General features: G+C 69.6%; 110 protein-coding genes, 2 tRNA genes and 1 pseudogene (1 of these 113 cut by a window edge). 76 read left to right on the top strand and 37 right to left on the bottom strand.

Features of this window, described 5'->3' with window-relative positions; genetic code table 11:
* Both ACGFIV_RS24080 and ACGFIV_RS24075 read left to right on the top strand, forming a co-directional pair.
* On the top strand, positions 1-249 hold the 3' end of the coding sequence (locus ACGFIV_RS24080; RefSeq protein ID WP_358545776.1) for a MurT ligase domain-containing protein. Its footprint begins 981 nt before the window's first position; only the last 249 of its 1,230 coding nucleotides appear in the window; its start codon lies beyond the left edge, outside the window; the stop codon is at positions 247-249.
* The gene (locus ACGFIV_RS24075; RefSeq protein ID WP_358545778.1) at positions 239-952 is read left to right on the top strand and encodes a glutamine amidotransferase; all 714 of its coding nucleotides are present in this window, start codon (positions 239-241) and stop codon (positions 950-952) included. Before ACGFIV_RS24080 ends, ACGFIV_RS24075 begins: the two co-directional genes overlap by 11 nt.
* Before the next feature lie 24 nt (positions 953-976).
* Here the strand turns inward: ACGFIV_RS24075 and ACGFIV_RS24070 are convergent, their stop codons facing one another.
* Positions 977-1,339: a DsrE family protein gene (locus tag ACGFIV_RS24070; RefSeq protein WP_358545780.1), complete on the bottom strand. Its 363-nt coding sequence runs from the start codon at positions 1,337-1,339 to the stop codon at positions 977-979.
* Positions 1,340-1,438: 99 nt separating this feature from the next.
* Between ACGFIV_RS24070 and ACGFIV_RS24065 the strand changes: the two genes are divergently transcribed.
* The 3 genes from ACGFIV_RS24065 (at position 1,439) to ACGFIV_RS24055 (ending at position 3,856) form a co-directional block, all read left to right on the top strand.
* Positions 1,439-1,927, top strand: coding sequence for an FABP family protein (locus ACGFIV_RS24065; protein WP_358545783.1), 489 nt, complete (start codon positions 1,439-1,441; stop codon positions 1,925-1,927).
* 415 nt (positions 1,928-2,342) lie between these two features.
* Entirely contained in the window at positions 2,343-2,756 is a 414-nt protein-coding gene (locus ACGFIV_RS24060; RefSeq protein ID WP_358545786.1) for a Fur family transcriptional regulator, read from the top strand.
* Positions 2,757-2,794: 38 nt separating this feature from the next.
* Positions 2,795-3,856 (top strand): folate-binding protein, encoded by a 1,062-nt coding sequence (locus ACGFIV_RS24055; RefSeq protein WP_358545788.1) that lies wholly within the window; start codon positions 2,795-2,797, stop codon positions 3,854-3,856.
* A gap of 21 nt (positions 3,857-3,877) precedes the next feature.
* On the opposite strand, the gene dtd is transcribed toward ACGFIV_RS24055, so the two are convergent.
* Positions 3,878-4,303, bottom strand: a complete 426-nt coding sequence (dtd, locus tag ACGFIV_RS24050) for a D-aminoacyl-tRNA deacylase (RefSeq protein ID WP_358545790.1) — start codon at positions 4,301-4,303, stop codon at positions 3,878-3,880.
* Positions 4,304-4,399: 96 nt separating this feature from the next.
* Here dtd and ACGFIV_RS24045 point away from each other — a divergent pair, with 96 nt between their 5' ends.
* A complete protein-coding gene (locus ACGFIV_RS24045; protein ID WP_392837758.1) occupies positions 4,400-5,356 on the top strand; it encodes an asparaginase in 957 nt (318 codons plus the stop codon).
* Positions 5,357-5,384: 28 nt separating this feature from the next.
* Here ACGFIV_RS24045 and ACGFIV_RS24040 read toward each other — a convergent pair whose 3' ends face one another.
* The 7 genes from ACGFIV_RS24040 to ACGFIV_RS24010 form a co-directional block, all read right to left on the bottom strand.
* Positions 5,385-5,840, bottom strand: a complete 456-nt coding sequence (locus ACGFIV_RS24040; protein WP_358545792.1) for a DUF2207 family protein — start codon at positions 5,838-5,840, stop codon at positions 5,385-5,387.
* Positions 5,837-6,223, bottom strand: coding sequence for a hypothetical protein (locus tag ACGFIV_RS24035; protein WP_358545793.1), 387 nt, complete (start codon positions 6,221-6,223; stop codon positions 5,837-5,839). Before ACGFIV_RS24035 ends, ACGFIV_RS24040 begins: the two co-directional genes overlap by 4 nt.
* Before the next feature lie 68 nt (positions 6,224-6,291).
* The gene (locus ACGFIV_RS24030; RefSeq protein ID WP_358545794.1) at positions 6,292-6,621 is read right to left on the bottom strand and encodes a DUF2516 family protein; all 330 of its coding nucleotides are present in this window, start codon (positions 6,619-6,621) and stop codon (positions 6,292-6,294) included.
* Positions 6,622-6,840: 219 nt separating this feature from the next.
* Positions 6,841-7,281 (bottom strand): hypothetical protein, encoded by a 441-nt coding sequence (locus ACGFIV_RS24025; protein ID WP_392837755.1) that lies wholly within the window; start codon positions 7,279-7,281, stop codon positions 6,841-6,843.
* 3 nt (positions 7,282-7,284) lie between these two features.
* On the bottom strand, positions 7,285-7,824 hold the full coding sequence (locus tag ACGFIV_RS24020) for a helix-turn-helix transcriptional regulator (RefSeq protein WP_358545798.1): 540 nt from the start codon (positions 7,822-7,824) through the stop codon (positions 7,285-7,287).
* A gap of 12 nt (positions 7,825-7,836) precedes the next feature.
* Positions 7,837-8,763 carry a M56 family metallopeptidase gene (locus ACGFIV_RS24015; protein WP_392837752.1) on the bottom strand — a complete coding sequence of 309 codons (927 nt, stop codon included), beginning with the start codon at positions 8,761-8,763 and terminating at the stop codon, positions 7,837-7,839.
* Entirely contained in the window at positions 8,760-9,116 is a 357-nt protein-coding gene (locus tag ACGFIV_RS24010) for a BlaI/MecI/CopY family transcriptional regulator (protein ID WP_358545802.1), read from the bottom strand. Before ACGFIV_RS24010 ends, ACGFIV_RS24015 begins: the two co-directional genes overlap by 4 nt.
* Before the next feature lie 124 nt (positions 9,117-9,240).
* Here ACGFIV_RS24010 and ACGFIV_RS24005 point away from each other — a divergent pair, with 124 nt between their 5' ends.
* Positions 9,241-10,995, top strand: a complete 1,755-nt coding sequence (locus ACGFIV_RS24005) for a glycoside hydrolase family 15 protein (protein ID WP_358545804.1) — start codon at positions 9,241-9,243, stop codon at positions 10,993-10,995.
* Here ACGFIV_RS24005 and ACGFIV_RS24000 read toward each other — a convergent pair.
* Positions 10,908-12,419: an SDR family oxidoreductase gene (locus tag ACGFIV_RS24000; protein ID WP_392837749.1), complete on the bottom strand. Its 1,512-nt coding sequence runs from the start codon at positions 12,417-12,419 to the stop codon at positions 10,908-10,910. The two genes, ACGFIV_RS24005 and ACGFIV_RS24000, sit on opposite strands and share 88 nt — an antisense overlap.
* Before the next feature lie 484 nt (positions 12,420-12,903).
* On the opposite strand from ACGFIV_RS24000, the gene ACGFIV_RS23995 reads away from it, so the two are divergent.
* The 4 genes from ACGFIV_RS23995 (at position 12,904) to ACGFIV_RS23980 (ending at position 19,811) form a co-directional block, all read left to right on the top strand.
* Entirely contained in the window at positions 12,904-13,467 is a 564-nt protein-coding gene (locus ACGFIV_RS23995; RefSeq protein ID WP_392837747.1) for a DUF421 domain-containing protein, read from the top strand.
* Positions 13,468-13,832: 365 nt separating this feature from the next.
* Positions 13,833-15,599 carry a thiamine pyrophosphate-dependent enzyme gene (locus ACGFIV_RS23990; protein ID WP_358545811.1) on the top strand — a complete coding sequence of 589 codons (1,767 nt, stop codon included), beginning with the start codon at positions 13,833-13,835 and terminating at the stop codon, positions 15,597-15,599.
* Entirely contained in the window at positions 15,596-18,700 is a 3,105-nt protein-coding gene (locus ACGFIV_RS23985) for an FAD-binding and (Fe-S)-binding domain-containing protein (protein WP_358545813.1), read from the top strand. The genes ACGFIV_RS23990 and ACGFIV_RS23985 overlap by 4 nt, the downstream gene beginning before the upstream one ends.
* Positions 18,684-19,811 (top strand): enolase C-terminal domain-like protein, encoded by a 1,128-nt coding sequence (locus tag ACGFIV_RS23980; protein ID WP_358545816.1) that lies wholly within the window; start codon positions 18,684-18,686, stop codon positions 19,809-19,811. Before ACGFIV_RS23985 ends, ACGFIV_RS23980 begins: the two co-directional genes overlap by 17 nt.
* A gap of 22 nt (positions 19,812-19,833) precedes the next feature.
* On the opposite strand, the gene ACGFIV_RS23975 is transcribed toward ACGFIV_RS23980, so the two are convergent.
* From ACGFIV_RS23975 to ACGFIV_RS23960, 4 genes are all read right to left on the bottom strand, one after another.
* A complete protein-coding gene (locus ACGFIV_RS23975) occupies positions 19,834-21,123 on the bottom strand; it encodes an ArsB/NhaD family transporter (protein ID WP_358545819.1) in 1,290 nt (429 codons plus the stop codon).
* Positions 21,120-21,563, bottom strand: a complete 444-nt coding sequence (locus tag ACGFIV_RS23970) for a CBS domain-containing protein (RefSeq protein ID WP_358545822.1) — start codon at positions 21,561-21,563, stop codon at positions 21,120-21,122. Before ACGFIV_RS23970 ends, ACGFIV_RS23975 begins: the two co-directional genes overlap by 4 nt.
* A 198-nt stretch (positions 21,564-21,761) precedes the next feature.
* On the bottom strand, positions 21,762-22,574 hold the full coding sequence (locus tag ACGFIV_RS23965; RefSeq protein ID WP_392837743.1) for a class I SAM-dependent methyltransferase: 813 nt from the start codon (positions 22,572-22,574) through the stop codon (positions 21,762-21,764).
* Between the two features lie 43 nt (positions 22,575-22,617).
* A complete protein-coding gene (locus ACGFIV_RS23960) occupies positions 22,618-23,358 on the bottom strand; it encodes an SDR family NAD(P)-dependent oxidoreductase (RefSeq protein ID WP_392837741.1) in 741 nt (246 codons plus the stop codon).
* 231 nt (positions 23,359-23,589) lie between these two features.
* Between ACGFIV_RS23960 and mshA the strand changes: the two genes are divergently transcribed.
* From mshA to ACGFIV_RS23945, 3 genes are all read left to right on the top strand, one after another.
* Positions 23,590-24,828 carry a D-inositol-3-phosphate glycosyltransferase gene (mshA, locus tag ACGFIV_RS23955; RefSeq protein WP_392837803.1) on the top strand — a complete coding sequence of 413 codons (1,239 nt, stop codon included), beginning with the start codon at positions 23,590-23,592 and terminating at the stop codon, positions 24,826-24,828.
* A 75-nt stretch (positions 24,829-24,903) separates the two neighbouring features.
* On the top strand, positions 24,904-25,425 hold the full coding sequence (locus ACGFIV_RS23950; protein WP_358545829.1) for a YbjN domain-containing protein: 522 nt from the start codon (positions 24,904-24,906) through the stop codon (positions 25,423-25,425).
* A 54-nt stretch (positions 25,426-25,479) separates the two neighbouring features.
* Positions 25,480-26,223 carry a phosphoglyceromutase gene (locus tag ACGFIV_RS23945; protein ID WP_358545832.1) on the top strand — a complete coding sequence of 248 codons (744 nt, stop codon included), beginning with the start codon at positions 25,480-25,482 and terminating at the stop codon, positions 26,221-26,223.
* A gap of 96 nt (positions 26,224-26,319) precedes the next feature.
* On the opposite strand, the gene phoU is transcribed toward ACGFIV_RS23945, so the two are convergent.
* Complete coding sequence (phoU, locus tag ACGFIV_RS23940; protein ID WP_392837738.1) at positions 26,320-26,976, bottom strand: phosphate signaling complex protein PhoU; 657 nt, start codon at positions 26,974-26,976, stop codon at positions 26,320-26,322.
* A 175-nt stretch (positions 26,977-27,151) separates the two neighbouring features.
* Here phoU and ACGFIV_RS23935 point away from each other — a divergent pair, with 175 nt between their 5' ends.
* Together ACGFIV_RS23935 and ACGFIV_RS23930 are read left to right on the top strand one after the other, a co-directional pair.
* Complete coding sequence (locus ACGFIV_RS23935; protein ID WP_358546039.1) at positions 27,152-28,264, top strand: ATP-binding protein; 1,113 nt, start codon at positions 27,152-27,154, stop codon at positions 28,262-28,264.
* The gene (locus ACGFIV_RS23930; RefSeq protein WP_358545837.1) at positions 28,261-28,950 is read left to right on the top strand and encodes a response regulator transcription factor; all 690 of its coding nucleotides are present in this window, start codon (positions 28,261-28,263) and stop codon (positions 28,948-28,950) included. Before ACGFIV_RS23935 ends, ACGFIV_RS23930 begins: the two co-directional genes overlap by 4 nt.
* A 189-nt stretch (positions 28,951-29,139) precedes the next feature.
* Here ACGFIV_RS23930 and ACGFIV_RS23925 read toward each other — a convergent pair whose 3' ends face one another.
* Positions 29,140-29,766, bottom strand: coding sequence for a copper chaperone PCu(A)C (locus tag ACGFIV_RS23925; protein ID WP_358545840.1), 627 nt, complete (start codon positions 29,764-29,766; stop codon positions 29,140-29,142).
* A gap of 263 nt (positions 29,767-30,029) precedes the next feature.
* On the opposite strand from ACGFIV_RS23925, the gene ACGFIV_RS23920 reads away from it, so the two are divergent.
* The 3 genes from ACGFIV_RS23920 to ACGFIV_RS23910 all read left to right on the top strand — a co-directional run bounded on the left by ACGFIV_RS23920 (position 30,030) and on the right by ACGFIV_RS23910 (position 31,498).
* The gene (locus ACGFIV_RS23920) at positions 30,030-30,512 is read left to right on the top strand and encodes a CarD family transcriptional regulator (RefSeq protein WP_114028347.1); all 483 of its coding nucleotides are present in this window, start codon (positions 30,030-30,032) and stop codon (positions 30,510-30,512) included.
* Positions 30,513-30,529: 17 nt separating this feature from the next.
* Entirely contained in the window at positions 30,530-31,030 is a 501-nt protein-coding gene (gene ispF / locus ACGFIV_RS23915) for a 2-C-methyl-D-erythritol 2,4-cyclodiphosphate synthase (RefSeq protein WP_358545843.1), read from the top strand.
* Positions 31,031-31,228: 198 nt separating this feature from the next.
* The gene (locus ACGFIV_RS23910; protein ID WP_358545845.1) at positions 31,229-31,498 is read left to right on the top strand and encodes a GlsB/YeaQ/YmgE family stress response membrane protein; all 270 of its coding nucleotides are present in this window, start codon (positions 31,229-31,231) and stop codon (positions 31,496-31,498) included.
* A 173-nt stretch (positions 31,499-31,671) separates the two neighbouring features.
* Here ACGFIV_RS23910 and ACGFIV_RS23905 read toward each other — a convergent pair whose 3' ends face one another.
* Positions 31,672-33,279, bottom strand: coding sequence for a DUF2637 domain-containing protein (locus ACGFIV_RS23905; protein WP_358545848.1), 1,608 nt, complete (start codon positions 33,277-33,279; stop codon positions 31,672-31,674).
* Between the two features lie 426 nt (positions 33,280-33,705).
* Here ACGFIV_RS23905 and cysS point away from each other — a divergent pair, with 426 nt between their 5' ends.
* From cysS to ACGFIV_RS23890, 3 genes are all read left to right on the top strand, one after another.
* The gene (gene cysS / locus ACGFIV_RS23900; RefSeq protein ID WP_358545850.1) at positions 33,706-35,103 is read left to right on the top strand and encodes a cysteine--tRNA ligase; all 1,398 of its coding nucleotides are present in this window, start codon (positions 33,706-33,708) and stop codon (positions 35,101-35,103) included.
* Between the two features lie 21 nt (positions 35,104-35,124).
* Positions 35,125-36,102, top strand: a complete 978-nt coding sequence (gene rlmB, locus ACGFIV_RS23895; RefSeq protein ID WP_392837732.1) for a 23S rRNA (guanosine(2251)-2'-O)-methyltransferase RlmB — start codon at positions 35,125-35,127, stop codon at positions 36,100-36,102.
* A 100-nt stretch (positions 36,103-36,202) separates the two neighbouring features.
* Positions 36,203-36,275: transfer RNA gene (locus ACGFIV_RS23890), tRNA-Thr, on the top strand.
* Positions 36,276-36,339: 64 nt separating this feature from the next.
* Here the strand turns inward: ACGFIV_RS23890 and ACGFIV_RS23885 are convergent.
* On the bottom strand, positions 36,340-36,906 hold the full coding sequence (locus ACGFIV_RS23885; protein WP_392837730.1) for a tyrosine-type recombinase/integrase: 567 nt from the start codon (positions 36,904-36,906) through the stop codon (positions 36,340-36,342).
* Between the two features lie 60 nt (positions 36,907-36,966).
* Here ACGFIV_RS23885 and ACGFIV_RS23880 point away from each other — a divergent pair, with 60 nt between their 5' ends.
* From ACGFIV_RS23880 to ACGFIV_RS23865, 4 genes are all read left to right on the top strand, one after another.
* A complete protein-coding gene (locus ACGFIV_RS23880) occupies positions 36,967-37,443 on the top strand; it encodes a hypothetical protein (RefSeq protein WP_392837728.1) in 477 nt (158 codons plus the stop codon).
* Complete coding sequence (locus ACGFIV_RS23875) at positions 37,440-37,817, top strand: GntR family transcriptional regulator (protein WP_392837726.1); 378 nt, start codon at positions 37,440-37,442, stop codon at positions 37,815-37,817. The genes ACGFIV_RS23880 and ACGFIV_RS23875 overlap by 4 nt, the downstream gene beginning before the upstream one ends.
* Positions 37,818-38,099: 282 nt before the next feature.
* Positions 38,100-38,780, top strand: coding sequence for a hypothetical protein (locus ACGFIV_RS23870; RefSeq protein ID WP_392837724.1), 681 nt, complete (start codon positions 38,100-38,102; stop codon positions 38,778-38,780).
* Between the two features lie 69 nt (positions 38,781-38,849).
* Positions 38,850-39,983: an FAD-dependent oxidoreductase gene (locus ACGFIV_RS23865; RefSeq protein ID WP_392837722.1), complete on the top strand. Its 1,134-nt coding sequence runs from the start codon at positions 38,850-38,852 to the stop codon at positions 39,981-39,983.
* 25 nt (positions 39,984-40,008) lie between these two features.
* Here ACGFIV_RS23865 and ACGFIV_RS23860 read toward each other — a convergent pair whose 3' ends face one another.
* The 5 genes from ACGFIV_RS23860 to ACGFIV_RS23840 all read right to left on the bottom strand — a co-directional run bounded on the left by ACGFIV_RS23860 (position 40,009) and on the right by ACGFIV_RS23840 (position 47,050).
* On the bottom strand, positions 40,009-41,397 hold the full coding sequence (locus ACGFIV_RS23860; protein ID WP_392837720.1) for an NtaA/DmoA family FMN-dependent monooxygenase: 1,389 nt from the start codon (positions 41,395-41,397) through the stop codon (positions 40,009-40,011).
* A 134-nt stretch (positions 41,398-41,531) separates the two neighbouring features.
* Positions 41,532-42,611, bottom strand: a complete 1,080-nt coding sequence (locus tag ACGFIV_RS23855) for an LLM class flavin-dependent oxidoreductase (protein WP_392837719.1) — start codon at positions 42,609-42,611, stop codon at positions 41,532-41,534.
* A 436-nt stretch (positions 42,612-43,047) separates the two neighbouring features.
* A complete protein-coding gene (locus ACGFIV_RS23850; protein WP_392837717.1) occupies positions 43,048-43,860 on the bottom strand; it encodes a sensor histidine kinase in 813 nt (270 codons plus the stop codon).
* Positions 43,861-44,096: 236 nt separating this feature from the next.
* A complete protein-coding gene (locus ACGFIV_RS23845; protein WP_392837715.1) occupies positions 44,097-46,466 on the bottom strand; it encodes a HelD family protein in 2,370 nt (789 codons plus the stop codon).
* 209 nt (positions 46,467-46,675) lie between these two features.
* A complete protein-coding gene (locus ACGFIV_RS23840) occupies positions 46,676-47,050 on the bottom strand; it encodes an STAS domain-containing protein (protein ID WP_358545879.1) in 375 nt (124 codons plus the stop codon).
* A gap of 140 nt (positions 47,051-47,190) precedes the next feature.
* Between ACGFIV_RS23840 and ACGFIV_RS23835 the strand changes: the two genes are divergently transcribed.
* The 9 genes from ACGFIV_RS23835 to ACGFIV_RS23795 all read left to right on the top strand — a co-directional run bounded on the left by ACGFIV_RS23835 (position 47,191) and on the right by ACGFIV_RS23795 (position 55,086).
* Positions 47,191-48,993, top strand: a complete 1,803-nt coding sequence (locus tag ACGFIV_RS23835; protein WP_392837713.1) for a glycosyltransferase family 2 protein — start codon at positions 47,191-47,193, stop codon at positions 48,991-48,993.
* A 140-nt stretch (positions 48,994-49,133) separates the two neighbouring features.
* On the top strand, positions 49,134-50,168 hold the full coding sequence (locus tag ACGFIV_RS23830) for an energy-coupling factor ABC transporter permease (RefSeq protein WP_392837711.1): 1,035 nt from the start codon (positions 49,134-49,136) through the stop codon (positions 50,166-50,168).
* On the top strand, positions 50,168-50,932 hold the full coding sequence (cbiQ, locus tag ACGFIV_RS23825) for a cobalt ECF transporter T component CbiQ (protein WP_392837709.1): 765 nt from the start codon (positions 50,168-50,170) through the stop codon (positions 50,930-50,932). Before ACGFIV_RS23830 ends, cbiQ begins: the two co-directional genes overlap by 1 nt.
* A gap of 2 nt (positions 50,933-50,934) precedes the next feature.
* Entirely contained in the window at positions 50,935-51,681 is a 747-nt protein-coding gene (locus ACGFIV_RS23820) for an energy-coupling factor ABC transporter ATP-binding protein (RefSeq protein ID WP_392837800.1), read from the top strand.
* A gap of 119 nt (positions 51,682-51,800) precedes the next feature.
* Positions 51,801-52,142 (top strand): STAS domain-containing protein, encoded by a 342-nt coding sequence (locus ACGFIV_RS23815; protein ID WP_358545889.1) that lies wholly within the window; start codon positions 51,801-51,803, stop codon positions 52,140-52,142.
* A 48-nt stretch (positions 52,143-52,190) separates the two neighbouring features.
* Positions 52,191-52,964, top strand: a complete 774-nt coding sequence (locus ACGFIV_RS23810; protein WP_358545892.1) for an SDR family NAD(P)-dependent oxidoreductase — start codon at positions 52,191-52,193, stop codon at positions 52,962-52,964.
* Between the two features lie 21 nt (positions 52,965-52,985).
* Positions 52,986-53,750: a crotonase/enoyl-CoA hydratase family protein gene (locus ACGFIV_RS23805; protein ID WP_392837706.1), complete on the top strand. Its 765-nt coding sequence runs from the start codon at positions 52,986-52,988 to the stop codon at positions 53,748-53,750.
* 172 nt (positions 53,751-53,922) lie between these two features.
* A complete protein-coding gene (locus ACGFIV_RS23800; RefSeq protein WP_358545896.1) occupies positions 53,923-54,564 on the top strand; it encodes a rhomboid family intramembrane serine protease in 642 nt (213 codons plus the stop codon).
* Positions 54,565-54,675: 111 nt separating this feature from the next.
* On the top strand, positions 54,676-55,086 hold the full coding sequence (locus ACGFIV_RS23795; protein WP_358545899.1) for a BlaI/MecI/CopY family transcriptional regulator: 411 nt from the start codon (positions 54,676-54,678) through the stop codon (positions 55,084-55,086).
* A 64-nt stretch (positions 55,087-55,150) separates the two neighbouring features.
* Here ACGFIV_RS23795 and serC read toward each other — a convergent pair whose 3' ends face one another.
* Positions 55,151-56,263, bottom strand: coding sequence for a phosphoserine transaminase (gene serC / locus ACGFIV_RS23790; protein ID WP_358545902.1), 1,113 nt, complete (start codon positions 56,261-56,263; stop codon positions 55,151-55,153).
* Between the two features lie 182 nt (positions 56,264-56,445).
* Positions 56,446-57,552 carry a citrate synthase 2 gene (locus ACGFIV_RS23785; RefSeq protein ID WP_358545905.1) on the bottom strand — a complete coding sequence of 369 codons (1,107 nt, stop codon included), beginning with the start codon at positions 57,550-57,552 and terminating at the stop codon, positions 56,446-56,448.
* Between the two features lie 170 nt (positions 57,553-57,722).
* On the opposite strand from ACGFIV_RS23785, the gene pdxH reads away from it, so the two are divergent.
* The 4 genes from pdxH (at position 57,723) to ACGFIV_RS23765 (ending at position 63,053) form a co-directional block, all read left to right on the top strand.
* Positions 57,723-58,376: a pyridoxamine 5'-phosphate oxidase gene (gene pdxH / locus ACGFIV_RS23780; RefSeq protein ID WP_358545908.1), complete on the top strand. Its 654-nt coding sequence runs from the start codon at positions 57,723-57,725 to the stop codon at positions 58,374-58,376.
* A gap of 44 nt (positions 58,377-58,420) precedes the next feature.
* The gene (locus tag ACGFIV_RS23775; protein WP_358545911.1) at positions 58,421-59,701 is read left to right on the top strand and encodes an MFS transporter; all 1,281 of its coding nucleotides are present in this window, start codon (positions 58,421-58,423) and stop codon (positions 59,699-59,701) included.
* 250 nt (positions 59,702-59,951) lie between these two features.
* Positions 59,952-60,656 (top strand): metal-dependent transcriptional regulator, encoded by a 705-nt coding sequence (locus ACGFIV_RS23770; protein ID WP_358545914.1) that lies wholly within the window; start codon positions 59,952-59,954, stop codon positions 60,654-60,656.
* A gap of 168 nt (positions 60,657-60,824) precedes the next feature.
* On the top strand, positions 60,825-63,053 hold the full coding sequence (locus ACGFIV_RS23765) for a SpoIIE family protein phosphatase (RefSeq protein ID WP_358545917.1): 2,229 nt from the start codon (positions 60,825-60,827) through the stop codon (positions 63,051-63,053).
* Positions 63,054-63,077: 24 nt separating this feature from the next.
* Here ACGFIV_RS23765 and ACGFIV_RS23760 read toward each other — a convergent pair whose 3' ends face one another.
* Complete coding sequence (locus tag ACGFIV_RS23760) at positions 63,078-63,869, bottom strand: IclR family transcriptional regulator (RefSeq protein ID WP_358545919.1); 792 nt, start codon at positions 63,867-63,869, stop codon at positions 63,078-63,080.
* A gap of 149 nt (positions 63,870-64,018) precedes the next feature.
* On the opposite strand from ACGFIV_RS23760, the gene ACGFIV_RS23755 reads away from it, so the two are divergent.
* The 10 genes from ACGFIV_RS23755 to ACGFIV_RS23710 all read left to right on the top strand — a co-directional run bounded on the left by ACGFIV_RS23755 (position 64,019) and on the right by ACGFIV_RS23710 (position 77,503).
* Positions 64,019-65,155, top strand: a complete 1,137-nt coding sequence (locus ACGFIV_RS23755) for a sugar ABC transporter substrate-binding protein (RefSeq protein WP_358545922.1) — start codon at positions 64,019-64,021, stop codon at positions 65,153-65,155.
* A 145-nt stretch (positions 65,156-65,300) separates the two neighbouring features.
* Positions 65,301-66,359 (top strand): ABC transporter permease, encoded by a 1,059-nt coding sequence (locus ACGFIV_RS23750; protein WP_392837700.1) that lies wholly within the window; start codon positions 65,301-65,303, stop codon positions 66,357-66,359.
* A complete protein-coding gene (locus ACGFIV_RS23745) occupies positions 66,356-67,954 on the top strand; it encodes a sugar ABC transporter ATP-binding protein (protein WP_392837698.1) in 1,599 nt (532 codons plus the stop codon). The genes ACGFIV_RS23750 and ACGFIV_RS23745 overlap by 4 nt, the downstream gene beginning before the upstream one ends.
* Entirely contained in the window at positions 67,951-70,089 is a 2,139-nt protein-coding gene (locus ACGFIV_RS23740) for a hydantoinase/oxoprolinase family protein (protein WP_358545930.1), read from the top strand. Before ACGFIV_RS23745 ends, ACGFIV_RS23740 begins: the two co-directional genes overlap by 4 nt.
* Complete coding sequence (locus tag ACGFIV_RS23735) at positions 70,086-71,864, top strand: hydantoinase B/oxoprolinase family protein (protein ID WP_358545932.1); 1,779 nt, start codon at positions 70,086-70,088, stop codon at positions 71,862-71,864. The genes ACGFIV_RS23740 and ACGFIV_RS23735 overlap by 4 nt, the downstream gene beginning before the upstream one ends.
* A complete protein-coding gene (locus ACGFIV_RS23730) occupies positions 71,861-72,094 on the top strand; it encodes a hypothetical protein (RefSeq protein ID WP_358545934.1) in 234 nt (77 codons plus the stop codon). Before ACGFIV_RS23735 ends, ACGFIV_RS23730 begins: the two co-directional genes overlap by 4 nt.
* Before the next feature lie 52 nt (positions 72,095-72,146).
* On the top strand, positions 72,147-73,070 hold the full coding sequence (locus tag ACGFIV_RS23725; RefSeq protein WP_392837695.1) for a hypothetical protein: 924 nt from the start codon (positions 72,147-72,149) through the stop codon (positions 73,068-73,070).
* 123 nt (positions 73,071-73,193) lie between these two features.
* Positions 73,194-74,924: a dihydroxy-acid dehydratase gene (locus tag ACGFIV_RS23720; RefSeq protein WP_392837693.1), complete on the top strand. Its 1,731-nt coding sequence runs from the start codon at positions 73,194-73,196 to the stop codon at positions 74,922-74,924.
* A gap of 231 nt (positions 74,925-75,155) precedes the next feature.
* Complete coding sequence (locus ACGFIV_RS23715; RefSeq protein ID WP_358545940.1) at positions 75,156-76,691, top strand: aldehyde dehydrogenase (NADP(+)); 1,536 nt, start codon at positions 75,156-75,158, stop codon at positions 76,689-76,691.
* A gap of 32 nt (positions 76,692-76,723) precedes the next feature.
* Positions 76,724-77,503 carry an alpha/beta fold hydrolase gene (locus ACGFIV_RS23710; RefSeq protein WP_358545942.1) on the top strand — a complete coding sequence of 260 codons (780 nt, stop codon included), beginning with the start codon at positions 76,724-76,726 and terminating at the stop codon, positions 77,501-77,503.
* 6 nt (positions 77,504-77,509) lie between these two features.
* Here ACGFIV_RS23710 and ACGFIV_RS23705 read toward each other — a convergent pair whose 3' ends face one another.
* A complete protein-coding gene (locus ACGFIV_RS23705; protein WP_358545944.1) occupies positions 77,510-77,674 on the bottom strand; it encodes a hypothetical protein in 165 nt (54 codons plus the stop codon).
* Between the two features lie 228 nt (positions 77,675-77,902).
* Positions 77,903-79,048, bottom strand: a complete 1,146-nt coding sequence (locus ACGFIV_RS23700; RefSeq protein WP_358545947.1) for an acyl-CoA dehydrogenase family protein — start codon at positions 79,046-79,048, stop codon at positions 77,903-77,905.
* 209 nt (positions 79,049-79,257) lie between these two features.
* On the opposite strand from ACGFIV_RS23700, the gene ACGFIV_RS23695 reads away from it, so the two are divergent.
* Both ACGFIV_RS23695 and ACGFIV_RS23690 read left to right on the top strand, forming a co-directional pair.
* Positions 79,258-80,649 carry a hypothetical protein gene (locus ACGFIV_RS23695; protein ID WP_392837690.1) on the top strand — a complete coding sequence of 464 codons (1,392 nt, stop codon included), beginning with the start codon at positions 79,258-79,260 and terminating at the stop codon, positions 80,647-80,649.
* Positions 80,646-81,494: a class F sortase gene (locus ACGFIV_RS23690; RefSeq protein WP_392837688.1), complete on the top strand. Its 849-nt coding sequence runs from the start codon at positions 80,646-80,648 to the stop codon at positions 81,492-81,494. The genes ACGFIV_RS23695 and ACGFIV_RS23690 overlap by 4 nt, the downstream gene beginning before the upstream one ends.
* A gap of 72 nt (positions 81,495-81,566) precedes the next feature.
* On the opposite strand, the gene ACGFIV_RS23685 is transcribed toward ACGFIV_RS23690, so the two are convergent.
* Together ACGFIV_RS23685 and ACGFIV_RS23680 are read right to left on the bottom strand one after the other, a co-directional pair.
* Positions 81,567-83,009: an ATP-binding protein gene (locus ACGFIV_RS23685; RefSeq protein WP_358545954.1), complete on the bottom strand. Its 1,443-nt coding sequence runs from the start codon at positions 83,007-83,009 to the stop codon at positions 81,567-81,569.
* A gap of 145 nt (positions 83,010-83,154) precedes the next feature.
* Positions 83,155-83,571, bottom strand: a complete 417-nt coding sequence (locus ACGFIV_RS23680) for an ATP-binding protein (RefSeq protein ID WP_392837686.1) — start codon at positions 83,569-83,571, stop codon at positions 83,155-83,157.
* A 159-nt stretch (positions 83,572-83,730) separates the two neighbouring features.
* Between ACGFIV_RS23680 and ACGFIV_RS23675 the strand changes: the two genes are divergently transcribed.
* The 7 genes from ACGFIV_RS23675 (at position 83,731) to ACGFIV_RS23645 (ending at position 89,314) form a co-directional block, all read left to right on the top strand.
* Entirely contained in the window at positions 83,731-84,537 is an 807-nt protein-coding gene (locus tag ACGFIV_RS23675; RefSeq protein WP_392837684.1) for a Scr1 family TA system antitoxin-like transcriptional regulator, read from the top strand.
* Entirely contained in the window at positions 84,528-84,755 is a 228-nt protein-coding gene (locus ACGFIV_RS23670) for a DUF397 domain-containing protein (protein ID WP_392837682.1), read from the top strand. Before ACGFIV_RS23675 ends, ACGFIV_RS23670 begins: the two co-directional genes overlap by 10 nt.
* Positions 84,756-84,763: 8 nt before the next feature.
* The gene (locus tag ACGFIV_RS23665) at positions 84,764-85,003 is read left to right on the top strand and encodes a DUF397 domain-containing protein (protein WP_392837680.1); all 240 of its coding nucleotides are present in this window, start codon (positions 84,764-84,766) and stop codon (positions 85,001-85,003) included.
* A 265-nt stretch (positions 85,004-85,268) separates the two neighbouring features.
* Positions 85,269-85,613 carry a hypothetical protein gene (locus ACGFIV_RS23660; protein WP_358545965.1) on the top strand — a complete coding sequence of 115 codons (345 nt, stop codon included), beginning with the start codon at positions 85,269-85,271 and terminating at the stop codon, positions 85,611-85,613.
* A gap of 1,357 nt (positions 85,614-86,970) precedes the next feature.
* Entirely contained in the window at positions 86,971-87,147 is a 177-nt protein-coding gene (locus ACGFIV_RS23655; protein WP_392837678.1) for a hypothetical protein, read from the top strand.
* A gap of 70 nt (positions 87,148-87,217) precedes the next feature.
* Entirely contained in the window at positions 87,218-88,042 is an 825-nt protein-coding gene (locus ACGFIV_RS23650) for a class F sortase (RefSeq protein WP_392837676.1), read from the top strand.
* Between the two features lie 126 nt (positions 88,043-88,168).
* Positions 88,169-89,314 carry an acetyl-CoA C-acetyltransferase gene (locus tag ACGFIV_RS23645; RefSeq protein ID WP_358545973.1) on the top strand — a complete coding sequence of 382 codons (1,146 nt, stop codon included), beginning with the start codon at positions 88,169-88,171 and terminating at the stop codon, positions 89,312-89,314.
* A 110-nt stretch (positions 89,315-89,424) separates the two neighbouring features.
* Here ACGFIV_RS23645 and ACGFIV_RS23640 read toward each other — a convergent pair whose 3' ends face one another.
* From ACGFIV_RS23640 to ACGFIV_RS23620, 5 genes are all read right to left on the bottom strand, one after another.
* Positions 89,425-89,691, bottom strand: a complete 267-nt coding sequence (locus tag ACGFIV_RS23640) for a hypothetical protein (protein WP_358545975.1) — start codon at positions 89,689-89,691, stop codon at positions 89,425-89,427.
* A 206-nt stretch (positions 89,692-89,897) separates the two neighbouring features.
* Positions 89,898-91,250, bottom strand: a complete 1,353-nt coding sequence (locus tag ACGFIV_RS23635) for a HAMP domain-containing sensor histidine kinase (protein WP_358545977.1) — start codon at positions 91,248-91,250, stop codon at positions 89,898-89,900.
* A gap of 34 nt (positions 91,251-91,284) precedes the next feature.
* Positions 91,285-92,016 (bottom strand): response regulator transcription factor, encoded by a 732-nt coding sequence (locus tag ACGFIV_RS23630; protein WP_358545979.1) that lies wholly within the window; start codon positions 92,014-92,016, stop codon positions 91,285-91,287.
* Positions 92,017-92,030: 14 nt separating this feature from the next.
* Positions 92,031-92,537: a hypothetical protein gene (locus tag ACGFIV_RS23625; protein ID WP_358545982.1), complete on the bottom strand. Its 507-nt coding sequence runs from the start codon at positions 92,535-92,537 to the stop codon at positions 92,031-92,033.
* Between the two features lie 88 nt (positions 92,538-92,625).
* The gene (locus ACGFIV_RS23620; RefSeq protein WP_358545984.1) at positions 92,626-93,357 is read right to left on the bottom strand and encodes a class I SAM-dependent methyltransferase; all 732 of its coding nucleotides are present in this window, start codon (positions 93,355-93,357) and stop codon (positions 92,626-92,628) included.
* Between the two features lie 142 nt (positions 93,358-93,499).
* On the opposite strand from ACGFIV_RS23620, the gene ACGFIV_RS23615 reads away from it, so the two are divergent.
* From ACGFIV_RS23615 to ACGFIV_RS23595, 5 genes are all read left to right on the top strand, one after another.
* Positions 93,500-94,111, top strand: a complete 612-nt coding sequence (locus ACGFIV_RS23615) for an RNA polymerase sigma factor (RefSeq protein WP_358545987.1) — start codon at positions 93,500-93,502, stop codon at positions 94,109-94,111.
* Positions 94,098-94,907, top strand: a complete 810-nt coding sequence (locus tag ACGFIV_RS23610; RefSeq protein ID WP_358545989.1) for a hypothetical protein — start codon at positions 94,098-94,100, stop codon at positions 94,905-94,907. Before ACGFIV_RS23615 ends, ACGFIV_RS23610 begins: the two co-directional genes overlap by 14 nt.
* Positions 94,908-94,967: 60 nt before the next feature.
* The gene (locus tag ACGFIV_RS23605) at positions 94,968-95,417 is read left to right on the top strand and encodes a hypothetical protein (protein WP_358545992.1); all 450 of its coding nucleotides are present in this window, start codon (positions 94,968-94,970) and stop codon (positions 95,415-95,417) included.
* 367 nt (positions 95,418-95,784) lie between these two features.
* Complete coding sequence (locus ACGFIV_RS23600; protein ID WP_392837669.1) at positions 95,785-97,527, top strand: RNA polymerase sigma factor; 1,743 nt, start codon at positions 95,785-95,787, stop codon at positions 97,525-97,527.
* Positions 97,528-97,549: 22 nt separating this feature from the next.
* Entirely contained in the window at positions 97,550-99,169 is a 1,620-nt protein-coding gene (locus tag ACGFIV_RS23595; RefSeq protein WP_358559577.1) for a hypothetical protein, read from the top strand.
* 149 nt (positions 99,170-99,318) lie between these two features.
* On the opposite strand, the gene ACGFIV_RS23590 is transcribed toward ACGFIV_RS23595, so the two are convergent.
* Positions 99,319-100,338 carry an adenosine deaminase gene (locus tag ACGFIV_RS23590; RefSeq protein WP_358559579.1) on the bottom strand — a complete coding sequence of 340 codons (1,020 nt, stop codon included), beginning with the start codon at positions 100,336-100,338 and terminating at the stop codon, positions 99,319-99,321.
* Positions 100,339-100,437: 99 nt separating this feature from the next.
* Between ACGFIV_RS23590 and ACGFIV_RS23585 the strand changes: the two genes are divergently transcribed.
* Both ACGFIV_RS23585 and ACGFIV_RS23580 read left to right on the top strand, forming a co-directional pair.
* Positions 100,438-100,938: a SigE family RNA polymerase sigma factor gene (locus tag ACGFIV_RS23585; protein ID WP_392837666.1), complete on the top strand. Its 501-nt coding sequence runs from the start codon at positions 100,438-100,440 to the stop codon at positions 100,936-100,938.
* Positions 100,935-101,858 carry a peptidylprolyl isomerase gene (locus ACGFIV_RS23580; protein ID WP_392837664.1) on the top strand — a complete coding sequence of 308 codons (924 nt, stop codon included), beginning with the start codon at positions 100,935-100,937 and terminating at the stop codon, positions 101,856-101,858. The genes ACGFIV_RS23585 and ACGFIV_RS23580 overlap by 4 nt, the downstream gene beginning before the upstream one ends.
* 124 nt (positions 101,859-101,982) lie before the next feature.
* Here the strand turns inward: ACGFIV_RS23580 and ACGFIV_RS23575 are convergent, their stop codons facing one another.
* A complete protein-coding gene (locus ACGFIV_RS23575) occupies positions 101,983-103,188 on the bottom strand; it encodes a pyridoxal phosphate-dependent aminotransferase (protein ID WP_392837662.1) in 1,206 nt (401 codons plus the stop codon).
* Between the two features lie 180 nt (positions 103,189-103,368).
* On the opposite strand from ACGFIV_RS23575, the gene ACGFIV_RS23570 reads away from it, so the two are divergent.
* The 11 genes and pseudogenes from ACGFIV_RS23570 to ACGFIV_RS23520 all read left to right on the top strand — a co-directional run.
* A tRNA-Trp gene (locus tag ACGFIV_RS23570) sits at positions 103,369-103,441 on the top strand.
* Positions 103,442-103,515: 74 nt separating this feature from the next.
* Complete coding sequence (gene secE / locus ACGFIV_RS23565; RefSeq protein ID WP_392837660.1) at positions 103,516-103,773, top strand: preprotein translocase subunit SecE; 258 nt, start codon at positions 103,516-103,518, stop codon at positions 103,771-103,773.
* 76 nt (positions 103,774-103,849) lie between these two features.
* Positions 103,850-104,698, top strand: coding sequence for a transcription termination/antitermination protein NusG (gene nusG, locus ACGFIV_RS23560; RefSeq protein ID WP_392837658.1), 849 nt, complete (start codon positions 103,850-103,852; stop codon positions 104,696-104,698).
* 179 nt (positions 104,699-104,877) lie between these two features.
* Positions 104,878-105,309, top strand: a complete 432-nt coding sequence (gene rplK / locus ACGFIV_RS23555) for a 50S ribosomal protein L11 (protein WP_358559586.1) — start codon at positions 104,878-104,880, stop codon at positions 105,307-105,309.
* A 177-nt stretch (positions 105,310-105,486) separates the two neighbouring features.
* Positions 105,487-106,206: a 50S ribosomal protein L1 gene (gene rplA / locus ACGFIV_RS23550; RefSeq protein ID WP_358559588.1), complete on the top strand. Its 720-nt coding sequence runs from the start codon at positions 105,487-105,489 to the stop codon at positions 106,204-106,206.
* Between the two features lie 217 nt (positions 106,207-106,423).
* A complete protein-coding gene (locus ACGFIV_RS23545) occupies positions 106,424-107,302 on the top strand; it encodes an LppX_LprAFG lipoprotein (RefSeq protein WP_358559589.1) in 879 nt (292 codons plus the stop codon).
* Positions 107,303-107,734: 432 nt separating this feature from the next.
* Complete coding sequence (gene rplJ, locus ACGFIV_RS23540) at positions 107,735-108,301, top strand: 50S ribosomal protein L10 (RefSeq protein ID WP_358559591.1); 567 nt, start codon at positions 107,735-107,737, stop codon at positions 108,299-108,301.
* Between the two features lie 90 nt (positions 108,302-108,391).
* On the top strand, positions 108,392-108,781 hold the full coding sequence (gene rplL / locus ACGFIV_RS23535) for a 50S ribosomal protein L7/L12 (protein WP_262846532.1): 390 nt from the start codon (positions 108,392-108,394) through the stop codon (positions 108,779-108,781).
* 253 nt (positions 108,782-109,034) lie between these two features.
* Positions 109,035-109,553: a hypothetical protein gene (locus ACGFIV_RS23530; protein ID WP_392837654.1), complete on the top strand. Its 519-nt coding sequence runs from the start codon at positions 109,035-109,037 to the stop codon at positions 109,551-109,553.
* Positions 109,550-110,119, top strand: a complete 570-nt coding sequence (locus tag ACGFIV_RS23525) for a hypothetical protein (protein WP_392837652.1) — start codon at positions 109,550-109,552, stop codon at positions 110,117-110,119. The genes ACGFIV_RS23530 and ACGFIV_RS23525 overlap by 4 nt, the downstream gene beginning before the upstream one ends.
* A 462-nt stretch (positions 110,120-110,581) precedes the next feature.
* Positions 110,582-112,363 (top strand): annotated as a pseudogene (locus ACGFIV_RS23520) (DNA-directed RNA polymerase subunit beta); the annotation flags it as partial.

Raw genomic sequence — 112,363 nt, 5'->3', positions numbered from 1 at the left:
GGGCCCGACGGCCGCGACACCTCCTGGCTCTGGGACGTCGACTTCCGCATCCTGAGCGGCCGGCCCGTCTACGTGACGGGCGAGCGGCGGCTCGACCTGGCACTGCGGCTCGACGTCGCCGGGGTGGCCTTCGAGCTCTGCGACACCTTCGAGCAGGCCGTCGCCCGGCAGGCGCCCGGCCGCGTCGACGTGATCGCCAACTACACAGCCTTCCAGCAGATTCGAGCGGAGTTCGGCCGTGCCGTCTGACAGCGCCCTGCGCATCGTATGGATCTACCCGGACCTGTTGAGCACGTACGGCGACCAGGGCAACGTCCTGATCCTGGAGCAGCGGGCCCGCAAGCGGGGCATTCCCGTCGAGACCGTCTACGTCCGGTCGGCCGACCCGGTGCCTGACTCGGGCGACATCTACCTCATCGGCGGCGGAGAGGACCGGCCGCAGATCCTCGCGGCCGAACGGCTCCGGCGCGACGGAGGCCTGCGGCGGGCGGTCGACCGCGGGGCCTCGCTCCTGGCGGTCTGCGCGGGCTACCAGATCATGGGGTCGGTGTTCGGCGGCGAGGAGGGCCAGCCGGTGGCGGGCATCGGCCTGCTCGACATCGAGAGCGCCCGGGGGCCCGCCCGCGCGGTGGGCGAGCTGGCCGCCGAGGTCGACACCGGCCTTGGCGGGCACATGCTGACGGGCTTCGAGAACCACATGGGCATCACCCGGCTCGGCCCCGGGGTACGGCCGCTGTCGCGCACGGTGGTGGGCACGGGCAACGGCGACGGCACCGAGGGATGCCACGCGGGCAAGATCGTCGGTACGTATCTCCACGGGCCGGCGCTGGCGCGCAACCCGTGGCTCGCCGACGTCTTCCTGGGCTGGGCCACGGGGCCGCTGACCCCGATCGACGACAGCTGGTACGAAAGGCTCCGCGAGGAGCGCCTCAGGGCCGTTCTGCCCCACTGAGCCGCCGGTGGCGGGGGTCCGGGCTCAGTAGACGAGCGCCTGGACCCCTTCGCCGAGCACTTCCTCGACGAACGTCGAGGCGCCCGCGATGCGCACGCCGTCGATAAGGTCCTCCACGCCGATGTGCCGGCGTGCCGCGCACTGCGTGCACACGGTCACCTTGCCCCCGGCCAGCACGACGTCGAGCAGGTCCGCGAGCGGAGTGGCCTCGGCGAGGGTGAACTCCTTGGCCCGGCCGGGCAGGCCGAACCACGCCGACTCTCCGGTCAGCCACAGGGACACCGGGACACCACTGGCCACGGCGGCGGCCGCGACGGTGAAGGCCTGGTTGCACCGCTCGGGGGCGTCTGACCCTGCCGTCACCTTTATCACCATTGATCGTGCCATGATCTGAGCCTATGCGCGGAGGACGGGACTTCACCAGGCGAATGCCCCGTTCGGTGTCGCGGCGCGAGCCGCGCGGGCGGGCATTTAGGCTCATGTGCCATGGACTCCCAGTCACTGCATCCTGCCCTTGAGCCGATCTCCTTCCTGCTGGGCAGGTGGGAGGGCGCCGGAGTGGGCGGTTACCCGACGATCGAGAGCTTCCGGTTCGGCCAGGAGATCACCTTCGAGCACAACGGCAAGCCGTTCCTGAGCTACCACAGCAGAACCTGGCTGCTCGACGACGACGGCGCCATGGTGAGGCCCCTCGCCACCGAGTCGGGGTACTGGCGGGCGCTGCCCGAGCGGCAGCTGGAGATCGTGCTGGCCCACCCGACCGGCATCGTCGAGATCTACCTCGGCGAGGTCGTGTTCCACAAGATCGAGATGCGGACCGACGTCGTCGCCCGCACCTCGACCGCCAAGGAGTACACGGCGGGGCACCGGCTCTACGGCCTGGTCGAGGGCAACCTGATGTACGCGTACGACATGGCCGCCGAGGGGCAGCCGCTCACCTCGCACCTGTCCGCCGAGCTGAAGAAGGTCGGCTGAGGCGGGGCCAGGAACACGAAAGAACCCCGGGCGTGCTCCGTCTCCTGATGAGACGGGCCGGCTGGACCATGGGAGGAGGGAACTCCCCCCGCCGGCTGCCCGGGGTTCCGGTGTCTGTCGTGGATTCGCCTGGACGCCACCAGTGCCCGGGAGGGCACGACGTCTGGACGGAAGGTCCTGACTGGCGTTGCCCTAGCGGACAGCCACCTCGCTAGCCCAATAATGATCAACCATTGTTCGGACCACCTCCCTTCTGCGTGCTTCGTACGCTATGCGAGCCCCTCCGGGCGGGCAAGCGAATATTTCCTCACGCCCCGAGCCGCGTGAACGGCGTCGTGCGAGGTCCGCGTGACGCGGTCCCACTCGGCTCCGCGTACCGCCCTCGCCCCCCGCGCGGGACTCGTAGACTCGGTGCATGACCGGGACATGGCACGAGGAGCTGCGCGCGCGTGGATATCGAGTAACTCCGCAACGGCAGTTGGTGCTGGAGGCGGTCACCCGGCTGGGTCACGCGACGCCCGAGGACATCTGCGGCCAGGTGCAGGAGACCGCCAGGGGCGTCAACATCTCCACCGTCTACCGCACGCTGGAGCTCCTCGAAGAGCTGGGCATGGTCACCCACACCCACCTCGGGCACGGCGCCCCCACCTACCACCTGGCGAGCAAGGCCGATCACGTCCACCTGGTGTGCCGGGGCTGCGGCCAGATCACCGAGGTGAGGCCGGAGCTGGTCGCGGGCATGGTGTCCAAGCTCGAAAGCGAGCTCGGCTTCGAGACCGACGTCCACCACCTGACCGTCTTCGGCCGGTGCCGCGACTGCCGCCCGTGAGTGCGCGGAAATCCGCCTGAGAGCAATAACCTGGACGCATGCGAAGCCCTCTGCTCGACACGCCAGGAGCCGTAGCCGCCGAGTCCCCCGATGACACCGTCGCCGCGCACTACGGCGAGCTTTACGCCGAGCAACGCGCGCTCGCGGCGGGAGAGGCCCTGGTCGACCGGAGCAACCGCGAGGTCGTCCGCATCTCCGGGCCCGACCGGCTCAGATGGCTCAACGACCTCAGCTCGCAGAAGGTCGACACGCTGGCGCCCGGCACGCCCACGCAGACGCTGCTCCTCGACGCGCAGGGCAGGCTGGAGCACCACCTGACGCTCGTCGACGACGGCGAGTCCGTCTGGGCGCACGTCGAGCCCGGCACCTCGGCCGCGCTGGTCGCCTTCCTGGAGAAGATGCGGTTCATGCTTCGCGTCGAGGTGGCCGACATGACCGCCGGCTACGCCGTGGTGACCGTCGCCGCCCCCGGCGCGGCCGACGGCGCCACGCGGCCGGTGCCTGAGGGGGCGATCGCGATCGGCGGCGACCTGCTCGTCCCGCGCGAGCGGCTGGCCGGGCTCGCCGAGGAGCTCGGCCTGCGCCCGGCGGGCCTGTGGGCGTACGAGGCCCTGCGCATCGAGGCGCACCTGCCTCGGGCCGGGTTCGAGACCGACCACAAGACGATCCCCCACGAGGTCGGCTGGATCGGCTCCGCCGTCCATCTCAGCAAGGGGTGCTACCGGGGCCAGGAGACCGTCGCCCGGGTGCACAACCTGGGTCACCCGCCGCGCCGCCTGGTCTTCCTGCACCTGGACGGCAGCGTCGACACCCTGCCGCACCACGGCGCGCCGGTGACCTTCGGCGTGGGGTCGCCCAGGGAGGCCGACCCCGAGGCCGCCGTGGAGGGGAGCGCCGAGCCCGGCCAGGTCGGCTTCGTCGGCTCGTCGGCCCGCCACCACGAGCTCGGGCCCATCGCCCTGGCCGTGGTCAAGCGCACCGTCCCCGTGGACATCTCGCTGCTGGCCGGGGGTGTTCCCGCGAGCCAGGAGGTCATCGTGCCGCCGGACGCCGGGCGCAACGTCACCATCGACCCGGGCCTGCGCCGCCGCATCCGCTGACCCCGCCGCCGGTCGGGCGTCTCAGGTCTCGATGATCAGCGTGATGGGGCCGTCGTTGACGAGCTCGACCTTCATGTCGGCCCCGAACACACCGGTCTCCACCCGGGCGCCCGCGGAGCGCAGCTCCGCGACCACGGCCTCGACCAGGGGCTCGGCCACCGGGCCGGGCGCCGCCGCCTGCCAGGTGGGGCGGCGGCCCTTCCTGGCGTCGCCGTAAAGCGTGAACTGGCTGACCACCAGCAGGGGCGCGCCGATGTCGGAGCACGACTTCTCGCCCGACAGGATGCGCAGGCCCCAGAGCTTGGCGGCGAGCTTCGCGGCCTCGACGGGGCCGTCGGTGTGGGTCACGCCGACCAGCACGAGCAGGCCGGGCTCGTCGATCGCCCCCACGGTCTGCCCGTCGACGACCACGGAGGCGGAGGTCACCCGCTGAACAACGGCACGCATGGTCCACGATTCTTCCACCGCCGTCGCGCGGGCGACGCCATCGGCCTGAACGGCGTCCTCTCACCGTCCGTACACTCAGGTGCGAAAGGAGGCCAAGTGTCCGCTGTGCCATTGATTGTGGAAGTTGTCCGTTCCGGGTTCGTGGAGTCCGTCCATCGTGCCTGGGTCTTCGCCATGGACGCCGAGGGGGTGCCGGTGGCCGTCCACGGTGACGTCGCGGCCGCGGCCTCGCCGCGCTCGTCGATGAAGCCGTTGCAGGCGCTCGGCATGCTCCGCGCGGGGCTCGACCTTTCCGGCGAGCTTCTCGCGCTCGCCTGCGCGAGCCACTCGGGTGAGGACTTCCACGTCAGGGGAGCCTCCGAGATCCTCGCGGGCGCGGGGCTCGACGCGACCGCCCTGCGGTGTCCCGAGGACCTTCCCCTGGACACCGCGACGGCGCACCGGGTGCTGCGCGGCGGAGGCGGACCGGCCCGTATCACCATGAACTGCTCGGGCAAGCACTCGGCGATGCTCGCGACCTGCGTGGTCAACGACTGGCCGACCGGCGACTACCTGCATCCTGGGCATCCCCTGCAGAGGGCGATCCGCGCGACCGCCGAGGAGCTGACCGGAGAGCGGGTCGCGGCCACCGGAGTCGACGGCTGCGGCGCGCCGCTGTTCTTCGCCTCCATGGCCGGGGTCGCGCGGGCCTTCCGCGCGCTCACGCTGGCCGCGCCCGGCACGTACGAGCGGCGGATCGCCGACGCGATGCGCGCCCACCCTGAGTGGACCTCGGGCACGTCCCGCCCCGAGGCCGCGCTGATGCGCGCCGTGCCGGGGCTCCTGGTCAAGTCGGGGGCCGAGGCCTTCGAGGCGTTCGCCTTCGAGGACGGCCGCGCGGCCACGGTCAAGATCGAGGATGGCAGCCAGCGGGCGAGGGCGCCGGTGACGGTCGCCGTCCTGCGCGCGCTCGGGCTGGGGCTGGACTCCCCAGTGCTGGACGCGCTCGCCTGCCCGCCGCAGTTCGGCGGAGGCCGTCCCGTTGGCGAGCTCCGCGTACGCGGCCAGGTGTGACCCCGCGCTACCCGGGCCTTGGGACCGCTCAGAGCGAGCGGCGGAACTGGCGGGACGCGGAGATCGCGCCCGAGGTCGTCAGCGTGAACGTGCGCATGGAGCCGGCGAACTTGGACAGGTCCCACTCGGCGGGCCCGTTGTACCAGTACAGGTGGTCGGCCGGCCCGCCGTCGCCGTCCAGCGCGGCCACCACGCGCGCCCAGCGGTCCACGTTGTCGAAGACCACGGCGTACGGCAGGTAGCGGGAGAACAGCTCGATCCGCTGGGCCGGGGGCACCTCGCCGATCTCCCCCGAGGCGAGGTAGTCGCGGAAGCCGAGGGTGTGGGCGAGGGCCGAGGAACCCCGTGAGGTCTTGGCCGGCATGTACTGCCCGCCCACCGCCAGGGCGGCTCCCGCGATGACCAGCGCCAGGCCGATCAGCCCGTACGTCGTCAGCCAGGCGAGCAGGACGGTGGCGAGCACGCCGAGGCCGGTGACGATCACGCCGATCGTGGTCCAGCGACCAGGAGCGCGACGAGCGCGCCCCCGGTGAGCGGGCTGAGCGTGAAGGCGTTGGCGAGCTCGAACCGCCGCTCCAGGATCGGCTTGCCGCCGCTCGCACCCGCGGGGAAGCCGGCGACGACGGTCAGCGCCTGCGAGGGGCCGAGGCCCTGCTGCTCGAACTCGGCCCGGGTGCCGCTCTCGTCCATCGAGGCCGCGGTGCAGCCGATGGCGGAGGTCAGGTCCCCGGCGAAGCACGACAGGTTCTGGAGGGGGGCAGGGCCGCTCAGCTTGACGACGGCGTCCCTGACGGGGGCCGACCAGCCGCTGACGGCGTACCAGCGCAGCTCCTCGCCGCCGCCGACCGGCGTGACGGCGCCCGCCACGTCGTACTCGATGGTCGCGGTGCCCTTGCCGCCGGACCGGCGGTGGATCGCGCCGTCCCTGGCAAGCCCTACCAGGGCCCGTACGGGCCGCTGTTCCCTCCGCCCTTGCCGATCTCGCCGACGGCCGGCTTCACATCGGCGAGGTAGATGCCCGACCCGATCACCGACGCGACGGTGAAGATGCTGAGCACCGAGAGGTACTTCACGGCGGCGGCGAACGAGAACAGGGTCGCGAGGCCGAGGATCAGCAGCCAGAGACGCTTGTTGAGCTTGCCCGCCATGGCGAAGGCGCGGGCCGGGGTCCTCAGCGCGTGGATCAGAGCCCAGGCACACAGGCCGAACGCCCCGATAGCGAGCACCCAGAAAATGAGATCCAGGAAGCCGTGAATCTCGAACATCGCCTCTCCAAGGGGTCAGGTGAATGCCGGGTTCAGCCTAGCCCGGACGGAGACCTCCCGGGGGGCCCGCGACGGTCGTCACGGCCTGGTCTGGAGGTGCTTGATCTGGACGTGCTGGACGGCCCGTGCCCGCTCAACGCGCACGGGCCGTACCCCGACAACGGACGCGGCCCGCCCCGGGTTCCGGGACGGGCCGTGCTCCTGCGGACGTGACGGCGTTCAGGCCTTGGGGCCGGTGCCGCGGGTGCTCTTGCGGGCCTGCGTGGGACGGGCGGCGGTCGCCGGCTCGGCGCTGCTGGAGACCTCCTCCAGCTCCAGCGCGGCCTCGCCCGTCACCCTGCTGACGACCTTGCGGCCACGGTTGGCGAACTGGTCGTACAGCATCACGGCCTTGTGGGTGATCGTGTCGGCGTACTCCTTGGCCTTCTCGGGCAGGTCCTTGGCGACGGCCTCGGCCTTGACCTGCACGGTGCTGGCGTACTTCCGCGCGATGTGCGGCAGGTCGCGGGCCGTGGCGCCCGACTCCACCCGGCGCGACTGCAGGCGCTGGAGCTGCTCGGGCAGCTCGCGCAGCTTCTCGACCGCGAAGTCGCCCGCGCCGGCGACGGCGTAGAACGGCTTGGACTCGGCGAGCTTCTTGACCTCGGCGTTGAGAGGCATGGGTTAACCTTCCTTGGGTTCCGTTTGAATGCGGCCGTTCGGCGAGGAGGTCACACCCTCCTGGTCGAGAACCGTTTCGACCTCCGAGGTCGCTGACTCGGGCCGGGCGTTCTGGGAGGTCCGCCCGGCCTCGGTCTGCGCCTCGACTCGGTTCTCCTTGCGAAACGACTCGTAGATATCGATCAGCACCTGACGTTGCCGCTCGGTGAGCGTGCCGTCGGCCCGCACTGCGGCCAGCACGTCGCTGTCCGGCTCGCGGTCCTCGATGAGGCCCGCCTGCACGTACAGCGCCTGCGACGAGATCCGCAGACCCTTGGCGATCTGGTTGAGGATCTCCGCGCTCGGCTTGCGCAGCCCGCGCTCAATCTGGCTCAGGTAGGGGTTCGACACCCCGGCCTGAGTGGCGAGCTGGCGCAGGGAGATCTTCGCCTGCTTCCGCTGATCGCGGATGTACTCACCGATTGAGCCGACCTTCGGTAGTTCCATGCCTTTAGTCTGCATCAGTGTGCTTGCAAATGCAAACACGCTGGCAAACTCCAGCAAGCACTAGGGATGTCAGCCGGGATAGATCCACAGAAGAGGCGCGGACACGGACAGAAGCACAGAGAACGTGACGAGGCTGTACCGGAACCGCCTCGGCAGCGCCACGCCAGGCTTGATCAGGCGGTTGACCCGCGCCATCACCTGCTCACCGGCCGCGCCCATGGCTCCGTTAGGAGCGGGCACGGCCCCGGCCGTACCGAACCGGAGCAGCGCGGTCGCCAGCCGGCGAGGCGAGCAGTAACGGCGGGCACGGTCGTCGGCGGCCATCTCGACCAGCAGGGCGACCGAGGAATGGGCGTTGCGCACCACGCTCAGCCAGGGCAGCATCCAGCAGAGGGCGGTGAACGGCAGCAGGACCAGGTCGTGACGCTCGCGGACGTGCGCGGCCTCGTGGGCGAGGACGGCGGTGAGCTCGTCGGCGTCGAGAAGCGACAGCGTGCCCGCGCTGACCACCACCTCAGACCTGAGGCCGGGCAGGCAGTACGCCGCCGCCCCCGGGTGGTCGACCACGCGGACCCCCGGCACGCCGGGGTCGTCGCGGGCGATGAGCGAGAGCAGCACGCGGTGCCGGCGCCGGGCGCGGAGGGTCTGCGCCCCCGCGGCGAGCAGCACCACGACGAGCACGGCGAGGAGCGCCAGGCCGGCGACGAGAGCGGCGACGCGGGGCAGGTCGTACGGCTTCATCAGGCCGTACCCCATGCCGAAGGAGATCGCCGACTCGGCGAACGCGCGCAGCCCGTACAGCACGCCCCCTCCGTAGGGCTCCAGTGCGTACGCGAGCATCGCACCCACCGTGGCGAGGCCCCACGTCACGCCGAGGGACTGCCACAGCAGGATCGCCGCCCGGGGGGCGCGCCACGGCCATCGGGCGAACGCGAGCCGCCATGCACCCACCGCGCACGCCGTGGCGAGCGCGGCAAGGACAGCGGCCATGATCACTCCTCTTCCAGCTCCGTGAGTGCTTTGCGCAGGATTTCGGCCTCGGAGCCCGAGACCGTCTGGGCGAAGCGCGTGAGCGCCGCCGAGCGGTCACCGGTCATGTCGAGCGCTTCCAGCATAAGCTCAGCGACGTATGCGTCGCGGCTGGCGCCGGGCTCGTAGCGCCACGCGCGGCCGTCACGGGTGCGGTCGAGGAAACCTTTACGGGTCAGCCGGTCGAGAACGGTCATGACCGTGGTGGGGGCGAGGTCGCGGTCGGCGATCAGACGGCCGACCTCCCTGGCGGTCAAGGGGGCCCCGTGGGCCCACAGGATGTCCATGATGCTGCGCTCAAGCTCGCCGAGACCCTTCACGCACGCAAGCCTACCTCGGGTAGTACTACGTCGTGTAGAGAGTCCGGGCGGCCTGCCTCGCTTACGCGGAGAGTTGGGCCGCGGACCGGGGTATGACCTGGCGTAACAGGAAGGAGCCACCTCGATGGCGCACGGGGGGAGCTCTGGCTTCGCACCGCAGGTGCTACGGCTCTACGCCTTCCTCGGTGACGGGTACCGCGGGGCTTTGATCGGCCCGAGGGGAGACATCGCGTGGCTGTGCGTGCCGGGGTGGGATTCCGACGCGGTCTTCACCAGCCTCCTCGGCGGAGAGGGCACGTACGCGGTCACTCCCTCCGACACGCGGTTCGTGTGGGGAGGGCACTACGACAGCGGGTCGCTGATCTGGAACAGCCGCTGGGTGACCTCGGCAGGCGTCGTCGAATGCCGTGAGGCCTTGGCGTTCCCCGGCGATCCGGACTGTGCTGTGCTACTGCGGCGCGTACGGGCTGTGGAAGGCCCGGCGGAGGTCGTGGTGATCCTCGACCCGCGGGCGGACTTCGGCAGGCGGAACCTGTGCGGGGCGCATCGTGAATCAGGGGTCTGGAGCGGGCGCACCGGTGACCTCCACATGCGCTGGACGGGCGCCGGACACGCCCGTCGGGGGGCACATGGCGAGCTGCGCGCCACCCTGCGCGTGCCCCCGGGAGGACACCACGACCTCGTACTGGAACTGGGCCGCCGGCCGTTCGAGACGGCTCCCCCCAACCCGGCGGACGCGTGGCGCGCCACGGAACGATCGTGGTCCGGCGAAACGCCCCACCTGTACGGATGCCTCGCCCATCGCGACGCCGCGCACGCCCACGCAGTGCTGCGCGGCCTCACCACGCCAGGTGGCGGCATGGTCGCGGCGGCCACCACTTCGCTGCCGGAGCGGGCCGAGGCGGGCCGTAACTACGATTACCGCTACGCCTGGATCCGTGACCAGTGTTTCGCCGGTCACGCCGCCGCAGTCGCCGGCAGCGAGGTCCTCATGGACGCCGCGGTCGCGTTCATCACCGCACGGCTGCTGGCCGATGGGCCCCATCTGGCACCTGCCTACACCACCAGGGGCGGCCAGGTCCCGCAAGAGCGTGAACTGGCGTTCCTGCCCGGCTACCCCGGGGCCCCGCCCAAGATGGGCAATTGGGTGACCGGGCAGTCGCAACTGGACGCCTTCGGCGAGACATTGGTGTTTCTCGCCGCCGCCGCGCGCCGGGACCGGCTGGACGTCGACCACTGGCGCGCCGTGGAGATCGCTGCCGAGGCCATCGCCGAGCGGTGGCGGGAACCGGACTCGGGAATCTGGGAGCTGCCGGCGCGCCAGTGGGTGCACTCCAAGCTGACCTGCGTCGCCGGGCTGAAGGCGGCCGCCTCCGTGGCGCCCGCGGCGCAGGCGGGTCGTTGGAGCGCTCTGGGCGACACCATCCTCGCCCATACCGCAAGCCACGGACTCCACGCTTCGGGGCGTTGGCAGCGCGGCTTCGAGGATCCGCGGGTGGACGCGGCGCTGCTCATCCCCGCGGTGCGGGGTGCCCTGCCGGCAGGCGATCCGCGCACCGTCGCCACCCGCGCGGCCGTACACGCCGAGCTTGAGTCCGATGGTTACCTCTATCGCTTCCACCAGGACCGGCGACCGCTGGGCGACGCCGAAGGGGCCTTCGTGCTCTGCGGCCTGGTCGCCGCGCTCGCCGCCGGGCAGAGCGGAGACCACGTGGGGGCGGTGCGCCTGTTCGAGCGTAACCGGGCCGCCTGCGGTTCGCCGGGCCTGTACGCAGAGGAGTACGACGTCGGTCAGCGGCAGTTGCGGGGCAATCTGCCCCAGGCATTCGTCCACGCGCTGGTGCTGGAAGCGGCCGTCACCCTGTCGGCGTCAGAATGAGAAGGCGTGGTTCGACCTGTCTTGGTGCTGTCGCGCAACCCGTTCAGGCTCCAGCCGAGGGCGATGGCCGCGTCGGCCAGGGCGACGCGCCGCCACCGGTCGTCGACCGTCCCGAGTGCCAGAGCGGTGGCCGCGTGCACCAGGTCGATCACGGCGCCGCCGACCAGCAGAGACCTGCTGGGGCGAAGGCCTGACATGGCCGCCTGGCCCAGCTGCCGGGCTCCCAGGAGGCGGGCGACGATCTCCACGGTGCGATCACGTCTGCCTCCGAGCGCACAGATCACCCGCGCGGGCACGGTGAGCAACACCAGCCCCCACGCCGCGCGCCCGGCCTCGATCGCCCGCACCGCCCGGATTCCCTCATGAGGAAGATCAGCAGACGGCTCGACCCCCGTCATCCTGGTCGTCTTGAGCCGGTGGGCCAAGGCAAGTGCGCCCAGGCCCGTCGCGAAGGTCGCCGTCACCGCGGTGAGCAGCCCGTGGTGCTGGGAGGCCCAGAGCTGGACGCTGCGGGACTTGGCCCTGTCGTCGAAGGAACCGTGAGCTCCCTGGTCGGTACCCGGCTCGGTGTCGGCCGGCCGCCACAGGTTGGGAGGGTCCCGATGCGTCACATGCTTGGTCTGTTGAGAGCGGTATCCCATCCAGGCCAGATACCGGTCGAGTACGCCGGGCGCCACCGCGTTGGCGAGGAGCGTAGCCGCCGTCGAGCCGCCCACCCAGTACTCACGCCGCCGCGGGTGGTCCGCCGCGTAGACGACCGCGTCGGCGGGGATCTCGGGCTGATAGATCGGGGGAACAGGCTGAGGATGGCCGGGCAGGCGCGACAGCACCCAGTCGAACTGCGGGGTGTTGACCGCCGGCATCTGCACCATGGTGACCCGCACCTTGCTCTTGTCGTGCAGTAGTTCGCACCGCACGGACTCGTTGAACCCCTGGATGGCGTGCTTGGCCCCGCAATAGGCGCTCTGCAGGGGGATCCCCCGGTACGCCAGGGCCGAGCCGACCTGCACCACCACGCCATGGTCGCGAGGGATCATCCTGTCCAGCGCGGCGCGGGTACCGTTCACGAAACCGAGGTAGGTCACTTCGGTCGCACGGCGGAACTCGTCCGGTGTGATCTTCGTGAAGGGCGCGAAGACCGAGGCGAAGGCGACGTTCACCCACACGTCGATCGGGCCGAGCTCGCTTTCGACCTTGCCGGCCGCGGCGTCGACCTGCTCGTGATCGGCTGTGTCGACCTCGATGGCCAACGCCTCGCCACCCGCCTGACGTACATCGCGCGCCGCACCCTCAAGACCGTCAGCGCCGCGAGCCAGCAACGCCACGGCATCACCCATCCCAGCGAAGCGGCGTGCCGCGGCCCGGCCGATGCCCGCGCTGGCTCCGGTGATCACCACGACACGGCGTCCGTTTGCTGTCGTCATGACTCGACTTCCGTCCTGCCTGGGGCCGGGCACCGTGAGGACCTACGCGGCGGAACCGACCTGGTATCGGGCGTGGCGTGCGTATGTCCACGTGCGACCACTTGAGGCGTACCGCATGACAGCCGCGGTTCCTAGCCTGATAAATACGATGAAGGTCCCTTACCCGATCAAAACGACAAAACACCGTAAAAGCTGCAATATTATTATAAAGCGGGTTCCGCTCCCATGGGGTGCGAAAAGGGAGCCACTGTAAGGTGATGCGCTCCTGATGCCAGAAACTCGTAGAGCGTTTCTGATCGTTTTCGCGGAACGCCGAGAGGGTAAACCCATGCAACTGAGGTGCCGGCTGGGCGCCTCTTTCACCTGCGGGAAGACTCGTGGCTGCTCCTACCTCGCCACTCGTGTCGATCTTCGTCGAGGCGGGGACGGACGCGCGCCGGCCGACCGGGAGCCGGTGCGAGGCCCCGCTCCGGACGACCACGGCGTGAACGCGATCCTCGATGCGCTGGTCGGCGATCCTCAGCGTGCCCTGTATGCCGCCGTCAAGATACTGGCGTTGTTCCTCACCGCTGTGATGGCGTTCCGGCTCGGTGGCCGCCGCTCGCTGGCCGAGTTCTCACCCGTTGACTTCGTCACCGCCATCTCGGTAGGGGCGATCATCGGGCGTACCGCCACCGCCACCGACGCCTCGGCCATGACCGGGGCGGCGGCCCTGGTCACGTTGTTGTTCGTGCACCGTGTGGTCGTCTGTCTACGTCTTTTTCCCGGGGTCGCCCATCTCGTGGACCCAACGCCGCGGGTACTGGTCCATGACGGCGTGGTGCGGCGGCTGGAACTGCGCCGCTGCCGCATGACCGGGCGCGATCTGGACGGCGTGCTCCGCCGGCACGGCGTCACCGACCTCGCGAACGTCCACCTCGCGGTTTTCGAGCCCGGGGGCTCGATTTCCGTCATCACCCGGACAGGGCACCAGGCGGCTCGCCGTGAGCACAGCCCGACGGAGCCGAATGGTCCGGCCGTCGGGGAAGAGACGGATCCCGATCCTTGACAGCACAGCCGGACGTACAGTCGACCGCCTCATGCGTCCCGCCACAATCGGTACGGATGGCAGGCCGGTGAGCCCGTACCACATGACCTCGTCAATCCTCGGCAAGGACCGTACAAGGCCTGCGTAGGTCACCGTCGATCCCTGGTTTTGCCCGCTTGGCCGCCGGGAAGGGCGACGCGGGTAACAGGTTGACATGGGTGACAGGTTCCAGAGCATGCCAGGTGCGCACCGTCCAGCCGCACCAGAGCCCGCGCGCCCCCCTGCGACGGCGAAAGCGCCGGTGAGAATAGTAGGACACCGCTTCCGGCCGCCGCCGTGCTCCGCTCACGGATCCTGTGCCCGCATTTCGCGGACCGGAGGCACCGATGACGGAGATCGTAGGCGCGAGCGTTGCCAGAAGGCTGGTGGAGTGGGGAGTCGACACGATCTTCGGTCTTCCGGGCGACGGGATCAACGGCCTGATGGAGGGCTTTCGGCGGGAGCGGGCGAGGCTGCGGTTCGTGCTGGTCCACCATGAGGAGGCGGCGGCGTTCATGGCGACCGGGTACGCCAAGGCGACCGGGCGGCTCGGCGTGTGCGCGGCGACCTCGGGGCCGGGAGCGATCCACCTGCTCAACGGGCTGTACGACGCCAAGCTCGACCACGTCCCTGTGCTCGCGCTGACCGGCATGCAGGAGACCTCGGTGCTCGGAACGTACTACCAGCAGGAGGTCCATCTCGATCGGCTGTACCAGGATCTGGCCGCCTACAACCTGATGGTGACCAATCCCCAGCAGGTGCCCGGGGTGGTCGACCTCGCCGTGCGCGCGGCGCTGACGAAACGGACCGTCGCCCACCTGACCTTCCCCAACGACATCCAGGTGGCGCCCGCCGCCGAGGATCCGTACCGGCACGTCAGCCCGGGAACTCCACCGAGCAGCGTCCCGACCTACTCCAAGCCGCCCCTGCGCCCGGCGGAGGAGGACCTGGACAGAGCCGCCGAGGTGCTCGACCGGGGAGACAAGGTGGCCATGCTCGTGGGCGCCGGCGCGCGGCATGCCCGGCAGGAAGTGCTCGCCGTCGCCGACAGGCTCGGAAGCCCGATCGTGAAGACCCTCCCGGGCAAGGCCGTCGTTCCCGATGACCATCCCCTGACCACCGGTGGGCTGGGGCTGCTCGGCACCCGGCCGAGCGAGGAGCTCATGGAGGAGTGCGACACGCTGCTCATGGTCGGCACCTCGTTCCCCTACGGGAAGTACCTGCCGGAAGCCGGCCGTGTCCGGGTCGTGCAGATCGACAGCGACCCCAGTTTGATCGGCCTCCGGTTGCCCGTCGAGGCGCCCGTGGCGGCCGACGCGAAGCTCGCCCTCCAACGACTGCTCCCGCTCCTCAAAGCGAATCCGGATCGGTCGCTGCTGCGCCGGTACCAGCGCAAGACCGAAGCCTGGCGCGCGGACATGAAAGCGCTGGAGGACCCCTCGCGGCACCCGATCGCCCCGCAGTACCTCATCAGCTGCGTCGACCAGGCCGCCGCGGACGACGCCATCATGACCTGTGACTCCGGCACGATCGCCACCTGGGCGGCCCGGCACTGGATGATACGTGGCGACCGTGAGTTCTACCTGTCGGGCAACCTCGCCACCATGGCGCCCGGCCTGCCCTACGCGATCGGCGTCCAGCACGCCTATCCCGGCCGCCAGGTGATCGCGTTCGTCGGGGACGGCGGCTTCGCCATGCTTATGGCCGAGTTCCTCACCGCCGTGCGCTACGAGTTGCCCATCAAGGTCGTCGTCAACAACAACAACGCCTACGGGCAGATCCTGTGGGAGCAGATCGTGCTCGGTTTCCCCGAGTACTCCGTGCGTCACCACCCTCCCGAGGCCGATTTCTCCGCCTGGGCCAGGGCATGCGGCGCGTACGGGGCCAAGGTGACCGAGCCGGGGGAACTCCCCGAGGCCGTCCGTGGAGCGCTCGCCCACGACGGGCCCGCCCTGGTCGACTGCGACGTCAACCCCAACGAGCCGCCGATGCCAGGAAAGGTCAGCTACGACCAGGCCAAGGCGTTCACCGAGGCCTTCCTGCGAGGTCAGCCGCACAAGGCGACGATCTTGGCCACCGTCGTCCGCGACAAGATCAACGAGCTGCTGTCATGATGGCGATCCGCGATCTCGCGCACCCGGTCACCCGGGCTCGTGAGCCGGTCCGTGAGATCGATCTCACCCGCCTGGAGCGCGACCTGGCCGCCGCCGTCGACGGTGAGGTCCGTTTCGACGACGGGACGCGAGGCGCGTACTCCACCGACGCCTCCAACTACCGGCAGGTGCCGCTCGGTGTCGTGGTCCCCCGCACCGTGGAGGCGGGCGTCGCAGCGGTCGCCGTCTGTCGGCGCCACGACGTGCCGTTGCTCTCCCGAGGCGGCGGCACCAGCCTGGGCGGGCAGTGCACGAACACCGCCGTGGTGATCGACTGGACCAAGTACTGCGACCGGTTGCTGGAGGTCGACCCCGACGACCGGACCTGCCTCGTCGAGCCCGGCATCGTCCTGGACGTGCTCAACGAGCGGCTACGCGCCACCGGCCTGGAATACGGCCCACGGCCGGCCACGCACGACCACTGCACTCTGGGCGGCATGATCGGAAACAACTCCTGCGGGGCGACCGCCCAGCGCGCGGGCAAGGTCGTCGACAACGTCGTCGAGATGGAGGTGCTGCTCTACGACGGCACCCGGATGTGGGTGGGACGTACCACCGAGGAGGAGTACGCCGAGATCCAGCGGAGGGGCGGCCGCCGGGCCGAGATCTACGAGCAGCTCCGCGCGCTCCGTGACGCCTACCTGGAGCCCTTGCGCACCCGCTACCCAAAGATCCCGCGACGGGTCTCCGGGTACAACCTGGACAGCCTGCTCCCGGAGAAGGACTTCCACGTCGCGCAGGCGCTGGTCGGATCGGAAGGCACCCTGGTGGTGGTGCTGCGTGCCCGGCTCAAGCTGCTTCCGGTGGTCAAGGCCAGCACCGTGGTCTTCATCGCCTACCCCGACATCGCCGCCGCCGCTGACGCCGTCCCCTCGATCCTGCCGCATCGGCCGGTGGCTCTCGAAGCCTTCGACGACAAGCTGATCGGCTTCGAACGGAAGAAGCGTCTGAACCCGGAGGCGCTCCCCGAGCTACCCCCGGGCGGCGCGTGGCTGCTCGTGCAGATGGGCGGCGAGGACCGGGCCGGCACCGACAGGGCGGCCGAGGACATGCTGCGTGCCCTGGGCAAGGGACGTGGAGAGCACGGCGTGGGCTTCTTCGACGACCCCGAGCGCGAGCAGGAGATGTGGTCGATACGGGAGTCCGGGCTCGGCGCCACGGCCCGTGTGCCGGGACTTCCCGACACCTGGCCCGGATGGGAGGACTCCGCCGTCGCCCCCGACCGGCTGGGGGACTACCTGCGCGACCTGAAGAAGCTGTTCGAGGAGTACGGTTACCAGCAGGCCTCCCTGTATGGGCATTTCGGGCAAGGGTGCGTGCACACCCGCATCCCGTTCGACCTCCAGACCGCCGGTGGGATCAGCACGTTCCGGTCGTTCATGGAACGGGCCGCCGACCTGGTCGTCTCCTACGGGGGTTCGCTGTCAGGCGAGCACGGCGACGGGCAGGCCCGCGCCGAACTGCTGCCCAAGATGTTCGGCCCCGAACTGATCCGTGCCTTCGGGCAGTTCAAGGCCATCTTCGACCCGGGCAACCGCATGAATCCCGGCAAGGTGAGCGACCCCTACCCCCTCGACGGGTTCCTGCGGCTCGGCGCCGACTACAACCACGGCGATGTGACCACCCACTTCGGCTATCCGGACGACGACGGCAGCTTCGGCCGGGCGGTATCGCGCTGCGTCGGAGTCGGGCTCTGCCGCCGCCACGGTAGCGACGGCGGCGGAGTCATGTGCCCGTCCTACATGGTCACCCGCGAGGAGGAGCACTCCACCCGCGGCCGAGCCCGGCTGCTGTTCGAGATGCTCGACGGCACCTCACGCGGCGGCGCGGTGGGCGGCGGATGGCGCTCACCCGCGGTCCGTGACGCGCTGGACCTTTGCCTGGCCTGCAAGGGTTGCAAGTCCGACTGCCCGGTCAACGTGGACATGGCGACGTACAAGGCGGAGTTCCTCTCCCACCACTACCAGAGGCGGCTACGCCCACGCGCCCACTACTCGATGGGCTGGCTGCCGCTGTGGGCGGTGATCGCCTCGCACGCCCCTCGAACGGTGAACGTTCTGTCCCGCACCCCCGGGCTGGACCGGCTCGCCAAGAAGGCGGCGGGCGTCGACCCGCGGCGGGAGCTGCCGCTGTTCGCGTCGGAGACGTTCCAGGAGTGGTTCCGACGGCGCCGCCCCACGGGCGACGGCTCCCTCGGTGAGGTGGTGCTGTGGCCGGACACCTTCACCAACCACTTCCACACCGGAGTCGCCCAGGCCGCCGTCGAGGTCATCGAGGGTGCGGGATGGCGGGTACGGGTGCCACACCGATCGGTCTGCTGCGGGCTGACGTGGATCTCCACCGGTCAGCTCGGTATGGCCAAGAGGTCGCTGGGCCGCGTCGTCGAGGAGTTGCGGCCCCACATTCGAGCCGGCACCTGGATCGTCGGACTGGAACCCAGCTGCACCGCGGTGTTCCGGAGCGACGCGGTGGAGCTGCTCCCCGACGACATGGACGTCCGGCGGCTCAGCCGGCAGACGCTCACCCTCGCCGAGTTGCTCCACCAGCACACACCAGGCTGGCGACCCCCGCGGGTGCCCCGGGCCGCGCTGGTCCAGACCCACTGCCACCAGCACGCCATCCTTGGATACGACACCGACCGTGCGCTTCTTCGCGACGCCGGGGTGGATGCCGACGTGCTCGACTCCGGTTGCTGCGGGCTGGCGGGTAACTTCGGCTTCGAACAGGGTCACTACGAGGTCTCCGGCGCGTGCGCCGAGCGGGTGCTGCTGCCCGCCGTCCGCGACGCCGACGACACCACCGCCATCCTCGCCGACGGGTTCAGCTGCCGCACCCAGGTCGAGCAGAGCGACGCACGCGGCCGTACCGCCATGCACCTGGCGGAGCTGCTGCGCGCCGGGCTGCATGGTGACATGGGACGATCCCCGCTTCCCGAACGCGAGTACGCGCGCCGGCCGGCGACACCCTCGATGGCCGCCCGGATCGCGGCAGGGGCGGCCGTGTTCGGCCTGTGTGCCGCCGTGGTCGCCACGCTACGACGCAGGCGTGGACCGTCCAGATGAACGTGGCGTCGTACGAGACGACCACATGACGACGCTGCTGGCCGCACGCGCCTACGAGGTCCCCACCGACGAGCCGGAGGCCGACGGCACGCTGAGCTGGTCCAGCACCACGCTCGTCGTCGTACACGCCACCTGCGACGGCACCACAGGACTGGGATGGACCTATGGCCCCGCCGCCACGGCAGCCGTCGTGCGTGAGCTTCTCGCACCGGTCATACGGGACCGGGACCCCGACGACGTCCCCGGCGCCTGGCTCGCGATGCGGCGGCGGCTGCGCAACGCCGGGCGGCCCGGCATCGCCGGCATGGCCCTGTCGGCCGCGGACTGCGCCCTGTGGGACCTCAAGGCCCGCCGCCACGACCTCCCACTGGCCCGGCTGTTGGGAACCGCGCGAACCACCGTGCCCGTCTACGGCAGCGGCGGCTTCACCACCTACACCGCCGAGCGGCAGCACCGGCAGCTCGAACGGTGGACCCATGACGAGGGCATCCCACGGGTCAAGATCAAGATAGGGGAATCCTGGGGCCGGCGCATGGACCGGGATCTGGACAGGATGGCGGCGGCACGCCGGACGATCGGGGACGACGCGGAGCTGTTCGTCGACGCCAACGGCGCCTACACCCGCAAGCAGGCCATACGGCTCATGCGGCAGGCAGACGACCTGGACGTGCGCTGGTTCGAGGAGCCCGTCTCCTCCGACGATCTCCAGGGCCTGGGCATCGTCAGGGACGCCGTTCGCGCCGACGTGGCCGCGGGAGAGTACGGCTACGACCTCACCTACTTCGCCCGGATGGCGCCGTTCGTCGACTGCCAGCAGATCGACGTCACCCGATGCGGCGGGGTGACCGAGTTCATGAGGGCCTCCGCCGTGGCCGCCGCGAACGGCCTTGAGGTCTCCGGCCACTGCGCACCACACCAGCACCTCGCTGTGGCTGCGTCGGTCCCCAACCTTCGCCACCTGGAGTGGTTCCACGACCACGTACGGATCGAGACGATGCTGTTCCATGGAGTATCCACGGCCCGTGGTGGCGCGGCCCAGCCGAACCTGGACTCCCCAGGTAACGGCCTCGCCTTCGACGACACCGCCGCGGAGCGCTTTCGCGTGGACTGACCCCGCCGATGCCGTCTTGACGTCAGAGGTAGCGAAGCCACAGGTAGGGCGTCACCAGCGCCACCGTGACGAAGGTGACGATCAGCCCGTACCTGGTGAACTCCCAGAAGCTGATCGGGGTGCGGTTGCGGGCGGCGATGCCGATGACGACGACGTTGGCCGCCGCGCCCACGGCGGTGGCATTGCCTCCCAGGTCGGCGCCGAAGCCCAGCGCCCACCACAGCACCTGCGCGTGCCCGTTGCCGCCGTTGGCCTGGACGAGGTCGGCGACGATGGGGCTCATCGTGGCCACGTAGGGGATGTTGTCCACGATCCCCGAAAGGCCGGCGGAGGCCCACAGCAGCACCATCGTGGTCACGCCGAGCTGTCCTTGCGTCGCCTCCACGGCCAGTCGCGAGACCTGGCCGATCACCCCGGTCTCCACCAGGGCGCCGACCATGACGAACAGGCCCATGAAGAACACCAGCGTCGGCCACTCCACTTCGGCGATCGCCTGTTCGGTGGTGACCGTGGTGGCCGCCACCAGGATTCCGGCGCCCAGGATGGCCACCACCGACGGCTCGTAGTGCAGCACCGGGTGCAGCACGAAGGCGGCCATCACCAGGGCCAGCACGATCAGGCTCTGCCACAGCAGGCGCCGGTCGGCGATCGCCTCGCGCTCGTCGAGCTGGAGGATCTCCGCGGCGCGGTCGGGGTCGTAGCGGAACGCCTTGCGGAACATCAGCCCGCACAGGCCGATGAACACCACCATCACGATGAGGATCATGGGCGCCATGTGGACGAGGAAGTCGTTGAAGGTCAGCCCACCGCGGCTGGCGATGATGATGTTGGGCGGATCGCCGACCAGGGTGGCGGTGCCACCGATGTTGGACGCCATCGCCTCCGCGATGAGGAACGGCACGACCGGCACCGCGAGCCGTTCGCACACCAGGAATGTGACAGGCGCGATCAGCAGCACAGTGGTGACGTTGTCCAGCAACGCCGAGGCCAGCGCGGTGATGACGACCAGCAGGACCATCAGCCGGTACGGTTTGCCGCGTGCCCGTTTCGCGGCCCAGATGGCCAGGTACTCGAAGACACCCGTCTGCTTCAGTACGCCGACGATCACCATCATGCCCAGCAGCAGGAAGATGACGTTCCAGTCGACCCCGGTCTCCCGCGAGAAGAACGCGGCATCGGCGCCACTGGCGTGGATCAGAAGCATGATCGCGGCACCGCCCAGCGCGGCGGCGACCCGGTGGATCCTCTCGCTGGCGATCAGCGCGTAGGCGCCGAGGAAGACCGCTACCGAGATCCAGGCGAGCGTCGTCATGAGCCGAGCACCCGATCCATGAGCGCCTGCAGGGTGACCGCGCCCAGCAGCCTTCCCTTGTCCACCACCGCCACCAGCGGGCTACGGGTGCGCGCCATCAGCGCGGCGATCTCCAGCACGGTGGCGTCGGGGTCGGTGACGGGGAGCTCCCGTGCGTCGACGGGCAGGGCTTCGGCCACGGTTCGCCCGGCCAGCGAGGTGAGGAAGGCGTCGGCGTGTTTCTCGTCCACCACGCGGGCCAGCGCCGGATCGTCCTGGCAGTAGCCGGGCACCGCCATTCGCAGCACCTGGGTGCCCGGCAGGATGCTGACCGGCAGCCCGTCGTCATCGACCACGATCAGCCCTGGCAGGTCCTGGTCGGCCAGCAGCCTGGCGGCTTCGATCACCGGTGTGCCAAGGGTGACGGAGGGGAAGGCGCTGATCAGATCACGAGCGCGCACGGCAGTCCTTTCAAGATCGACAAAGCGACTGCCGACCAGACTTCCCGGCGCACCTGGACGAAACCTATCAACGACCGTGAAAGATCGGCACAGCGCAGCCAGGTCGAGCAGGAGAGATCTACGCTGTGACTGACAGGTGGATTCCACGCGCGCACGTCGATCTCATCGTCAGACCGGAGGGCCGGACGACCGGAGGCGTCAGCCGGACGGCCGTTCGTCCGGGGCGAGGGACGACCAGGGGAGGGTGATCTCGCCGAGGCGCCAGCGGCGTCTGCCGCCGAGCGGGGGAGTGGTGGCGACCGGCCAGGTGCCGGCCAGTCGTTCCACGGCGGCCATCCAGCGCGGCCGTACACCATAGGCGCCGTACGGCGCGGCCAGGGCCCAGGCGTGGTCGAAGTCCCGGAGGAAGGCGTGGACGCGCTCGCCGGGCACGTTGCGGTGGATGAGAGTCTTGGGCAACCGCTCGGCGAGGTCCGAGGGGCGCTCGAACCCGGCGAGCCGGGCGGACAGGGTGACGGTGCGCGGCCCGCGCCTGTCCAGGGCCACCCACGCGGCCCGGTGGCCGATCTCCGAGCAGGTGCCCTCGACGACCACCCCGTTCTCCGCGACGCCGGATCGCAGCAGGTCCCACGCCTCCCACGCCTGCGCCTCGCCGTACTGCCTGAGCACGTTGAACGCGCGGACGATCAGCGGCCGCCTGCCCACAGGCAGCTCGAAGCCGCCGCGCACGAACGACAGCCCCGGCCTCTCGTACGGCTTCGCCGCCGCGACGCGGACCGGATCGATCTCGATGCCGACCACCTCCACATCGGGGCGGACCCGGCGCAGCCGTACGAAGAGCTCGGACGTGGTGACATGCGAGGCCCCGTACCCGAGGTCGGCCACCAGTGGCCTGTCGGCGGAGACCAGCAGAGGGCCGTACACCGCGGCCGTCCACCGGTCGGAGCGGCGCAGGCGGTTGTGCCCCGTCGTCCCCCGGGTGATCTCGCCGACCGGCCTTCCCATCTTCATGAGGAGGAGATCCGGTGGACCTCGTACCGCTGGATCTTCATGGTCAGGAGATCCGGTGGACCTTGTGCTGCGCGGCCTGGGCGCGCGGGCGGATGACGAGCCGGTCGACGTTCACGTGCGCGGGCCGGGTGACGCACCAGGCGATCGCGTCGGCGACGTCGTCGGCGGTCAGCGGGTTCGGGACGCCCTCGTACACCTTCTCCGCGCGCTCGGCGTCGCCGCGGAAGCGGGTGAGCGAGAACTCCTCGGTGTAGACCATGCCGGGAGCCACCTCGATGATCCGCACGGGCTCCCCGCACAGCTCAAGACGGAGGGTCTCGGTCATGGAGGTCTGGGCGTGCTTGGCCGCGCAGTAGCCTCCGCCGCCCTCGTAGGAGACCAGACCGGCGACCGACGTCAGCATCAGCAGGACGCCGTCCCCGGAGTCGATCAGCTTGGGCAGCAGCGCCCGTGTCATCCGCAGCGAGCCGAGCACGTTGACCTCGTACATGCGCTGCCAGTCGTCCACCAGCCCCTCGGCCACGCTCTCAAGGCCGAACGCCCCGCCCGCGTTGTTGATCAGCACGTCACAGCGGTCGAGCGAGGCGGCCAGCTCGGCGACCGACTCGTCGGAGGTCACATCGAGCGTGACGGGCCGGATCGCGGGGACCTCGGCGGCCAGTTTGTCGAGCCGGTCACGACGCCTGGCCGCGGCCACGACCTCGAAGCCCTCCGCCGCGAGCCGCCGAGCCGTCGCCTCGCCGATGCCGCTGCTCGCGCCCGTCACCACCGCTGTCTTGGTCATGTCTCGTCCTTAAGGTCGCCTCTGGTGCTTCGGTGCCCTGGCGCTCCTGGCCACGCTCGTGGGCCGCCCGGTCGTCATCCTCCCAGCGCGACTGGGTAGGGATTGCGCCGGGCCACACGACCACTGTCGGGAATCTCAGGAAGTATCCGACAGTTATAACCCCTCTGGAGGTGGTGTCAGGTGCCGCGAGTGCCTGTCGCACGCCGGATCAACCGGGTGGCGACTATCAGCATGCACACATCCCCGCTGGACCAGCCGGGTACCGGCGACGCGGGCGGCATGAACGTCTATATCGTCGAGGTGGCCAAGCGCCTCGCCGGGCTCGGCGTGGAGGTGGAGATCTTCACCAGGCAGACCGCTCGCGACCTCCCGCAGGCCGTCGAGATCGAGCCGGGCGTGACCGTACGGCACGTCACCGCCGGGCCGTACGAGGAGCTCGACAAGGGCGACCTGCCGGGCCAGCTCTGCGCGTTCCTGTCCGGCGTGCTGCGCACCGAGGCGATGTACGAGCCGGGGCACTACGACGTGATCCACTCGCACTACTGGCTGTCCGGCCAGGTCGGATGGCTGGCCAAGGAGCGCTGGGGCGTGCCGCTGGTGCACACCATGCACACCATGGCCAAGGTCAAGAACCTCCTGCTGGCCCACGGCGACAAGCCCGAGCCGGTGGCGCGCGTGCTGGGCGAGGAACAGGTCGTCGAGGTCGCCGACCGTCTCGTGGCCAACACCGCCGCCGAGGCGCAGGAGCTGATCGATCTCTACAGAGCCCCCTCCGAACGCGTGGCGGTGGTGAATCCCGGGGTCAACCTCCAGGTGTTCCAGCCGGCGTCCAAGGGCGCGGCGCGGCACAGGCTCGGCCTGCCGCAGGACGCCCACATCATGCTGTTCGTCGGACGCATCCAGCCGCTCAAGGCCCCGGACGTCCTGCTCAGGGCGGCGGCCCGCATGGTCGCCCACGACCCCTCGCTGCGGTCCAGGCTGATCCTCGCCTGCGTGGGGGGCCCCAGCGGCAACGGGCTCGCCCGCCCGTCCTACCTCACCGACCTCGCGGCCGCACTCGGCATCTCCGAGCTTCTGCGGCTCGCGCCACCCGCCCCGCAGAACGAGCTGGCCGACTGGTACCGGGCGGCCGACGTCACGGTCGTCCCGTCCCACAACGAGTCCTTCGGCCTTGTGGCACTGGAGTCACAGGCGTGTGGCACCCCTGTCGCGGCGGCCTCGGTGGGCGGGCTCCGCACGGCCGTGAAGGACGGCGTCTCGGGCCTGCTCGTCGACGGGCACGAGCCGCACGTGTGGGCGAAGGCGCTGCGCCAGTTCGTCGACCACCCGACCTGGCGGGACTCGATGGCGGAGGGGGCGCGGGACCACGCCGCGGCCTTCGGCTGGTCGGCCACGGCCGCGCGCCTCATGGAGGTCTACGCCGGCGCCATGACCCGGCTCCACCGGGTGCCGATGGCGGTCAACCTCTAGCCGGCTCCACCTTGTGGTGCCATCACACTGATACACAGGGTTTAGCCGGATCGGAACGCGGGAGTGTGCACTGGTATGGATCACGAGGCGGTTGTCGAGTCCGCGCTCAAGGCGGCGGAGATCACCTATGAGCGCCCGCGTCCGGGTTCGTTCCTGGTGAAGCTGCCTGGTGGGCACAAGCTGGCCACCATGACCTGGCTGACCATCTCCGACCAGGCGCTGCACGTCGAGGCGTTCTTCTGCCGTCAGCCCGACGAGAACCACGTGGCGTTCTACCGCTGGCTGCTGTCCAAGAACGGCTCGATGTACGGGGTTCACTTCGCGCTCGACTCGGTCGGCGACGTCCACCTGGTCGGGCACCTGCCCCTGGCGGCGGTCTCGGACGAGGAGATCGACCGGCTGCTCGGCTGCGTGCTGACCTACGCGGACGAATGGTTCGACCGGGCCCTGGAGCTGGGATTCGCCTCGTCCATCCGGCGCGAGTGGGACTGGCGGGTCAAGCGGGGAGAGTCGCTCGCCAACCTGCGCGCGTTCGAAGGCATCGTCGAACGCAACAGGCCGACGGCTGAAACACAGCAGCCGAGGGCTGAGAGCTGACGCAGGACGCCGAAGGCTGGGTGACCGCGCCGGGCCCGCCCTTAAGCTTGGCGCATGGCTACTTTGGTGCTATTGCGGCATGGCGAGAGTGAGTGGAACGCGAAGGGCCTGTTCACCGGGTGGGTCGACGTCACGCTCTCGGCCACGGGTGAGGAAGAGGCGCGGCGCGGCGGCAGACTGCTGGTCGACGCGGGGGTGCGGCCCGATGTGGTGCACACCTCGGTCCTGAGCCGGGCGATCCAGACCGCGAACCTCGCGCTCGGCGCGGCCGATCTGCTGTGGCTGCCGGTCACGAGGTCCTGGAGACTCAACGAGCGCCACTACGGCGCCCTCCAGGGGAAGAACAAGGCCCAGACCCGCGAGGAGTTCGGCGACGAGCAGTTCGCCCTGTGGCGGCGCTCGTACGACACCCCGCCCCCGCCCCTCGCCGACGACGACGAGTTCTCGCAGGTGGGGGACGCGCGGTATGGCACGCTGCCGTCCGAGCTGATGCCCCGCACCGAGTGCCTCAAGGACGTCGTCCACCGCATGCTGCCCTACTGGTACGACAGCATCGTCCCCGACCTCGCGGCGGGACGCACCACGCTGGTGGTGGCCCACGGCAACTCCCTGCGCGCACTGGTCAAGCACCTCGACGGCATCGGCGACGAGGAGATCGCCAAGCTGAACATCCCGACCGGCATCCCACTCCGGTACGAGCTGGACGCCGACTTCCGGCCCCTCAAGCCCGGCGGCGAGTACCTCGACCCCGAGGCCGCCAAGGCCGCCATCGAGGCCGTGGCGAACCAGGGCAAGTAGCCACCCCCACATAGACGGAGGAGGCCCCGGACCGCTGAGGTCCGGGGCTCTCTCATGCGCCTGGGCGCCTTGGTGGTCAGGACGTGGCGTGCCCGGTCAGGAGGCGGTGCCGCTCTCGCGGCTGCCGGTGACGAGGTAGACCACGTCACGGGCGACGCGGACGGCGTGGTCGGCGTACCGCTCGTAGTAGCGGCCGGTGAGGGTGATGTCGATCGCCGGCTCGATGCCGTACGCCCAGTCCTTCGACAGCAGCACGCGGAACAGCCTGCGGTGGAGCCTGTCCATCGCGTCGTCGTCGTCGTCCAGCTCCTTGGCCAGCTCGACGTCGTGCGTGGCGATGCAGCTGCCGGTCTTGGTGATCAGGCGCTCGGCGATCTGACCCATCTCCAGGATCGTGTCGCGCACCTCCGGCGGGATCGCCGAGTCGGGGTGGCGCATCCGCGCGATCTTCGCCACGTGCTCGGCGAGGTCGCCCATGCGCTCCAGGTCGCCGCCCATACGGAGGGCGGTGATGGCGACGCGCAGGTCCACGGCGACGGGCTGCTGCGTGGCCAGCAGCTCGAAAATGGAGGTCTCGATCTCCGCGTAGAGCCGGTTGACCTCCTCGTCCTGGGAGATCACACTCTCGGCGAGCTGGAGGTCGGCGTCCAGCAGTGCGGTGGTGGCCCTCGATATGGCCGAGCGGACCAGGCTGGTCATCTCCACCAGCCGATCGGTGAGAGCGTTGAGTTCTTCGTGGAAGGCGTCGCGCATGCGGCTCACGCTACGCGCGCGTTCGTGAACGAACTTCGTCCAATAGATGAACTCTCCAGGAAAGGGGCCTCTGTGAGGTCCTGGCCAGCGAAGAAGGCCGCCTACCATCGAAAGCGTGAGTGAGATCCTGACGAGCCTGGCCGCTCTGGCGGGGTTTGTCGTCGGGGCTATCGCGATGGTGGCGGTGCGCCCGAAGGACAAACGTCGCACCGAGATCGTGGAGAACTCCGACACCGTCTTGCCCCAGGGGGTGGCGTCGGTGCTGGCCGTGCTGCCATCCTCCGCCGTCGTCCTCGGCCGCGACGACAAGGTGCTGCGGGCCAGCTCGGCCGCCCGTGCCTTCGGACTGGTCAAGGGCGATCATCTTATGGCCGCCGAGCTCCTCGCCCTCGCCCGCCAGGTCCGCAGGGACGGTGAGATCCGCGAGAGCGAGTTCGAGGTGGCGGGCCACAAGTTCGGCCTTGAGACCACCACGTTCGCCGTCCGGGTCGCGCCTCTCGGCACCCACGGCCAGGTGCTGGTCCTCGCCGAGGACCAGACCGAGCGCCGCCGCGTCGAGGCCGTACGCCGTGACTTCGTCGCCAACGTCAGCCACGAGCTGAAGACGCCGGTCGGGGCACTGAGCCTGCTGGCAGAGACCATCCAGGACGCGGCGGAGGACCCCGTGGCGGTCACCCGGTTCGCCGGCCGCATGCAGCACGAGGCGGCTCGCCTGACCTACCTCGTCCAAGACCTGATCACGCTGTCCCGCATCCAGGGCGGCGAGCCCATCCCCACGCCCGGCTGCGTGCCGGTCGACGAGGTGCTCCACGAGGCCATCGACCGGTGCAACACCAAGGCCTCCGCCAAGGACATAGCCCTGGTCGCGGGCGGCACCGAGGGCCTGCGCGTGTGGGGCGACGACGAGCTCCTCGTGACCGCGCTGCGCAACCTGATCGACAACGCCGTCGCCTACAGCCCTGAGAGCACCCGCGTCGTGGTGAGCGCGAGGCCCGCCGGCGAGGTCGTCGAGGTGAGCGTCAGCGATCAGGGCATCGGCATCCCCGAGAGCTCCCAGGAACGCATCTTCGAACGGTTCTTCCGCGTCGACGCCGCCCGGTCGCGGGCCACCGGCGGCACGGGTCTCGGCCTCGCCATCGTCAAGCACGTCGCCGTCGCGCACGGCGGCGAGGTGACGGTCTGGAGCAAGGAAGGCTCGGGCTCCACCTTCACCCTTCGTCTGCCGGCCTTCGGCGGCACGGCGATAGCCGTACCAAGCACATCGAACTCTCTGGAGGCCGCGAAGTGACCCGCGTGCTCGTCGTCGAGGACGAGGAGTCGTTCTCAGACGCCCTGTCCTACATGCTTCGCAAAGAGGGGTTCGAGGTCGCGGTCGCGGCCACCGGCCCCGAAGCGCTCGACACCTTCGACCGAAGCGGCGCCGACCTGGTGCTTCTCGACCTGATGCTCCCCGGCCTCCCGGGTACGGAGGTCTGCCGCTCGCTGCGGCAGCGCTCCAAGGTTCCCGTGATCATGCTCACCGCCAAGGACAGCGAGATCGACAAGGTGGTCGGCCTGGAGCTCGGGGCCGACGACTACGTCACCAAGCCGTTCTCCTCGCGTGAGCTGGTCGCACGCATCCGCGCGGTGCTGCGCAGGCATGGCGACGCCGAGGAGATCGAGCAGGCCGTCCTCGCCGCGGGCCCCGTCCGCATGGACGTCGACCGCCACATCGTCGCCGTACGGGGCCGGCAGGTGCAGCTCCCGCTCAAGGAGTTCGAGCTGCTTGAGGTGCTGCTCCGCAACGCGGGCAGGGTGCTGACGCGTGGCCAGCTGATCGACCGCGTGTGGGGGGCCGACTACGTCGGCGACACCAAGACCCTGGACGTCCACGTCAAGCGTCTGCGGGCGAAGGTCGAGGCCGACCCGTCCAACCCGCGCTGCATCCTCACCGTGCGGGGCCTCGGCTACAAGTTCGACCCCGCCGAGGGGTGACCCCGGTCGTGCCGTGGATCGGTCCCTCCCGGGGCTGAGCCGCAGCGAGAAAGGCCCGGTTGATGTACGGACGTACATCAACCGGGCCTTTCTCGCTTGTATGGGCTCCTAGGCACTTCTGGGGGCTTTTGGCCGTCTACGGGCCTTTCGCCGTTTGAGTGCCTTTAGGCGCCTCTTGCCTTGGGTGCCTCAACCGTTCGCCGACGGAGTCGCGCTCGGGGCGGGCGTGCCCGGGGAGGTCTCCGGAGCCGGGGTGGCGGACGGGACCGCGCTGGGGGCGGGCGACAGGCTGCTGAACTCGCGGCTGCGCGTGATCACGGGGATCGTCATGTTGATGTCGCCGGCGTTGGCGAACTTCAGGGTCACGGAGATGCTCTCGCCGCCGAGGAGCGGCTTCTGGGTGCCCTCCAGGATGACCGTGGAGGTGGGCCTGCCGGTGTTGACCAGCTTGCCGGGGGGCAGTGCGATCGCCCCTGCCGTCTTGACCGAGGCGGCGCTCTGGTCGGCCACCGCCACCCCCTCGAGGGAGTCGGCAGTGGTGCCGTAGTTCACCATGGACAGGTAGAGCGGGATGGAGCCTCCCGCCGCGATCTTGGCACCCGAGTCCGGGCCGAGGAGGAACGCCTGAGGGATCTTGATGCCGTTCCTGCCGTAGGTCTTCGCGGTGTCGTTGCCGTCAATCAGCACGTGGGCCTCAGTCGGGGCGTACGCATTGCTGGTGTTCGCATCGGCTCCCGCGCCACACGCCGCCAGCGCCGGGGCGGCTGCGAGCAGCGCGGTGACGGCGATCACCCTGCGACGGCTGGTGCTGGTCACAGTTCGAGGTCTCCTTGATACACATGGGCATGGCCAGAAGCAACCTTATCCGTGCGCCGCACCCCTCTCCGAGGCGGGCGGGTGCGAGCGCGAACGCGGCCAGCATCGCAGGTCACCGGGTATGTCAGGACTTAGGATTCATACAGTCGGGCGGTTGTCAAGTCCCAAATCGAGGCTTTGACCTGCAGTTATGTTGATTTCACTGTTCCGGGAGGGGACTGGCGCGTGGTATCCTGGAGTACAGCGGAAGGGGTACTTGTCACATGACTTTCCAGGTCGGCGACACTGTCGTCTACCCCCACCACGGGGCTGCTCGGATCGAAGCCATCACGACCCGCACGATAAAGGGCGAAGACAGAACCTATCTGGTGCTGAAGGTCGACAAGGGCGACCTTACCGTTCAGGTGCCGGCGGAGAACGCCGAGCTCGTCGGCGTGCGTGACGTTGTAGGCCAGGAAGGCCTAGAGCGTGTCTTCGATGTCTTGCGCATGCCACACACCGAAGAGCCCACCAACTGGTCCCGCCGCTACAAGGCCAACCTCGAGAAGCTGGCGTCCGGCGACGTCAACAAGGTGGCCGAAGTGGTGCGCGACCTTTGGCGGCGCGACAAGGAGCGGGGCTTGTCCGCGGGCGAGAAGCGCATGCTCGCGAAGGCCAGGCAGATACTGGTCAGTGAGCTCGCGCTCGCGGAGAAGACCAACGAGGACAAGGCCGAGGCCCTTCTCGACGAGGTTCTCAACTCCTGAACACGAAACATCCAAGGGTGGGCGTCGGAGTCGACGTCCACCCTTTCGCATCCGGCCGTGACCTTCACCTCGCCGGCCTTCACTGGCCCGGCGAGACGGGGCTCGCGGGTCATTCCGACGGCGACGCCGCCGCCCACGCGTGCTGTGACGCCCTGCTCTCGGCCGCGGGGCTCGGCGACCTCGGAGGGCTCTTCGGCACCGCCGACCCGCGATGGGCGGGCGCGTCGGGCGTGACCCTTCTTGAGGAGGCCGCACGTCATGTGCGCGCGGCCGGCTTCGAGATCGGCAACATCGCCGTGCAGGTCATCGGCAACCGCCCCGAGCTGTCGCCCCGCCGCGCCGAGGCCGAGAGGGCGCTGAGCGCGGTCGTCGGCGCGCCGGTCAGCGTCAGCGCCACCACGACCGACGGGCTCGGGCTCACCGGGCGCGGAGAGGGCGTCGCGGCCATCGCGAACGCGATCGTCTTCGAAGGTTCTCCGGAATCATCGCCAACCGTCGGGCCCGCCGGCACGTCCTAAGAGCGGGATCCCGAACGGCGGGCGGGTCGAACTGCTCGCGAATCAGAGGGCGGTGCCCCGGCAACCGGCGCGGTGCACGGGACGCCGTCCTCTTTTTACCCTGCTGAGCAGGGATTTTTTACTTTCTAGGATTAGAGCCCCGAATCCGGGTAGCCACCTTTTCAGCGTGAAGGTGCAACCCTCAAGGGGAGGCTCAATATGTCCATTCAAACCATCCTCGGCGCGATCGTCATCGGTGCCATCATCGGCGCCCTCGGACGGCTCATCCTTCCGGGTCGGCAGCCCATCGGGTGGATCCTCACCATCGTCGTCGGTATCGTCGCCGCCCTGATCGGTACCGCGCTCGCCCAGGTGCTGGGCGTCGCGACCACCAACGGCATCGACTGGATCGAGCTCGTCATGCAGGTGGTTCTGGCCGTCGTCGGTGTCGGCATCGTGGCCGGTCTCCGCGGCCGCACCAGGGTCTGACCCTCGGCGGAGTCCACCACACGGTGACCTTCGCCGACGTTCGAACCGCCGGATGTGATCTCTCGGCCGTCAGGCCCTGAAACACGGCGGTCACCCGCACGGTGCCCGACTCCGCCGGCACCTTCAAAGATCCGCCCGATCCCCCGATCGGGCGGATCTTCGGCGTTCCCGCTCTACTCCTCGGGGGGTAGCGGGGTGCTGCGCATCCGGACGGACGGCGGTGCCGCGGGCGCTTCCCCGTACGGCTGCCGCCGCGCCCGCGGGGCCTCCTCCTCGTCGGCGCAGCCGGCGTCGTGGGCCGGGTCGGGACCGGCGCCGGCCTCCTGCCGCGCCTCAGAGGGCATCGGAGCGGCGTCCTCACGCAGATGGGGGTAGGGCTGGGTGTTCGCCGCCGGCGAGTCCTCAGCGCCGTCTGAGACCTCCGTGGCCGGCCGCTCAGCCGGTTCGTCGGTGATCTGCGGGTACGGCTGCGTGTCGCCTGGCTCGCGATCACGCGTCGGCTTGGGGAGCGGATGGACCAGCACGTCGCCGGTGGAGGGACGTACGAGGTCTCCCCAGCGGAGCGGCATGTCGGGGTCTCGCTCCGGTCGCGGGGACGGTCTGGTCCGCGCCCGGGGCTTCGGCACCAGCCGCTGCTCCGGCTCCGGCTCGGGAACCGCGTGCTCCTGCTCCGGCGCGCCGTGTCCCTGGTCCGGTACCCCGTGCTCCTGCTGCGCGGCGTGTGCGTGCTCTTGGGCGGCGTGGTCCTCTTCCGGACTCATAGGGCCCGGTTCCCCACTTATAGGGCCTGGTTCCGGACTCATAGGGCCCGGCTGGGGCACGGTCGCTTCGGGATCGGGGACGCCGCCCGCGTCAGGGGAGACACCGCTTCCTTCTCGCGAGGAACCCGTCTCTTTGTGGGAGGCGCCGGTCTCATGGGGGCTCGTAGCCTGCCTGGGGGCCGGAACCGCGCGCGTGGGCACGCGCTGGGGCTCGGGCTCGCCCGCCTCACCGTCCCTGTCCTGGCGCGGCAGAGGCGGCAGCTCGTCCACGGGAGGGGTCTCCGGAGCGGGCGTCGGCGGCACCACCGGAGCGATCTCGGGCTCGGGCGTGTACAGCGCCTCCAGATGCGGCGCGAAGTCCCGCTCCAGGGCGGGGGCGTGGCCCGTCATGAGCGGAGGAGCCAGGTCGGGGTCACGTTCCTCGTGCCCGAAGGGGACGATGTCCGTCCGTACCGCACGCTCATGGACGTCCGTGGCTTCGTGCTCGGGGATGTCGGCCGCCTCGTGCTCCGTGACGCCGGCCGCCGAAGGGCGGGACTGGCCGCTCCTCGCCGGGAGCAGGAACAGCCACAGCCCGAGGACCAGCATCACCCAGGGGACCACGGCGACGGCCACAGTGGCCTGCCGGACGCCGACGGTGACGCCCGTGGCGATCACGACGTTGGCCGCGGCGGCCGCCACGATCAGCAGGGTGAGGACCAGAGCGGCCTGCAGCTTCAGGAGCAGCCGGGCGGGACGCAGCAGGAGCACGCTGATCAGCGCGATCGCGAGCAGCGCGTCGAAGCCGGCCGGGTAGAGATAGGACAGGTCTGAACGTGCCCCTCCTGTCACGGCGAGGGCCCGCAGCGCGTCGAAGGAGAGCACACAGGCGGCACCGGCCAGCGCGGCGACCGCGAGGCCCGCGACGGCGGTCCCCACGCGGCGCAGCACCAAGGCCGTTCCGGTCGGCTGGGCGGGAACGGGCGGAGGCGCGGTCCGGCGGGAGGACTGGCCTGCCGCCAAGGGGGGAGTGACGTCCATGGCGCTTCGAGCCTACAGAATCGGCGCTGCCGTAACCGGCGCGGACCGCGACGCCACGCGGCAGCAGATCAGAATGAAACCCAACCCGACCCCTTCGCGTAGGCCCGTCACGGCAAGGCGACTGACGAGCGAGGGGTCTGGTGGCGGAGTGAACAATGAGGCCCTGGTGACCGAAGTGCCTTCGGTCATCCCCTCGGGGATCCGGATTTTCGTAAGAGCCGGCGCGTTCCGCGAATCTATCGCTGAGGCTAGGGGCAAAGTAGGGCGTACCAGCCCAAATGATCTCGGACAAGGTGCTCTATTAGGGAGAAGGCGGTCAGTCCTTCCGGCCTCGCGGAAAGGCCTCAGGATTCACATTCGTTTTGCGGGCCTGTGAGGTCGGGCAACCAGTCCTGCCACGGCGTGCGAGGCATTAGCCTTGCGTTCGTGAGTCTGCGCCTATATGACACCAGCACCCGTGCGGTCCGCGACTTCGTCCCCATCCACCCGGGCCGGGTCTCGATCTACCTGTGCGGCGCCACTGTCCAGGCTCCACCGCATATCGGGCACATCCGCTCAGGTGTCAACTTCGACGTCCTGCGCCGATGGCTGATGCGGTCCGACTACGACGTGTCGTTCTGCCGCAACGTGACCGACCTCGACGACAAGATCATCCGAGTCGCGGGTGAAGAGGGCGTGCCGTGGTTCGTCGTCGCCGAGCGCAACCAGCGGGCGTTCACGTGGGCGTATGACATGCTCGGCTGCCTGCCGCCCACGGTCGAGCCGAGGGCGATGGGCCACATCCCCGAGATGATCGAGCTGATCCACCGGCTGATCGACAAGGGCCACGCGTACGCCACGGGCGGCGACGTCTACTTCGACGTCATGTCCTACGCCGAGCGTTACGGCAGGCTCTCCAACCAGCGTCCCGAGAACATGCGCGCGGCGGCCGACACCGACACCGACTCGGCCAAGCGCGACGCCCGTGACTTCGCGCTGTGGAAGGGCGCCAAGCCCGGCGAGCCGACCTGGGCGACCCCGTGGGGCCCCGGCCGTCCCGGCTGGCACCTTGAGTGCTCCGCCATGGCCACCAAGTACCTCGGCGAGACCTTCGACATCCATGGCGGCGGTGTCGACCTGATCTTCCCGCACCACGAGAACGAGGTCGCCCAGTCGCAGGCGGCCGGTGACGGCTTCGCGCGCTACTGGCTGCACAACGGCATGCTCAAGATCGGCGCCGAGAAGATGAGCAAGTCCCTCGGCAACTCCCTGCTGGTCCCGGCGATGCTGGGCAAGGTCCGCGCCGTCGAGCTCCGCTACTACCTGGTGGCCGCCCACTACCGTTCCTCGATCGACTACTCCGACGAGGCGCTGGCCGAGGCCGCCACCGGCTACCAGCGCATCGAGGGCTTCGTCACCCGGGCCGCCGAGGTGATCCACGACGTCGACGCGGCGGCGCCGCTGCCGCAGGCGTTCGTGGACGCCATGGACGACGACCTCGGGGTGCCGCAGGCGCTCGCCGTGGTCCACGAGGTCGTCCGCGAGGGCAACGTCGCCCTCGCCCACGGCAACAAGGAGCAGGTCGCACGACTTCTCGCCGAGACCCAGAACATGCTCGACGTGCTCGGTCTCGACCCCCGGGCACCGCAGTGGCGCGAGGGAAGGGCCGACAGCGGCCTCCGTGACACGGTGGACGCCCTGGTCAAGGTGGCTCTGGAGCAGCGTCAGGCCGCCCGCGCCCGCAAGGACTACGCCGCGGCCGACGCGATCCGCGACCAGCTCGCCGCGGCGGGCGTGATGGTCGAAGACACCCCCCAGGGCGCTCGATGGGAATTGGCCCGCTGATCGCGCCGGTAGGCTGGGACCATGGCTGGTGTGGGTAAGGGGTCCGGTAGGCCCGCGAAGAAGAAGGGCCCCACACGGGGCACCGGTGGGCAGGGCCGGTCCGCTCTTCAAGGAAGAGGAGCGACCCCGCCTGCCCACGAGCGCCACTGGTTCAAGGACAAGAAGCGCAGCGCCGCTCAGGGCGCTCCGGGCTCGGGGCCGCGCACCCCTGACAAGCAGCCCGCCCGGCCGAGCCGCGGGGGCAAGCGCGACGACGCTCCCGAGGTGATCGGCGGCCGCAATCCCGTGGTCGAGGCCCTGCGTGCCGAGGTGCCCGCCAACGTCCTGTACGTGGCGCAGCGCGTCGAGAGCGACGACCGCGTCCGCGATGCGATCAAGATGGCCGCCAACCGGGGCATCGCCCTGCTTGAGGTCAGCCGCGACAAGCTCGACAGGCTCACGGAGGGCACGGTCCACCAGGGCCTCGCGCTCCAGCTCCCGCCCTACGAGTACGCCCACCCGGAGGACCTCGTCGAGCGGGCACGCGACGCGGCCGAGGTGCCGCTGATCATCGCGCTCGACAGCGTCACCGACCCGCGCAACCTCGGAGCCATCGCGCGCTCCGCCACGGCCTTCGGGGCCCACGGCATCCTCGTGCCGGCGCGCCGCTCGGCCGGGGTCACCGCCGGTGCCTGGAAGACCTCTGCCGGCACCCTGGCCCACCTGCCCGTGGCCAGGGCCGCGAACCTCACGAGCACGCTCCGCGAATACCGCGAGCAGGGTCTGTTCGTCGTCGGCCTCGACGGCGGGGGCTCCACCGACATCGGCGACGTCGAGCTGGCCACCGAGCCTCTGGTCGTCGTGGTCGGCTCCGAGGGCAAGGGCCTGTCCCGCCTCGTCCGCGAGGCCTGCGACGTGGTGGCACGCATCCCCATGAACGCCGCCGCCGAGTCCCTCAACGCCGGCATAGCCGCAGGCATCGCCCTCTACGAGGTAGCCCGCCTCCGCCGCCGCCGCTGACCCCCCCCCAGCCGGCCGACCCCACCCCAGCCGGCCGACCCGGTACCGATGATCGGTGACGGTGCCCACGCCCTACGACTAAACTCGTAGGGCACCACACGCCGACGTAGCTCAATCGGCAGAGCAACGGTCTTGTAAACCGTAGGTCAGGGGTTCGATTCCCCTCGTCGGCTCCCAGCCCAAAGGCCCCTTGCGATCATCACAAGGGGCCTTTTGCTAACAGGTTGCTAACAGCGGCTATGCGGCGGCGTCCTTGACGACGGTCGCGAAGATGTCCGCCGCCGTCGCCATTTGCTCATTGATCACGTGCGCGTACACCCGAAGGGTGATCGTGGGGTCGGCGTGACCGAGCCGAGCGGCGACCACATGGACCGGAACGCCGGCCAGCAGGAGCGTCGTCGCGTGGACGTGCCGTAGGTCGTGCGGCCTCGCATGGGGGAGCGGCTTCTTCGGTCTGGGGCGGTCCTTGGGTGCGTTGTAGGCGGCGATGAGCTTCGGGACCAACGAGGTGACGGTGTCCGGGTAGATCGGCTCACCCCAGCCGGTCGTGAACACGTAGTCGTCCGTGCCCTTCCACTCCTCGCCAGCCACCAGCTTCTCGCCGGCTTGCCGGGCGCGATGCTCCCGGAGGACCTGTACCGTCTCCTCGTCCAGGCTCACCACACGCGACCGGCCGCTCTTGGTGGTGCCTTCCACCCGCTCCCCGTCGATCACGAACGAGCTGCCCTTGATCCGGACTTCCGGTACGTCGAGGTCGATCATGGTCCACGGCGACGGCCGCCGCTGAGCCGGGGCTCGCACCACCGGGACGAAGAGAGTCCACGGAGCGTTGACTTTGTCGCAAGCTATGACGCACCGGGCGCGATGCTGTCTCGCAGGGCCGCCCATCTGATCCAGCCCGGCTGGCAAGCCGTGCTCGGCCGGCCGTACGCCGTCTTCGTGGCCGCCACGTTCGCCGGTGCGATGGTGCTGGCCGGGAGCGCCCTGGCCGTTCCCGACCCCACCGTTCGGCAGCTGGCCGTCGTCCTGCTGATCGGCCTGCTCGGCGGGACGGCCATCAGCGCCATGCAGCTGCGCCACCTGCTGCGGCGCCCGGTGGTGGCGGAGGACGAGGAGTCGCTGACCGCCGACGTCATCATGCGCGTCGAGGACGCCCGCGAGCTCACCACGCCGAGCGTGCAGTGGACGCTGCCCATGGTGCTGTTGTTCGGCACCGCGCCCGGCTGGTGGAGCGCCGCCGCGGTCGCCTACCTGCTCCTGGGCGTGGGCGCGACCATCGCGCTCCAAGCCAGGACGCCGTCGAGCGCGCCGGTGGCCCGGCGGGTCATGCGCGTCCGATGATCGTCATCGACGCGGCCTCGCCGGTGCCGCTGTTCGAGCAGCTACGGGCCCAGCTCGCCCGGCAGATCCAGGACCGCACGCTGGCCGTGGGCGTCCGGCTGCCGACCATCCGCCACCTCGCGGCCGACCTCGGCCTGGCCGTCAACACGGTCGGCCGGGCCTACCGGGAGCTGGAGGAGGCGGGGCTGATCGAGACGCGCGGGCGGGCGGGCTCGTTCGTGTCGTCCGCCGGCGAGGAGGGCCGGGAGCGGGCCCGCCGGGCCGCCGCCGACTACGCCGCCGTGATCGCCAGCGTCGGCATCGAGACCGGCGAGGCGATCCGCATCGTCCAGGCGGCGCTGACCTCCGGCGCGGCAACACCGGCCTCGTCATGACCGCGACCCGGCCGCGGGGGTCACGTCGCCGGGCGCACGACGCCGGCGTAGCGGCCGATCAGGCGGCGTCCGAGCCGCCGCATCGGCTGCTCCAGAAATCCCGCACCGACTCCACGGTGATCTCGATCTCGGTGTGGGTCATGCGGAGCAACAGTAGCCGGATGGCGGCCGCCCATTCCGGTTGCCAGAGAGGGAACTGGCTCGTGAAAGGCGTGGGCGTCTGACCGATCGATCCACCAGGGTGGCGGCTCGCCGTAGCCATAGGAGTGTGGGGCCGGAACAGTGGACGGCGGCAATTCCGCCCGCGTCGGCCTGCTGACACCACCGACCGTTCCGTTGTCGATCAAGCCTCGTGACCTGCTGAGCGCGGTCGAATCACGGGTGGCGGTGGCGACCAGGCCGTTCGAACGATGGCGGACGTCATCTCCACCAGCCGCCAGGCGCACGGGAATTCCCATGGAATCGGTTCCCAGCCGACTGTTCCTTTCGAAAAGGAGCATCAGTGCGATTAAGTCCGCGATCAATTCTGACATTGTTCATCGCCGCGGCGACAGTGGTCACCGTGGCGGCAGGCCGCGCGAGGTCCTGGACCGGTACGACCTGATCGGCTTCGATCCGCGAGGGGTCGGCCACAGCATCCCGGTCACCTGTGGCCTCGATCTCATGAGGCAGCTCACGCTGTTGCTGCCCTACCCGGCGCCGGACGGCGGCATCGAGCGCAACGTCGCCTTCGCACGGGACACCGCGGCCGCATGCGCCGAGCACTCCGGTGATCTGCTTCCGTTCGTCACCACGGCCAACACGGTTTGCGCCGACGAGGCGATGAACTCCTTCCTCGCCACCGGGGCACCTGCCCGGGCGGGTCCGCTTCTGCCCGGCTCCGTCACCGGCCGAGGCCGTCGCCCGCTCCGCGCCCTTGCCGTACATACCTTCTGCGGGGCCGCTTCACGACTATCTATGTAAAACAGGTAGGTTATGGTTTATTTCCTCTTCCGGGAACATACGTTGGAGTCATGAGCTGAAAGGTCGCGGATGAGCAGGTATGAGGTGGATGTCGTCGTCGTGGGCGGCGGGGGGATGGGGTCGGCGGCCGCGTGGCGGCTGGCCGGTCGCGGGGTCGACGTGGTGCTTCTGGAGCGGTTCGAGGCGGGGCACGTGCGCGGAGCCTCGCATGGAGCGTCCCGGATCTTCCGCGTCTCTTACACCGAGCCCACCTACATCAGGCTCGCCCAGGAGGCCGAAGGGTTGTGGCGGGAGCTTGAGGCCGCATCAGGCGTCTCCCTGCTCACGACCACCGGAGGAGTCGACCACGGGCGGACGGCGGACCTCGGGCTGCTGGCCGAGGCGGTCGAGGCGGCGGGTGCGCCGGGGGAGTGGCTCGCCCCCGAGGAGGCCGCCGAGCGCTGGCCCGGCCTGCGGTATGACGGCAAGGTGCTCTTTCATCCGGCGGGCGGGCGGCTGCACGCGGACGACGCCCTGTCGGCGCTCCAGGCGCAGGCGGCCCGGCTGGGCGCCGTCGTCCGCCACGAGACGCCGGTCACCTCGATCGTGGTACGCGGCGACGACGCCGTCGAGGTGGTTGCGGGGGAGGACGTGTACCACGCGAAGCGAGTCGTCGTCGCGGCCGGGGCGTGGGCGGAGAAGCTGCTCGGCGGGCTCGTGCCGCTGCCGCCGCTGCGCGTCACACAGGAGCAGCCGGCGTACTTCGCCCCGTTGCGCGACGACGTGGCCTGGCCCAATTTCGTGCACCACCTCGACGGCGAGTCGCTGGAGGCCATGGGGTTCCCGAGCGGGGTCTACGGCCTCGGGACGCCCGGCGAGGGCGTCAAGGCCGGGTTCCACGGCACGGGCCCGGTGGTCGACCCCGACGACCGCGACTTCCAGCCGGAGCCCGCCCAGTTGCGCGCCCTGCGCGAGTACGCCCGCGCATGGCTGCCCGGTGTCGACGCGGACGCCCTCACCCCGATCAGCTGCACCTACACCACGACGCCGACCTCTGACTTCGTCCTGGACCGAGTTGGTCCCGTCGTCGTGGCGGCGGGCTTCTCCGGGCACGGGTTCAAGTTCGTTCCGGCGGTCGGACGGATCCTCGCCGACCTCGCCCTCACGGGCGAGCGGCCCGACGCGCGCTTCGCGCTGAACCGCCCGCCCGCCGCCGCACCCTAAGAAGTCGCTCGTCCGGACCGCTCTGTCACCACGTCGGCGTGGGCAGGGCGAGGTGCTCGCGGAGCGTCGTTCCTTCGTACGCGGTGCGGTAGGCGCCGCGCTCCTGCAACTGCGGCACCAGCTTGTCGACGATGTCCTCCAGCGACGACGGGATCAGGTGCGGGGTGATGTTGAAACCGTCGACCGCGCGGGTGCGGACATAGTGCACCCACTCGTCGGCGATCTGCGATGGCGTGCCCACGAATGAACGGTGTCGCGGCGCGACGCGGCGTACGAGCTGCACGATCGACAGGTTCTCCGCCGCGGCCAGCTCGCGCCACCGGGCGATGAGCGCGAGCTTGCCGGTGCGCATCTCGATCGGGATCGTGCCGCGCGACGGATCCAGCTCCGCCTCGCCGGGCTCGATGTCGGGCAGCGGGCCGTGCGGGTCGTAGGCGGACAGGTCGGTGTCCCAGTACTGCTCAAGGAACGCGATCGCCCGCGGTGGCGAGATCTGCTCGTCGTGTACCCACTCCGCGCGCTCCCGGGCCTCCTCGGGCGTGTCGCCGAGGATGACGGAGGCGCCGGGCAGGATCCGCAGCGAGTCCGGCGAGCGGCCGTGGCGCGCCAACCTGGCTCGCAGGTCGGCGGCGTAGGCGACGGCCTTGTCGTACTCGGTGTTGGCGGAGAACACGACGTCGGCGTGACGCGCCGCGAGCTCGCGCCCGCCGCCGGAGTCGCCGGCCTGGAACAGCACCGGACGGCCCTGCCGGCTGGCCGGCACGGTGGCGCGTGCGCGCAGCCGTACCAGGTCGGTATCCCGCTCGACGTCGCGGATCGCTCCGGGCCGCGCCCAGGACTTGGCCTCGTCCGATTCGGCGACGGCGTCCTGCTCCCAGGAGGCCCACAGGGCCTTCGCGGCCTCGACGAACTGTGTGGCCCGCTCGTAGCGCCTCTCGTGCGCGAGCCAGCCGCCATGGCGGAAGTTGGCGCCGGTCCAGGCGTTGTCGGTGGTGACGATGTTCCAGCCGCCCCGCCCGCCGGACAGCAGGTCGAGGCTGGCCAGGCGGCGGGCGAGATCGGCGGGGAAGTTGTACGTGGTGTTCTGCGTGGCGACCAGCCCGATGCGCTCGGTGACGGCGGCCAGCGCGGACAGTTGCGTGATCGCGTCTGGACGTCCGGCGACGTCCAGGTCGTAGACGCGGCCGCGGTTCTCGCGTAGGCGCAGACCCTCGCCGAGGAAGAAGGCGTCGAAGAGCCCTCGCTCCAGTAGTCGCGCCACCTGCACGAAGGTCTCGATGGCGACGTGCGACGCGGTCGTCGGGCGGGTCCAGATGACCTGGGGGCCGACTCCGGTGTAGAACACGCCGAGGTGTACCTGGGCGTTCGGGTCGTACGGGGCGCCGGTCGAAGCCGGCGAACTCGTGGCGGTCAAGGTCGTGTCACCTCACGCGGTTGTGCTCGCCGAGGCGGCGAAGCGGTCCAGGGGCGAAGCGGTTCACGGGGTGCAGCGGTTCAGCGGGCGCAGCGGTTCAGGGGGCGAAGCGGAGGGAGAAGGGGTGCAGCGGTTCAGGGGGCGAAGGTGTTGAGGGGGCGGGGCAGGCCCAGCGTGGAGCGCAGCGTGGCGCCAGGCTCGGGCGCTCGGTACAGGCCGGCCGCCGCGAGCGCCGGCAGCACCTGATCGGCGAGCACCGGCAGGTCGGCGGCGAGCGCCGCCGGGTGCAGGCGCACCCCGTCGACGACCGGCGCGAGTGATCGGAGCAGCTCCACGAGCCCGCTCGCCGGCCCGGCGTATCGCAGCCGTCCCGAGTCCGGCCATGGGGTGGCCTGATCCAGGTCGGCGAGCCGCCGCCCCCCAGGCTCGTCGGCGTCCAGCACGACCTCGACCTCGGCGAAGGCGAGCACGCCGTGGTTCCTGACCCGCTCGGCCCGTCGGGTGAGCGCGTCGGCGTCGGGCTCGCCGACGAGCACGATGTCGGCGTGAGCGTCGATCTCCAGCTCGGCGGGGGCGAGCACGACGACCTGTCCCTGCGGCGGGCGCGGGGTGATGAGCGGTCCGGTCACCGAGAAGGCGGCCCCGGTGAAGCTCACGTGGTGAACGCGGCCGGGGTCGAGGTAGCGGCCGGTGGCGACGTCCCTGATCACCGCGTCGTCCTGCCACGAGTCCCACAGCCGGCGCGCGACGTCGACGACGTCGGCGGCCTCGCGCCGCGCGGCATCGTCGGACAGCGCGCTCGCCCCGATCGTCGCGAGATCATCGCTGTCGTGCGCCGCGCCGACCACCCAGCCCGCGCGGCCCCGGCTGGCATGATCGAGGCTCGCCAGCTGGGTGGCGAGGTGGAACGGCTCGGTCGTGGTCACGTGCAGCGTGGGCGCCAGCCCGATCCGATCGGTCAGCGGCGCGGCGAACGCGGCCCGGGTGCCCGCCTCCAGCCGTCCGGCCGCGTCCAGCCCGCGGCTCGGTGGCACGGGCGCGTCGGCGAAGGTCGCCAGGGTGAAGCCCGCGGCCTCCGCGGCGCCGACGGCAGCGCGTAGCGCGGCGGCGGTCAGAACGTCTCCAGGTGGACGGCCTGTAACGCGCCAGGCGGCCGGGTGGGCGCCATCCCCGTCCAGGTCGACAGCCAGCAACAGGGTGCGGTGGTCGCTCATCGGTCGGCTCTCCCCTCTCTCGTACGGCCCGGAGGCATGCCGGGCCAAGCTCTCCTTCGGCCCGAAGGCACGCCGGAGCAATTAGCCACATTATTGGTAGGAATGCCATAGAAAGCCAGTTTGTTCCCGCCTCGCGTCCGGAGCCCTCGCCATGTGGCTATCCGGGGTGCCGGGAGATGGAGGACCCGGCCGTCCGTGCGTCCCCAAGAACGAGACGGACAACGCGAAGGAGGCATCGGCGGTCAAGTCGTCGCCGGGCGCGATCCCCGGCGCCTGGAGTCGCTCCCTGGCCCGGGTCGAACACGCCTGGACGGCCCCCACCGAACGGGGCCGTCGCGTCGTGCTCACCACCTCCGCCCAGTCACGCCCGCATACATCCAGCAGACGTCCGGCCCGGCCTGGACCCCGACGCGAACGGAAGCGACCGATCAGCCAGTCAGCTCTCGCCTCCACCAACCGCGTCAGGGTCGCCGTCGCAGGATGGTGAAAGGGGATCGGGGTGGGTGGAACGTTCGGCCAGGGGGAGACGGACGACGAAGCGGGCACCGCCGAGCGCGGAGTCCCCCACCTCGATCGTGCCGGTATGGGCGCTGATGATGTCGCGGGCGATCGTGAGGCCGAGGCCGGTGCCGCCGCGGTCGCGGGAACGGGCCTCGTCCAGCCGGATGAACCGGTCGAAGATCCGTTGCCGGTCTTCATCGGCGACCCCGCGCCCGTCGTCGGCGACGGTGAGCGTGGCGGTGTCCGCGTTGCTGCCCAGCTCGATCCGCACCTTGAGGCGGGCGTGCCGCTGGGCGTTGTCGAGCAGCTCGGCGATCATCCGGGTGATCTTGATGGGAGCCGCGTCGACGACGACCCCCGGCTCCAGCCGCAGTTCGACCTCGTGCCGGTCCACCCGCTTGTAGACCTGCTCCTGGACCAGCTTGGTGAGGTCGACCGGTTCCCGGTCGGTGGTCAGCGTGCACGCCTCCAGTTGGGCCAGGACGAAGAGGTCGCTGACGATCGCCTGCAGCCGGTCCACACTGCTGAGCGCCTGCGCAAGGAGGCTGTCGAGGTCGGTGTCGTCGGGATTCCGCCGTGCCTCCTCAAGTTGTACGCGGAGCCCGGCTAGGGGGGTGCGCAGCTCATGGGAGGCGTCGGCCGCGAATCGCCGCTGCCTGCGGATTTCCTGGTTGAGCTTGGCCCGCATGCTGGTCACGCTGTCTTCCAGCTTGTCCAGTTCGTCTATGCATTCGCGCAAGTCGGTCATTTGTTGCATCTCCTGCCTTCAACCCACTCTGGCTGAAGCAGGGGCTCCATTCTCCCCTCGGCACCCAAGGCCAGAGCAAACCGAACCAAACGCGTGACAGATTTCGGCAGCCGGTGACCGGGCCTTTGCGGCGGGGGGCGGAATGGAGGGGTCAGCGTTACATCACGGACCCGAACTGAGAAGGGCCGGGGAGCGGCCGGCGCGGGTTCGAGTCGTGTCCAGCCGCTCCCCGCTGGTCAGGCGGGCGGCAGGCCGTACAGTCCGCCGAGCATCGGGGGAAGGTCGCCCTCGTGGACCACCGTCAGCCGCCTGGTGGCACGGGTGATCGCCACATACAGGTCCTGGCCGCCCTTGGGCGACTGGGCCAGGATCTCGTCCGGGGCCACGACCACCACGGAGTCGAACTCCAGGCCCTTCGACTGGGTGACCGTCAGGACCACAGAAGGCGAGTCCAGAGCGTTCGCCGTCAGCGCGGACGCCGCGTCCGGCAGCAGGCCGGCGATCTCCCGGTGCCGGTCGTCAGGGGTCAGGACCGCCAGCCGGCCCTCCCCGATCTCGGCCAGCTCGGACGCGACCAGCTCGGGGAGCGCCGTGGGAAGCCCGGGACGGGGCACGCGCAGGGCACGGGGCGGGGACTCCCCGTCACGTACCGAGATCGGGAGCTCCTGGTCCGGCGCCACCGCCTTGAGCACGTCGGCGGCGACCTCCATGATCTCGGCCGGGGTCCGGTAGTTGACCAGGAGCCGTGCCTCCCGCCAGCGGCCCTTCACGTAGGGGTCGAGCATCTGGGCCCACGACCGCGCGCCCGCCGCCGACCCCGTCTGGGCCACGTCCCCCACCACGGTCAGTGAGCGCGTGGGGATGCGGCGCATGACCATACGCCAGGCCATCGCCGACAGCTCCTGCGCCTCGTCCACGATGACGTGCCCGTACACCCACGTACGGTCTCGCGCGGCCCTCTCGGCGGTCGTCAGGTCGGGGTCGTCCGAGTAGTGCCGCTCGGCGAGGGCGCGGGCGTCGAACATCTCCATCTCGCCTGCTCCGGTGATCTCCAGAACGCCGCGCGCGTAGACCTCCTCGGCGCGGCGCACCCGGCGGGCGGCCCGCTCCGCCGCCTTGGCGGCCGAGTTATCCTCGCCCAGGAGCTCGGCGGCCTCGTCGAGCAGGGGTACGTCCTCCGTCGTCCACGCCGCGTCCACCGGGCGCACCAGCGCCTCCAGCTCCTCCGGCCGCAGCACCACGCGCGGCTCCCCGCCGACGCCGTCCCCGGTGGAGCCGGGGCCGTCACCGGGGGAGGGGATGGAGGCGGCCGAGCGCAGGGCTTCGGGGTCGGCGAGCAGCTCCGACACCAGCCGTTCCGGCGTGAGCAGCGGCCACAGGTCGTCCAGCGCCTGACGTACGGAGGCCGTGCGCCACAGCCCCGCCCGCGCGTGGCGCAGGTCGTCCTCGTCGAGCTCCCGGTCGAGCTGACGCGCCTCGTCGAGCGCGAGCGCCGTCAGCGCCGTGTCGATGAACAGCTTGCGCGCCACATTGTGCGGGTTGCGCACCGCCCGCGCCCGGTCGCGGGCACGTACGCAGGTGGCGTGGTCCATGTGCAGGGCCATCCGCTCGACCACGACCTCGACCCCGTTCCTGCGCGAGGTCCTGACGGCGATCATGACCTCCAGGTCGCCGTCGGGCACCCGCTGGCGGTCCCGTACGGCCCCCTTGATCACTTCTGCCATCCGCGGGTCGCCCTTGACCGTCGCCGTCTCGGGCCCGTCGGCCGAGGTGGCCCGTACGCCCGGGAACAGCTCGCCCACGGTGGTCAGCACGACGTCGGTCTCGCCGAGGGACGGCAGCACGTGGCCGATGTACCGCAGGAACATGGTGTTCGGGCCGACGACCAGCACGCCCCGCCGCTGGAGCGTCTCGCGGTGCGCGTAGAGCAGGTACGCCGCCCGGTGCAGGGCGGCGACGGTCTTGCCCGTGCCCGGCCCTCCCTGGACGACGAGCGCCCCTGGCAGGCCGGAACGGATGACCTGGTCCTGCTCGGTCTGGATCGTGGCCACCACGTCGCCCATCCGGCCCGTACGGCCGCGTCGCAGCGAGGACATCAGCGCGGCCTCGCCGACCAGCGTGCGGCGGTCGGGCTCGCTCATCCGCCCGAGGTCGAACACCTCGTCGTCGAGGTCCACGACCGTACGGCCGCGGGTGTGCAGGTGGCGGCGGCGCACCAGCGACTCGGGGTCGCTGGGCGTCGCGGTGTAGAACGCGCGGGCCGCCGGCGCGCGCCAGTCGATGAGGACCAGCTCGTTGCCCGCGTCGCGCAGGCCGACGCGGCCTATGTAGTAAGTGTCCCCGTCGGTGTCGTCGATCCGGCCGAAGCACAGTCCGCGTTCCACCCCCGAGAGCTGCGCGACGCGCCGCGCGTGCTCGTGGGAGGCCACGTCGCGCTCGAAGCGGGCCTGGTGCGTGCCGCCCGGCGCGCCGCGCCCGTGCTCCTCGCTCAGTGACGTCGCGGCGCGCTCGCGTACGGTGTCGAGACGGTCGTACAGCATCGAGACGTATGCTTGCTCGGCGCGCAGGGCTTCCGCGCGGGCGGTTTCGGATGCACGATGCTCCATCGGTGTGGTATACTCCTAACGGGCAGTGCTGCACGGCCATGATTAAGTTGTACCGAACAGTTGAGCGTACCAGCTTTCGCCGCCCGCTCACGCTTACCGATCGGTACGGGCCGTGACAGACCACGCGTAGTCGCGATCACCCCCCTGAAACGATCAACCTCGAAACGATCAACCCCTGAAGCGGCAATCCCTGAAACGCCGCTTCCGGATCAGGTCGTCTGCAGGACCGCCGCCACCGATTCCTCCGCGGTCGGGTGGGTCTCGAAGTGGTGGTCGAGATTGGTGATCGTGAGGAGCCTGGAGATCATCCCGGGAACCACCACCAGTGCCAGCCTCCCGCCCATCTCGCGGACCGTGTTGTACGTACGGACCAGTAGACCGAGGCCGAGAGAGTCGCAGAACGTGGTCCGGGTGAGGTCGAGCACCAGGCACGGCGGGCGTCTGGCCCCGACCACTCCGTCGAGCTCGGCGCGGAGCAGAGGGACCGCGTGCATGTCGAGCTCGCCGGAGATCTCGACGATCGTGCACGCTTCCTCGTGCCTCAGACGAATGCCCAGTCCTGTCTCACCTGCCAGGTAAGCCATGCCGTCACCTCCGTTGCGCACTCGTTACCCTGACAAAAAGGCAATAAGCCCACATAGCCAAATAAGCAGGTAGGGCGGCCGTCGTGAAGGCGTTGATTTGGGCTTCGTGGCGCGGGTCGGCGGTTACATAATGAATCGCAATGAAGACGGAAAGTAATCGGCGCGTCGACGTGAGCATCGTGGTGCCCGTCCACAACTGCCGTCCCTATCTCGACAGGTGCCTCACCTCGCTGCTGGAGCAGCGCGTCAGCAAGGAGATCGTCATCGTCGATGACGGCTCCACCGACGGCAGCCGGGATCTTCTCGCCGACTATGCGGCGAAATTTCCGGAAATACGGGTGTCTTACCAGCCCGCCTCCGGCAGCGCCGGCCCGCCGAGGAACCGCGCGATCGCCCAGGCCACAGGTCGATATGTCTTCTTCTGTGATGCCGACGACCACCTCGGCCCCGAGGCGCTGCAACGCATGCTCGCGATGGCCGACCGCAACGGCTCCGACATCGTGCTCGGGAAGATGGTCGGGCACGGCCGCGAGGTTCCCACCTCCATGTTCCGCGAGAACCGCGAACGCGCCCCGCTCGGCGAGACCACCGTCTACAACACGCTCACCTGCTTCAAGCTCTTCCGCCGCGAGCTGCTCACCCGCCACCGCATCCGGTTCGACGAGTCGCTCAGGGTCGGTGAGGACATCGTGTTCTCCGTCCACGCGTACTGCCACGCCGAGACGATCTCCGTGGTCGCCGACCACGACTGCTACCACCTGGTGTCCCGCCCCGACGGCAGCAGCATCATGCAGGAGCCGGGCAGCCGCGACCCCCTCGCGTGGCTGCGCATGATCCGCACGCCCATCGAGCTCATGACCCGGCACATCCCCGCGGGTCCCCTGCGCGATCACCTCCTGCGCAGGCATTTCCGCTTCGACATCCTCGGTCAACTCGGCGCCCCGTTCCTGTCGGCGGACGCCGAGGTCCGGCAGGCCATCGTCCGCGAGGCGGCCGAGCTGTGCGCGGTCTGGCTGACCGACGGGGTGCTGGAGCGCTTACGTCCCATCGACCGGCTCAGGGCCGCCTCGCTCGGCGACGTCGACCGGCTCGTACGGCTCGCGCGGGTCGAGACCGCCGCGGTGCGCCACCGTCTCACCGGGCTCGGGTGGGCCGGCGACCGGCTTGAGGTGTCCGGCCGCGCGGTCCTCACCGACTCGTGGAACGGCGTCACCGTCGGCCTGCTCCTGAGGGAACGCTCCACGGGCACCGAGCGCCGCATCCCGGTGACCTCCGTGGCCGACGTCTTCGCCGGGAGCGTCGAGGTGTCACGGCTGCCGCCCGGCGTCTGGGACATGTACGTCGTGGTCGCGTGCGAGGGGGTGCGCCGGGTGGCGAGGTTCGGCGCCGAGCGCGAGCCCGAGGTCGGCCGTCCCGGCCCGCGCCTCACGGCGGCCGTCGCGGCCCCGTACTTCACCCGCCCGCAGGGCAACCTCAGCGTGGACGTCGGTGGCCATGTCGTCACGATTCCCGGGTCCGCGCTGCTGACGCGCGCCGCGTGGGCCGGCAAGGGCGTGCTGACGATAGAGGGCACGGTCACCGTCGCGAGCGAGTGCCCGGCGGCGCGGTGCGTGCGCCAGGTGGTCTGGCGCGAGCGGTCCTCGGGGAACGAGCGCCGTGCCCCCGCCTCGCCCGTGGACGACGCGCTGTTCACCGCGACGGCCACGCTGGACGTTCCTGGCATCTGGGAGGCCAACCTGGAGCTCAACCTCGGCGGACCGCCCGTGCGCTATCCCGTCCAGGTGGGCGAGGCCGAGCTCGGGCCGGGCGTGGCGTGGTGGCGCGGGCGGCGGCGCTGGTCGGCGATGGCCAGGGCCTCCAAGGTCAGGCGCAAGCTCGTCGTCACGGTCCTCGCCAGGGGCCCGAAAGCGGTGGTGCGCCAGTCCATCCGCATCGGCCGATGACGATCTGCCGGTGGCCGTCCGTACACATGGAGAGCGCCACCTGGCCTCGTTGTTCACGCCTCGTTCGTTAATGCCACCTATTTGCAACTACTACCCCATGGCCTAGAGTTGGCGCAGCTCGATCGCTCCGGAGGCTTGTGGTGCACGTACCAGACGGATTCTTCAACGCGTCGGTGTCCATCGCCGCGGGCGCGTTCGCGGCGGCGGGGATCGGCGTCTGCCTGCGCCGCGCGCGCCGCGAGCTCGACGACCGTACGGCCCCCATGGCGGGCCTCGTGGCGGCCTTCATCTTCGCCGTCCAGATGCTCAACTTCCCCGTCGCGGCCGGCACCAGCGGGCACCTGCTGGGGGGCACGCTGGCCGCGGTCCTGGTCGGGCCGTACACCGCCGTCCTGTGCGTGGCCGTGGTGCTGCTCGTCCAGGGGTTCTTCTTCGCCGACGGCGGCCTCACCGCGCTCGGCGTCAACATCACCCTGATGGCGATCGTGACGGCCGTCGTGGGCTGGGCGGTGTTCCGCCTGATCGTGCGGGCCGCGCCACGCGGCCGCGCCGCGATCCCGGTCGCCGCCTTCGCCGGGGCCGCCGTCTCGGTCCCGGTCGCGGCGCTGGCCTTCACCGTGCTGTTCTGGATCGGCGGCACCGCCCCGATCGACGTGTCGTCCGTCGCGACGGCCATGGGCGGCGTGCACGTCCTGATCGGGCTGGGCGAGGGTGTGATCACGGCGCTGACCGTGAGCAGCGTGCTGGCCGTGCGGCCCGACCTCGTGTACGGCGCGCGCGGTCTCACGGCCCCGCTCGTCCTGCGTACGGCGGGGGGCGGGAGCACCGAGGTCACCACCGCCCCGGCTCCGGTTCCCGCCAGGAGCGCCCGCCCGCTCCTCGTCGGAGGCGCGCTGGTCGCCGTGCTCCTCGCGGGCGTGGTGTCCTTCTACGCGTCGAGCAGCCCCGACGGCCTGGAGAAGGTCGCCGGTGACAAGGGCCTCAACGCGAACGAGCGGCACCACCCGCTCGGCGACTCGCCCCTCGCCGACTACGGCGTCAAGGGGGTCGGCAGCGAGCGGCTGGCGGTCGGCATCGCGGGCGTCGCGGGCGTCGGCATCACCGTGCTGGCCGGTGGCGCGATCTTCTACTCCGTGCGCCGCAGGGCCCGTGAGATCGAGCGGGCGCGCGCATAGTGGGTGCGGGACACCACCACCAGCTCTACCGGCCGGGGGACAGCCTCGTCCACCGGCTGCCGCCGGAGTGCAAGCTGCCGGCCGTGGCGGGCTTCGCCGTGGTCGTCGTCGCCACGCCGCGAGACGCCTTCTGGGCCTTCGGGGTGTATGTCCTGCTGCTGGCGGCCGTGGCGGCGGTCGCCCGGGTCCCGGCGGCGTTCGTGCTGCGGCGCATGGTCATCGAGGTGCCGTTCGTCGTGTTCGCCGTCGCGCTGCCGATCATCGGGCTGGGCGCGCGTGTCGAGGTGCTCGGGCTGTCGCTCAGCGCCGAGGGGCTGTGGGCCGCGTGGAACATCCTCGCGAAGGCCACCCTCGGCGTCGTGGCGAGCATCCTGCTGGCGGCCACCACCGAGCCGCGCATGATGCTCCTGGGCGCGCAGCGGCTCCGGCTGCCCCCGCTGCTGGTGCAGATCGCGATGTTCATGCTCCGCTACATGGACGTCATCCTCGACGAGATGCGCAGGATGCGGGTCGCCCGCGAGTCGCGGGGCTTCGCGGCGCGCGACGTGCGGCACCTGCCGGTGCTGGCCAAGTCGGCGGGCGCGCTGTTCATCCGGTCGTACGAGCGGGGCGAGCGGGTACACCTGGCGATGCTGAGCAGGGGATACACCGGTTCGATGCCGGTGATACACGAGGGGGGCGCATCGGTGGCAAGCTGGGCCACCGCCGCACTCCTGCCGGCCGCGGCGCTGGCGACGGCCGTACTCTCCTGGAGCATCACGTGACCCTGCCCCCGCCCTCTCTGCGCGTCAGCGAGCTGGCCTACGCCTACCCCGACGGCACGCAGGCGCTGTTCGGGGTCGACCTCACCATCGGGCGCGGCGAGCGGGTCGCGCTCCTCGGGCCCAACGGCGCGGGCAAGACCACGCTGGTCATGCACCTCAACGGCATCCTGTCCGCCGGGCACGGCTCGGTGGAGGTCGCCGGCCTGCCCGTGCGCAAGGACACCCTGGGCGAGATCCGCCGCCGGGTCGGCCTGGTGTTCCAGGATCCCGACGACCAGCTGTTCATGCCCACGGTGCGCGAGGACGTCGCGTTCGGCCCCGCGAACCTCGGCGAGCGCGGCCCCGAGCTGGACCGCCGGGTCAGGGACGCGCTCGACCAGGTGGGGCTGCCCGACGTGATCGACCGGCCGCCGCACCACCTGTCGTTCGGCCAGCGCCGCAGGGTCGCCGTGGCCACGGTGCTCGCCATGCGGCCGGAGATCCTGGTGCTGGACGAGCCGTCGTCCAACCTCGACCCGGCCTCGCGGCGTGAGCTGGCCGAGGTCCTGCGCTCGCTGGACGTCACGGTGCTGATGGTCACCCACGACCTGCCGTACGCCCTGGAGCTGTGCGAGCGTTCACTCATCCTCTCCGGAGGCGTGATCGCGGCCGACGGCCCGACCCGCGAGATCCTCGCCGATCCCGCTCTGCTCGCGGCCCACCGCCTGGAGCTCCCGTACGGCTTCGCGGTCGCCGAACGGCCGCTCTGACGCGCCGGGGCCGCGCCGGTGCGGCCGTACCGGCGGTCCCGGTGAGCGGCCGATCTTATGGTCACGTGCCTTCTGTCACTGTGATTGCGAAGTAAAGTGGGCCCGCGAGGAGGTTCCACATGAAGCTGCGGCTGGCGCGGCGCGCGTTCGGAGACGCCGTCGTCGTGGCTGTCGAGGGTGAGCTTGATCTGTTCACGGCGCCGTTCCTGCGCGACGAGGTGCGTGACGCGATCAAGCAGGACAGCAACCGGCTGGTGCTCGACCTCGGCGCGCTGTCGTTCATGGATTCCAGCGGCCTGTCCGTCCTCATCGAGGCGTGGCGCCTCGCGACGGGCGAGGGCGGCGGGGTCTGCCTGGCCGCTCCGCAGGCTCCGGTGGCGCGCATCCTCCGTACGACCGGGCTCGACCGGCGCATCAAGGTCTATCCCGACGTCGACGCCGCCATTTCGGGTGAGATTTGAGCCACCCCTCGTAGAACTTCATTCGGTTGCCGCGTTAAGGTCCGGGATATGGACCTGAACGGAGCAGCAGCAATCATCTCAGGCGGTGCCAGCGGTCTCGGTGAGGCCACCGCACGCGAACTGGCGGGTGCGGGCGCCACCGTCGTCATCGCCGATCTCAACGCCGAGCGCGGCAAGGCCCTCGCCGACGAACTCGGCGGCGTCTTCGCGCAGACCGACGTCTCCGACGAGGCCTCGGTCCAGGCGGCCGTGGACGCCGCCGTCGCGACGGGCAAGCCGCTCCGCGCCGTCGTCAACAGCGCGGGCATCGGCTGGGCCTCCCGTACGGTGGGCCGGGACGGCTCGCCGCACGACCTGGCCAGCTACCGCAAGGTGATCGACGTCAACCTGATCGGCACCTTCAACCTCATGCGCATCGGCGCGGCGGCCATGGCGAAGACCGAGCCCGCCGACGCCGACGGCGCCCGTGGCGTCGTCATCAACACCGCCTCGGTGGCGGGAATCGAGGGCCAGACCGGCCAGGTGGCCTACAGCGCCTCCAAGGGCGGCATCATCGGCATGACCCTGCCCGCCGCGCGTGACCTCGCGGCGATCGGCGTCCGGGTCCTGACGATCGCGCCGGGCATCATCGACACCCCCATCTACGGGTCGGGCCCCGAGTCCGAGGCGTTCAAGGCCAAGCTCTCGGCGCCGGTGCCGTTCCCCAAGCGCATGGGCCGGGCGTCCGAGTTCGGCCACCTGGTGCGCGCCCTGGTCGAGAACGACTACATGAACGGCGAGGTCATCCGCTTCGACGGCGGTATCCGCTTCCAGCCCAAGTGAGACGGCCAACCGGAGGTAAGGGTGTCTGACGAGGTTCTCGTCGAGGTAGAGGGCGGCATCGCCGTCATCACGATCAACCGGCCGCAGGCCAGGAACGCCATCAACGGCAACGTCGCACGCGCCGTCGTGGCGGCCCTGGACGAGCTGGAGGAGCGCAAGGACGTCTCCGCGTACGTCCTCACCGGGGCCGGAGGCACGTTCTCCGCCGGAATGGACCTCAAGGGGTTCCTGACCGGCGACTTCCCGCTCGTCGAGGGCCGGGGCTTCGGCGGTCTCACCGAGAGGCCGCCGAAGAAGCCCATCGTCGCGGCCGTGGAGGGCTACGCGCTCGCCGGGGGCTTCGAGCTGGTGCTCGCCTGCGACATCGTCGTCGCCTCAGAGGAGGCGAAGTTCGGCCTGCCGGAGCCCAAGCGCGGCCTGATCGCGGGGGCAGGCGGCGTGATGCGGCTGCCGCGCAGGATCCCCTACCACATCGCCATGGAGATCGCCCTGACGGGTGACCACTACCCGGCGTCGCGGCTGTACGAGCTCGGCCTGGTGAACCGCGTCACTCCCGCGGGCGAGGCGCTGGCCACGGCCAAGGAGATCGCGGCCAAGATCGCCGCCAACGCTCCGCTGGCGCTCCTGGCGACCAAGCGCATCCTGGTCGAGTCGGCGGACTGGTCCCGGGACGAGATGTTCGCGCGACAGCAAGAGATCATCAACCCGGTGTTCGGCTCCAAGGACGCCATGGAGGGTGCGGCGGCGTTCGCCGAGAAACGCGCCCCCAACTGGGCGGGGGAGTGATCCCCGCCCTAAAGTGATCATTTTGTCGTTACCCGGAGAAGGCGCATGCTGCCCATGATCGTGGGCAACATGCGCCTTATTCGTGTCTTGCACGAAATCGCGGGTTAAACACCGTTTGCGTACGGTAAAGGGAGGACAAAGCGCGTTCCAAAGGCACCACAAGAGGAGAGCGATGAGCGACTACGCGACCGGAGTTGCGCCCGCCGGCCGAACCTCGGGCGAGGTGGTCAAGCAGCGCGTGGTCGGCCTGGTCACGGGAGCCCTCGGCGCCGCCATCGTCATCTCGCTCCTCGTGGCCGTGGAATGGGGCGTCGAGATCGCCGACTACGTCCTGCCCCAGGACCTCGACCGGTACGGCATCGTCTCCCATGACGTGAACGGGCTCGGCGGCATCCTGATCGCCCCGTTCCTGCACGCGGGCTTCGCGCACCTGATGGCGAACACCGTGCCGCTGGCCATCCTGGGCTTCCTCGCTGCTCTGCGGGGCCTTGGGCGGTTCTTCGTGGCCAGCCTGATCATCATCGTCGTCAGCGGGCTCGGGGTGTGGTTCCTCAGCCCTCCGGGGCTCACGGTGGGGGCCAGCGGGCTGGTGTTCGGCTACTTCGGGTACGTCGTGACGCGCGGGCTGTTCGACCGGCATCTGCTCGACATCGCCCTCGGCATCGGGGTGGCCATCCTGTACTACTCGCTGATCTGGGGGGTGCTCCCCGGGCAGCCGGGCATCTCCTGGCAGGGCCACCTGTTCGGGCTGGTGGGCGGGGTGCTCGCCGCCTGGATGCTGCGCCGCAGAAGGCGTCCCGTATCGGTCGCGTGAATTCGTCCATGCGGCGCGAATTGATCGGAAATTCGAGCATTATCGCGTGAAATCACTCCGCCGAGGATCGTCAACTAGTCGTGACGGGGGTCCCTGGGGGAGGATGTCGGTGTGAACAATCTGGGATCTCTGGAGCGCGCCATCATGGAGGTGCTCTGGGATTCCGCCCAGCCTTTGCTCGTCCGCGAGTTGCAGTCGGCGCTCAACGCGGAGGCGGAGAAGCCGCTCGCCTACACCACGGTCCAGACCGTCGCCGAGCGCCTGGTCAGGAAGGGCCTGCTGAGCCGCACGGCCGAGCGCAACGCCTTCCGCTACTCCGCGAGACGCTCGCGCGATCAGCATGTCACAGCGGTCATGCTGGAGGCCCTGGCCGAGAGCCCGGACCGGGCCCCCGTGCTCTCGTGCTTCGCGCAGAGCGTCGACCTCGACGACGCTCTGCGCCTGCTGGAGGAGCTGGCCCGCCGCACAGGCGAGCACCGGCATATCGGGGGCCCCGGGTGGGTTCCGCCGCCCTCGTCCTAGACCCTGGGCCCTGGTCGCGGAGGACCGGCCGAGGGCCGTCAGAGCTGGGGACGGCGGAGGGCCGTCAGAGGCGTTCGACCACGTGGTCGACGCAGGCCGTCAGGGCCTCGACGTCGGCCGGGTCGATGGCAGGGAACATCGCGACGCGGAGCTGGTTGCGGCCGAGCTTGCGGTAGGGCTCGGTGTCGACGATGCCGTTGGCCCGCAGGACCTTCGCCACCTCGGCCGCGTCGACCTCGTCGGCGAAGTCGATGGTGCCGACGACGTTCGAGCGCTGAGCCGGGTCGGCGACGAAGGGCGAGGTGTACGACGTCTTCTCGGCCCAGGTGTAGAGCCGGGACGCCGAGTCGGCGGTGCGCGCGGCGGTCCAGGCCAGGCCGCCGTTGCCGTTCATCCAGTCGAGCTGGTCGGCCAGCAGGAACAGCGTGGCCACCGACGGGGTGTTGTAGGTCTGGTCCTTGGACGAGTTGTCGATCGCCGTCGGCAGGCTGAAGAACTCGGGGACGAACCGGTCGGTGGCGGCGATCTCGTCGACCCGGGCCAGCGCGCGGGGCGAGAACAGCCCGATCCACAGGCCGCCGTCGGAGGCGAAGCTCTTCTGGGGCGCGAAGTAGTAGACGTCGAACTCGCTCGCCTCGACGGCCAGGCCGCCCGCGCCGGAGGTGGCGTCGACCAGCACGAGCGAGTCGTCGCCGCCCACGCGCTTGATCGGCATGGCCACACCGGTGGAGGTCTCGTTGTGGGTCAGCGCGTAGACGTCGACGCCGGCCTCGGGCATCGCGTTCGGGTGGCTGCCCACCGCGGACTTGATCACGGTCGGCTCGCCCAGCCACGGGGCCTTCGCGGCGACGGCCGCGAACTTCGACGAGAACTCGCCGAAGTTCAGGTGCTGGGACTTCTCCTTGATGAGCCCGAAGGCGGCGATGTCCCAGAACGCGGTCGTGCCGCCGTTGCCCAGCACGACCTCGTACCCCTCGGGGAGGGAGAACAGGTCGGCGAGACCCTCGCGGACCCGGCGCACCAGGTTCTTCACCGGCTTTTGGCGGTGGGAGGTGCCCATCACGCTCGCGCCGGCGGCTGCCAGGGCGGCGAGCTGCTCGGGGCGTACCTTCGAAGGCCCGCAGCCGAAACGGCCGTCCGCGGGCTTGAGTTCAGCGGGAATCTCGATATCAGCCACCTAACCAAGGGTAGTGAGCCGTCTCGGTGGTTACGCCCCGGGTCCGGATCGTGAGATACACGCGCGCATGTCCGCCTACGTCAGAGGTGGTGCCCAGACGCGCCAAAGGCCCGCAACTGGGGGCTGCGGGCCCTCTGTAGGGGGTGGGTACCGGGACGAAGGGAGGCCCGGCAGGGGGGCAGTCAGTCTTTGCCGATGACCTCGTCGGCACCGGGGACGTCGTTGACCGAGCGCTGCGGAGGACCGACGTAGTCGGCGCTGGGGCGGACGAGCCTGCCCGTGCGCTTCTGCTCCAGGATGTGCGCCGCCCAGCCGGCGGTGCGGGCGCAGGTGAACATCGAGGTGAACATGTGCGGGGGAACCTCGGCGAAGTCGAGCATGATCGCCGCCCAGAACTCCACGTTCGTGGCGAGGACGCGGTCGGGCTTGCGGGCGTGCAGCTCGGCCAGCGCGGCGGTCTCCAGCGCGCACGCCACCTCGTAGCGCGGGGCGTTCAGCTCCTGGGCGGTGCGGCGAAGCACGCGCGCGCGGGGGTCCTCGGCGCGGTAGACGCGGTGGCCGAAGCCCATCAGCCGCTCACCGCTGTCGAGGGCCTTCTTGACGTAGGTCTCGGCGCTGCCGATGCGCTCGACCTCTTCGATCATGTGCAGCACGCGGGCCGGGGCCCCGCCGTGCAGGGGGCCGGACATGGCGCCGACCGCACCCGAAAGGGCCGCGGCGACGTCCGCGCCGGTGGAGGCGATGACACGGGCGGTGAACGTGGAGGCGTTCATGCCGTGCTCGGCGGCGGAGGTCCAGTAGGCGTCGATGGCCTTGACGTGCTTGGGGTCGGGCTCGCCGCGCCAGCGGACCATGAAACGCTCGACGATCGTCGCGGCCTCGTCGACCCGCGACTGGGGAACCATGGGCAGACCGAGCCCGCGGGCGGACTGGGCGACGAACGACAGCGCGGTGACCGAGGCGCGTGCGAGATCGTCGCGGGCCTGGTCTTCGTCGATGTCGAGGAGCTGGCGGAAGCCGTACGCCGGGGCCAGCATGGCAAGGGCGCTCTGGACGTCGACGCGGATGTCACCGGAGTGGACAGGAATGGGGTAAGGCTCGGCCGGGGGCAGGCCCGGCTTGAACTTGTTGTCGACCAGCAGGCCCCAGACGTGTCCGTACGAGACCCGCCCGACCAGCTCTTCGATGTCGACGCCCCGGTAGCGAAGGGCGCCCCCTTCTTTGTCCGGTTCCGCGATCTCGGTCTCGAACGCTACTACGCCTTCCAGCCCGGGTTTGAAGTCGGACATTCTCGGCCGCCTCCCTTTCTTGAAGTCAAAGCCTTGATGTCGAGATACCGGCGGGTCATATTCAACCCCCTTGGCGGGAGTGCTCCGCCTCCGGACCCGCCGAAACGCGATCGTCCCTGGTAGGGGGTGCCGCTTCGGTGGTGGTGCCGAACGCGGAAGAATACCGCTCTGTGGATGCCGCATCGAGCCCGCCGTCCTTCGCCGGGCTCCGCCGTACATACGAGGGACTGCCTTTGAGAGAGGCCGACCTCGCCGCCGATCCCGTGACCCAGTTCACTTCTTGGTTCGCCGACGCCGTGGACGCCGGGCTTCCTGAGCCGAACGCCATGGTGCTCGCCACCGCCTCCGCCGGGGGCAGGCCGACCGCGAGGACCGTCCTGCTCAAGGGATACGACCAGGAGGGGTTCGTCTTCTACACCAACTACGAGTCGCGCAAGGGCCGCGACCTCGCCGAGAATCCCCGCGCCTCCCTGGTCTTCCCCTGGCACCCGCTCCGCCGCCAGGTCCGCGTGGAGGGCCGTGTCGTACGGCTGCCGCGCGAGGACTCCGCCGACTACTACCACTCGCGCCCGTACGGCTCGCGCATCGGGGCCTGGGCCTCGCGGCAGTCGGCGGTGGTGCCGTCCAGGGAACGGCTGGACGAGCGCTACCGCGAGCTGGCCGATCGCTGGCCGGAGGATCCGCCGATGCCCGACTTCTGGGGAGGCTTCCGGGTCGTGCCTTCGGAGGTGGAGTTCTGGCAGGGGCAGGTCGACCGCATGCACGACCGGCTGCGCTACCGCCGTTCCGGGCAGAAGTGGGTGGTCGAACGCCTGGCCCCCTGAGCCGCCGCTCAGGTCCCTCGGTACAGTGCCCGGATACATGCCAGATGTACGGGTTCGGCGAGGTGGGGATGGCGGGGGTCCAGGCAGGGCTGCGGCGGGTCGCCGTCGACACCAGGCCCCTGCGCGTACCGGCGTACCGGCGGCTGCTGACGGGGCAGGGCGTCTCGTTCATCGGCTTCCAGCTCACCTCGGTGGCGGTCAGCGCCCAGGTGTACGACATCACCGGGTCGTCGCTGTGGGTCGGCCTTCTCGGCCCTGCGAACCTCATCCCACTGGTGGTCTTCGGGCTGTGGGGCGGAGCGGTCGCCGACGCGGTGGACCGCCGCAGGCTGCTGCTCATGGGCTCGCTGGTGGCCTGGGCGGGCACCCTCGCCCTGCTGCTCCACGCCCTGTCGGGGCTGCGCAACGTCTATCTGGTGCTCGCCGTGGTCGCCGTCCAGTCGACGGGGTTCGCGGTCACCTCCCCGGTACGCGGCGCGATCATCCCAAGGCTCGTCCCGACCGAGAGGGTCGCCGCGGCCAACACGCTGAACTTCCTGGTGAGCAGCGTCGGGACGGTCCTCGGGCCGCTGCTGGCGGGCATCGTGCTCGCCAGGTCCGGGTACGCCATGGCCTACCTCATCGACGTGATCCTCTTCAGCGCCGGGTTCTACGCCGCCTTCCGGCTGCCGCGCCTCGACCCCATCGGTGAGATCTCCCGGCCTGGCCTGCGGTCGGTCGTCGACGGGCTCCGCTACATCGCGGGCCAGCCGATCGTGATGATGTCCTTCGTGGTCGACATCATCGCCATGGCCTTCGCGATGCCGAGGGCTCTCTACCCGGAGCTGACCGCCGAGCGCTTCGGGGGCTCCGCCATCGCCTTCGGCTGGCTCTCGGCCAGCCTGGCCATCGGGGCGGTCGCGGCGGGGCTGCTGTCCGGATGGGTCGGCCGGGTGCGCCGCCAGGGTGTGGCGCTGACCGTGGTGATCGCCCTCTGGGGGCTCACCGTGGCCGCGGCGGCCTTCGCGCAGCCCCTGTGGCTGATCGTCACGCTGCTCGCGGCCGGGGGCGCGATCGACCTGATCTCGGCCGTCTGGCGGCAGACGATCCTGCAGACCTACGCCCCCGACGAGATGCGCGGGCGCATGCAGGGGGTGTTCATGGTCGTCGTGGCGGGCGGGCCCCGGCTCGGGGACCTGCGGGCGGGCACGACGGCGAGCGCCTTCGGGCTCGTCCCGGCCTGGGCGGGCGGGGGGTTGCTGTGCGCCGCGATCGTGCTGGTCGCCGGCCTCGCCGTACCGGCATTCAGGAACTATGACGCGGCGGCGGGACGTCTCGGACGGTGAGCCCCCAAAGATCACGTTATGGGCGTTGGCGCGACGGCGAGCGCGAACAGTGAGATCCTTGGCGGAGGAGTCACGTCCTTCCGCTGCTCGCGGTCATACGCCGTCTCGGGCCGTTGTGTCAGTAGGTCTGCGTAAGCTCTGTTCAGACGTCGAAACCCGTACCCTCGGCGCGAGTGTCCTCACCCTGTTCTGGACACGACAGGCAAGGTCGGGCGCCGGACGTAGCATCGATACTTGGAGGGGAGGAGCTTTGACCGCACACGGCCTGATCGACACCACGGAGATGTACCTTCGCACCATCTTCGAGCTGGAGGAGGAGGGCATCACCCCTCTGCGTGCTCGCATCGCCGAACGGCTGCAACAGAGCGGCCCGACGGTCAGTCAGACGGTGGCTCGCATGGAGCGAGACGGCCTCGTCCGCGTCGAGGGCGACCGCCACCTGACCATGACCGATCTCGGCCGCACTCTCGCCACCCGCGTCATGCGCAAACACCGCCTGGCCGAGTGCCTCCTCACCCAGGTCATCGGCCTCCCGTGGGAAGACGTGCACGTCGAGGCCTGCCGCTGGGAGCACGTCATGTCCGAGTCGGTGGAGTCCCGGCTGGTCAGTCTGCTCGGCAATCCGGTGGTCTGCCCTCACGGCAACCCCATCCCCGGCCTCGACGAGCTGGGGGTCAAAGAGCCCGATGAGTCCGTGCATGAGGTGATCTCCGCCATGGCCGACCTGGCCGGGCCAGGAGATATCCCCGTGGTCGTCCGCCGAATTAGCGAACAAGTGCAAAGTGATCCCGCTGTGATGCTTAAACTCAAGCAAGTTGGGATACAACCCGGACGCGAGGTGACGCTCGCGGCGAGCGACGACGGTGTACGGGTGACGGGTGACGATGAAGCGCACAACATTCCCGCGGACTTCCCGCGTGATGTCGCCGCGCATGTCTTCGTCTCCAGACGCTGACTACCCAAGGTGTGCTTGGTTGGTTCCCAGTAGGGAGTTACCCCTCTCCTTGTTCGACAACTTCGCCTTCCCGGAGCCTCCGGGTGGACGACGCCTTGCCGTCGAGGCTGCTGCAGGAGCGCATGTGGTCCGCTTTGCGATTGACGCCCTTCAAGGGGTGGCCGCCAGATGAAGCGATGGGGGGACCTTTCGCAGGACGCGGCCGATCACCTTACGCCAGAGTCGGTTCTCGACAACGCCGAGATGGCCGTGGTCGTCACCGACCGCTTCAGCAACGTGCTCTATTGGAACCCGTTCGCCGAGCGGCTCTTCGGCCGTCCTGACCGCCCCGTGGGGGTCGAGCAGACCGTTCTCTCCTTAGGCATCATGGAGAAGGACCACCCTCTCGCCGTCGAGCTCGCCAAGCACGTCCTCAAGGGCGGGGTCTGGGAGGGCACCTTCGACGTCGCCCGCGCCGACGGCACGATCATCTACGTCCGGGCGCAGGCCGTCCCCCTTCGTCACCCTTCCGGCTCGGTCACCGGCATCGTGATCACCGCCCGCGAGGCGATGCGCAGCAACGAGCGTGAGAAAGACCGCTTCGGCCTGCTCGAACGCATCGGCGAGCGGCTCGCCAGCTCGCTGTACGTCGAGGAGACGCTCAACCGCGTCGCCGAGATGCTGGTGCCCCAGTTCGCCGACCACTGCTTCATCGAGCTCACCGAGGGCGACCGGCTCGTCCGCAAGGTCTCCACCCACGTCCAGGGGTGGACACCGCCGCCCGGCACCTGGCGGCCCGTCGGCTCCGAGATCCGCTATCCGGCCGGCCACTACGCCGAGATCGCCCTCCGCCGCCAGGAGACGATCATCGTCGAGGACTTCGCGCAGACGAGCTACCCCTCGCCCAGCGAAGAGAGCGCCAAGCTGTGCGGCGAGATCGGCATGACCTCGGCCATCGTCGCGCCGCTGTGCGCGCGTGGCGAGACGCTCGGCCTGATGTACCTCGGCCTGTCCAACCTGACCGATCGGCGCTCACCCCACTACGACGCCTTCGACCGCGACTTCGTCGGCGCCATCGCCACCAGGGTCGCCATAGCGGTCGACAACGCCCTGCTGTTCGAGGAGGAGCGGCACACCGCCGAGTCCTTCCAGAAATACCTGCTCCCGCGCGAGCTGCCGCAGCTCGACGGCCTGGAGATCGCGGTCCGCTACTACCCCGCCGCCCCGCTCGCCTCCCACGGCCAGGGCATCCAGACCCAGGTAGGCGGCGACTGGTACGACGTGATCCCCCTTTCCGCGGGCCGGGTCGGCATCGTCATCGGCGACGTCGAGGGCCGGGGGGCCAAGGCAGCGGCGGTCATGGGCCAGCTCAGGGCCGCGCTGCGCGCCTTCGCCCAGGACGACAAGTCCCCGGCCGACATCCTGGCGAGGCTCAACGAGTGGACGCGCATCATCGCCGCGCCCGAGCGCGACGACTACGGCACCGACGTCAGCACCCCGCCCATCGTCACCTGCCAATATCTCGTGTACGACGCGTGGTCGCGGCAATTGTCGTTCGCCAACGCGGGGCACTCGCCGCCCCTGCTGATCGTCGACGGCGTGGTGACCGAGCTCGACATCCTTGAGGTGGGCCAGCCGCTCGGCGTCAACGCCAAGGGTGTTCACGCCGACCTGGTCTACAAGGAGGAGAGCCGGGTGCTCCCGCCCGGCGCCGCGCTCCTGCTCTACACAGACGGCCTGGTCGACCGGCGGCCCGCGCGCGAGCCGGGCGACGCGCCGCTGACCGACGAGGAGGTCCTGAGCGTCCTGTGCGAGGAGGTCGCCAAGGCCTCGGCCGACACCGTCGAGCGCATCGCCGACGCCGCCACCGTGGCCGTCCCCGGTGAGATCGACGACGACATGGCGATCCTGGTGATCCGGTCCGCGGGCAAGGAGCTGAAGTACGAGGAGCGCACCTTCCCCGCCCAGCCGATCATGGTCGGCGAGGCCCGGCGCATGGCGTCGGAGGCGTTCACGACCTGGGGGGTCCCCGACGAGCGTTCCGAGCTGGCCTGCCTCCTGGTCTCCGAGGTCGTCACCAACGTCGTGCTCCACGCGGCCAGTGCCAGCGTCCCGCGCAGGGAGCTGGTGCTCGACGGTCCTCCGCTGCCGTTCGACGAGTCCTGGGACGTGCCGGGCTTCGACAACGAGATCGTCAACGAGAAGGAGTTCACGCTGCGGCTCCGCCGTGGCGAGGAGTCCATCTGGGTCGAGGTCTTCGACCAGGACCTCCGCCTGCCCCGCATCCGCAGCGCCGGCGAGAACGACGAGGGCGGCCGGGGCCTCTACCTCGTCGACCAGCTCGCCCGCCGCTGGGGCTCCCGTCCCACCAAGGAGGGCAAGGCCGTCTGGTTCGAAATCCCCACCCGGGGGCGCTGAGCTCTACGTAGCCAGGCCGGGCGACTAGCGTCCTCCCAGTTCGGTGGTGATGGTGTCCGCGTAGCGGCGTACGAGGGTGCCGATCTCGGCGGCGGCGTCGGCGCGCATCTCGTGCTTGAGCGCGGTCACGCTGATCGCTCCCACGCAGGTGCCCGTGCGGTCGAGCACGCTCGCGCCGATGCACACGACCCCGGCCGTGTCCTCCTCGTCGTCGACCGCGTAACCCCGCTCGGCGGAGCGATGGAGATCGTGCAGCAGGGTGTCGATGTCGACGATGGTGTTGGGGCCGCGCGCCGGGAGGCCGATCGACTCGATGATCGTACGGACCTCGTCGTCGCCGAGGGTCGAGAGCATCGCCTTGCCGATCGCGGTCGCGTGGGGCAGTTCGCGGCGGCCGAGGAACGGCGCGATGCGGATCGTTCCGGGCCCGTCGATCCGCCCGATGGCCACGGCGTACCCCTCGTCGAAGATCGCGAGCCGTGAGGTCAGGCCGGCCACGCGGGTCAGCTCCTCCAGGTAGGGCATCGCGACCTCGCGGAGCCCGGTCTGGGACGTCACCTGGTCTCCGAGGTAGGCGAAACTCAGGCCGAGGCGGTAGCGCCGGGTCGGGCCGGTGCCATGGCTGGCGACGAATCCGCGTCGCAGCAGCGTCTGCAGGATCGAGTAGGCGCTGCTCTTGGACATGCCGACGGTGGTCGCGACCTCGGTGACGGCGAGGCCCTCACGTCCACCGTGCGCGAGGGCCTCCACGACGTCCAGGGCGTGGTCGAGGCTCTTCACGCGGTACTTGTCGGCGTTGTCGCTGTTTGGGGTCACCGAACGATTATCGGGATGACCGAACGGGAACGTCAACCCTCTCCCGTAAAGTGACGTATACCCCCTTGACGTCCGAATTTTCCCAATGCCATAGTTTTGCATCACATAACCCCGTTTGGTGATACCGAACAAGATCTAGGGTGGAACGTATGCTCCGCTATCGCTCCTGGTCGCTAGGCGTGGCCGGTCTCGCGGCCGTCCTCGCGACCGCAGGTTGTCAGAGCAGCTCGAAGACATCGACCTCCACGGGGACCGAAGTGCCTGCCCAGGCGATGTCGCACACGTTCTCGTGGGGCGAGTTCAAGCTCGCGCCGCGCATCGCCGAGAAGATCAAGAGCGGCGAGCAGGCGAACGTCATCATCGACATCCAGGGCACGGCGCTGCCGATCCAGGGCGCGCAGATGCGCATCGGCATGCAGCGCGGCTGCGAGAAGGAGAAGGCCCGGCTGGCGATCTCGTGCCGGCTCACCGGCCCGGTCACCACCAACACCTCGGCGCAACTGGCCGAGCTGGAGACGCTCCTCAGCGGCAACCAGGTCGACTGCCTGGGCCTTCAGTCACCGCTTCCCGACCAGTACGTGGGCATCATCGACAAGTACGTCAAGGCCGGCGTTCCCGTCTTCACCCTGAACAACGACGTTCCCAACTCCAAGCGGTTCGCCTTCTACGCGCTGAACGAGGAGCAGTCCGGCGAGATCAACGGCAAGACCACCGCGGACATCGTCAAGGCCAAGGGCTACACCCTCGACACCGTCGCCCTCGGAAGCGGCCAGCCGGCCGGACCGTGGGCGCAGGCCCGCATGACGGGCTTCGTCACCGGCTTCACCTCCGCCTTCCCCGACACCAAGTTCTTCAACGACCCCAAGAGCGGCATCCCCACCGGGGACAACTTCACCACCCAGGAAGTGCTCAACAGCGTCGGACCGTTCCTGCAGGCCCACAACGACGTGAACCTCTTCTTCCACACCGACCAGGGCGTCGAGGGCGTCGGCGACATCATCAAGAGCAAGAACCTGACCGGCAAGGTGTGGACCTCCGGGTTCAACGTCAGCGGTCCGATCCTCGACTCGATCGACGCGGGCCGGACGCTGGTCACCATCGACCAGGGCTTCGACAACCAGGCCGAGGCGCCCGTCTCCGCGTGCGTGGACTACCTGACCACCGGCAAGGTCCCCGCGGAGCCCCTTCAGTACCTGCAGCCGATCGTGATCACCAAGGACGGCGGCTCCGGGCTCATGACCACAGCCGAGGCACGCAAGCGCCTCGCCGACGCCACGACGCCGTAGACGTGCGTCCCGCCGCGACAGCCGTCACGCCGTCGAACCGCTCAGCGGCCAACGCGCCGTCGAACCGCTCGGCGGCCGTCCCGCCGACGATCCGCTCGGCAGTCGTCGAACCGCTCAACGTGCATCGAGTGTCAGGAGGTGTCACATGTCAACCGCACCCGACGTCGCCAGTCCACCCCTCCACCGCGTGACCCTGCCCCTGGAACGCCTGCGGACCCTGGGGCTGGTGCTCGCGATCATCCTCATCGGCCTGTTCTTCCAGTCGCAGCGGTCGACGTTCCTCAGCAGCGACAACCTGCTGACCCTGCTCCGGTCGATGTCCTCGCTCGGCATCATCGCCTTCGCCCAGCTGTCCGTGATCCTCCTGGGTGAGATCGACCTCGCCGTGGGCGCGATCTACGGCCTGGTCGCGACCTCCCTGGCGGTGCTGTGGCTGGGCGGCGGAAGCCTTCCCTTCACGCTCCCGTTCCTGCCCGCCCTGGGGATGGCCCTGCTCATCGGCCTGTTCGCCGGCGCGCTGAGCGGGTTCCTGACCGCCTACCTCAAGATCCATTCCTTCATCGCGACCCTCGGGCTGCTCAGCCTCGCGTCGGGCACCGAGCTGCTGATCAGCAACGCCTCCACGTTCAACCCCGCCTACAACACCCCGCCCCCGCCTTCGTGGGAGCTCGGGATCTTCCAGGCGCTCGGCGGCACGCAGCTCCCGTTCGGCATCCCGATCCAGGTGCTGTGGCTCGTGCTCTTCTTCGGCGTCTTCTGGTTCCTGCGCCACCGGAGCATCGTCGGGTTCCGCCTGCTGGCGATCGGGGGCAACCCCAAGGCCGCGGCGATCGCGCGCCTGCCGATCAGGCGCTACCGCCTGGTGGTCTTCATGGTCAGCGCGCTCATGGCGTCCATCGCGGGCATCCTGGACTTCTCCTACGTCGGCTCGGTCGGGCCCAACTCGGCCGGCCAGCTCAACCTCCAGGTGATCGCCGCGGTGGTCATCGGCGGGGCCAGTCTCATGGGCGGGCGCGGGACCATCTGGGGCACCCTCCTCGGAGCGGTGCTGCTCGCCGTGCTGGCCAACGGCCTCGCCCTGCTCGGCATCGGCGCCTTCGCCCAACTGCTCTTCGTCGGGTTCGTGACCATCGGCGCGGTGATCCTCGACCGGGTGACGAGCGATCTCGGCAGCCGCCGCCGGGGAACGGCAAGCGCCACATGACCACCACCATGGAGATCCGCGGGGTGCGAAAGCGGTTCGGAAGCACGCAGGCGCTGGCCGGAGTCGACCTCACCCTGCGCGGCGGCGAGATCCTCGGCATCGCCGGGCCCAACGGCGCCGGTAAGAGCACGCTGACGAAGATCCTCTGCGGCGAGGAGTCGATGGACTCGGGCGAGATCCTCGTCGACGGACGCCCGTGGCAGCCGGGAGACGTCTCCGACCCGATCGCCATCGTCCACCAGGAACCCCAGGTGTGGACCAACCTCACCCTGGAGGAGAACCTGCTCGTGGGGAACGAGGGCTCGCGGTGGCGGGCCCCGGTGGCGGGGGAGGAGCAGCGGCGCATCCTCCAGTCGCTGGGCGTGGCGCACCTGGCCGGCCAGCCGTTGGAACGGTGCACGCTCGCGGTGCGGCAGCGTACGGAGATCGCTCGCGCCCTGGTCCGTTCGGCCAGGTTCTTCCTCTTCGACGAGCCGAACTCCGCCCTCACCGACGAGGAGTCACACGCGCTCTTCGCCTTCATGCATGGGCTGGCGGACCAGGGCCACATCGTGGTCTTCGTCTCCCACCGGCTTTCTGAGATGGTCGCGCACTGCGACCGCGTCGTGGTGATCAGGGACGGCGTTCCCGCGGCGACCCTGACCGGGACCGCGCTCACCGAGCCCGCCATCGCCGTCGAGCTCGTCGCCGGCCAGACGCTCCGTACCGAGCGCCGCGCGAGCTCCCGGCTCGCGGGCGGGCAGGACGCCGCGCGGGTTCTGGAGGTGACCGGCTGGACCGACGGGCAGGGCTCCTTCCGCCCCCTGGACCTTGAGCTTCGTCAGGGAGACGTGCTGGCGGTCGTCGGCGTGGAGGGGTCGGGCGGGCGCGAGCTGGTGGCGTCCCTGGGCGGGCACCGCCCCGCGACCGGCGAGGCGCGGCTGGACGGCGCCCAGGGCGTCAAGGCCCTGCGGTCGAGGACCTCCTACCTCTCGGCGGACCGCCAGGAGATGCTCTTCCAGCACATGTCCGTGGGGGAGAACCTCGTCCTGCGGCTCGGACGGCGCGAGATCTGCGGGCCGTTCGCCCGGCTCCGCCGGCGGGAGATCCAGGCTCGCTCGACCCAGATGATCGAGCGGTACGCCGTGCGCACCTCAGGACCGGCCCAGAACCTGTCGGCGCTCAGCGGGGGGAACCAGCAGAAGGTGGCCATCGCCTCCGCCATGGCCACCATGCCCGATGTGCTCGTCATCGAGGAGCCCACCAGGGGCGTGGACATCGGCAGCAAGGCCGAGATCTACACAATGCTCAACGAATTCGCCGCCGACGGCCGCGCCGTCGTCGTCTTCTGCACCGAGGCCCCCGAGGTCTTCGAGGTCGCCAACCGGGTGATGGTCCTGGAAGGCGGCCGGATCGTCCAGGAGCTGGCGGTCGGCGACTACGACACCGTCGACGCCTTCGCGCACGCCCTGGCGCTGCTAGAAGGCGTCGAAACGACCCAGGACCAGCCCTCGAACGGTCGCACGACCCTCGTCGTCCCGTCTGAGAGCACGTCCGAGAGCACGTCCGAGAGCACGTCCGAGAGCACGTCTGAGAGTACGGAGGAAACATCGTGACGACCTCGCCCCGCTGGCGCGTCGGGATGGACACGGGTGGGACGTTCACCGACCTCGTCGCGCTGTCCGACCAGGGACAGCTGCTGTTGCGGAAGGTCAGCTCTACCCCGCGGAGCCCCTCGGACGCGGTGTTCTCCGCGCTGGAGCGCACCGGCCTCGACCTGACCGCCGATCTGGACGACTTCGTCCTCGGCACCACGATCGCCACCAACGCCGTCATCATGCGCCGCGGCGCCCCCGTCATCCTGCTGACCACGGCCGGGTTCGAGGACGTCCTGTACATCCAGCGCATCGACCGTCCCGGCAGGTACGACCTGCAGTGGGTCAAGGCCGAGCCCTACGCCCCCCGCCGGAGCACGGTCGGGGTCAAGGAGCGGGTGCTCGCCGACGGCACGGTCCGCCTGGCGCTGGCGGACGAGGAGGTCGACCGGGTCATCGAGACCGTCGGCGGCCTGCTGGCCGAGCACGACGGCGCCGCCGTCGCGGTCTCCCTGCTCAACAGCTACCTCAACCCCGACCACGAGCGCGCGCTGGCGGCCAAGCTGCGCGCGGCGTTCCCGCAGGTGGCGGTATCGCTGTCCGCCGAGGTCGCCCCCGTGTGGCGCGAGTACGAGCGCACGGCGACCACCGCGATGGACGCCTACGTGAGCCCCATCGTCCAGCGGTTCGCGCACACCCTCGCGACGGGCCTGGACGAGCGGGCCATGTCCGGATGGCACGCCCTGATGAAGTCCAACGGCGGCCAGGTGCCGCTGGAGCACTCCGCCGACCGTCCCATCGAGCTGGTCCTGTCCGGACTGGCCGGCGGCATGATGGGCGGCGGCTACTGGGCGCGCGCTGTCGGGTCGGACAAGGCCGTCACCCTCGACATGGGAGGGACCAGCGCCGACGTCGGCGTGGTCGTGGACGGCCAGCTCCAGTACACCGGCCTGTTCGAGGTCGAGTGGGGCGTGCCCATCGCCGTGCCCATCATCGACGTCTCGACGATCGGCGCGGGCGGCAGCTCGCTTGCGTACGTGGGCAACGACGGGCTGCTGCACGTCGGACCGGCCAGCGCCGGGGCCGACCCGGGCCCGGTGTGCTACGGCCGGGGCGGCACCCAGCCGACGGTGACCGACGCCAACCTCGTCATGGGACGGCTGCATCCCGAGCACTTCCTCGGCGGAGAGCTCTCCCTGGACGCCGAGAGCGCCGAGGCGGCCGTCGGCGAGCTGGCGGAGTCGCTGGAACTGGACGTCGACGCCGCGGCCGAGGCCGTCCTCACCCTGGCCGTGGAGAACATGGCCGGCGCGGTCCGCCTGGTCACCGTCGACCGGGGTCACGACTACCGCGAGTTCGACCTGGTGGCCTTCGGCGGCGCGGGCCCGCTGCACGCGGCGGCCATCGCCCGGCACATGCGGATGCGGCGGGTCATCGTGCCCCCGACGCCCGGCCTGGTTTCGGCCTTCGGGACGATCATCTCCGACCAGCGCGTGGACCGCAGGATGACGGCCGTACGCCGGCTCGACTCCCCGGAGGCGACCGACCTCGCCGCCATCCTCGCCCGCCTCGCCCGCGAGGCGCACGCGGAACTGGCCGCGCAGCGCCGGGCCGACGCGACCGGTGACATCGTCGTCACCACCTACGTCAGCTGCCGGTACGTGGGCCAGAACTACGAGCAGGAGATCCGGACGTACCGGGGCCACCTCGACCGCTCGTACGAGTCGGTGATCCCGGCCTCTCCGGACGATCCGGACCTGGACACACGCCTGGTGGAGATGTTCCACGCCTCGCACGCCCGCGTGTACGGGTACGACCTGCCGGAGCAGGCCGTCCAGAGCGTGTACGTGGGCGCGACCGCGCTCCTCGCGGGAGGAGAGGTGAAGTTCGTCCCCTACACGCGCACCACCCCGAACCCGCGGATCTCCACCCGGAGGGTCCAGGTCGGCGACGGCGTCTGGGCGGACACCGTGGTCGTGGACCGCGCGGAGCTCCAGCCGGGCTACGCGCTGAACGGACCCGCGATCGTGGAGGAACCCAACTCCACCACCTTCGTCCCTCCCGGTTACCGCATGGAAGTGGACGGGACGTACTGCCTGATCATCGAGGCCGTCGACGGCCTCGGGGAGAGCCTCGACACGGGAGCGGACGCGTGAGCACACGGACGGGCACGGACGTTGACAAGATCACTCTGACCCTGGTCCACCGCCAGCTGGTCAACACCTGCGACGAGATGGCCGTGTCCATGATGCGGACCGCCTACTCGCCGATCTTCTCGGAGGGGCTGGACTTCTCCACGCTCATCCTTGACCGGGAGGGCAACCTCGTCGCCAACGCGGGCCTGAACCCCTCGATGCTCGGGGCGTCGCTGTACGCGGCGACCTGGATCGTGCGGGAGGTGGGCGCGGAGAACTTCGCCGAGGGCGACGTCTACATCCACAACGACCCCTACCGGGGCGGCTCGCACATGCCCGAGCACATGATGGTCATGCCGATGTTCGTCGACGGAGAGCTCGTCGCCTTCATCGGCAACATCGCCCACATGGCCGAGATCGGCGGCATGGCGCCCGGATCGTTCGCCGCCACCGCCACCGACGTCTACCAGGAAGGGCTCCGGCTCCCCCCGGTCCTGTTCTACAAGGGCGGCGAGCCCGTCAGGGACATCTGGCGGATCATGCTCGCCAACCACCGGACGCCCAACGACTCCTGGGGAGACCTGCACGCGATGTACGGGTCGCTCCAGGTGGGCAGGCGCCGCCTGGAGCAACTGATGGAGGAGCGCGGCACCGACCTGGTGACCCGCGTGTTCAGCGGCATCCAGGACTACACCGAGGCCGCGCTGAGGGAGAACATCCGCGCGCTGCCCGACGGCGTCTACCACGGCATCGAGTGGTTCGACGACGACGGGATCACCGCGACCCCGTACGCGATCCGCCTCAGCTTGGTCGTGGAGGGCGACGAGATCATCTTCGACTACTCCCGGTCGGACCCCCAGGCGGTCGGCCCCATCAACGCGCCGTACGTCGTGACCATGTCCGCGTCGCTGAACGCGCTGCTGTACATGATCGGTACCGACCTGCCGGTCAACGCGGGCCTCAACCGCCCGGTGCGGATCGTCACCAAGCCCGGGACCATCTGCTGCGTCCAACTGCCGGGCGCCTGCGTCGGCGGCCAGACCGAGTACCAGCCCCGGGTCATGGAGATGATCATGGGTCAGGTCCTCGGGCCCCTGCTGCCCGAGCGGGCCGCCGCCTCCAGCGGCAACACCTCGCTGAACTTCCTGTTCGGCGGCATCGACCCCCGGTCGGGCGACTACTACGCCCACTACCACTTCGAGGCGACCGGCTGGGGCGGCCGGATGGGCACCGACGGCAACAACGCGACGATGCCTCCCCACGCCAACTGCCGCAACACACCCGTGGAGATCTTCGAGCTGCGATGGCCGTGGATCCACGAGAGCTACCGGCTCGCGCGCGACGAGGTGGGAGCCGGGCGGCTGCGCGGCGGCGCGGGCGTGGTCCGGGTCCTGGAGGTGGCCGCGGAGACCATCTCGGTGAGCGCGCTGTCCGACCGGGCCCACCAGGAGCCGTGGGGCCTGTTCGGCGGTTCGGACGGCAGCCGCACCAGGATCGACATCAGCCCGGCGGGAAGCGACGAGTTCGTCAGCTTCCAGCAGCACTTCGGGCTGGTGAGCCCGACCAAGTTCACCAACGTCCGCCTCCACCGCGGCGACCGGGTGCGCCTGACGTCCCCCTCGGGCGCCGGGTACGGTCCCCCGTCCGAGCGCGTCCCCGAGCTCGTCGCCGAGGACATCCGTGAGGGCTACGTCAGCCCCGAGGACGCGGAGTCGGTGTACAAGGTCCGCCTGGACGCCGCCGGCGACGTCGACCCCGCGGCCACCGCCCGCCTCCGTGAAGGGACATCCGCATGAGCTGGCAGGATCTGACCAAGAGCTGGCAGGACACCACCGTCGACTACTGCGACGTGTGTGGCAACCTCCTGATCCATACCTTCTGGCAGTTCGCCGACGGCGACGCCACCCTGCGGGCCTGCCGACAGGGGGACGAGGCGCTGTGGCACCGCCTCAAGGGCTACCGGGCCGGCTACCCGCCGGTCGACCACACGCCGCCGCCCGGCCTGGTGGCCGCGGCGCGCGACTGAGGCCCGTCATCCACCAACCGTCCCGTCCTTGGCGTTCTCATCGAGGAGAAAAATGCCAACGCTAGAGAACCAGACCTACCGGCTGCCGTATCGGCACGGCGTCGCTTCGAGCCGTGGTCGCTTTCCGGACGGCGCCAGCTTCCGTATCGAGATCCCCAGCGTCGAGGGCCCGAAGGTCTTCGAGGCGGCGCTGTCCGCCGCCGCGACGCACGGCGTCGTGGTGAACCGCGTCTCACAGGGGTCGGGGGCGATGCTGCTGACCACCTCCGAGCTGCGCGACATGGCCGCGATGGGCGCCGAGAACGGCGTCGAGGTGTCGCTGTTCGTGGGGCCACGCGAGTCGTTCGACGTGGGGGCCAACGCCCGTACCCCGGAGGGCGCGGGACGCGGCGGGCAACTGCGCGGAGTGCGCCAGCTCATGTACGGGGTCGAGGACGTCGTACGTGCCGTCGACGCGGGCATCCGGAGCTTCCTCATCGCCGACATCGGGCTGCTGGTCGCCCTCCGCGATCTCCAGCGGGCCGGCGACCTCACCGACGAGTGCGTGTGGAAGGTCAGCGTCTCCCTCGCCCCCTCCAACCCGGCGGCGCTGCGGGTGCTCGCGGACCTCGGGGCCTCCACGGTCAACGTCCCCTCGGACCTGACCTACGCCGACCTGGCCGACATGCGGGCGGCCACCGACCTCCCGCTCGACCTCTACCTGGAGTCGTCCGACGCTCTTGGGGGCGTCGTACGGGGCCACGAGATCGCCGATCTCGTGGCGATCGGGGCACCGCTGTACGCGAAGTTCGGCCTGCGCAACGCCAGGGACGTCTACCCGTGCGGTGAGCAACTGCTCGACGACGCCGTCCGCAACGTCCGCGCCAAGGTCCACAGGGCGGCGGTCGCCCTCGAATGGCTGGCCCGCTCCGGTAGCGACGCCGTCCAGTCGAAGCCGCACGCGGCGGGCCTCGGCCTCCCCCGCAGGGCGGCCTAGCGTGACCGCCTTCCGCGCCCTGCGGCCTGGTATGACCGCCTTCTCAGGCTTGCGGCCTGGTGTGATCGCTTTCCCGGGCTTGCGGCCTGGTGTGATCGTCGGCCGGTTCCGGTGGTGCGGGCCGTGACGCCCGGGTTGCGTAGCGCCGCGTGGTTCGACGGCGACGACGAGGTCGCCGTCGAGCACCGCGCCGCCCTCGGGTCGCTGGGGATCACCGTGTCGCCCGGCGACCCCCGGCCCGTCATCGGCATCGCCCAGTCCGTCAGCGATCTCAACCCCTGTAACGAGGGACTCCGCGACCTCGCCGAGGCGGTGAAGGAGGGCGTACGGGCGGCGGGGGGCATCCCCCTTGAGTTCCCCACCATCAGCCTGGGCGAGGACCTCATGAAGCCCACGGCCATGCTGTACCGCAACCTCATGGCCATGGACGTCGAGGAGACCCTGCGGGCCCACCCCATCGACGGGGTGGTGCTGCTGGGCAACTGCGACAAGACGATCCCCGCCCAGCTCATGGCCGCCGCCAGCGCCGATCTCCCGGCGATCCAGGTGGCCGGGGGATCCCGTCCGGTCGCGGTCTTCCGGGGCAAGCCGGTCGGCACGGGAACGGACCTGTGGCGGCACTGGGAGGAGTACCGCAACGGGCGGATGAGCCCCGAGGACTGGGCCGCGTTCGAGCGCTGCCTCAGCTGCGGCCCCGGCGCCTGCAACACCATGGGGACGGCCTCGACGATGGCCCTGCTCGCCGAGTCCCTCGGCATGTCCCTGCCGGGGACGTCCTCGATCCCGACCGGCGACCCGCGCGCCCGCCTCGGTGCCGAGCGGGCCGGACGGCGCGTCGTGGCCATGGTGGAGGAGGGGCTCCGCCCCTCGGCGGTCATGACGTCCGCCGCCTTCGACAACGCGGTCACGGTGCTCGCCGCGATCGGCGGGTCCACCAACGCCGTCATCCATCTCTGCGCGATCGCCGGTCGGCTGGGGCTGCGGATCCCCCTCGAACGGTTCCAGGAGCTGGGCCGCCGGGTGCCCGTCCTCGCCGACGTGTCGCCGTCGGGGCGGTACCTGATGGACGCCTTCGACCGGGCAGGCGGGCTGCCCGTCCTGCTCGCCGAGATCGCCGGTCACCTCGACCTCCAGACGGCGACGGTCACCGGAGGCCCGCTCAGCGGGTACGTCTCCGCCACCGGAGGGTCTCCGCGCGGCGCGATCCGGACCCTGGACTCCCCGGTCCAGGAGCGCGGCGGCATCGCCGTGCTCCGGGGCAACCTGGCCCCGGACGGCGCCGTGCTGAAGACCGCCGCCGCCAGCCCTGGGCTGTTCCGCCACCGGGGTCCGGCCGTCGTCTTCCGGGGCTGGCACGACCTGCGGCGGCGCCTGGACGATCCTGACCTGCCGCTCAGCGCGGACACGGTGCTCGTCCTGACCGGGTGCGGACCCAAGGCCGTGCCCGGGATGCCCGAATGGGGGATGATCCCGATCCCCGCGCGCCTGGCGGCGGCCGGCGTCACGGACATGGTTCGGATCAGCGACGGGCGCATGAGCGGGACGAGCTTCGGGACGTGCGTGCTCCACGTGGCGCCCGAGGCGGCGGCCGGAGGCCCGCTCGGCCTGGTCCGGGACGGGGACATGATCGAACTCGACGTGGAGGCCGGTCTGCTCCACCTCGACGTTCCCGAGGCGGAGCTGGAGGCGCGTCGTGAGCGCGCGGAACCGTTCCGCACGCCGCACCTGCGCGGCTGGCCCCGCCTCTACCAGGACCACGTGACCCAGGCGCCCGAAGGCTGCGACCTGGACTTCCTCCAGGCGCCGACCCCCGAGCACCGCCGCTTCGTGGAGCCCGTCATAGGCCGCTCCTGAACCTCGTGTGTCCTCACCCGAGTCGCACTCCCACCTGAAGCTCGTGTGTCCTCACCCGAGTCGCACTCCCACCTGAAGCTCGTGTCCTCACCCGAGTCGCACTCCCACCTGAAGCTCGTGTCCTCACCCGAGTCGCACTCCCACCTGAAGCTCGTGTGACTTCATCCGAGTCGAATCCCACCTGAAGCTCGTGTGTCCTCATTCCGAATCGCACTCCCGAAGGAAACAGCGATGCGTTCTCATGCTCCCGAGCCGGCGAGCTTCCGGGCCACGTCCCCGCTGACGGGGAAGGACGGTCCCCCGATCCACGAGGCCACTTCGGCCGAGGTCACGGCGGCCGTCGCGGCGGCCACGGACGCGTACCGGGAGCTGCGGACCTGGCGGCCGTCCCGGCTCGCGGACCTGCTGGACGCCGTGGCCGCCGCGCTGGAGGACCGCGGCGGGGAGATCGTCGCGGCGGCCCACCAGGAGACGGGCCTGCCCGTGGCCGCGCTGGAGGGAGAGTCGCTCCGCACCGTCGGCCAGCTCCGGATGTTCTCCCGCCTGGTGCTCACCGGCCGCCCGCTTGAGGCGACGATCGACCACGCCGATCCCGGCGCCGGCCCGCCCCGCCCCGACCTGCGCCGGATGAACGTGCCGCTCGGTCCCGTCGCGGTGTTCGGGGCCAGCAACTTCCCGCTCGCCTTCGGCGTGGCCGGGGGCGACACGGCGTCCGCCCTGGCCGCAGGGTGCCCCGTCGTCGTCAAGGGCCACCCGCTGCACCCGGTCACCTCGTCACTGTGCGCGGAGGCCGTGGACGCCGCACTCAAAGCCGTCGCGGCGCCCGCCGGGACGTTCGCCCTCCTCCAGGGAGGCTCCCACGCGCTCGCCAGGCACCTGGTCGCCGAGCCGGGGATCAAGGCCGTCGGCTTCACCGGATCGACGACCGGGGGGCGGGCGCTGTACGACCTCGCCGCCGCCCGGCCCGAGCCGATCCCGGTCTATGCCGAGATGGGCAGCGTGAACCCGGTGGTCGTCACCGGCTCCGCGCTGCGGGCGCGCGGCGCGCGGATCGCGAAGGAACTGGCCGCGTCGCTGCTGCTCCGTACCGGCCAGCTCTGCACCAGCCCGGGGCTGCTCTTCGTGCCCGAGGGCGAAGACGGTGACACGCTGGTGGACGAGCTGCGCCGCGAGCTGGCCGCCGGGGCGGCGGGGCCGATGCTGAGCGCGGGCATGGCCGAGGCGCTGACCACGGCCCTTGAGGAGGCGTGCGCGACGCCGGGGGTGCGCCTCGCGGCCGGGGGGCGGCGGCTGTCGGACGTCGAGGTCGAGAACACCCTGGTCGTCGCGGACGCCGGTGCTTTCCTCGCCCGGCCGTACCTGCGTGAGGAGCACTTCGGGCCCGCGTCCATCCTGGTCCGGTACGGTTCGCGGGCTCGGCTGCTGTCGATGCTGGACCTCCTGCCGGGCAGCCTGACGTTCACGCTCCACGCCGAGCCGGAGGAGGACCTCGGCGAGGTGGTGGCGCTCGCCACCGAGCGGTCCGGGCGCGTCGTCTTCAACGACTACCCGACCGGGGTCGCGGTGACCGAGGCCATGCACCACGGCGGACCGTACCCCGCGACCAGCTCAGCCGCCCACACCTCGGTGGGCACCGCCGCGATCCGCCGGTTCCTGCGGCCGGTGGCGTACCAGAACACGCCCGACGCGGTCCTGCCTGAGGCGCTGCGCGAGGGCAACCCGCTCGGGCTTCCCCGCCTCGTCGACTCCGAGTGGACACGTCAGTGACAGGGCCGGGGATGGATGCTTGACTCGGGCGCATGGAACTGGCCTTCGAGCGGCGCGGCTCCGGGCCGCCTCTGGTGTTGCTGCACGGTATAGGTCACCACTGGCAGGCCTGGGAACCCGTCCTCGACCTGCTCGCCACCTCGCGTGACGTCATCGCCGTGGACTTCCCCGGGTTCGGAGCCTCGCCTCCGCTGCCGTCCGGCGTGCCGTACAACGCCGAGACCCTCACAGACGCGGTGGAGTCCTTCTGCGCCCGCCTCGGGGTGCGCGAGCCGCACGTGGCGGGGAACTCGCTGGGCGGCTACGTCGCGCTGACGCTGGCCGCGCGGGGCGCGGTCCGGTCGGCCACCGCGCTGTCGCCCGCGGGGTTCTGGTCCGGCGCCGAGCTCTTCCTGACGCGGGCGATCCTGCGGGGCATGCGCGAGCTCACCCGGTCGCTTTCCCCGGGCCGTACGGACGCGGTGGCGAGGTCCGCGGTGGGGCGCGCGCTGTCGGTGGGGCTGATCGTCGCCCACCCCTCGCGCATGACCCCCGAAGCGGTGATCGCGGGCGGTCAGGCCCTGCGCGCCGCGGTGGGCTTCGATCAGACGCTCGCCGCGTTCTCCTCGATCGTGCCACCGGGACGGCCGAAGGCGCCGGCCACGATCGCGTGGGGAGAACACGACCGGGTGCTGCTCCGCCGGCAGGCCGTACGGGCGGCCCGGTGGTCGGAGCAGCGGGTCAAGCTGCTGAGGGGATGCGGGCACGTCCCCATGAGCGACGACCCCGGGCTGGTCGCCCGGGTGCTGCTGGAGGGCAGTTCGCGCACGTGAAAGGTGTCAGCGCTGGGTCTGGGTGTAGAGGGCGAGCATCACGATCATGAAGGTGATGACGACGCCGGTGTAGGCGACCGGGCCGAACCGCAGGGTCCGGCGGACGCGGTTCAGCGCCCAGACGAACAAGAACGCCAGGAAGACCAGCAGGATCAGTCCGCCGTTGTCCATCGCCACCGCCTCCGGGAGCCCGCTCTCTGGAACCCGCTGTCGCCGGCCCACCTGAGGACCCGGCTGTGGCCGGCCCGCCTGGGGATCCCGCGTCTCGGGAGCCTCCGCTGACCAGTATGCGGCTCATCCTCGCCCGACGCGGGAACGTGCGCCGAGCGCGCCGCGTTTTCCGGCGGCCCGGCGTGGGTTCGCGAGGTTTCGGCGGACCTGCTTTCGTGGGCGGGTGGGTCAGAAGCCGAAGGAGCGGCCGATGATCTCCTTCATGATCTCGGTGGTGCCGCCGTAGATGGTCTGGACGCGAGAGTCCATCCAGGCCTTCGCGACCGGGTACTCGGTCATGTAGCCGTAGCCGCCGTGCAGTTGCAGGCAGCGGTCGATCACCTTGTTCTGCAGCTCGGTGGTCCACCACTTCGCCTTGGCGGCGTCCACGACCGTGAGCTCCTTGGCGTTGAGCGCTCGGATGCACTTGTCCACGTAGTGGCGAGCGATCTCCACCTCGGTCGCCAGCTCGGCGACGACGAAGCGGGTGTTCTGGAAGGCGCCGATGTTCCGGCCGAAGGCCTTACGGGTCTTGCAGTACTCGATGGTGATCTCCAGCACCGCCTCCGCGGCCGCCACCGCCGCCACGGCGATCGACAGGCGCTCCTGCGGCAGGTTGTTCATGAGCTGGAAGAAGCCCTGGCCCTCCTCGTCGCCGAGCCGGTTGGCCACGGGGACGCGGACGTTCTCGAAGAACAGCTCGGCGGTGTCCTGCGCGTGCATGCCGATCTTTTCGAGGTTGCGGCCCCGGGAGAAGCCGTCCATGCCCCGCTCGACGACCAGAAGGGTGGTGCCGCGCGCCCCGGCCGCCGGATCGGTCTTGGTGACGACCACCACGAGGTCGGAGTTGATGCCGTTCGTGATGAACGTCTTCTGACCGTTGACAAGGTAGTGGTCGCCGTCGCGTACGGCCGTGGTCCTGATGCCCTGGAGGTCGCTGCCCGCGCCTGGCTCGGTCATGCCGATGGCGGTGATCAGCTCGCCCGAGGCGAAGCCGGGCAGCCAGCGCTGCTTCTGCTCGTCGTTGGTGAGATCGACCATGTACGGCGCCATGATGTCGTTGTGCAGGCCGAACCCGAGGCCGGTCGCGCCGTTCCTGATGATCTCCTCGACGATGACCGTGTTGAAGCGGAAGTCGGTGATCCCGGCCCCGCCGTACTCCTCGGGGACCGTGAAGCCGAACATGCCGATCTCGCCGGCCTTCTTCCACACCTCGCGGGGGACGATCCCGTCCTTCTCCCACTGCTCGTGGTGGGGTACGACCTCACGGGTCATGAACTCGCGCACGGTCTCACGGAAGAGCAGGTGCTCCTCCTCGAAGAGGTCTCGCTGCATTCGTTCCTCCTTGGGGGTACGCCCACCAGAATACGATTCTGGTCGTCAGCGGGGCATCTCAGGCTGGTCATGTCGCGAGCGGGGTGAACGTAACAAATCGGCTACGTTCTGTGCGGACGACTTATCCGTAAGGTCGCCATAAGAGTTGAAAGTCATACGATCTACCTTCGGCCGCTATCCAGGCCGCCGGGGGCGATCGGAGGGCGATCTTGAACGCGTGGGGATCCAAGGTCCGTAGATCGCTGGCAGCGGCGGTCCTGGGCGCCTGTACGAGCGTAGTCCTGCTCCCGGCCGCTCCTAGCGCAGCCGATACGGATCACTACATCTACACCTATACGTGTGACCCGCCAGTCGGGTCGCCCACCCAGACCCCGGCCGAAACGGTCAAAGTGGATGTATCAATCCCGAAGACCGTCGAGGTTGGAAAGCAACTCCCGCTGGCGTGGACTTTCAGTGACTCTAAGTTGATTTCAACTGCCGACTCCAAAGCCGGAGGCTCGGTACTCATCACTGCGACCGCCAGGGTGGGAGGACTGTGGCAAGGCTGGCTTGACTCACTTGGGACCAAGGACCAACCGCAACTCACGGCCGAAAAGACGAAATTGGAGTTGCCCACAGCGCTGACCGGAGCCGTTGCCACCAGCAAGGAAGGGAAGATCACGATCACTCCGGCTGAAATGGTCCTGAACTTCTCCCCGCCCGCCGGCAACACCACATACAACAACACCCACATTGCTCCTGATGGACCTATCATCGCGTACAAGGATAAATCTGGAAATTCTCCGGGTGGGTGGGAACTTTCCGATTCTAGTAAACGGCCTGGTATCGATGACATCGACGGGGATGTACACCAGACGACCCACGAAGGTGACCGGGTAACGGTCACGTTCACCGGCACCGGCCTTCAGTACATCACCGAACGGCATGCGCTGATGGGCCCTGGTGACGTGGACTTCCCTCAGTCCAAGAAACCTCTCATCTTCGATGCGTCCAAAGAGAAGGACGGGACCGCCGTACCGCAGAATATGCGCAGGACTCGGCAGGTTCTGTGGGAAGACCTCAACCTGGACTATGGGACGTATACCGCTACGTTCATCAATAAGACTGGCGCGTACATGCTGGTCGATGGCTTCACTGTGATCACGGATACCGAAAAGATTAAGCCGGAACTGTTCCAGCGGAGATGTCGTCCCTTAGTTGAGAACCCGACCATGATGACGGTCGACGTTGTGGCGAGTTCCAGCAATGGGAACGGGTCGAACGATGGAAATAACGGCAATGGACAGGTCACTGATGGAGATGATTCGGCTCGGGGGGTGATTGTGCTTTCTGGTGGGGGGCAGGGGCATGGGGCTCCTACGGCTACGGCCACCGCCACCAAGACGGCCAAGCCCACCACCACGTCCAAGGTCAGCAAGACCCCCCAGGTGCGCGTGACCCCCAAGGGCGGCGCGCACACGGGTGAGGCTCCGGCGAACCACACCTCATCGTCACTCCTGATCGGCTACGGCACCACGCTGACGCTGGGCGTCATAGGCGGTCTCGCGCTGAGACGCCGCCGGGCCGTACACGGGAGCGCTGATCGAGGAAGCCTCGGTTGAGCGGGCCGCTACCACCCGGGCACCCGTCCACGGGCGGCGAAACTGCTCCCGCCCGGAGGCGCTGGACGGCCGCTCTGCTTCCCGTGCTCCTGACCATCGGCTCCCTCGCCGGAATCGGCGTCGTGATGGCCGGTCTGCTGGCGTACCTCTCGCCCTCACAGGAGACCGGATCAGCGGCCGGGGCGGAGCCGACACCGATGATCGCCCAGATGTCTCCGGTGGACGCCGCGACGGACGCGCCCTCGGCCGACTCGCCGGCCCTTGATCCAAACACCGATCCAGCGGCGGCCGGGTCGGCGACGGTGGGCCCCGGGGGAGTCGGCGTACCCCTCGTGGAGGCCGCGACCACGGCCCCGCCACCGGCCCCCGCCACCGTGCCGGTGCGACCGCTCGGCAAGTCGGCGCCCACGAGGATCCGGATCCCGGGGATCGGCGTGGACGCGCCGCTGCGCTCCGTAGGGGTCGAGAAGAACGGCGAGATCGAGGTGCCACCGCTCAGCCGGCCCAAGCTCGCAGGGTGGTACCGGCTCGGCCCGGCCCCTGGCGAGATGGGCCCGGCGGTGATCCTCGGGCACGTGAACACCACGCGCGGCCCCGCGGTGTTCAGCCGGCTGCGCGAGCTCAAGCGCGGAGACAAGATCACGGTCGTACGTGCCGACGGCTCCACCGCGCGGTTCACGGTCGACGGCGCCGAGCAGGCGAGCAAGAACCGGTTCCCGACCAAGCGGGTGTACGGCCACGTCGACAGCCCGAGCCTGCGCCTGATCACCTGCGGCGGCGTCTTCAACCCGCGAGCGCACAGCTACACCGACAACATCATCGTGTACGCGACACTGTCGGGTTGAGGGGTCACCCCAGGCGATCTTGTAACGACGCGACGTCGATGCCTGGTCCCTCTGCGCTGAGACGCCCGGGCCTCAGCCGTACAGATCGTCGAGTCCGACCAACTCGACCTCACCCCGTCTCCCCGCCCGCACCAGATCCTCGCTGAAGCCCGCTCCCGAATAGCACGCCAGGCGGGTTTCCGAGGTGTCGTACTTGTCGTTCCTGCGGATGAGGTCGCGAATGCGCTTGAGGCGTTCGAGGTGCCCGAGCCCCATGATCTCGCCCCATTTGACCTCACCGATCGCGAGCAATGGCGGTTTGCCATCGTCCGTGTGCCCGATGACCGTGACGTCCAACTGGTTGGTGGTCCGGTTCGCTGGGTCGTTGACGGTCCCGGCGGTCACCTGGGACGGCCAGCCGCCGAAACGATCTTCCGCGAAGTGCAGCGTCCAATCGCGGCACAACCACTCGAAGTGTGGTCCCAGGACGTTTCCGGTGAACCTCTTCTTGGCGCGCTGCCAGATGCGGTCGGTGTCGATGCCGCGCATGAGTTGCGGCCAGAAGGGGCGCATGATCGCGTGGTAGAAGGTGAGCAGCGGTTCCCGGATCCGGAAGTCGGTGCGGTTCCCGCGGAAGGCGTCGGTCTCACGCGCGATCAGCCCGGCGTCCTCCAGCACCGTCAGCGGGTGGGAGAGCTCGTTGCTCTTGCGGCCCACGTATCCCGCGATCCCACCTCGCCCGCTGTTGCCTTCGGCTATGGCGCTGAGGACCGAGTGGTAGAGGGCACCGTCTCGCAGGTCCGGTTCCTCCGCGAGGAGATACCTGGCCTCCAGGAACATTGGGCTCCCGGGAGACAGAAGGGCGCGGACGACCCAGGCGTCGAAGTCGTCGAGCCCTTGGGGCGCGTCGTAACGGATCATCTCGGTACGGTAGGCGGGGGTGCCGCCGACAACGGCGTGCACGAGCAAAGCGAGCCGGGGATCGCTGAGTCCCCAGAACCGCGCGGCGAGTCGGTAGTTGAGCGTGTCCACCGGCAGGTCAAGCGACGCGCGCCCGCGCAAGGGCGCGTTGCCCGAAAGCAACCCGCCCATGAATGACATGGCCGAACCGCAAAGCAGCAGTCGAGTCCGCGAGGACGTACGTTCAACTCTGCGCGGAGAGTAGGCGCCCTGGATGATCGAGGGCAGAGCGGGATTGGCGCGTGCGAGGTAGGGAAACTCGTCGATCACGATGGGAACCGGTCGGTCCCTGCCTATCCGCAGCAGGGCATCGATCACCATGGACCAGTTGGACGGCGTGAACGGGATCAACGGATCGAGGTACTGGGTCAGTGCCGCTCCGATGAGTGCCAGCGACTCGGTGTCGGTCGCCTCCTGCGCGGAGAAGTAGAAGCCGCCGAGTTCCTGGCACAGCGACTCCAGCAGAAAGCTCTTGCCCTGGCGGCGGCGACCCGAGACCACGCCGAGTGTCGCGCCCGGCTGCTCATCGGCAGCGAACCTCACCAGCGCCGACCACTCGCGGTCACGATCGAACATGTCTGCCGGCTTCTGCATCCGCGTCCCGCCTAAGAGTTCTACAGTTATCAGAAGTGTACTTCTCTCAGCTCTTGATCTTGGTGGAGTGACCTCGAACGCGGTGACTCGCTCGCTGGGCTGAGGCGCGGTCTCGGGCCGTGCGCGGCTAGGCCTGGGGCCAGGCGGCGAGCTGGAACCATACGGACTTGCCGTGGGGGTGGAGGTTCCAGCCCCACTTGTGGGACAGGGCTTCGACGATCGCCAGCCCTCTGCCGGTCGTCTCCATGGAATCGGCGCTCCGCATATGCGGAAAGGCTATGCAGGAGTCGTACACGTCCACGGTCATCAGCCGTCCGTCACGGCAGACGGCGACGCGCACGGTGCTCGCGGCGGGAATCGTCATCGCTCCGTGAGTCAGCGCGTTCGTGACGACCTCCGAGGCGAGTAGTTCCGCGATATCCGGCACGTCGTGGGCCGCTTTCCAGTCGGCGGCGACGTCCCGTACGAAGCGACGAGCGGACGCGACGCATTTCAGGTCTCGCGGTATCCACTTCTGCCCCAGTAGGGCGACGCGATCGTCCATCCCATGGTGGTATTCGGATGGTGCTACGTGACTCCCCATGGCCCCAGTCATGATCTCTCTCCTTGCTGCGTATTTCGCATGCCAAGGGTGGCAAGATGGGGCTACTCTCGGTAGGCGAACGGTTACTAATAGGCAGCTTTGAACGTCAGGCTGTGTTCGTTGAACCTCGGCGATTGGGGCACCATGGTCGATCAGTTCACACCCCAGGCGATCTGGGGCAGAGAGCTCCGCCACTACCGGCAGGCGGCGGGCCTCACACAAGCTCAGCTAGCCCAGAAGATCCACTTCAGCGAGGGGCTGATCAGCGGCGTGGAGACCGGCCAACTCCCGGCCAGCCCCGAGTTCGCCCAGTCCTGCGACACCACCCTCACAACGGGCGGCGCCCTCCACCGCCTCCTCGACTGGAGACGCGGCCAGGTCTTCCCGTCTTGGTTCGGAAAGTGGCGTGACAAAGAGCAAGCCGCGACGGTGCTTCGTGCCTACGAACCGATCTTGATTCCGGGTCTGCTGCAAACTCCTGAGTACGCCACGGAAGTGCTGTACGGAGACCAATCTGCCGTGCAGGCTCGTATGGAACGCCAGGAAATGCTCACCCGCACGGACCCTCCGTCCCCCTTGCTGCGCTGCGTGATCGATGAGGCGGTGTTGCATCGGCTGATCGGAACTCCAGAGATCATGCGTCAGCAGCTAGAACACCTTGCCTCGATCATCACGTCGCGCGTCAGTGTCCAAGTGGTGCCTCTAGGTGGCATGAGAGCGGGCCTTGAGGCGGGATTCATAATCGCTACCCTCGAAGGCGCGAGCGAGATAGCTTATTTGGAAACCGCAGTACGTGGACTGGTCACTACTGAACGCGACGACCTGGCGGCGGTCGTAGAGAGATTCGAGGCCATCCGCATCGAGGCGTTGCCACTGCGCATGTCGATAGACCTCATCAAGAGAACGGCAGAGGAACGATGGACCTGAGTAACGCCACGTGGCGAAAGTCCAGCTATACGGGAAGCAACGGTGGAAACTGCGTTGAGGTCGCGGAGTTCACGGGTGTCACAGATGGCCCCGGCGACACTGAGCTGATCGCTGTACGTGACTCCAAGAACCCGGACGGCCCCAAGCTGTTCTTCACCCCCGCCGAGTGGGACGCCTTCGTCAACGGCGTGAAGGCCAACGAGTTCGATCGCAGTTAGGACGTCCGATGGACTTGAGCAAGGCACGATGGCGTAAGTCGAGCTTCAGCGGCAACAACGGTGGCGACTGCGTCGAAGTGGCTGATCTGTCAGGCCGCGCGGATGAGTGGGGCCATGAGTTCGGGCCGGTCGAGCTGATCGCCGTACGAGACTCGAAGAATCCCGACGGTCCGAAGCTGTTCTTCGTGCCGGACGAGTGGGCTGCCTTCCTCAACGGGGTGAAGGTCGGCGAGTTCGAGCGCGAGTAGCCGTAGCTGACGTTCGAGCCGCCCGCTTGGGGCGGCTCGAACCGTTCCGAGGCGTCAGGCGCGGGTTCACCTACGTCAAGGACACCCAGTACACACCGACGGCTCGGATGGCCGAACGGACGTACGGGGCGACCGGCCTACGCCGACCGGGAAATGGAGAGGACGATTGGATTGGGAGAGCGGCAGCGATCTCATCGGGTGTGACGATCCTGGGGAGGTCGAGGCCGCGTTCGAGCGGGTAGAGCGGTTTGTCGGGATCGCAGTCATGGGGCTGGCCTTGTGCGTCCCGGATGCCGGGGTCGTCGAGCCGCTGGTCGTGCGGGCCTTGCGGTCCGACCGTGTGCGGGTTCGCCTGGAGGGGTTGACCGCTCTGAGCCACATGGTCCGGATCACGGGTGAGGTCGACCAGTCGACACTCAAGCTCCTTCGCTCGCTGATGCGGAGTCCCGACCCGGAAGTCAAGGAGCACGCCGGCAGGGTCGCGAGGGACGTCTGGATCTTCGTCCCGCACTTCCGGCTACCGGCCTGGTTATGGGTCCGGGCAACGGTCCGTGCGCTGCGCTGGTGGTTGGTGAATCGATGGTGGGGCATCACGGGGAAGTACAAATGACGTGCTGAGCACTGATTGGGCAACCGCATGGGGATGACTACGTAGTTTGCCGGCTTCTGGACTGTGCCTACGAGGCCCGCCTGCTTGGGTCGGCTGGGTGACTCCGTCTCGCTGAGGTTTCTACCTGATCATCTTGTTCGTCATCCGGTACGGCATGGCGTGGACGCCCGAGGCGCTCGGGTGGGCGTCGGGCGTGATCTTGGCAATCGCATCCTCGCAGATCAGGTGCTCCTTCTTAATTTAAACGATCTTCAAGACCCACAAAGCGGTGAATAGCTGAGGTCGGTGTATGGGTGTATTCGCGGGCCAGCGAACGGGGGTCGGGTGGTTGCGATGAGTCACTGTCTGAGGCCTGAAAACGGACGCAAGGCTACTGTGGCCACATCGGCGTGTACGCAGAGCTATCGGTGGTCGGCTGTCGTGAATGATCTGACAAATTAAGTTAGCTGATCCGCATGTCGCTGACCTGCGGTTATGCCTCCAAGAGGTGATGGGAACCACCAAACCACAGCGAGCTGGGACGAAGCCTCCGTAGGATCTCTACTGAACTGTGACCAGAGACTGGGATCCTGATACGCCTGGCAAACCGGTCAACGCCGCTGAAATGGAGATATACGTGCTGAAGTCACAGGCACGCCGTCGCATCGCCGTCCAGGCAGCCGCAGCCGGAGTCCTCAGCGCGGGTGTGGCGCTTGGTGCGCTCCCCATGATCGGTGCCATGGCTGAACAGAAGACTGTCGCCTTCACGTGCGTGCCTTCCAGCTCCGTCGGGGAGGCGAGTGCTACCTACAACCTGTCAATTGATCTCACGGCGTCGCCTGTCCAGGTCGCACCAAACAAGCCGATCGTCCTGACCTGGAAAATCACACAACCATCGGGGACTGGTGCGACTCCGCTGCCAGCCATCTCAGTTATCGCTGTCACGGACAAAGTCGTCGTGGTCCCGACTCTGATCGCCAGCCCTTTCCCGAGCCCTGTATCCCTCCAGGGGCAGACGTTCACTCCTAGCGCTGTCCTGTCTCCGGCTACGTCGGCGACTCTGGGAAGCCCAATCCCGTTCCCTCTGACCGGAGCCGTAGCGACCATCACTCCTTCAGCGACTGGCACCTTCAGTGTGACTGAGGCCGGCTTCTCTCTTTATGTCACGACAGCGACAAACACCGCGCTTGGAACAGCGTGGTATAGCTGCACCCCCACAGGTATCGGAGCAAGCGCGGCCTCAACGGTTTCTGTGACTGTGGCGACGGCCTCGCCATCTCCTACCCCGACGGACACGGACACGGACACGTCGCCCACGCCGACGCTGACCCCCACTACGTCAAAGACCCCCAAGCCGACCCACACCGTCTATGAGACGGTGACCAACAAGCCGTCGCAGCAGGTGACCAAGAAGCCGGGCGGCGGAGCGGCTACCGGTGGTGGTGGGGACGCGGGGCCTGATGGGCGTACGTTCGTGCTGGTCGGGACGGTTCTGGTGTTCGGGGCCGGAGTGGGCGGGCTGATGATGCGCCGCCGGCGTCCGAACCGGGGCTGATCGGGGGTCCGGGGTGACGATGCCGCCCGAGTATCCGCCGTCCGAGGGCCAAGACGGATATCCACAGCCTGTGCACGGACAGCCGTACATGCAGCCGGTCTACTACCAGTACCCCCAGCCGGGCGGTCAGTGGCAGCAACCGGAGCCGCAGGTCGACCGTGGGCAGATCATGCGGGCGGTTCTCATCCTGGCCGCCGTCGCCGGGGTGGTCACGGTGGTCGTCGGGCTGCTGTTCATGGCCGGCGCGCCCGAGGAGTACGGCCTGACCGACGCCCGTACGTCACTAAAGATCGCGCAGCCGCCCGCCGGGCCGGCCTTCGCGCCGTCGGTCGGACCGGGCGGCCCCGGACAGCCGCTGACCCAGGCGGACCCGACGGCGCCGCCCCCCGTGCCCTCGCTCCCGCCCGCGCCCGCGATGCAGCCGTCCACCCCGAAGCGGCTCATCATCAAGAAGCTCGGCATCGACGCGCCCATCAAACCGGTCGGCACCGACAAGAAGGGCGCGATCGAGACCCCGCCGATCAACAACCCCAACCTGGTCGGCTGGTACCAGTTCGGCCCGACGCCGGGCCAGGCGGGGCCGGCCGTGGTGCTCGGCCACAAGGACACGACCACGCGCGCCGCCGTGTTCGAACGGCTTCACGAGCTCCAGAACGGCGACACGATCGAGGTCACCCGCATGGACGGCACGATCGCGATCTTCACCGTGGGCGGTGTCGAGCAGGCGGACAAGCAGACGTTCCCGACCAACCGCGTGTACGGCAACGCCGAAGCGGCGGAACTGCGCCTGATCACGTGTGGCGGCACCTACAACCGCTCGACCGGCCACTACGTGGACAACGTCATCGTCTACGCGAGGATGACCAGCACGAGCAAGGGCTCCTCTCGCCGCTGAACGGTCCTTCCTGCGACCCCACCGGGCCGTGACACGACTCTCCCATTCACGGAGGATTATTCTGTTGTAACCTCGTATAGACCGAACATTGCTCGGTTTCATGCGGGACGGAACCCAGGAGGCACTGTGGCAGAGGCTTACATCGTCGGGGCGGTCCGTACCCCGGTCGGAAAGAAAAAGGGCGGTCTGTCCACCGTCCATCCCACTGACCTCGCAGCCCACGCCCTCAAGGCCCTGGTGGACCGTACGGGCGTGGACCCCTCGGCGGTCGAAGACGTGATCATGGGCTGCGTCATGCAGTTCGGCCCGCAGAGCATGGACATCGCGCGCAACGCGTGGCTTTCGGCGGGTCTGCCGGAGACCGTGGCCGGCGTGACGATCGACCGGCAGTGCGGCTCGTCGCAGCAGTCGATCCACTTCGCGGCCCAGGGCGTCATGTCCGGCACCCAGGATCTGGTGGTGGCGGCGGGCGTCGAGTCGATGAGCATCGTCCCCATGGGGTCGAGCATCACCGCCGCGCTGGAGAAGGGCATGCCCTTCCCCTTCGGCGAGAAGTGGGTCGAGCGGTACGGCAAGCAGGAGATCTCCCAGTTCCGCGGCGCGGAGCTGATGTGCGAGAAGTGGGGCCTCAAGCGCGACGAGCTTGAGCGGTTCGCGTACGAGAGCCACCAGCGCGCCGCCAAGGCCGTCGCCAACGGCTACTTCAGGGACCAGATCGCCCCGATCAACGGAGTCGAGGACGACGAGGGCCCCCGGCCGGACACCACGCTGGAGAAGATGGCCGGCCTGAAGACGCTGCGCGACGGCGGGCAGATCACGGCGGCCACGTCCTCGCAGATCTCCGACGGCTCGGGTGCGGTGCTGATCGCGTCCGAGCAGGCGGTCAGGGACCACGGCCTGACGCCGAGGGCGCGCATCGTCACCCTCGCGCTGACCGGCGACGACCCCGTCTACATGCTCACCGCGCCGATTCCCGCGACGCGCAAGGCGCTGGACAAGGCCGGGCTGTCGATCGACGACATCGACGCGATCGAGATCAACGAGGCGTTCGCCCCGGTGCCGCTGGCCTGGCTCAAGGAGATCGGCGCCGACCCGGCCAGGACCAACCCGAACGGCGGGGCCATCGCCCTCGGTCACCCGCTCGGCGGCACCGGCGCCATCCTCATGACCAAGCTGCTCCACGAGCTGGAGCGCACGGGCGGCCGGTACGGCCTGCAGACGATGTGCGAGGGCGGCGGCCAGGCCAACGTCACCATCATCGAGCGCCTCTGACCACTGGCTTCGGCGTTGGGGGACGGCGGTGCCCCGCCCCGGGAAGGTGGGGCGGGGCACCGCCGTCTCTCGCGGTGTCCCCAAGGCTCGGGGACACCTTGGTGAGCCGGTCAGCGACCCTTCGGCTGGCGCCGAGGCGGCGTCACACGCCGTACGGGCGCGGGCGGCACCGGGATCCGGCGCGGGGCCGGAGGCAGCTGCCGCTCGGGCTGGGGAGAGCCCTGGATGGCGCCCGGCTGGATGACCGGCTGCGGAAAGCCCGCTTGGAGCCCCGGCAGGGAGAAGCCGGGCTCCGGAAGTGATGCCGTGGTGTCCTCGGTGGACCGCTTCGCCTGATCGGCCTTGGCGGCCTTGTTTCGGCCTGAACGTGCACGCATGGAAGTCTCCTCGCAGATGACGACGCGGCAGGGAACTCATGCCGGTCGGGAGCCTCAGCCGCCGCGTCTAGATGGACGGGACCAGAGAGCTGAGAGGCGGCGGATCAGTCACAACGGACTGATCGACGCGGGCATCAGGAGAAAATGCGCATGCCTCGAAGGTACGAGCCTCACTCCACCCGGCACAACTCATTTATCGAGTGGGGTCACCAGCGGGCGGCCGTGTCGGGGAGCTCTACGCGGACCACGGTGCCTCTGCCTGGGAGGGAGCGCAGGGTCGCCTGGCCGCCGTGGGCGGTGGCGATGGCCTGGACGATCGCCAGGCCGAGCCCGCTGCCGTCTCCGGGGGAGGCATGGTGGAACCGGTCGAAGGCCAGCGCCGCGTTCTCCGGGGACATGCCCGGCCCGTCGTCCGCCACCTCCAGGACCACCGGAGGCGCCAGCCGTACCGTGACCGAGGTGCCTCGGGGGGTGTGCGCGCGGACGTTGCCGAGCAGGTTGACCAGCACCTGGCGGATCCTGGCCTCGTCGACGACGGCGACCGTCTTGTCCGGCGCCTCCACGGTCACCGGATGATCGGGGTTGAGCGCGATGAAGTCGTCGGCCACCTCCATGGCCACCGCCGTCAGGTCGACGGGCGCCATGGCGAGCGGCGTGCCCTTGTCGAGGCGGGCCAGCTCCAGCAGCTCGGAGACCAGGCGCGTCATCCGCGTCGCCTCGTCCTCGATGCGCCGCATGACCTGCGGCACCTCTTCGTCCGGTATCGCCCCCTGCCTGTACAGCTCCGCGTACCCGTGGATCGTGGTCAGGGGGTTGCGCAGCTCGTGGGAGGCGTCGGCGGCGAACCGGCGCACCCGTTCCTCGGACGCCCAGCGGGCCGCGAACGCGTCCTGGATCCGGGTCAGCATGAGGTTGATCGTCGAGCCGAGGCGCCCGGCCTCGGACTTGCCCTCGGGCATGCGCGCGGAAAGGTCCCCGCCCTCGGCGACGAGTCGCGCGGTGCTCGCCATCCGTGACAGCGGAGCGAGCCCCTTGCCGATCAGGGACCTTCCGAGCAGGACGAGCAGGGCCAGGAGCACGGCCGCGGTGAGGATCTCGGTGATGACCAGGCGCCGTATCGACTCTCTGACCTCGTCGAGCGGCACCGCGACGACCACGATGCGGTCGCCCACGGTCATCCGGGCCGCCGCCGCCCTGAGACGGTCGGTGAGGGTGAACGCCTTCCCGGCGTCCGCCAGGGGCCCGAGCGTGGCGGCGCCCATCCTCTCCAGCGTCGCGGGGACGCTCGCGGCCTCCGGGTCGTCCCCGGATACCAGCTTTCCTCGCGCCGTGGTGAGGTTGAGCACGGCCACCGCGTACGTCGGGCTGGCGTTCACGAGCGCCATGTTGGACGCCCGTACGAGCCGTGCGGCGGAGACCTGCGCGGTGGCGGTGAGCGTCGCGTCCGTACGGTCGAGCATGTGCCCGTGGAGCACGACCACGCTGACGAGGGACAGCGCGGCGAGGCCGACGGCCGTGACGGACAGCAGGCCGGCGAGGAGTCGTCCGCTGAGCGTCATGGAAGGACCGTAGCGCCGGGCGTCATCGAAGCGCTCAGCGGTGCCCGGCGTCGGAGGGGCGCAGGGCGTACCCCACGCCGCGCTGGGTGTGGATCAGCGGCGGCCCGAGGGGGTCGAGTTTGCGCCGCAGGTAGGAGATGTAGGTCTCCACGACCTGGGATTGCGTGCCGAAGCCCCACACGTTCTCAAGGAGCTGGGCCTTGGTGAGGACCTGGCCGGGGTGCCGCATCAGGAAGGCCAGGAGCCGGAACTCGGTGGGCGACAGCTCGACCGGCGTGCCTCCCCGCCGGACTTCCCAGCGGGCCTCGTCGAGCTCCAGGTCGGCCACGGTCAGCACCGCCTGGTCGGCGGCGACCAGGGCCGCGTCCGCGCTGGACTCGCCGCGCCTGCTGCGCCTCAGCACGGCCCGAGCCCGCGCGACCAGCGCCTCCACCAGGAACGGCTTGGTGACGTAGTCGTCGCCGCCGAGCGTGAGGCCGTGCACGGTGTCCGCCGGGGCGTCGCGCGCCGTCAGGAAGATGACCGGTACTTCGTCCCCTTGGGCGCGCAGCCGCCGGCACAGCTCGAACCCGTCCAGATCGGGAAGCATCACGTCCAGCACGAGGAGGTCGGGGGCTCCCGACCGCACGAGCTCCAGCGCCTCGTAGCCGCGCGAGGCGCTCACCACCTCGAACCCGTGGAACCGGAGCGCGACGCCCACCAGATCGCGGATGTTGCGCTCGTCGTCGACGACGAGGACCCGTGGCTTGTCTGTCTGGTCGCTCATGCGTCCTTCGATCACTACTTGGAGCGTTTGGGGACTACCACTCCCTGCGCGGTGCGGGCGTCGCCGTCCGGCCGTCCCAGGACGAAGACCGTATCGCCCGTCGCGACCGCCGACGAAGTGGATTTGGCGCCATTCTTCCGGATTTTGGTGTCCGAGTTCACCGTCCAGGTCCAGCTCACGCCGTCGGCGCTCTTGACGGTGAGCGAGGTGGCGGAGGCGGTGGTCACGGCGCCGCGCTGCCAGGTGTAGGTGGCGAAGTCCCCACGCGCGCGGACGGTGGCCTCCCCGTGGACGCCGACGAGGCTACGGCGGACCCCGATGCGCAGCTTGGGGTCGCCCTTCGGCGCCGCGGTGAGAGCGACGGCCTCGTCCGCAGCGGAGTCGGCGGAGTCGGCGGACAGCAACTCGTACGGGACGCCCGCGGGCGCGGCCTGGCGCGCCACGGCGACGCCACCGAGGGCTCCCACGGTCAGCGCACCGGCCAGCGCACTGCCGATCACTGCTTTGGATACGTTTGTCATGTCCCCAGATCACCTCCCCGGGCTAGGAGAAGTGACAGGAAACCCTGAGATATCCCGGTGAACCACGATCCACCGGGCACCGCGACGCCTAGCCGGGGACGCGGGCCACGCAGAAGACGGTCTGGCCGAACGGCGGCCGGACGAATCGCTCGATGAACCTCGTGGTCGGGACCACCGTGCGGTCGTAGATCTTGACCAGGCGCGGGTCGGGGTAGCCGACGCCGCCGCGGCGCACGGCCGCCCACCAGGCGATGCCGCCCAGGAAGTTGATCGGCTTGAGCACGTCGGCCTTCAGCCCCGCCTCGGCGACGGTCTTGCCGAGGGTGGTGGGGGTGTAGCGGGTGACGTGCCCGACCTTGCGGTCGAAGTCCCCATAAAGCTGCATGTAGCCGGGCACCCAGATGATGATCCGGCCGCCGGGCTGGGTGACCCTGGCCAGGGAGCGGAGCGCCTCGACGTCCTCCTCGATGTGCTCAAGGACGTTCATCAGGACCACGGTGTCGACCGGGTCGGCGAGCGGGATGTCGGTGGGGAGGCCGAACTGGAGCACGTCGATGTCGTCGCGGCCCTCGAAGCGCTTGCCGAGCTGCTCGACGCAGTAGGGGTCGAAGTCGCTGACCACGAGCCGGTCGAGACGCGGCAGGAACTGCTCGGCGAAGTGGCCGAGACCCGACCCGATCTCCAGCATCGACCTGCCGACGTGCGGGGCGACCATGTCGAACTCGTACTGCCGGTAGTTCTTGGCCTCGTCGCCACCGAGGTGGTTCTCCAAGGCCTCGTCACCGGCCGCCGGTTGCACCACGCGGTCATACCCAGACATGCGTTCCCGCCCAGCTTCTCTCACTCAAAAACCGCGGCCCCACGGGGGACCACGGCCACGGATGGGCTCCGAGTCTAGCTGTCCCGCTCCGCGAGGGTTCCAACTTCCCCGCGAGCCGGACCGGAAACAATGTTGCCTGCCCTTGTCCATCCTTTGCGCAAATGGCGGATGGAAACTAGCTTTTGTCGCTGAAGGATCAGTCAAGGAGCCCCCGACGGACGACGACGAGGCGATAGCCCGGTCCCTGGCCGGAGACCTCGCCGCCTACGAGGTGCTGGTCGCGCGCTACAGCGCGGTGGCGCATCGTACGGCCGCGCTCCTCGGCGCCGGGGACGAGGCCGAGGACGTCGTCCAGGAGGCCTTCGTCAAGGCGTTCCGGCATCTGGCGGGGTTCCGGCGCCAGGCTCCCTTCAAGCCGTGGCTGCTTCGCATCGTGGCCAACGAGACCCACACGATGACCCGCTCGCGCGGGCGCCGTGCCGACCTCACGCTGAAGATCGGCGCGGAGCCGGAGCTGCGGACGCCCGCCGATCCCGAGGGAACGGCCATCGCCACCGATCGGCGCTCCCGGCTCCTGGACGCGGTGCGCACCTTGCCCGAAGGGGAACGTCAGGCGGTGGTCTGCCGGTACTTCCTTCAGTTGACCGAGGCGGAGACCGCGGAAGTCCTCGGGTGCCCGCTCGGCTCGGTGAAGTCCCGGACGTCCCGGGGGCTGGCCAGGTTGCGGAAGGAGGTGGGCGATGATCTCTCCTGACGACTTCGAGGCCGAGCTGCGAGCGCTCGGCGAGGCCCTCGACGTCCCCTCCCCGCCCCCCGCCGACGTGGCGCGAGCCGTACGAGCCCGCCTCGCGCGGCTCGGCCCGTCGCAGGACACCGAGCGGCCGGAGCAGGCGGAGCCGTCGGACCGGCCGTCGGCGCGGACGGGGCCGTCCGGGGGGAGGGGGCCGGTACGGCGGCTCGGACCGGGCCGGCCGAGGTGGCGGTGGGTCACCGCCGGGGTCGCGGCGTTCCTCGTGGTCCTGCTCGGGTTCACGCCGCAGGGCAAGGCCGCCGTGGCGCACGTCCTGCGGTTCGCGGGCGTGGAGATCCACGTCGGCGAGCCGGGTCCGCTGCCTTCGGGCGTGCCGCGCCCGCTGCCCGGCGAGAAGCGCGTCTCGCTCGGCGAGGCGCGGAAGATGGCGAAGTTCCCCGTCGTCGTGCCCGCGGAGCTAGGGGACCCGGATGACGTCCGGGTGATCGAGTCGGGCCGCGTGGTCTCGCTGCTGTGGCCCGGGGTACGGCTGGACGCCTACGACGGGGTGCTGAGCGTTGTCTGGCGCAAGGATCTCGGCGAGCCCTGGCCGCGGGAGGTCACGATCGGCTCCTCGCCGGGCTGGTGGATCGCCGGCCCGCACGGCCTGACGTACATCCCCAGTGGCGGCGGCGCGACCGAGACCCTGGAGCGCCGGGCGGGGCCCACGCTGATCTGGCAGCGCCCCGAGGTCGCCTACCGCCTCGAAGGCCCCTCCGACCCGGCCCGAGCCCAGGAGATCGCCGAATCCATCCGCTAGGTGCCGGGTGGGGGCGGAGGGGCGGTCGGCCCGGTTTGGGGGTCGGTGGTGGGTTTTGTGGTGGGTTTCTGGGTTGGTTTGGAGGAGGACGGCGGGGGCGGGGGAGCGGTCGGGCCGGACTGGCCCACCGGGGTCTTCCTCGGCTTGGCGGTCCTGCTGGGGGAAGGCGGCTTCGAGGGCGCCCGCGAGGAGGCGGGCGGAGGCGGAGGCAGGGCCGTCCGGCGGCTGGACGGGAGGGCCGTCGTGGACGGGAGGGCCGTCGGCCGGGTCGACGGGGGCGCGGGCTTCTTCGTGCGGCGCGGCGCGGGTTCGGTGGCCGGCGGCGGCGGGGGCGAATCCACGCCGATCGACAGTTCGGAGGCGGACGGCGTCGGGCTGCGACGGCCGCCGGCGCTCTGGATCGCGGCGGGGGAGTCGGAGCCTGAGGAGTCGGGCCAGGCGAACCAGATGCCGGCTCCCACCGCCACGACCAGCGTCAATCCGACGAGGATGGGCCCGCGCCGGTCGTAGCCGAGCCGGCGCCGGGTCGGCTCCTCGTCGTCGTCCATATCGATCGAGGTCTCCCACGTGCGCCATCGGTCGGCCCGCGGACCGTTTCCTGTGCTGGAATCGCCGGCATACGGCGGACGACGTCGCGCTGAAGGCTCATCCCAGTTGTCTCGCACGATGTTCGTCTCCGGGGGGCGGGATCGACGTCTGCTGTCTGGTGCACATCGCGACGATCGTCACTACTTGTGCATTCATGTGTGGGTAACGACCACTAGGCAGTCAACAGAGTATAGAAGTTTGTTATGTAACAAAAGTGATATCAGAAGCTTGCCCTTCCTCCCGTATATTTCTGACTGCTTTGCTAGTACCGGATTTATCATTTGCAACTATGTCAGGAGAGCTGAGCCCCGTGCTGAGGAGGGATGATCCCGCCGCGCTGGAGCGTCTGTGCCGCGAGTACGGCGATCATCTCTACGACTACTGCCAGTCCATGCTCGACGACGAGGACGCTCTCAGCGCGACGGTGGGGGCCCTGTACGGGGCCGTCGCCCACACCGACCGGCTGTACGACGCGACACGGCTGCGCGCCTGGCTGTACTCCCTGGCCAGGGCGGAAAGCCAGTCACGGCTCGCCGGGGTGGCGCACAAGGGCTCGTACGCCAGGCAGGGCCGCGGAGGGTCGCCGGAGCTGGCGGTCGAGGTGCTCGCCTGCCTGGAGCCGCGCGAGCGCGAGATCCTCGACCTGACACTGCGCCACGGACTCAAGGCCGACGAGGTCGCCCGGGTCCTCGACATCTCGGTGGACGCCGTCGAGTCGGCCGCGCGCCTCGGCAGGCGCCACGCCGAGCAGTGGCTGGCCGCCGTGGTGGACGCCAGGAGCGCGAGCCCGAAGTGCTCGGTCCTGCCCGGCCTGGTGAAGTCGTGGGCCGACTCCCCGACGCGCCTGTTACGGGCCCACATCAGCCGGCACGTCCGTTCCTGCAAGGACTGCCAGACCGCGACGTCCGGGGTCACGATCACCGCGCTGATGACGCGCATGCCCATCCTGGCGAGCCCCGCCCCGTCCGAGCGGCTCTTCGCCGGCGCCGACGCCTCGTTCACCGCCGCAGAGACGCGCACCGAGAGCTGGCACCCCGACGGGTTCCCCGTGCAGCCCGACGTCATTGAGGACCCGCCCCCCGTGGAGGCGCCGCTGACGGTGGAGGAGGGCTTCACCCCCGAGCGTGCCGACGGCGCCAAGCCGCCCACGGAGTTCTGGGAGCCCGACCCCGAGGCCGACGACCCAGAGAGCCGTATCCGGTGGGGACGCGTCAGCCTGGTGACGCTGGTGTCCGTCGCCTCCACGGCGGTGATCTGGTCGCTGCTCTTCAATCCCGGCACCACCGGCAAGCCGGTCGACGTCGAGGCCGCCGGTGGCACGGTCTTCGTGACCCCCGGCGACTCGCTGCCGCCCCTGGTCGACTCCCCGCCCCCGCCGCCCCCCGCCGGTACGGGCGCTCCGGTCACCGCCGTGCCGACCGGGGCCGGCGCCACGCGGCCGGGAGCGGCCCACCCGACCGTGTCGGTACCGGTGGTCCCGCCGCCGGCCAGTAGCAGCGCCCACCCCTCGGCGACGCCGACCAAGACCAGGCGCACCGACCCGCCTTCCACCAACGACGGGCCCGACGACCCTCCGCCGCCGCCGAAGACGACGCGGCCGTCGGCCTCGTCGCAGCCCAGGTCGTCGCCGACGCAGAGCTCGCAACCCCAGAGCAGGCAGACCACCAGCGCGCCACCGCCGCCCCCTCCTCCTCCGCCGCCCCCGCCGTCGTTCGCGGCCTCAAGCTCCTCGGTCAACGTGGGATACAGCCAGCGTGGCTCGGTGCAGGTGAAGTCGCAGACCGGATCGATCAACTGGCAGGCCGGGAACGCGACCGTCCAGACCTCTCCTGGCAGTGGAAGCGCTCAGGAGGGCCAGACCGACACCATCAGCTTCACGCTCGCCGTGGGGGCGGGCACGATGAACGACTGTGACAAGCCCTTGCAGATCACCATGCCCATCTCGTGGTCCGGTGACAACAAGGGCACCAAGGGCTCAGGAAGCCTGGGAGTCACCATCACCTACATGAAGCCCTGTCCCAAGCCGATGTGAAAACAATGAGGAGAGACCGCGTATGCCCAAACTTCGCAGACGCGAGTGGATCATCGCCCTCATCGCGGTGCTCTTCACGCTGACCATAGGGATTCCCACGGGTATGGCGCTCGCCGATCCGGCTCCTTCGGCAGAAGGGGTGAACAACGAGTGCGATGACATCCTCGGCAGCGGCACTCCGGAGTTCATGTTCTGCTCCTGGATGGCGAAGACCCCGAAGGACGCGCTCAACATCGTCAAGTTCTGGGCCGAGAACGACGGTGAGAAGCTCAAGGAGGCCGTCCCCTACCCCGGCCCGGTGCTCTTCTGCTTGGACAAGACCAACAAGGGCCCCGGCATGCAGGACTGTGCCGACAAGGACCAGGTCCTGTGCAAGTACGACCACAGCGTCGGCAAGTACGTCTGCAAGGACACCGACGGCAACATCACCAAACCGCCGGCCAAGGCATGCCAGGGCGGGGAGTTCGACTGCTCCGGTGGCGAAGGCTCCTCCGGCACGTCGACGGCCGCCCCGGGCGAGACCACGTCCGGCGCGTCACCCGGTCCCGATGGCACCACCCAGAGCCAATCCGATCCCAACGCCGTCCCTGTCGACGCCAGCCAGGCGCCGCTGGTCGAGAGCTCGGCGGTCCCCGACGGCACCGAGCAGGTCGCCCCGAGCGCCAGCGCCAGCGCGGACCCCGCGCCGGACGCCTCCACCGCTCCGGAGCCCACCGCCTCGGCCGCCCCCGAGCCGCGCGCCACGCCCACGACGTCCAAGCAGCCCCTCGCGGCGCCCGACGACGCCACGGGCAAGGCCGCCGCCACGGCCATCAAGCTCGGCATGCGGGTCTGGATCGAGAGCGAGCTGGCTCCCGCGTGGACCGCGGGCAAGGACCAGTTCGACGCCGCGGTCGCCTCCATGGCCGCCCAGGCGAACCGGCCCGGAGTCGTGGGTGTGAAGTTCGCCCAGGACCTCGGCTACTGGGGCTTCAAGTCCGCCACCGACGTCCGCCAGTTCGTCAAGGACGCCTCCACCGCACTGCGCGCGGCGATGCCCGCCGGCAAGCAGCTCGCGGTCGACGTGGTGGTTCCCGAGATGGGCTGCGGGGTCTCCGAGCCCTGCCAGGCCGCGCTCCGCGCCAAGTATCCGCTGATCACCCGCGCCAACGTCGAGAAGTACGTCCTCACCGGCGACGTCGACCACGTCAACGTCTCCAGCGGCCTGTTCGCCAGCGAGTACGCCAAGTACAAGATCACCCCGGACAAGGCGCTGCGCAACCAGTGGGTCGGCGTGCGGGCCCGCGGCTGGGACACCCGCGTCCACATCGGGGCCCGGGAGGTGGGCCTCGCCCACAGCGGCGCCAACAAGCTCACCGCCGCGCAGGCGGAGGCGGCGGCCAAGCTGCGCGTCGACCTGCCCCTGCAGGCGGGCGTGCAGACGGTAATGCTGTGGACCCACCGCCAGAGCTGGGACGGCGCCACCTGGCGGCTCCTGGACCAGGGGCTGACGACCAACACCATGTGGAAGGCACTCCAGGCCCGCAAGGGGCTCGGCCGGCTGTCGGTCACCTTCGACGCCAGCGACCCCGAGAAGGGGATCACCCAGGACCTCACCAAGCTCGCCGAGGTCTTCGACGAGGTCTACATCCACAGCCAGTGACCCGCGCGCGGGCCACCTGACAGGCGGCCCGCGGGCAACTGGCAGCACGGCACGAACCCGGCGAACGCCCGGTGGAGACCCCCCGCTCCGCCGGGCGTTCGCCTGTTCGCGGGCCCCACGTCGGAGAAGCGGCGATCAGCCCTCGGCGGTCAGCCCTCCGCGGCGAGCCAGGAGTCGATGCTCGCCAGCAGTTCCTTCTTGTACGACTCGGGCGCGGTCGAGGCGCGGATCGACTGGCGGGCCAGCTCGGCGATCTCCGCGTCGCGGAAGCCGTACACGTCGCGCGCCAGCTCGTACTGCGGCAGGAGCCTCGCGCCGAACAGCAGCGGGTCGTCGGCGCCGAGCGCGATCGGCACCCCCGCGTCGAACAGCCGCTTCACCGGCACGTCGGCGATGCGCGGGGCCACGCCGAGGCCCGCGTTCGAGGTGGGGCACACCTCGCAGGCGATCTGGCGGTCGGCGAGGCGCTCCATCAGCCGATCGGACTCGGCGGCCCGGATGCCGTGGCCGATGCGGTCGGCGTCCAGGTCGTCCACGCACTCGGCGATGCTCGCCGCCCCGGACAGCTCGCCGCCGTGGGGCACGGCGAGCAGCCCCGCGCGCTTGGCGATGCGGAAGGCCCCGTCGAAGTCGCGGGCGCGGCCACGGCGCTCGTCGTTGGACAGCCCGAAGCCGACCACGCCCTTGTCGGCGTACTGAGTGGAGAGCCGCGCGAGCGTCTTGGCGTCGAGCGGGTGGCGGGTGCGGTTGGCCGCGACGATCACGCCGATGCCGACGCCCGCCGACCGCGCGGCCCGACCGGCCGCGTCGAGGACCAGCTCCAGCGTCGCGGTGAGCCCGCCGAACCGCTGGGCGTAGCCGGAGGGGTCGACCTGGATCTCCAGCCACCGTGAGCCCTCGGCCGCCTCGTCCTCCGCGGCCTCCTGGAGCAACCGGTAGACGTGCTCCTCACGGCGGAGCACCGAGCGCGCGATGTCGTACAGCCGCTGGAAGCGGAACCAGCCACGCTCATCGGTGGCCCGCAACCGCGGGGGCCAGTCTTGCACCAGAGCGTCGGGCAGATGGAGCCCTTGGTCGCGCGCCAGCTCCAGAAGCGTCGTGTGCCTCATGGAGCCGGTGAAGTGCAGGTGGAGATGGGCTTTGGGGAGTTCGTCGAGCGGGCGTGCCATCTCCATATCCTGCCGTACGCCGATCGGGCACACGGCAGGACTCCACCACTCAACCTTCGGTGGCGCTGACGCGTTGGGGAGGGCGAAAGGGGATCTGCCATGACGGATGAAGACGAAGCGGCTTTCGATGATTTCCTGGCCGCCCGAAGTACCGCCCTGCTCCGCACGGCCGTCCTCGTCTGCGGCGCGTCGGCCCACGACGCCGAGGATCTGGCCCAGGGTGCGCTGGAGAAGGTGTACCGGCACTGGCCCAGGATCCGGCACGACAACCCGGAGGCCTACGCCAGGCGCGTGGTCGTCAACGCGGCCATCTCCCGGTCCCGGCGCCGCAAGGTGATCCAGGAGATCACCTTCGCGCGCCCGCCCGAGCAGGCCGCGCCCGAGTCGGACCTCGACTTGCGCGGCACCCTCATGGAGGAGCTCCGGCGCCTCCCGGCGCGGATGCGCGCGGTCGTCGTCCTGCGCTTCTGGGAGGACCTGTCGGAGGCCGAGACCGCCGCCATGCTCGGCTGCTCGGTCGGGACCGTGAAGAGCCAGGCCGCGCGCGGTCTGGCCAGGATGCGGGCGCGGATCGGCGCCCTGAAGGGAGCACCGGTATGAGCGTCGAGGAAGCACTCAAGGAGGCCATGTCGGAACACGTCGCGGACGTGCGCGCGCCCGTCGCGCTCGGTCGGGCCGTACGCGGGAGGCACCGCTCGCGTCTCATGTGGAGCCGTACGGCCGGGGCCGCCGTGCTGACCGTCGTGGTCACCGGCGCGATTCCGGTCTTCGCGGCGCTGTACCCGGACCCGGCCCAGGGAGGGGGACTCGGCGGCCCCGCCACCGCGAGGTCCGAGCCGACGCACCATGCCTCGCTGAGCGGGACCCCGATGCTGTCGCCCGCCGGGAACTGCTCCTACCGGAAGGACACCAGGGGCACCCCGACAAGGAACGTGGGCATGCCGCCGGCGAACCCGGATCTGAAGGCCAAGACCATGACGATCACCACGAACCAGGGCACGATCGTCATCCGGCTCGCCACCGCGCAGGCGCCGTGCACGGTGAACTCCTTCGCGTTCCTCGCGAAGAAGAACTTCTTCGACAACACGCGCTGCCACCGCCTTGCCACGCCGCAGGCCACCGGCCTCGGGCTGCTCCAGTGCGGCGACCCGCTCGCCAAGGCCGACGGCAAGAACAAGAAGGACGGCATGGGCGGCCCGGGGTACCTTTTCGACGACGAGAACCTCGGCGGCATCCCCTACACCAGGGGTACGGTCGCGATGGCGCAGGGCCGCGAGGACGCCAACTCCAACGGCAGCCAGTTCTGGATCTCGTTCTCCGACGACAACACCCAGCTCGGGGATCTGGGCCCGGCCTACACGCCGTTCGGCGTGGTGGTCAAGGGCATGAAGATCGTCGACAAGATCGCCAAGGGCGGCATCATCCCGTTCAACGGAGACCCCCTGGCCGACGTCCGCGGCGAGGGCTCCAACGCCCCCAAGCTCCCCGTGATCATCAAGAACGTGACCGTCTCCCATTGAGAAGGCCGTCCCGTCGAGAGGCGCACTGAGAAGGCCCGGGTCACGGGGCCCGGGCCTTGTCGATGCGGGATGGGTCCTGCCGGTACGGGGCCCGCCGAGGGCCTGGGACCGGGGACCGGCAGGGCTAGTGCGCCTCGGCGAGGAGCTTGGCGAGGCGGCTGACGCCCTCGACGAGGTCGTCGTCGCCGAGCGCGTAGGACAGGCGGAAGTAGCCCGGCGTGCCGAACGCCTCGCCCGGGACCAGGGCGACCTCGGCCTCCTCAAGGATGAGCTCGGCCAGCTCGGCGGAGGTCTGCGGGCGCCTGCCGCGGATCTCCTTGCCGAGGAGCCCCTTGACCGAGGGATAGACGTAAAAGGCGCCGAACGGCTCGGGGCAGACGACGCCCGGGATGTCGTTCAGCATGCGGACCATCGTCTGGCGGCGCCGGTCGAAGGCCTCGCGCATGGCCGCCACGGCCGACAGATCGCCCGAGACGGCCGCAAGAGCCGCCGCCTGGGCGACGTTGGAGACGTTGGAGGTGGCGTGCGACTGCAGGTTGGTCGCGGCCTTGACGACGTCCTTCGGGCCGATCAGCCAGCCCACCCGCCAGCCGGTCATGGCGTAGGTCTTGGCGACGCCGTTGAGGACGAGCACGCGGTCCCTCAGCTCGGGCACGGCCGTCGCGATGCTGGTGAAGGTGGCGTCGCCGTAGACCAGGTGCTCGTAGATCTCGTCGGTGACGACCCACAGGCCGTGCTCGGCGGCCCAGCGGCCGATCGCCTCCACCTCCTGCGGGGAGTAGACCGCGCCGGTCGGGTTGGACGGCGAGACGAACAGCAGGACCTTGGTGCGCTCGGTGCGCGCGGCCTCCAACTGGTCGACCGAGGCGAGGTAGCCGGTGGTCTCGTCGGTCACGACGTCGACCTGGACGCCCCCGGCCAGCTTGATGGCCTCGGGATAGGTCGTCCAGTAAGGGGCCACCACGAGGACCTCGTCGCCCGGGTCGAGCAGCGTGGCGAACGCCTCGTAGACGGCCTGCTTGCCACCGTTGGTGACCAGCACCTGCGACGCGTCGACCTCGAAGCCGGAGTCGCGCAGGGTCTTGTCGGCGATGGCCTGCTTGAGCTCCGGGAGGCCGCCGGCCGGCGTGTACTTGTGGAACCTGGGGTTCCCGCAGGCCTCGACGGCCGCCGCGACGATGTAGTCGGGCGTCGGGAAGTCGGGCTCGCCGGCGCCGAAGCCGATGACCGGGCGACCTTCCGCCTTCATCGCCTTGGCCTTGGCGTCCACGGCCAGCGTGGCGGACTCGGAGATCGCGGAAATGCGCGCTGAGATGCGAGGACGGGTCATGCCTTCCATGTTTCCAGACGTCTCGCACCGCTGCCGCCGCATATCCATGATGTGGACACGCGGCAAATCACCGTGACGTGCCGGACGAGTTGGTTCGACGTGAGGCGCATTCACCCGTACACTTCTGCAACTAGTGAGCGACGCGCCCCCGGCTGCTCGGGGTAAGGTGGTTCACGGCAGAGGGCACTAGCGCAATTGGTAGCGCACCGGTCTCCAAAACCGGCGGTTGGGGGTTCGAGTCCCTCGTGCCCTGCGGCGTGCGGTCCGCGCACCGATGGCGTGTAAGCCGCCGAAAGTTGCGTAGGAACGACGGATCAGGTGAGGACTGTGGCGATCGACACACGCGGCGAGGCCGCTGAGGGGCCGAGTAAGTCGTCTGGCCCGACCGCTAAGAAGCGCACCTCTCCCGCACTGTTCTACCGGCAGGTGGTCGCCGAGCTTCGCAAGGTGATCTGGCCGACGCGCAAGGATCTGATCTCCTACACCACCGTGGTCCTGGTATTCGTTCTGATCATGGTTGGCCTCGTTGCCGGGATCGACTTCTTGCTCACGAAGGGTGTGCTGGCGGTCTTCGGCGGAGCCTGAGCCGGCCGCCACGCGACAACCGTCCCCGACCGGACGGTCGAAGATCGCAACATCGACGAGAGAAGAAAGAGTCACCGTGTCCGAGTCCCCACTGTCGGCTGGCGCATCCCACGAGAAGTGGGAGGGAGAGCCGGAAGAGGCGGTCAAGATCACCGAAGAGTCCGGCGAGAACGCCACCTTCGGTGATGCCGAAGAGCCCGGCGAAGCCGCCGAGGCTCCGGTCGACGACGCCGAGGCTCCTGCCGGCGAAGACAGCGAGACTCCGGCCGATGAAGAGGCGGAGGCCGCGGAGGCCCCCGTCGGCGCCGTCGACGAGGATGGCGATGTCATCCCCGACGTCGACCCCGTCGAAGAGTTCAAGAGCGCGATGCGCGGCATGCCCGGCGAGTGGTACGTCATCCACTCCTACGCCGGTTACGAGAACCGCGTGAAGTCCAACATCGAGACCCGCACCCAGTCCCTCAACATGGAGGACTACCTCTTCCAGGTCGAGGTGCCGGTCCACACGGTCACCGAGCTCAAGGGCGGCAAGCGCACCCCGGTCAAGGAGCGCGTGCTTCCGGGTTACGTGCTGGTCCGCATGGAGCTGACCGACGAGTCCTGGTCCGCGGTGCGCAACACGCCCGGTGTGACCGGCTTCGTGGGTCTTTCCAACCGGCCGAGCCCGCTGAGCCTCGACGAGGTCGCCAAGCTGCTCGCGCCCGAGCCGACCGAGCAGACCAAGACGACGGCCGCCAAGGCCGCCGCGGCGACCGTCGACTTCGAGGTCGGCGAGTCCGTCACCGTCATGGACGGCCCGTTCGCCACCCTGCCCGCCACGGTGAGCGAGATCAGCGCCGAGTCGCAGAAGCTCAAGGTGCTCGTCTCGATCTTCGGTCGCGAGACGCCGGTCGAGCTGTCGTTCAACCAGGTCTCCAAGATCTGACGCCGAACCCGGTCTCGGCGATCTGACGGCGCGCATACACTGATAAGTCGTCCCCACGGATCGAGCGACTTCGTGGGGTGAATCCCGGGGGAGCATGGCCAATCCTGGCCGTCGCACGCCCCCGGGGGCTCTCACGCCCTGTGGGAGTTACGCAGGAGTTAAGGACCCGGAGTAGGACAATGCCTCCTAAGAAGAAGATCGCGGCCCTGGTGAAGGTCCAGCTTCCCGCTGGTCAGGCCACGCCCGCGCCGCCGGTCGGTACCGCCCTCGGTCCCCACGGTGTCAACATCATGGACTTCGTCAAGCAGTACAACGCTGCGACCGAGGCCCAGCGGGGCAACATCATCCCCGTCGAGATCACCATCTTCGAAGACCGCAGCTTCACCTTCGTCACGAAGACGCCGCCGGCGCCCGAGCTGATCAAGAAGGCCGCGGGGCTCGACAAGGCCAGCGCCAACCCGCTCCGCGACAAGGTGGGCAAGCTCACCAAGGAGCAGCTGCGCCAGATCGCCGAGACGAAGATGCCCGACCTCAACGCCAACGACATCGAGGCCGCCCAGAAGATCATCGCCGGCACCGCCCGGTCGATGGGCATCACGATCGCCGACTGACACGCGAGGGGCGCGGCGGTGGTGTGACGAGCGAGGGTGAGAACGAGCCCGAGCGAGGAGGACGACCATCGCCTCAAGGGCGCCCCAGCCGCCGAGCGCAGCGAGGCGGAGCAAGCACGGAACCACGTGGGAGGGCCAGCGCCGGCCCGTGACCACATACTCCACGAGGAGAAGCAAGTGAAGCGCAGCAAGAGCTACCGCAAGGCCGCCGACACGGTCGACAGCGAGCAGCTGTATTCCCCGGTCGACGCGGCCAAGCTGGCCAAGGGCACCTCGGTCACCAAGTTCGACGCGACCGTCGAGGTGGCACTGCGGCTGGGCGTCGACCCCCGCAAGGCCGACCAGATGGTCCGCGGCACCGTCAACCTCCCGCACGGCACCGGCAAGACCGCCCGGGTCCTGGTCTTCGCGACCGGTGACCGTGCCGAGGAGGCCCGCGCCGCGGGCGCCGACATCGTCGGCGCCGACGAGCTGATCGAAGAGATCGCCAAGGGCAACCGGCTCAACGAGTTCGACGCCGTCGTGGCCACGCCCGACCTCATGGGCAAGGTCGGCCGCCTCGGCCGCGTCCTCGGCCCGCGTGGTCTCATGCCGAACCCCAAGACCGGCACCGTCACGCCGGCCGTGGCCAAGGCCGTGACCGACATCAAGGGCGGAAAGATCGAGTTCCGGGTCGACCGCCACGCGAACCTCCACTTCATCATCGGCAAGGTGTCGTTCCCGGAGCGCCAGCTCCTGGAGAACTACGCCGCCGCGCTCGACGAGGTCATCCGTCTCAAGCCGTCCGCGGCCAAGGGGCGTTACCTCAAGAAGGTGACCTTCTCCACGTCCATGGGCCCGGGCATCCCGGTCGACCCGAACGTGACGCGGGCCATCACCGCCGAGCTCGACGCCTGAGGTTCGATACACGCGAAAGGGTCCGCGGCCTTCGGGCGCGGGCCCTTTTTCGTATTCTCCGATACTTGTTTCTTCGCAGGTGAGACCCTATTTCACCATTGCGGTCATACCGGTGGCCAAGCAATCGATGCGCACAAGGCGCCGCACGGGGTAGTGCCGGAGCGTAGGGTCGAAAGCACTTCCGGGGGATACGAAGGGATACCAAGTGAAGCGTCGAATGACACCCGCGATCGCGGCCGTGGGCTCGGCCATGCTCATCGCGGTATCAGCATGCGGCCAGGCCGCGCAGAACTCCACCGCGTCGCTCGGTGCCGTGCGGCTCTCCGCTGCCGAGACGCTGCAGCAGAGCGCCAAGAACGCCGAGGCCGTCACCTCCTACACCGCGCAGCTCGCCCTGGACTTCAGCGCTCCAAAGGAGGGCGCGGGGTCGGTGAAGGGCACGATGGTCTACCACCAGAAGCCGCAGGTGGCCTCCGACGTCACGCTCGACCAGATCAACGTCAGCGGGCAGAACGTCCCCGGCGGAGCGCGAGTGATCCTCATCGGGCAGACCGCGTACGTGAAGGTCGACCTGCTCAGCAAGCTGGTGGGCGGCACCAAGCCCTGGATCAAGATCGACCTCGCCAAGGCCGGCCAGTCGGCGGGCGTCGACGTCAGCCAGTTCCTCTCCCAGGCCCAGCAGATGGACCTGCAGAGCAGCGTGAAGATGCTGACGACCTCCAAGGACGTCACCAAGGTCGGCACCGAGTCGGTCGGCGGCACCGACACCACTCACTACAAGGGCACGTTCACGGTCGCTGAGGCCGTCAAGCAGCTCACTCCCGAGATGCAGCAGAAGCTGCAGGGCCGGCTCACCAACGTCAAGGACATGAAGTTCGACGCGTGGATCGACGGGCAGAGCCTCCCGCGCAAGGTCGAGATGAACGGCGGAGCCGGCGAGGGCGCCTTCAAGCTGACGTCGCTGTTCACCTCGTTCAACGACTCCGCGGAGGTCACCGCGCCGCCCGCCGACCAGGTCGGGGAGCTTCCGGCTGACCTCGGCGGCCTGAAGGGTCTTGAGGGCGCCGACGGGGCCACCGCCGGCACGGGCGGCTGACCCCGCACGCGTGACCGCCGTCTGGGCGGTCCGCACGCGACTCACAGGCGCACCCCCCGATCTCGATCGAGGGGTGCGTCGCCGTATCGCGGCCCGATTCGGCGTGACGCGTCGCGGCCCGATTCGGTGTGAGGCGTCGCGGGCCTCGATATGGCGTGAGGCGTCGTGGCCTTGATTTGGCATGACGCGCGAACACCGCGTACAGTGTCCAATGCCGAAGACCGCCGGTCGTCGCTGAGCCTGTCAATGGCTCGGTGGCCCAAGGTTCACGACTGTGGACGGCCCGCGTAGGTGTGATGTGAGTTCCATGTGGTCCCTCGTGCGGCGCCAGCCGCGTGACAACCGTGTGTGAGCCCCGTGCGCCTGCGCCGGGGCTTTTCCGTTTCCTGGACTCCTGGGCCCTTCGCCGGTGGCACATCTGGAAGGAGGCCCATGGCGAGGGCGGAAAAGGCGACCGCGGTCACTGAGCTCAAGGATCGGTTCGAGAGCTCGAACGCCGCTGTCCTGACCGAGTACCGCGGTCTCACCGTGGCTCAGCTGAAGCAGCTGCGCACCACACTCGGTGGGAATGCGAAGTTCGCCGTGGCGAAGAACACGCTTTCGAAGATCGCGGCCAACGAGGCCGGGGTCACCGTCCTGGACGACCTGTTCACGGGTCCGACGGCGATCGCGTTCGTCAGCGGCGACGTGGTCGAGGCGGCCAAGGGTCTGCGTGACTTCGCCAAGGCCAATCCCCTCCTGGTCATCAAGGGCGGTGTCGTCGACGGCAAGTCGATGACCCCGGCCGAGATCTCCACACTTGCCGACCTGGAGTCGCGCGAGGTCCTCCTCGCGAAGCTGGCCGGCGCGATGAAGGCGAAGCAGTCTCAGGCCGCCGCCACGTTCAACGCGCTGCCCACCACCATGGCCCGGCTCGTCGAGGCTCTCCGCGCCAAGCGCGAGGAGACCGGCGGGGCGGACGCCGTCGTGGCGGAGACCAGCGAGGACGCAGGCGAGTAGGTCGGGCGCGAAAGCGACCACAGCAGGGGATTCAGGCGCATACCGCGGTCCGTTTCCAAGTTTTGTAATTAATACGGAGGAATCACCACCATGGCGAAGCTCAGCACCGACGAGCTGCTCGACGCGTTCAAGGAGATGACCCTTCTTGAGCTCTCCGACTTCGTGAAGCTCTTCGAGGACACCTTCGACGTCAAGGCCGCCGCTCCGGTCGCCGTCGCCGCCGCCGGTCCGGCCGGTGGAGGCGCCGCCGCCGAAGAGGTCGAGGAGCAGGACGAGTTCGACGTCATCCTCGAGGCCGCCGGCGACAAGAAGATCCAGGTCATCAAGGAGGTCCGCGCGCTCACCAGCCTCGGACTGAAGGAGGCCAAGGACCTCGTCGACGGTGCCCCCAAGGCGCTGCTCGAGAAGGTCAACAAGGAGGCCGCCGAGAAGGCGAAGGCCGCCCTTGAGGGCGCCGGCGCCACCGTCACCGTCAAGTGACGTCTCGCGTCTGACGCTTTACACAGCTCCACGCAGAAGGGGCGGTTCACCCTGGTGCCGGGTGATCCGTCCCTTCTGTTTTGCCTGTTTTGGGCGCTTTCGGTAGAGCAGGCCGGTCCGAAAACCGGATGATCGCCGATGTGGATCTCCATACCGGGTTATGATCCGGCGGACCGGCTGACTGGTTGGCCTCCGCTTCCGGCGCGTCCATGTCGTCGTGACGCCGCGGCGACCGGGCGATGGGAGGGAACAGGTGGCGCTCCACGCGGCTCGGTCCCCTCGCAGGCCGAGACTCCTTGTGATCTCCGTGCTGCTCGTGCTCGTCGCCCTGCTCGGCACCGCCTGGGTGCGCGTCGGTGCCGGCCTCGACCAGGCGCGGTCGGCGGCACGCGACCGCCTCGCCGCCGTCCACGCCGCCGAGCGCTACGCCCTGACCCTGATGGCCGTGAACTACCGCACGGTCGACCGTGACGTGCAGCGGGTCCTGGACACCTCCATGGGCCAGGCCAGGGACCAGTACGCCAGGGACGCCGAGCGGCTGAAGGCGGCGACCCGCCTGAACAAGGCCGTCCAGACCGGTGTGGTGCGCGCCGCCGGCCTGGCCTCGATGGACGTGCCCAAGAGCACCGCGCGGGTGCTGGTGGTCGCCGACTCGGTGATCCGGTGGGAGGGCGCCAAGACCGCCCCCCAAGATCGCTTCTATCGCTGGAGCGTGGAGGTCACCAAGGTCCGGGGAGTGTGGTGGGTGTCGAGACTGGAGCAGATCACATGACCGCCGAGGGAGCCCTGGAGCCCCTGGAGGGCGCTCGTCGGCCCCGTTCGCGCTCGGGGCCATATGTTGTGGCCGTCGCGCTCCTGGGGCTTCTGGCGGCCGTTCTGGCCGTTCTGGTGGCCGTCGGCTTCATTCGCCTCCGCGATCTGCGCGCCGGCGAGTCGGCGTCCGTGGAGGCGCTCGCCGCGGCCCGCACGTACGCGCCCGACATGCTGTCGTACGACTACCGCACGATCGACGCCGACCTGGCGCGGGCGCGGGGGTACGCCACGGGCGATCTCGCCGAGCACTACCGCGAGTTGACGCGGGTGCTGGCCCCGGCCGTCAGGCGGCAGCAGACCGTGCAGCAGGCGGTGGTGGCCGCCGCCGCGGTCGAATCCGCGACGCCTGACCGGGTTCAGGTGTTGCTCTTCATGAACATGGGAACGACCAAGGTGTTCCCGGGCGAGAAGCAACCCCAGAAACAGGTCGTCCAGAACCGCGCCCGGTTCGTGCTGGTCAGAGGTGAGGACCACTGGCTGGTGTCAGAGTTGTCCACCTTGATCGGCAATGCCCCGACCAGCTGAGATCCCGTCCTCCGGGGCCCTGGACACACTCCGGCGTGGCGCGTTATTAAATTGTTAGTAAAGCTTGGGTTTGAGTATCGCGATCTTGGGGGATGTAAACGGGCACGACAGTGTCGTGAGGCGGCAAGCCTTCGACCCTTCGTGTGACTGAGCGTTAGCCGATCCGCCTCGCGGGTATCGTCTGGATCCGGTCGGCCCCTCAGTCTCAGGTAGGGAAGAAAACCCAGCGTGACGGCCATTGGTTCGCTCGAATCCGGTCTCACGGGCTTGACGTTTCGGCGCTGACGGGCGATGCTGCGTCCAACGTGGAGCGCAGAGCGAGACTGAAGTGGACAGGTGTATGCCCATCGGCTACACTGCCCCTTTGCGCTGCCCTTTGACGACCCGCTTCTCTAGGTAACTTTGATGCATGGTCGTCTGGCGTGCGTGTAGTCAGTCCGCGAGCCCTCGGAAGGACATCTGTTGGCAGCCTCGCGCAACGCCTTCGCCGTACCCGCTGGTCCCCGCCGCGTCTCTTTCGCGCGCATTCAGGAGCCGCTCGAAGTTCCCGATCTTCTCGCTCTGCAGACCGAGTCCTTCGACTGGCTGCTCGGCAACGAGAAATGGCGGTCGCGGGTCGAAGCGGCTCGCCAGGCCGGGCGCAAGGACGTTCCGGCCCAATCCGGTCTCGAAGAGATCTTCGAGGAGATCAGTCCCATCGAGGACTTCTCCGGAACGATGTCCTTGTCGTTCCGTGACCACCGGTTCGAGCCGCCGAAGTACTCAGTCGATGAGTGCAAAGACAAGGACATGACCTTCTCCGCCCCGATGTTCGTGACGGCGGAGTTCATCAATAACACCACCGGTGAGATCAAGAGCCAGACGGTGTTCATGGGCGATTTCCCGCTCATGACCTCGAAGGGCACCTTCATCATCAACGGCACCGAGCGTGTCGTGGTCTCCCAGCTGGTGCGGTCCCCGGGTGTCTACTTCGACCGTTCGGTCGACAAGACCTCCGACAAGGACCTGTACGGCTGCAAGGTGATCCCCTCGCGTGGTGCCTGGCTCGAGTTCGAGATCGACAAGCGGGACAGCGTCGGTGTCCGCATCGACCGCAAGCGCAAGCAGGCCGTCACGGTCCTGCTGAAGGCGCTCGGCTGGACCAGCGAGAAGATCCTTGAGCGCTTCGGCCAGTACGAGTCGATGCGCGCCACCCTGGAGAAGGACCACACGTCCGGCCAGGACGACGCGCTGCTCGACATCTACCGCAAGCTGCGCCCGGGCGAGCCTCCCACGAAGGAGTCCGCTCAGACGCTGCTCGAGAACCTGTACTTCAACCACAAGCGCTACGACCTCGCCAAGGTCGGCCGCTACAAGATCAACAAGAAGCTCGGCGTCGACTCCGAGATCACCCAGGGGACGCTCACCGAAGACGACATCGTCGCCACGATCGAGTACATCGTCCGGCTCCACGCCGGCGAGATCGCGATGCCCGGGGCGAACGGTGAGGTCGTCGTCGAGACCGACGACATCGACCACTTCGGCAACCGCCGCCTGCGCACGGTCGGCGAGCTCATCCAGAACCAGGTCCGTCTGGGCCTGGCCCGCATGGAGCGCGTCGTCCGCGAGCGGATGACCACGCAGGACGTCGAGGCGATCACGCCGCAGACCCTGATCAACATCCGCCCGGTCGTGGCGTCGATCAAGGAGTTCTTCGGCACCTCGCAGTTGTCGCAGTTCATGGACCAGACCAACCCGCTGGCCGGCCTGACGCACAAGCGGCGTCTGTCCGCGCTCGGCCCCGGTGGTCTGTCCCGTGAGCGGGCCGGCTTCGAGGTCCGTGACGTGCACCCGTCCCACTACGGCCGCATGTGCCCGATCGAGACCCCTGAAGGCCCGAACATCGGCCTGATCGGCTCTCTCTCGTCGTTCGGCCGTGTCAACTCGTTCGGCTTCGTCGAGACCCCGTACCGCAAGGTCGTGGCCGGCCGCGTCACCGAGGACATCGACTACCTGACCGCCGACGAGGAGGACAGGCACGTCATCGCGCAGGCCAACACGCCGCTGCGCGCCGACGGGGCCTTCGCCGAGGACCGCGTCCTGGTCCGCCGTAAGGGCGGCGAGGTCGAGTTCATCCGGCCCAACGAGGTCGACTACATGGACGTCTCCGCGCGCCAGATGGTGTCGGTGGCGACGGCGATGATCCCGTTCCTCGAGCATGACGACGCCAACCGCGCGCTCATGGGTTCGAACATGCAGCGTCAG

It is taken from the genome of Sphaerisporangium sp. NPDC049003, assembly GCF_043197795.1.
Taxonomy (GTDB): domain Bacteria; phylum Actinomycetota; class Actinomycetes; order Streptosporangiales; family Streptosporangiaceae; genus Sphaerisporangium.
This window is presented reverse-complemented; position numbering and strand designations above follow the sequence as displayed.

Coding starts and splice junctions, on each gene's coding strand:
- ACGFIV_RS24070 (WP_358545780.1), bottom strand. CDS start 1,339: ATGGCACGATCAATGGTGATAAAGGTGACGGCAGGGTCAGACGCCCCC.
- ACGFIV_RS24065 (WP_358545783.1), top strand. CDS start 1,439: ATGGACTCCCAGTCACTGCATCCTGCCCTTGAGCCGATCTCCTTCCTG.
- ACGFIV_RS24060 (WP_358545786.1), top strand. CDS start 2,343: ATGACCGGGACATGGCACGAGGAGCTGCGCGCGCGTGGATATCGAGTA.
- ACGFIV_RS24055 (WP_358545788.1), top strand. CDS start 2,795: ATGCGAAGCCCTCTGCTCGACACGCCAGGAGCCGTAGCCGCCGAGTCC.
- dtd (WP_358545790.1), bottom strand. CDS start 4,303: ATGCGTGCCGTTGTTCAGCGGGTGACCTCCGCCTCCGTGGTCGTCGAC.
- ACGFIV_RS24030 (WP_358545794.1), bottom strand. CDS start 6,621: ATGTTCGAGATTCACGGCTTCCTGGATCTCATTTTCTGGGTGCTCGCT.
- ACGFIV_RS24025 (WP_392837755.1), bottom strand. CDS start 7,281: ATGCCTCTCAACGCCGAGGTCAAGAAGCTCGCCGAGTCCAAGCCGTTC.
- ACGFIV_RS24005 (WP_358545804.1), top strand. CDS start 9,241: ATGGCGCACGGGGGGAGCTCTGGCTTCGCACCGCAGGTGCTACGGCTC.
- ACGFIV_RS24000 (WP_392837749.1), bottom strand. CDS start 12,419: ATGACGACAGCAAACGGACGCCGTGTCGTGGTGATCACCGGAGCCAGC.
- ACGFIV_RS23990 (WP_358545811.1), top strand. CDS start 13,833: ATGACGGAGATCGTAGGCGCGAGCGTTGCCAGAAGGCTGGTGGAGTGG.
- ACGFIV_RS23985 (WP_358545813.1), top strand. CDS start 15,596: ATGATGGCGATCCGCGATCTCGCGCACCCGGTCACCCGGGCTCGTGAG.
- ACGFIV_RS23975 (WP_358545819.1), bottom strand. CDS start 21,123: ATGACGACGCTCGCCTGGATCTCGGTAGCGGTCTTCCTCGGCGCCTAC.
- ACGFIV_RS23965 (WP_392837743.1), bottom strand. CDS start 22,574: ATGAAGATGGGAAGGCCGGTCGGCGAGATCACCCGGGGGACGACGGGG.
- ACGFIV_RS23960 (WP_392837741.1), bottom strand. CDS start 23,358: ATGACCAAGACAGCGGTGGTGACGGGCGCGAGCAGCGGCATCGGCGAG.
- mshA (WP_392837803.1), top strand. CDS start 23,590: ATGCACACATCCCCGCTGGACCAGCCGGGTACCGGCGACGCGGGCGGC.
- ACGFIV_RS23950 (WP_358545829.1), top strand. CDS start 24,904: ATGGATCACGAGGCGGTTGTCGAGTCCGCGCTCAAGGCGGCGGAGATC.
- ACGFIV_RS23945 (WP_358545832.1), top strand. CDS start 25,480: ATGGCTACTTTGGTGCTATTGCGGCATGGCGAGAGTGAGTGGAACGCG.
- phoU (WP_392837738.1), bottom strand. CDS start 26,976: ATGCGCGACGCCTTCCACGAAGAACTCAACGCTCTCACCGATCGGCTG.
- ACGFIV_RS23935 (WP_358546039.1), top strand. CDS start 27,152: ATGGTGGCGGTGCGCCCGAAGGACAAACGTCGCACCGAGATCGTGGAG.
- ACGFIV_RS23920 (WP_114028347.1), top strand. CDS start 30,030: ATGACTTTCCAGGTCGGCGACACTGTCGTCTACCCCCACCACGGGGCT.
- ACGFIV_RS23910 (WP_358545845.1), top strand. CDS start 31,229: ATGTCCATTCAAACCATCCTCGGCGCGATCGTCATCGGTGCCATCATC.
- ACGFIV_RS23905 (WP_358545848.1), bottom strand. CDS start 33,279: ATGGACGTCACTCCCCCCTTGGCGGCAGGCCAGTCCTCCCGCCGGACC.
- rlmB (WP_392837732.1), top strand. CDS start 35,125: ATGGCTGGTGTGGGTAAGGGGTCCGGTAGGCCCGCGAAGAAGAAGGGC.
- ACGFIV_RS23880 (WP_392837728.1), top strand. CDS start 36,967: ATGCTGTCTCGCAGGGCCGCCCATCTGATCCAGCCCGGCTGGCAAGCC.
- ACGFIV_RS23875 (WP_392837726.1), top strand. CDS start 37,440: ATGATCGTCATCGACGCGGCCTCGCCGGTGCCGCTGTTCGAGCAGCTA.
- ACGFIV_RS23865 (WP_392837722.1), top strand. CDS start 38,850: ATGAGCAGGTATGAGGTGGATGTCGTCGTCGTGGGCGGCGGGGGGATG.
- ACGFIV_RS23855 (WP_392837719.1), bottom strand. CDS start 42,611: ATGAGCGACCACCGCACCCTGTTGCTGGCTGTCGACCTGGACGGGGAT.
- ACGFIV_RS23850 (WP_392837717.1), bottom strand. CDS start 43,860: ATGACCGACTTGCGCGAATGCATAGACGAACTGGACAAGCTGGAAGAC.
- ACGFIV_RS23845 (WP_392837715.1), bottom strand. CDS start 46,466: ATGGAGCATCGTGCATCCGAAACCGCCCGCGCGGAAGCCCTGCGCGCC.
- ACGFIV_RS23840 (WP_358545879.1), bottom strand. CDS start 47,050: ATGGCTTACCTGGCAGGTGAGACAGGACTGGGCATTCGTCTGAGGCAC.
- ACGFIV_RS23835 (WP_392837713.1), top strand. CDS start 47,191: ATGAAGACGGAAAGTAATCGGCGCGTCGACGTGAGCATCGTGGTGCCC.
- ACGFIV_RS23815 (WP_358545889.1), top strand. CDS start 51,801: ATGAAGCTGCGGCTGGCGCGGCGCGCGTTCGGAGACGCCGTCGTCGTG.
- ACGFIV_RS23810 (WP_358545892.1), top strand. CDS start 52,191: ATGGACCTGAACGGAGCAGCAGCAATCATCTCAGGCGGTGCCAGCGGT.
- ACGFIV_RS23800 (WP_358545896.1), top strand. CDS start 53,923: ATGAGCGACTACGCGACCGGAGTTGCGCCCGCCGGCCGAACCTCGGGC.
- ACGFIV_RS23785 (WP_358545905.1), bottom strand. CDS start 57,552: ATGTCCGACTTCAAACCCGGGCTGGAAGGCGTAGTAGCGTTCGAGACC.
- ACGFIV_RS23775 (WP_358545911.1), top strand. CDS start 58,421: ATGTACGGGTTCGGCGAGGTGGGGATGGCGGGGGTCCAGGCAGGGCTG.
- ACGFIV_RS23765 (WP_358545917.1), top strand. CDS start 60,825: ATGAAGCGATGGGGGGACCTTTCGCAGGACGCGGCCGATCACCTTACG.
- ACGFIV_RS23755 (WP_358545922.1), top strand. CDS start 64,019: ATGCTCCGCTATCGCTCCTGGTCGCTAGGCGTGGCCGGTCTCGCGGCC.
- ACGFIV_RS23750 (WP_392837700.1), top strand. CDS start 65,301: ATGTCAACCGCACCCGACGTCGCCAGTCCACCCCTCCACCGCGTGACC.
- ACGFIV_RS23745 (WP_392837698.1), top strand. CDS start 66,356: ATGACCACCACCATGGAGATCCGCGGGGTGCGAAAGCGGTTCGGAAGC.
- ACGFIV_RS23730 (WP_358545934.1), top strand. CDS start 71,861: ATGAGCTGGCAGGATCTGACCAAGAGCTGGCAGGACACCACCGTCGAC.
- ACGFIV_RS23725 (WP_392837695.1), top strand. CDS start 72,147: ATGCCAACGCTAGAGAACCAGACCTACCGGCTGCCGTATCGGCACGGC.
- ACGFIV_RS23715 (WP_358545940.1), top strand. CDS start 75,156: ATGCGTTCTCATGCTCCCGAGCCGGCGAGCTTCCGGGCCACGTCCCCG.
- ACGFIV_RS23710 (WP_358545942.1), top strand. CDS start 76,724: ATGGAACTGGCCTTCGAGCGGCGCGGCTCCGGGCCGCCTCTGGTGTTG.
- ACGFIV_RS23705 (WP_358545944.1), bottom strand. CDS start 77,674: ATGGACAACGGCGGACTGATCCTGCTGGTCTTCCTGGCGTTCTTGTTC.
- ACGFIV_RS23700 (WP_358545947.1), bottom strand. CDS start 79,048: ATGCAGCGAGACCTCTTCGAGGAGGAGCACCTGCTCTTCCGTGAGACC.
- ACGFIV_RS23685 (WP_358545954.1), bottom strand. CDS start 83,009: ATGTTCGATCGTGACCGCGAGTGGTCGGCGCTGGTGAGGTTCGCTGCC.
- ACGFIV_RS23680 (WP_392837686.1), bottom strand. CDS start 83,571: ATGGACGATCGCGTCGCCCTACTGGGGCAGAAGTGGATACCGCGAGAC.
- ACGFIV_RS23670 (WP_392837682.1), top strand. CDS start 84,528: ATGGACCTGAGTAACGCCACGTGGCGAAAGTCCAGCTATACGGGAAGC.
- ACGFIV_RS23665 (WP_392837680.1), top strand. CDS start 84,764: ATGGACTTGAGCAAGGCACGATGGCGTAAGTCGAGCTTCAGCGGCAAC.
- ACGFIV_RS23660 (WP_358545965.1), top strand. CDS start 85,269: ATGGGGCTGGCCTTGTGCGTCCCGGATGCCGGGGTCGTCGAGCCGCTG.
- ACGFIV_RS23640 (WP_358545975.1), bottom strand. CDS start 89,691: ATGCGTGCACGTTCAGGCCGAAACAAGGCCGCCAAGGCCGATCAGGCG.
- ACGFIV_RS23635 (WP_358545977.1), bottom strand. CDS start 91,250: ATGACGCTCAGCGGACGACTCCTCGCCGGCCTGCTGTCCGTCACGGCC.
- ACGFIV_RS23630 (WP_358545979.1), bottom strand. CDS start 92,016: ATGAGCGACCAGACAGACAAGCCACGGGTCCTCGTCGTCGACGACGAG.
- ACGFIV_RS23625 (WP_358545982.1), bottom strand. CDS start 92,537: ATGACAAACGTATCCAAAGCAGTGATCGGCAGTGCGCTGGCCGGTGCG.
- ACGFIV_RS23620 (WP_358545984.1), bottom strand. CDS start 93,357: ATGTCTGGGTATGACCGCGTGGTGCAACCGGCGGCCGGTGACGAGGCC.
- ACGFIV_RS23610 (WP_358545989.1), top strand. CDS start 94,098: ATGATCTCTCCTGACGACTTCGAGGCCGAGCTGCGAGCGCTCGGCGAG.
- ACGFIV_RS23600 (WP_392837669.1), top strand. CDS start 95,785: ATGTCAGGAGAGCTGAGCCCCGTGCTGAGGAGGGATGATCCCGCCGCG.
- ACGFIV_RS23595 (WP_358559577.1), top strand. CDS start 97,550: ATGCCCAAACTTCGCAGACGCGAGTGGATCATCGCCCTCATCGCGGTG.
- ACGFIV_RS23590 (WP_358559579.1), bottom strand. CDS start 100,338: ATGGCACGCCCGCTCGACGAACTCCCCAAAGCCCATCTCCACCTGCAC.
- ACGFIV_RS23585 (WP_392837666.1), top strand. CDS start 100,438: ATGACGGATGAAGACGAAGCGGCTTTCGATGATTTCCTGGCCGCCCGA.
- ACGFIV_RS23580 (WP_392837664.1), top strand. CDS start 100,935: ATGAGCGTCGAGGAAGCACTCAAGGAGGCCATGTCGGAACACGTCGCG.
- ACGFIV_RS23575 (WP_392837662.1), bottom strand. CDS start 103,188: ATGACCCGTCCTCGCATCTCAGCGCGCATTTCCGCGATCTCCGAGTCC.
- rplK (WP_358559586.1), top strand. CDS start 104,878: ATGCCTCCTAAGAAGAAGATCGCGGCCCTGGTGAAGGTCCAGCTTCCC.
- ACGFIV_RS23545 (WP_358559589.1), top strand. CDS start 106,424: ATGACACCCGCGATCGCGGCCGTGGGCTCGGCCATGCTCATCGCGGTA.
- rplJ (WP_358559591.1), top strand. CDS start 107,735: ATGGCGAGGGCGGAAAAGGCGACCGCGGTCACTGAGCTCAAGGATCGG.
- rplL (WP_262846532.1), top strand. CDS start 108,392: ATGGCGAAGCTCAGCACCGACGAGCTGCTCGACGCGTTCAAGGAGATG.
- ACGFIV_RS23525 (WP_392837652.1), top strand. CDS start 109,550: ATGACCGCCGAGGGAGCCCTGGAGCCCCTGGAGGGCGCTCGTCGGCCC.